Source organism: Streptomyces sp. NBC_01390, assembly GCF_045040105.1.
In the GTDB taxonomy this organism is placed as follows: Bacteria; Actinomycetota; Actinomycetes; order Streptomycetales; family Streptomycetaceae; genus Streptomyces.
Genome location: NZ_CP109551.1, coordinates 10,675,997 through 10,791,339, shown reverse-complemented (window position 1 = coordinate 10,791,339; position 115,343 = coordinate 10,675,997). Strand labels below are relative to the sequence as shown.

General features: G+C 71.2%; 90 protein-coding genes, 3 pseudogenes and 1 riboswitch (2 of these 94 running past the window's edge). Of the genes and pseudogenes, 51 read left to right on the top strand and 42 right to left on the bottom strand.

What is annotated here, in order from left to right:
* Positions 1 to 1,958: the 3' portion of a discoidin domain-containing protein gene (locus tag OG241_RS48065; protein WP_405826840.1), read on the top strand. It extends 37 nt beyond the left edge of the window; the window shows 1,958 of its 1,995 coding nt (coding positions 38-1,995); the start codon falls outside the window, past its left edge; its stop codon occupies positions 1,956 to 1,958.
* Positions 1,959 to 1,979: 21 nt separating this feature from the next.
* Positions 1,980 to 2,588, top strand: a complete 609-nt coding sequence (locus OG241_RS48060; protein ID WP_405825248.1) for a TetR/AcrR family transcriptional regulator — start codon at positions 1,980 to 1,982, stop codon at positions 2,586 to 2,588.
* A gap of 4 nt (positions 2,589 to 2,592) precedes the next feature.
* Here OG241_RS48060 and OG241_RS48055 read toward each other — a convergent pair whose 3' ends face one another.
* From OG241_RS48055 to OG241_RS48045, 3 genes are all read right to left on the bottom strand, one after another.
* Positions 2,593 to 3,237, bottom strand: coding sequence for an NAD(P)H-dependent oxidoreductase (locus OG241_RS48055; RefSeq protein ID WP_405825246.1), 645 nt, complete (start codon positions 3,235 to 3,237; stop codon positions 2,593 to 2,595).
* A gap of 94 nt (positions 3,238 to 3,331) precedes the next feature.
* Positions 3,332 to 4,798, bottom strand: a complete 1,467-nt coding sequence (locus OG241_RS48050; RefSeq protein WP_405825244.1) for a sensor histidine kinase — start codon at positions 4,796 to 4,798, stop codon at positions 3,332 to 3,334.
* A complete protein-coding gene (locus OG241_RS48045) occupies positions 4,795 to 5,493 on the bottom strand; it encodes a response regulator transcription factor (RefSeq protein ID WP_319090827.1) in 699 nt (232 codons plus the stop codon). The genes OG241_RS48050 and OG241_RS48045 overlap by 4 nt, the downstream gene beginning before the upstream one ends.
* A 150-nt stretch (positions 5,494 to 5,643) precedes the next feature.
* On the opposite strand from OG241_RS48045, the gene OG241_RS48040 reads away from it, so the two are divergent.
* From OG241_RS48040 to OG241_RS48030, 3 genes are read left to right on the top strand one after another with little or no spacing between them, the layout of a single operon-like run.
* A complete protein-coding gene (locus OG241_RS48040) occupies positions 5,644 to 6,981 on the top strand; it encodes a ferric reductase-like transmembrane domain-containing protein (protein ID WP_405825242.1) in 1,338 nt (445 codons plus the stop codon).
* Positions 6,982 to 6,991: 10 nt separating this feature from the next.
* The gene (locus OG241_RS48035; RefSeq protein ID WP_405825240.1) at positions 6,992 to 7,714 is read left to right on the top strand and encodes an FMN-binding protein; all 723 of its coding nucleotides are present in this window, start codon (positions 6,992 to 6,994) and stop codon (positions 7,712 to 7,714) included.
* Positions 7,715 to 7,718: 4 nt separating this feature from the next.
* Positions 7,719 to 8,441: an FAD:protein FMN transferase gene (locus OG241_RS48030; protein ID WP_405825238.1), complete on the top strand. Its 723-nt coding sequence runs from the start codon at positions 7,719 to 7,721 to the stop codon at positions 8,439 to 8,441.
* Positions 8,442 to 8,525: 84 nt separating this feature from the next.
* On the opposite strand, the gene OG241_RS48025 is transcribed toward OG241_RS48030, so the two are convergent.
* Positions 8,526 to 9,155: an MBL fold metallo-hydrolase gene (locus tag OG241_RS48025; protein ID WP_405825237.1), complete on the bottom strand. Its 630-nt coding sequence runs from the start codon at positions 9,153 to 9,155 to the stop codon at positions 8,526 to 8,528.
* Positions 9,155 to 10,240: an S-(hydroxymethyl)mycothiol dehydrogenase gene (locus tag OG241_RS48020; protein ID WP_405826838.1), complete on the bottom strand. Its 1,086-nt coding sequence runs from the start codon at positions 10,238 to 10,240 to the stop codon at positions 9,155 to 9,157. The genes OG241_RS48025 and OG241_RS48020 overlap by 1 nt, the downstream gene beginning before the upstream one ends.
* 186 nt (positions 10,241 to 10,426) lie before the next feature.
* Between OG241_RS48020 and OG241_RS48015 the strand changes: the two genes are divergently transcribed.
* Positions 10,427 to 12,184, top strand: a complete 1,758-nt coding sequence (locus OG241_RS48015; RefSeq protein ID WP_405825236.1) for an ABC transporter ATP-binding protein — start codon at positions 10,427 to 10,429, stop codon at positions 12,182 to 12,184.
* Between the two features lie 22 nt (positions 12,185 to 12,206).
* On the opposite strand, the gene OG241_RS48010 is transcribed toward OG241_RS48015, so the two are convergent.
* Positions 12,207 to 13,052 (bottom strand): (2Fe-2S)-binding protein, encoded by an 846-nt coding sequence (locus OG241_RS48010; protein WP_405825234.1) that lies wholly within the window; start codon positions 13,050 to 13,052, stop codon positions 12,207 to 12,209.
* 188 nt (positions 13,053 to 13,240) lie between these two features.
* On the opposite strand from OG241_RS48010, the gene OG241_RS48005 reads away from it, so the two are divergent.
* From OG241_RS48005 to OG241_RS47965, 9 genes are all read left to right on the top strand, one after another.
* Complete coding sequence (locus tag OG241_RS48005) at positions 13,241 to 14,266, top strand: FecCD family ABC transporter permease (RefSeq protein ID WP_405825232.1); 1,026 nt, start codon at positions 13,241 to 13,243, stop codon at positions 14,264 to 14,266.
* Positions 14,263 to 15,312 (top strand): FecCD family ABC transporter permease, encoded by a 1,050-nt coding sequence (locus tag OG241_RS48000; RefSeq protein WP_405825230.1) that lies wholly within the window; start codon positions 14,263 to 14,265, stop codon positions 15,310 to 15,312. The genes OG241_RS48005 and OG241_RS48000 overlap by 4 nt, the downstream gene beginning before the upstream one ends.
* Positions 15,309 to 16,136: an ABC transporter ATP-binding protein gene (locus tag OG241_RS47995; protein ID WP_405825228.1), complete on the top strand. Its 828-nt coding sequence runs from the start codon at positions 15,309 to 15,311 to the stop codon at positions 16,134 to 16,136. Before OG241_RS48000 ends, OG241_RS47995 begins: the two co-directional genes overlap by 4 nt.
* Positions 16,137 to 16,179: 43 nt before the next feature.
* Positions 16,180 to 17,232, top strand: a complete 1,053-nt coding sequence (locus OG241_RS47990; RefSeq protein ID WP_405825227.1) for an ABC transporter substrate-binding protein — start codon at positions 16,180 to 16,182, stop codon at positions 17,230 to 17,232.
* A 106-nt stretch (positions 17,233 to 17,338) separates the two neighbouring features.
* Positions 17,339 to 18,535 carry an acetyl-CoA carboxylase biotin carboxylase subunit family protein gene (locus OG241_RS47985; protein ID WP_405825225.1) on the top strand — a complete coding sequence of 399 codons (1,197 nt, stop codon included), beginning with the start codon at positions 17,339 to 17,341 and terminating at the stop codon, positions 18,533 to 18,535.
* A complete protein-coding gene (locus OG241_RS47980) occupies positions 18,532 to 20,340 on the top strand; it encodes an IucA/IucC family protein (RefSeq protein WP_405825223.1) in 1,809 nt (602 codons plus the stop codon). The genes OG241_RS47985 and OG241_RS47980 overlap by 4 nt, the downstream gene beginning before the upstream one ends.
* Positions 20,337 to 21,548, top strand: coding sequence for an MFS transporter (locus OG241_RS47975; RefSeq protein WP_405825221.1), 1,212 nt, complete (start codon positions 20,337 to 20,339; stop codon positions 21,546 to 21,548). The genes OG241_RS47980 and OG241_RS47975 overlap by 4 nt, the downstream gene beginning before the upstream one ends.
* Entirely contained in the window at positions 21,548 to 23,281 is a 1,734-nt protein-coding gene (locus OG241_RS47970) for an IucA/IucC family protein (RefSeq protein WP_405825219.1), read from the top strand. Before OG241_RS47975 ends, OG241_RS47970 begins: the two co-directional genes overlap by 1 nt.
* A complete protein-coding gene (locus OG241_RS47965; RefSeq protein ID WP_405825218.1) occupies positions 23,278 to 24,507 on the top strand; it encodes a type III PLP-dependent enzyme in 1,230 nt (409 codons plus the stop codon). The genes OG241_RS47970 and OG241_RS47965 overlap by 4 nt, the downstream gene beginning before the upstream one ends.
* 73 nt (positions 24,508 to 24,580) lie before the next feature.
* On the opposite strand, the gene OG241_RS47960 is transcribed toward OG241_RS47965, so the two are convergent.
* Complete coding sequence (locus tag OG241_RS47960) at positions 24,581 to 24,877, bottom strand: hypothetical protein (protein ID WP_405825216.1); 297 nt, start codon at positions 24,875 to 24,877, stop codon at positions 24,581 to 24,583.
* A gap of 171 nt (positions 24,878 to 25,048) precedes the next feature.
* Between OG241_RS47960 and OG241_RS47955 the strand changes: the two genes are divergently transcribed.
* Both OG241_RS47955 and OG241_RS47950 read left to right on the top strand, forming a co-directional pair.
* Positions 25,049 to 25,423 (top strand): nuclear transport factor 2 family protein, encoded by a 375-nt coding sequence (locus OG241_RS47955; RefSeq protein ID WP_405825214.1) that lies wholly within the window; start codon positions 25,049 to 25,051, stop codon positions 25,421 to 25,423.
* Between the two features lie 14 nt (positions 25,424 to 25,437).
* A riboswitch (ZMP/ZTP riboswitch) is annotated at positions 25,438 to 25,530 on the top strand.
* 22 nt (positions 25,531 to 25,552) lie between these two features.
* A complete protein-coding gene (locus OG241_RS47950; protein WP_405825212.1) occupies positions 25,553 to 26,401 on the top strand; it encodes a bifunctional 5,10-methylenetetrahydrofolate dehydrogenase/5,10-methenyltetrahydrofolate cyclohydrolase in 849 nt (282 codons plus the stop codon).
* Between the two features lie 453 nt (positions 26,402 to 26,854).
* Here the strand turns inward: OG241_RS47950 and OG241_RS47945 are convergent, their stop codons facing one another.
* Positions 26,855 to 27,544: a TetR/AcrR family transcriptional regulator gene (locus OG241_RS47945; protein ID WP_405825210.1), complete on the bottom strand. Its 690-nt coding sequence runs from the start codon at positions 27,542 to 27,544 to the stop codon at positions 26,855 to 26,857.
* Positions 27,545 to 27,748: 204 nt separating this feature from the next.
* Here OG241_RS47945 and OG241_RS47940 point away from each other — a divergent pair, with 204 nt between their 5' ends.
* Positions 27,749 to 29,020 carry a YncE family protein gene (locus OG241_RS47940; RefSeq protein ID WP_405825208.1) on the top strand — a complete coding sequence of 424 codons (1,272 nt, stop codon included), beginning with the start codon at positions 27,749 to 27,751 and terminating at the stop codon, positions 29,018 to 29,020.
* A 37-nt stretch (positions 29,021 to 29,057) separates the two neighbouring features.
* Here the strand turns inward: OG241_RS47940 and OG241_RS47935 are convergent, their stop codons facing one another.
* The gene (locus tag OG241_RS47935; RefSeq protein ID WP_405825207.1) at positions 29,058 to 30,920 is read right to left on the bottom strand and encodes an endoglycosylceramidase; all 1,863 of its coding nucleotides are present in this window, start codon (positions 30,918 to 30,920) and stop codon (positions 29,058 to 29,060) included.
* Between the two features lie 113 nt (positions 30,921 to 31,033).
* Here OG241_RS47935 and OG241_RS47930 point away from each other — a divergent pair, with 113 nt between their 5' ends.
* On the top strand, positions 31,034 to 32,140 hold the full coding sequence (locus tag OG241_RS47930; protein ID WP_405825205.1) for an XdhC family protein: 1,107 nt from the start codon (positions 31,034 to 31,036) through the stop codon (positions 32,138 to 32,140).
* Between the two features lie 4 nt (positions 32,141 to 32,144).
* Here the strand turns inward: OG241_RS47930 and OG241_RS47925 are convergent, their stop codons facing one another.
* Positions 32,145 to 32,654 (bottom strand): metallophosphoesterase family protein, encoded by a 510-nt coding sequence (locus OG241_RS47925; protein WP_405825204.1) that lies wholly within the window; start codon positions 32,652 to 32,654, stop codon positions 32,145 to 32,147.
* Positions 32,655 to 32,887: 233 nt separating this feature from the next.
* On the opposite strand from OG241_RS47925, the gene OG241_RS47920 reads away from it, so the two are divergent.
* Both OG241_RS47920 and rfbC read left to right on the top strand, forming a co-directional pair.
* Complete coding sequence (locus OG241_RS47920; RefSeq protein ID WP_405825202.1) at positions 32,888 to 34,867, top strand: glycosyltransferase; 1,980 nt, start codon at positions 32,888 to 32,890, stop codon at positions 34,865 to 34,867.
* Between the two features lie 4 nt (positions 34,868 to 34,871).
* Entirely contained in the window at positions 34,872 to 35,471 is a 600-nt protein-coding gene (gene rfbC / locus OG241_RS47915) for a dTDP-4-dehydrorhamnose 3,5-epimerase (RefSeq protein WP_405825200.1), read from the top strand.
* 88 nt (positions 35,472 to 35,559) lie between these two features.
* Here rfbC and OG241_RS47910 read toward each other — a convergent pair whose 3' ends face one another.
* From OG241_RS47910 to OG241_RS47890, 5 genes are all read right to left on the bottom strand, one after another.
* Positions 35,560 to 36,363: a class I SAM-dependent methyltransferase gene (locus OG241_RS47910; protein ID WP_405825199.1), complete on the bottom strand. Its 804-nt coding sequence runs from the start codon at positions 36,361 to 36,363 to the stop codon at positions 35,560 to 35,562.
* On the bottom strand, positions 36,360 to 37,235 hold the full coding sequence (rfbD, locus tag OG241_RS47905) for a dTDP-4-dehydrorhamnose reductase (RefSeq protein ID WP_405825197.1): 876 nt from the start codon (positions 37,233 to 37,235) through the stop codon (positions 36,360 to 36,362). Before rfbD ends, OG241_RS47910 begins: the two co-directional genes overlap by 4 nt.
* Positions 37,232 to 38,236, bottom strand: a complete 1,005-nt coding sequence (rfbB, locus tag OG241_RS47900) for a dTDP-glucose 4,6-dehydratase (protein ID WP_405825195.1) — start codon at positions 38,234 to 38,236, stop codon at positions 37,232 to 37,234. Before rfbB ends, rfbD begins: the two co-directional genes overlap by 4 nt.
* Entirely contained in the window at positions 38,233 to 39,300 is a 1,068-nt protein-coding gene (locus OG241_RS47895) for a glucose-1-phosphate thymidylyltransferase (RefSeq protein WP_405825193.1), read from the bottom strand. Before OG241_RS47895 ends, rfbB begins: the two co-directional genes overlap by 4 nt.
* Before the next feature lie 81 nt (positions 39,301 to 39,381).
* Complete coding sequence (locus OG241_RS47890; RefSeq protein ID WP_405825192.1) at positions 39,382 to 41,859, bottom strand: SpoIIE family protein phosphatase; 2,478 nt, start codon at positions 41,857 to 41,859, stop codon at positions 39,382 to 39,384.
* A gap of 155 nt (positions 41,860 to 42,014) precedes the next feature.
* Here OG241_RS47890 and lanKC point away from each other — a divergent pair, with 155 nt between their 5' ends.
* The 4 genes from lanKC (at position 42,015) to OG241_RS47870 (ending at position 48,503) form a co-directional block, all read left to right on the top strand.
* Positions 42,015 to 44,633 carry a class III lanthionine synthetase LanKC gene (lanKC, locus tag OG241_RS47885; RefSeq protein WP_405826836.1) on the top strand — a complete coding sequence of 873 codons (2,619 nt, stop codon included), beginning with the start codon at positions 42,015 to 42,017 and terminating at the stop codon, positions 44,631 to 44,633.
* 57 nt (positions 44,634 to 44,690) lie between these two features.
* Positions 44,691 to 44,807: a SapB/AmfS family lanthipeptide gene (locus OG241_RS47880; protein ID WP_307629835.1), complete on the top strand. Its 117-nt coding sequence runs from the start codon at positions 44,691 to 44,693 to the stop codon at positions 44,805 to 44,807.
* Between the two features lie 86 nt (positions 44,808 to 44,893).
* Entirely contained in the window at positions 44,894 to 46,621 is a 1,728-nt protein-coding gene (locus OG241_RS47875; protein ID WP_405825190.1) for an ABC transporter ATP-binding protein, read from the top strand.
* A complete protein-coding gene (locus tag OG241_RS47870; protein WP_405825188.1) occupies positions 46,608 to 48,503 on the top strand; it encodes an ATP-binding cassette domain-containing protein in 1,896 nt (631 codons plus the stop codon). Before OG241_RS47875 ends, OG241_RS47870 begins: the two co-directional genes overlap by 14 nt.
* On the opposite strand, the pseudogene OG241_RS47865 reads toward OG241_RS47870, so the two are convergent.
* Positions 48,429 to 48,740: pseudogene (locus OG241_RS47865) on the bottom strand (LuxR C-terminal-related transcriptional regulator); the annotation flags it as partial. The gene OG241_RS47870 and the pseudogene OG241_RS47865 overlap by 75 nt on opposite strands.
* A 547-nt stretch (positions 48,741 to 49,287) precedes the next feature.
* Between OG241_RS47865 and OG241_RS47860 the strand changes: the two are divergent.
* Entirely contained in the window at positions 49,288 to 51,456 is a 2,169-nt protein-coding gene (locus OG241_RS47860; RefSeq protein ID WP_405825186.1) for a SpoIIE family protein phosphatase, read from the top strand.
* Between the two features lie 202 nt (positions 51,457 to 51,658).
* On the opposite strand, the gene OG241_RS47855 is transcribed toward OG241_RS47860, so the two are convergent.
* Positions 51,659 to 53,107 (bottom strand): S1 family peptidase, encoded by a 1,449-nt coding sequence (locus OG241_RS47855; protein ID WP_405825184.1) that lies wholly within the window; start codon positions 53,105 to 53,107, stop codon positions 51,659 to 51,661.
* Between the two features lie 189 nt (positions 53,108 to 53,296).
* Between OG241_RS47855 and OG241_RS47850 the strand changes: the two genes are divergently transcribed.
* The 5 genes from OG241_RS47850 (at position 53,297) to OG241_RS47830 (ending at position 60,397) form a co-directional block, all read left to right on the top strand.
* Positions 53,297 to 53,710 (top strand): PaaI family thioesterase, encoded by a 414-nt coding sequence (locus OG241_RS47850; RefSeq protein WP_405825183.1) that lies wholly within the window; start codon positions 53,297 to 53,299, stop codon positions 53,708 to 53,710.
* Positions 53,711 to 54,214: 504 nt separating this feature from the next.
* Entirely contained in the window at positions 54,215 to 54,433 is a 219-nt protein-coding gene (locus OG241_RS47845; protein WP_319090863.1) for a type A2 lantipeptide, read from the top strand.
* Between the two features lie 114 nt (positions 54,434 to 54,547).
* Complete coding sequence (locus tag OG241_RS47840) at positions 54,548 to 55,354, top strand: HlyD family efflux transporter periplasmic adaptor subunit (protein WP_405825181.1); 807 nt, start codon at positions 54,548 to 54,550, stop codon at positions 55,352 to 55,354.
* Positions 55,351 to 57,573 carry an NHLP family bacteriocin export ABC transporter peptidase/permease/ATPase subunit gene (locus OG241_RS47835; RefSeq protein ID WP_405825179.1) on the top strand — a complete coding sequence of 741 codons (2,223 nt, stop codon included), beginning with the start codon at positions 55,351 to 55,353 and terminating at the stop codon, positions 57,571 to 57,573. The genes OG241_RS47840 and OG241_RS47835 overlap by 4 nt, the downstream gene beginning before the upstream one ends.
* Before the next feature lies 1 nt (position 57,574).
* On the top strand, positions 57,575 to 60,397 hold the full coding sequence (locus OG241_RS47830; RefSeq protein ID WP_405825178.1) for an NHLP bacteriocin export ABC transporter permease/ATPase subunit: 2,823 nt from the start codon (positions 57,575 to 57,577) through the stop codon (positions 60,395 to 60,397).
* A 28-nt stretch (positions 60,398 to 60,425) separates the two neighbouring features.
* On the opposite strand, the gene OG241_RS47825 is transcribed toward OG241_RS47830, so the two are convergent.
* Positions 60,426 to 61,274, bottom strand: coding sequence for an alpha/beta fold hydrolase (locus OG241_RS47825; RefSeq protein ID WP_405825176.1), 849 nt, complete (start codon positions 61,272 to 61,274; stop codon positions 60,426 to 60,428).
* Between the two features lie 189 nt (positions 61,275 to 61,463).
* On the opposite strand from OG241_RS47825, the gene OG241_RS47820 reads away from it, so the two are divergent.
* Both OG241_RS47820 and OG241_RS47815 read left to right on the top strand, forming a co-directional pair.
* Positions 61,464 to 62,975, top strand: coding sequence for an MFS transporter (locus OG241_RS47820; protein WP_405825174.1), 1,512 nt, complete (start codon positions 61,464 to 61,466; stop codon positions 62,973 to 62,975).
* A gap of 231 nt (positions 62,976 to 63,206) precedes the next feature.
* A complete protein-coding gene (locus OG241_RS47815) occupies positions 63,207 to 63,566 on the top strand; it encodes an STAS domain-containing protein (protein WP_405825173.1) in 360 nt (119 codons plus the stop codon).
* A gap of 172 nt (positions 63,567 to 63,738) precedes the next feature.
* Here the strand turns inward: OG241_RS47815 and OG241_RS47810 are convergent, their stop codons facing one another.
* Positions 63,739 to 64,173 carry a protease inhibitor gene (locus OG241_RS47810; protein WP_405825171.1) on the bottom strand — a complete coding sequence of 145 codons (435 nt, stop codon included), beginning with the start codon at positions 64,171 to 64,173 and terminating at the stop codon, positions 63,739 to 63,741.
* 419 nt (positions 64,174 to 64,592) lie between these two features.
* Between OG241_RS47810 and OG241_RS47805 the strand changes: the two genes are divergently transcribed.
* Entirely contained in the window at positions 64,593 to 65,288 is a 696-nt protein-coding gene (locus OG241_RS47805; protein WP_405825169.1) for an alpha/beta fold hydrolase, read from the top strand.
* A 477-nt stretch (positions 65,289 to 65,765) separates the two neighbouring features.
* Here OG241_RS47805 and OG241_RS47800 read toward each other — a convergent pair whose 3' ends face one another.
* The 9 genes from OG241_RS47800 to OG241_RS47760 form a co-directional block, all read right to left on the bottom strand.
* Positions 65,766 to 66,059, bottom strand: a complete 294-nt coding sequence (locus OG241_RS47800; RefSeq protein ID WP_405825168.1) for a DUF1330 domain-containing protein — start codon at positions 66,057 to 66,059, stop codon at positions 65,766 to 65,768.
* A gap of 40 nt (positions 66,060 to 66,099) precedes the next feature.
* Positions 66,100 to 67,533, bottom strand: coding sequence for an MFS transporter (locus OG241_RS47795; RefSeq protein WP_405825166.1), 1,434 nt, complete (start codon positions 67,531 to 67,533; stop codon positions 66,100 to 66,102).
* Positions 67,530 to 67,892: a MarR family winged helix-turn-helix transcriptional regulator gene (locus OG241_RS47790; RefSeq protein WP_405826834.1), complete on the bottom strand. Its 363-nt coding sequence runs from the start codon at positions 67,890 to 67,892 to the stop codon at positions 67,530 to 67,532. Before OG241_RS47790 ends, OG241_RS47795 begins: the two co-directional genes overlap by 4 nt.
* A 158-nt stretch (positions 67,893 to 68,050) precedes the next feature.
* A complete protein-coding gene (locus OG241_RS47785; protein WP_405825165.1) occupies positions 68,051 to 69,730 on the bottom strand; it encodes an RICIN domain-containing protein in 1,680 nt (559 codons plus the stop codon).
* Between the two features lie 566 nt (positions 69,731 to 70,296).
* The gene (locus OG241_RS47780; protein ID WP_006378057.1) at positions 70,297 to 70,674 is read right to left on the bottom strand and encodes a hypothetical protein; all 378 of its coding nucleotides are present in this window, start codon (positions 70,672 to 70,674) and stop codon (positions 70,297 to 70,299) included.
* A 3-nt stretch (positions 70,675 to 70,677) separates the two neighbouring features.
* A complete protein-coding gene (locus OG241_RS47775) occupies positions 70,678 to 70,926 on the bottom strand; it encodes a hypothetical protein (RefSeq protein WP_044472629.1) in 249 nt (82 codons plus the stop codon).
* Positions 70,927 to 71,015: 89 nt separating this feature from the next.
* Positions 71,016 to 73,259 carry a glycoside hydrolase family 9 protein gene (locus tag OG241_RS47770; RefSeq protein WP_405825163.1) on the bottom strand — a complete coding sequence of 748 codons (2,244 nt, stop codon included), beginning with the start codon at positions 73,257 to 73,259 and terminating at the stop codon, positions 71,016 to 71,018.
* Positions 73,256 to 73,420 (bottom strand): hypothetical protein, encoded by a 165-nt coding sequence (locus OG241_RS47765; protein WP_405825161.1) that lies wholly within the window; start codon positions 73,418 to 73,420, stop codon positions 73,256 to 73,258. The genes OG241_RS47770 and OG241_RS47765 overlap by 4 nt, the downstream gene beginning before the upstream one ends.
* 189 nt (positions 73,421 to 73,609) lie before the next feature.
* Complete coding sequence (locus OG241_RS47760) at positions 73,610 to 76,696, bottom strand: glycoside hydrolase family 2 TIM barrel-domain containing protein (RefSeq protein WP_405825159.1); 3,087 nt, start codon at positions 76,694 to 76,696, stop codon at positions 73,610 to 73,612.
* A gap of 266 nt (positions 76,697 to 76,962) precedes the next feature.
* Between OG241_RS47760 and OG241_RS47755 the strand changes: the two genes are divergently transcribed.
* The 3 genes from OG241_RS47755 (at position 76,963) to OG241_RS47745 (ending at position 81,415) form a co-directional block, all read left to right on the top strand.
* Positions 76,963 to 79,347, top strand: a complete 2,385-nt coding sequence (locus OG241_RS47755) for a SpoIIE family protein phosphatase (RefSeq protein ID WP_405825157.1) — start codon at positions 76,963 to 76,965, stop codon at positions 79,345 to 79,347.
* A gap of 124 nt (positions 79,348 to 79,471) precedes the next feature.
* Positions 79,472 to 80,050 (top strand): DUF4232 domain-containing protein, encoded by a 579-nt coding sequence (locus OG241_RS47750; RefSeq protein ID WP_405825155.1) that lies wholly within the window; start codon positions 79,472 to 79,474, stop codon positions 80,048 to 80,050.
* Positions 80,051 to 80,137: 87 nt separating this feature from the next.
* Positions 80,138 to 81,415 (top strand): arsenic transporter, encoded by a 1,278-nt coding sequence (locus OG241_RS47745; protein WP_405826832.1) that lies wholly within the window; start codon positions 80,138 to 80,140, stop codon positions 81,413 to 81,415.
* 21 nt (positions 81,416 to 81,436) lie between these two features.
* Here the strand turns inward: OG241_RS47745 and OG241_RS47740 are convergent, their stop codons facing one another.
* Together OG241_RS47740 and OG241_RS47735 are read right to left on the bottom strand one after the other, a co-directional pair.
* Positions 81,437 to 83,344 (bottom strand): ricin-type beta-trefoil lectin domain protein, encoded by a 1,908-nt coding sequence (locus OG241_RS47740; protein ID WP_405825153.1) that lies wholly within the window; start codon positions 83,342 to 83,344, stop codon positions 81,437 to 81,439.
* A gap of 495 nt (positions 83,345 to 83,839) precedes the next feature.
* Positions 83,840 to 84,826: a helix-turn-helix domain-containing protein gene (locus OG241_RS47735; RefSeq protein WP_405825151.1), complete on the bottom strand. Its 987-nt coding sequence runs from the start codon at positions 84,824 to 84,826 to the stop codon at positions 83,840 to 83,842.
* Positions 84,827 to 84,894: 68 nt separating this feature from the next.
* On the opposite strand from OG241_RS47735, the gene OG241_RS47730 reads away from it, so the two are divergent.
* Positions 84,895 to 85,734 carry a phytanoyl-CoA dioxygenase family protein gene (locus OG241_RS47730; RefSeq protein WP_405825149.1) on the top strand — a complete coding sequence of 280 codons (840 nt, stop codon included), beginning with the start codon at positions 84,895 to 84,897 and terminating at the stop codon, positions 85,732 to 85,734.
* Between the two features lie 19 nt (positions 85,735 to 85,753).
* Here the strand turns inward: OG241_RS47730 and OG241_RS47725 are convergent, their stop codons facing one another.
* Both OG241_RS47725 and OG241_RS47720 read right to left on the bottom strand, forming a co-directional pair.
* Positions 85,754 to 88,600, bottom strand: a complete 2,847-nt coding sequence (locus OG241_RS47725; protein ID WP_405825148.1) for an ATP-binding protein — start codon at positions 88,598 to 88,600, stop codon at positions 85,754 to 85,756.
* A gap of 131 nt (positions 88,601 to 88,731) precedes the next feature.
* Positions 88,732 to 89,346: an NADPH-dependent F420 reductase gene (locus OG241_RS47720; protein ID WP_405825146.1), complete on the bottom strand. Its 615-nt coding sequence runs from the start codon at positions 89,344 to 89,346 to the stop codon at positions 88,732 to 88,734.
* Between the two features lie 294 nt (positions 89,347 to 89,640).
* Between OG241_RS47720 and OG241_RS47715 the strand changes: the two genes are divergently transcribed.
* Positions 89,641 to 90,513, top strand: coding sequence for an endo alpha-1,4 polygalactosaminidase (locus OG241_RS47715; protein WP_405825144.1), 873 nt, complete (start codon positions 89,641 to 89,643; stop codon positions 90,511 to 90,513).
* 96 nt (positions 90,514 to 90,609) lie between these two features.
* Here OG241_RS47715 and OG241_RS47710 read toward each other — a convergent pair whose 3' ends face one another.
* Both OG241_RS47710 and OG241_RS47705 read right to left on the bottom strand, forming a co-directional pair.
* Positions 90,610 to 91,572: a thiopeptide-type bacteriocin biosynthesis protein gene (locus tag OG241_RS47710; RefSeq protein WP_405826830.1), complete on the bottom strand. Its 963-nt coding sequence runs from the start codon at positions 91,570 to 91,572 to the stop codon at positions 90,610 to 90,612.
* A gap of 108 nt (positions 91,573 to 91,680) precedes the next feature.
* Positions 91,681 to 93,709 (bottom strand): annotated as a pseudogene (locus OG241_RS47705) (lantibiotic dehydratase family protein); the annotation flags it as partial.
* Positions 93,710 to 93,953: 244 nt separating this feature from the next.
* On the opposite strand from OG241_RS47705, the gene OG241_RS47700 reads away from it, so the two are divergent.
* From OG241_RS47700 to OG241_RS47675, 6 genes are all read left to right on the top strand, one after another.
* On the top strand, positions 93,954 to 94,106 hold the full coding sequence (locus tag OG241_RS47700; protein ID WP_405825142.1) for a hypothetical protein: 153 nt from the start codon (positions 93,954 to 93,956) through the stop codon (positions 94,104 to 94,106).
* A 61-nt stretch (positions 94,107 to 94,167) separates the two neighbouring features.
* Positions 94,168 to 96,177 (top strand): B12-binding domain-containing radical SAM protein, encoded by a 2,010-nt coding sequence (locus OG241_RS47695; RefSeq protein WP_405825140.1) that lies wholly within the window; start codon positions 94,168 to 94,170, stop codon positions 96,175 to 96,177.
* Positions 96,174 to 97,190 carry a DUF692 family multinuclear iron-containing protein gene (locus tag OG241_RS47690; RefSeq protein WP_405825139.1) on the top strand — a complete coding sequence of 339 codons (1,017 nt, stop codon included), beginning with the start codon at positions 96,174 to 96,176 and terminating at the stop codon, positions 97,188 to 97,190. Before OG241_RS47695 ends, OG241_RS47690 begins: the two co-directional genes overlap by 4 nt.
* Complete coding sequence (locus OG241_RS47685; protein WP_405825137.1) at positions 97,187 to 97,948, top strand: hypothetical protein; 762 nt, start codon at positions 97,187 to 97,189, stop codon at positions 97,946 to 97,948. The genes OG241_RS47690 and OG241_RS47685 overlap by 4 nt, the downstream gene beginning before the upstream one ends.
* A gap of 17 nt (positions 97,949 to 97,965) precedes the next feature.
* Positions 97,966 to 99,918: a RiPP maturation radical SAM C-methyltransferase gene (locus tag OG241_RS47680; protein ID WP_405825135.1), complete on the top strand. Its 1,953-nt coding sequence runs from the start codon at positions 97,966 to 97,968 to the stop codon at positions 99,916 to 99,918.
* A complete protein-coding gene (locus tag OG241_RS47675) occupies positions 99,915 to 100,562 on the top strand; it encodes a DUF5825 family protein (protein ID WP_405825134.1) in 648 nt (215 codons plus the stop codon). The genes OG241_RS47680 and OG241_RS47675 overlap by 4 nt, the downstream gene beginning before the upstream one ends.
* Here OG241_RS47675 and OG241_RS47670 read toward each other — a convergent pair.
* Complete coding sequence (locus tag OG241_RS47670) at positions 100,527 to 101,294, bottom strand: Stf0 family sulfotransferase (protein WP_405825132.1); 768 nt, start codon at positions 101,292 to 101,294, stop codon at positions 100,527 to 100,529. The two genes, OG241_RS47675 and OG241_RS47670, sit on opposite strands and share 36 nt — an antisense overlap.
* A gap of 158 nt (positions 101,295 to 101,452) precedes the next feature.
* On the opposite strand from OG241_RS47670, the gene OG241_RS47665 reads away from it, so the two are divergent.
* A complete protein-coding gene (locus tag OG241_RS47665; RefSeq protein WP_405825131.1) occupies positions 101,453 to 102,673 on the top strand; it encodes a metallophosphoesterase in 1,221 nt (406 codons plus the stop codon).
* A gap of 189 nt (positions 102,674 to 102,862) precedes the next feature.
* On the opposite strand, the gene OG241_RS47660 is transcribed toward OG241_RS47665, so the two are convergent.
* Positions 102,863 to 104,599 (bottom strand): acyltransferase, encoded by a 1,737-nt coding sequence (locus OG241_RS47660; protein WP_405825129.1) that lies wholly within the window; start codon positions 104,597 to 104,599, stop codon positions 102,863 to 102,865.
* A gap of 179 nt (positions 104,600 to 104,778) precedes the next feature.
* Between OG241_RS47660 and OG241_RS47655 the strand changes: the two are divergent.
* From OG241_RS47655 to OG241_RS47645, 3 genes and pseudogenes are all read left to right on the top strand, one after another.
* Positions 104,779 to 105,066, top strand: a pseudogene (locus OG241_RS47655) (MFS transporter); the annotation flags it as partial.
* A 610-nt stretch (positions 105,067 to 105,676) separates the two neighbouring features.
* A complete protein-coding gene (locus tag OG241_RS47650; protein ID WP_405825127.1) occupies positions 105,677 to 106,429 on the top strand; it encodes an amidase family protein in 753 nt (250 codons plus the stop codon).
* Between the two features lie 68 nt (positions 106,430 to 106,497).
* Entirely contained in the window at positions 106,498 to 107,754 is a 1,257-nt protein-coding gene (locus OG241_RS47645) for an NADH:flavin oxidoreductase/NADH oxidase family protein (RefSeq protein ID WP_405825126.1), read from the top strand.
* 47 nt (positions 107,755 to 107,801) lie between these two features.
* Here the strand turns inward: OG241_RS47645 and OG241_RS47640 are convergent, their stop codons facing one another.
* From OG241_RS47640 to OG241_RS47625, 4 genes are all read right to left on the bottom strand, one after another.
* A complete protein-coding gene (locus OG241_RS47640; RefSeq protein ID WP_405825124.1) occupies positions 107,802 to 108,761 on the bottom strand; it encodes a GlxA family transcriptional regulator in 960 nt (319 codons plus the stop codon).
* A 279-nt stretch (positions 108,762 to 109,040) separates the two neighbouring features.
* Complete coding sequence (locus OG241_RS47635; RefSeq protein WP_405826828.1) at positions 109,041 to 109,631, bottom strand: TetR/AcrR family transcriptional regulator; 591 nt, start codon at positions 109,629 to 109,631, stop codon at positions 109,041 to 109,043.
* A 564-nt stretch (positions 109,632 to 110,195) separates the two neighbouring features.
* Positions 110,196 to 111,011, bottom strand: a complete 816-nt coding sequence (locus OG241_RS47630; RefSeq protein WP_405825122.1) for an oxidoreductase — start codon at positions 111,009 to 111,011, stop codon at positions 110,196 to 110,198.
* A gap of 579 nt (positions 111,012 to 111,590) precedes the next feature.
* On the bottom strand, positions 111,591 to 112,547 hold the full coding sequence (locus OG241_RS47625) for an NADP-dependent oxidoreductase (RefSeq protein ID WP_405826826.1): 957 nt from the start codon (positions 112,545 to 112,547) through the stop codon (positions 111,591 to 111,593).
* A 357-nt stretch (positions 112,548 to 112,904) separates the two neighbouring features.
* Here OG241_RS47625 and OG241_RS47620 point away from each other — a divergent pair, with 357 nt between their 5' ends.
* Positions 112,905 to 113,255 carry a DoxX family protein gene (locus tag OG241_RS47620; RefSeq protein WP_405825120.1) on the top strand — a complete coding sequence of 117 codons (351 nt, stop codon included), beginning with the start codon at positions 112,905 to 112,907 and terminating at the stop codon, positions 113,253 to 113,255.
* Positions 113,256 to 113,432: 177 nt separating this feature from the next.
* Positions 113,433 to 113,597: a hypothetical protein gene (locus OG241_RS47615; protein WP_405825118.1), complete on the top strand. Its 165-nt coding sequence runs from the start codon at positions 113,433 to 113,435 to the stop codon at positions 113,595 to 113,597.
* A 219-nt stretch (positions 113,598 to 113,816) separates the two neighbouring features.
* Here the strand turns inward: OG241_RS47615 and OG241_RS47610 are convergent, their stop codons facing one another.
* A complete protein-coding gene (locus OG241_RS47610) occupies positions 113,817 to 114,881 on the bottom strand; it encodes an alkene reductase (protein WP_405825117.1) in 1,065 nt (354 codons plus the stop codon).
* A gap of 309 nt (positions 114,882 to 115,190) precedes the next feature.
* On the bottom strand, positions 115,191 to 115,343 hold the 3' portion of the coding sequence (locus tag OG241_RS47605) for an SDR family NAD(P)-dependent oxidoreductase (RefSeq protein WP_405825115.1). 639 nt of this gene lie beyond the right edge of the window; only the last 153 of its 792 coding nucleotides appear in the window; its start codon lies beyond the right edge, outside the window; it ends in the stop codon at positions 115,191 to 115,193.

The following is a 115,343-nucleotide window of genomic DNA, read 5'->3' as shown; positions in this document are numbered from 1 at the left end:
CCGGCACGGACTGGTGGACGCCGACCGCGCGCCCGACGCCCGACTCCCAGATCAATGTCACGGGTGAGCCCTTCAAGGGCACCAACTCCCAGGGCGAGGTACAGGGGTTCGTCGACGCGCACAACCACCTGTTCTCCAACGAGGCCTTCGGCGGGCGGCTCATCTGCGGGAAGGTCTTCTCCACCAGCGGGATCGCCGACGCGCTCAAGGACTGTCCCGAGCACTACCCCGACGGCACCTTCGCGGTGTTCGACTACATCACCCACGGCGGCGACGGCAAGCACGACCCGGTCGGCTATCCGACGTTCAAGGACTGGCCCGCGTACGACTCGATGACCCATCAGGCGAACTACTACGCCTGGGTCGAGCGTGCCTGGCGCGGCGGCCAGCGTGTGCTGGTCAACGACCTGGTCACCAACGGCATGATCTGCTCGGTCTACTTCTTCAAGGACCGCAGCTGCGACGAGATGACGTCCATCCGCCTCCAGGCGAAACTGACGTACCAGCTCCAGGACTTCATCGACGCCCAGTACGGCGGCACCGGCAAGGGCTGGTTCCGGATCGTCACGGACAGCGCGCAGGCCCGTGAGGTGATCAAGCAGGGCAAGCTGGCCGTCGTCCTCGGTGTCGAGACGTCCGAGCCCTTCGGCTGCAAGCAGATCCTGGACATCGCACAGTGCAGCAAGGCCGACATCGACAAGGGCCTCGACGAGCTGTACGGCCTCGGTGTGCGCAGCATGTTCCTGTGCCACAAGTTCGACAACGCGCTGTGCGGGGTGCGGTTCGACGAGGGCGGTCTCGGTACGGCGATCAACGTCGGCCAGTTCCTGTCGACGGGCACCTTCTGGCAGACGGAGAAGTGCACGTCCGCGATGCACGACAACCCCATCGGCGGCGCCACGGCGACCAGCGCGACGGAGGATCTCCCGGAGGGCACCGAACTGCCCACGTACTCCTCGGACGCGCAGTGCAACAAGCGCGGGCTCACCTCGCTCGGCGAGTACGCGGTGCGCGGCATGGTGAAGCGCAAGATGATGCTGGAGATCGACCACATGGGGGTCAAGGCCGCCGGTCAGGCGATGGACATCTTCGCGGCGGAGGCCTACCCGGGCATCCTCTCCTCGCACAGCTGGATGGACCTCAACTGGACCGACCGGGTCTACGGTCTCGGCGGCTTCATCGCCCAGTACATGCACTCCTCCAAGGAGTTCGTCGCGGAGGCCGCGCGCACCGACGCCCTGCGCACCAAGTACGACAAGGGCTACGGCTACGGCACCGACTTCAACGGCATCGGTGACCACCCCGCCCCGCGCGGCACGGACACCGGTACGACGGTGACGTACCCCTTCACCAGTGTCGACGGCGGCTCGGTGATCGACCGGCAGACCACCGGGTCCCGCACCTGGGACATCAACACGGACGGTGCCGCGCACGTCGGCCTGATCCCGGACTGGATCCAGGACATCCGGCAGGTCGGCGGCGCGGACGCGGTGAGCGACCTGTTCCGGGGCGCCGAGTCCTACCTCGACACCTGGGGCGCCGCGGAGGCCCACAAGGCCGGGGTGAACCTCGCCAAGGGCGTGACGGCTACGGCCAGTTCGTCGGAGTCGAACCCGGTCACCAGCTACCAGCCGGGCCAGGCCGTGGACGGCGACTCGGGCAGCCGTTGGGCGAGCGACTGGAGCGACGACCAGTGGCTCCAGCTCGACCTCGGTTCCACGAACGTGGTCAAGCGGGTCACCCTCGACTGGGAGAAGGCGTTCGGCAAGTCGTACCGCATCGAGGTCTCGACCGACGGGACGACCTGGCAGACCGCCTGGTCCACGACCGCCGGCGACGGCGGCCTGGACACCGCGCAGTTCTCGGGAGTCCCGGCCCGTTATGTGCGCGTCCACGGACTGGATCGGGGCACGGACTGGGGATACTCACTCTACGAAGTAGGTGTCTACAGCAGCTGAGTTCCGACCTAGGGGGAGTTCATGGCACGCAAGCCGTCGGCCGAGCGGCGCCGGCAGCTGACCGAGGCGGCCATCCGCGCGATGACCCGGGACGGCGTCCCCAGGACGACGACCCGGTCCATCGCGGCCGAGGCAGGCGTGTCGCTGAGCGTCTTCCACTACTGCTTCGACTCCAAGCAGGCCCTGATCGAGTCGGTCATCACGACGATCATGGACCACTACGTCGATGTGGTGCGTGAGGCGATCCAGCCCCAGTCCACCCTGCGGGAGACCATCAGGGCGGGCTTCAGGGCGTACTGGGACCATGTGGCGGCCCACCCGGGCCAGCACCTGCTGACGTACGAACTCACCCAGTACGCCCTGCGCGAGCCGGGGTTCGCGCATCTGGCCCGCCGGCAGTACGAGCTGTACGCCGAGACGTACGCCGAACTGCTGGAGCAGCTGCGCGAGACCATGGCGTTCGAACTGAGCGTGCCCGTCCCGGTGTTGGCCCGCTATCTGGCCACGATGACGGACGGGCTGACGCTCAACTTCCTGGCCCTCGGCGACGAGAAGGCCTGCGCGGAGATCCTCGACACGGTCACCGACCATGTGGCCTCCCTCGTCCGGGAGCAGGCCGTACCCGAGTAGCGGGCTACAGGGCTACGGCCAGCAGCCGTTCGGCGTACTCCGTGAGGTACTCCTCCCGCTGCTTCGCCGACGCCTCCCCCGGGGCGCGGGCAACGAACGGCGGGAGGACGTCGAAGCCGAGGCAGCCGAGGATGCCGTGGTGGATGGGCCAGAGGGCGCGGTCCAGGTCCTCGTCGGTACCGCCCTCGCCGTACAGGCCCGAAGTGGTGCCCGTGGTCGTGCACACCAGGGCGCGTCTGCCCTTCAGTTGGCCGGTGCCGTAGGCGCGTCCCTCTCCGTAGGCGAAGCCGCGGGCCATCGTGCGGTCGATCCAACCCTTGAGGATGGCCGGCATTCCGGACCACCACAGCGGGAACTGGAGGATCATCAGATCGCACCGGGTGACCTTCTCCTGCTCCGCGAGGACGTCGGGCGGGGTCTCGTGCGCCGCCGACACGCGTTCCTGCTCGGCCGCGACATCCAGGAAGTCGGGGTCGGTCCAGACTCCGGGGAAGTCCTCGGCGTCGACCGCCGCCTTCCAGCCGAGCCTGTACAGGTCGCTGACCACGACCTCGTGCCCGGCCCGCTTCAGGACGTCCACGGCTCTGACCTTCAACGCGCCGTTGAAGGAGCAGAGTTCGGGGTGGGCGAAAACGATCAGTATGTTCACGGTGGGGGGTCTCCTCAGATCGTCCGTGCTGAGCCGTCGGACCGAGTCGTTGTGTTCAGTTGAATCGTTGTGTTCGCATTGCTGCCCTGTTGGATCAGCTGTTCAGTGGCTTGTCCGTCCTGTCTGTTCTGTCCGTCCTGTCGAGCGGGATGCGCAGGGTGAAGGCGGTCTCGCCGGGGCGGCTGGTCAGGTCGAGGGTGCCGCCGTGCGCCCGGACCAGGGACAGGGCGACCGCGAGTCCGAGACCGCTGCCGCCCCGGTCACGGCTGCGGGCCTTGTCGACCCGGTAGAAACGGTCGAAGACCCGGTCCTGGTCGGCGGCCGGGATGCCGGGGCCCGCGTCGACGACCCGGACCACGGCGTGGCCGTCGTCGACCCGCACCTCCAGGGACACCGCCGTACCTGCGGGCGTGTGCACGGCCGCGTTGGTCAGCAGGTTGTCCAGGACCTGCCGGATACGCAGCGGGTCGAGACGCAGCCGCAGTTCCTTCGGGGGTGCCGTCACCGTCAGGGGGCGTTCCGGGTGGCCCGCGCGGAAGGCGTCCGCCGCCTGGCCGGCCAGTTCGACCAGGTCGGCGCTCTCCGGGCGCAGCGGGGTCTCGACCTGGGCCGCGTCCAGCCGCGCGAGCAGCAGCAGGTCGTCGAGCAGGACACCCATTCGGGCCGCCTCGGCGCGCAGCCGGGCCAGGTGCCTGTCCCGTTCGCCGGGCTCGTTGGCGGCGGCGTACTGGAAGAGGTCCGCGTAGCCCCGTACCGACATCAGGGGTGTGCGCAGCTCGTGCGAGGCGTCGGCGACGAAGCGGCGCAGGCGCTGTTCGGCCTCGGTGCGCACGGCGAGGGAGTCGTCGATGTGTTCGAGCATGGTGTTGAACGCGGTGCGCAGTTCCTCGACCTCGGGGCCGCCGTCGGCCCGGTCGGCGCGTACGGGCAGCCGGGCGGAGTCGGTGAAGTCGTGGGAGGTGATGCCGCGGGCGGTGTGGGCCATGTCGCTGAGCGGCCTGAGGCCGCGGCGCAGCACCGCGCGGCCGAGGACCACGAGGCCGAGGAGGGCGAGCGCGAAGGCGACGACCTGGACCGTGACCAGCCGTTCCATGGTGTCCTCGATGTCCCCCAGGGGAGCCGCGGTGACCAGCACGACCCCGTCCTCGACCTCGCAGGCGCGCAGCCGGTAGCTGGCCCCGCCGATACGTGCGGTGCGCAGCACGGGCTCGGCGCCCGTGGCCCGTACGATCTCGGCGGCGGCGAGGAGTTCACTGGCGTCCGGCGGCAGGTCGGCGGGCTTGCGGAGGACGGGTTCCGGACCCGAGATCTTGTACGAGGCGCTGTACCAGCCCCAGTAGGGCTTGTCCTTGACGCCGCCGTACACCACTACGTCCTTGGCCTGGCTGGTCTGGACGTGCGACATCTGGTCGCTGAGCTGACGTACCAGGTACTCCCGCATGTACATCGAGAGCGACGCGCCGACGACGGCGAACACGACCAGCGAGAGCACGCCCATGCCCAGCGCCAGCCGCGTGCCCAGCCGCAGCCTGCGGTAGTTCTCCCGGGCGCGGCGGATCACTCGCCGACCTGCCGGACCACGTAGCCGACGCCCCGCACGGTGTGGATCAGCGGTTCGTCGTGCTGGTCGGGGTCGTCGAGCTTGCGGCGCAGCCTGCTGACGACCAGTTCCACGACGTTGGAGCGGCCGCCGAAGCCGTACTCCCAGACATGGTCGAGGATCTGCGCCTTGGTGAGGACGGTCGGTGACTTGCGCATCAGGTAGCGCAGCACCTCGTACTCGGTCGGGGTGAGTGTGAGCCGCTTGTCGCCACGCCTCACCTCACGGGTGTCCTCGTCCATCGTGAGGTCGGCCACCCGGAGCACGGAACGCTGGAAACCGGGGCCGGCGCTGCGGCGCAGCACGGTCCGCAGTCTGGCCATCAGCTCCTCCACGGCGAAGGGTTTGACCAGGTAGTCGTCGCCGCCCCGGGTGAGTCCCGCGACCCGGTCGGCGACTCCGTCACGGGCGGTGAGGAAGACCACGGGAACCATCGTGCCCGACAGCCGCAACCGGTCGAGCACGGCGAAGCCGTCGAGACCCGGGAGCATCAGGTCGAGCACCACGATGTCGGGACGGAACTCGGCGGCCCTGGTCAGCGCCTCCTCACCGGAGTACGCGGCGACCGCCTCCCAGCCCTCGTAGCGGGCGACCGTCGCGACCAGGTCGGCGATGGGCGGGTCGTCGTCCACGACGAGAAGTCGTACTTTTTCCACGTGCTCATACTGCTGCACGCCGCTCGCAGCACCATAGCTTCCTCCCCCCGTACGCGTGATCGATAACAACTTGAAAGTCCAACGACAGCTTAATGACAGCTACGGTCGGTCAGACTCGGGGTCCCTGGACCCGATCAAGGAGCACCGTCCGTGACGACCGTCCAATCGCCTCCCGCGCCCCCCACGGCGATACGGCCCAAAGTGGTGGCCCGCGCCGGCCTGTACGCAGTGCTGGCCGCCAATGTCGCCGTCGTGACCGTCTTCTTCGTACAGGCCGGGTTCGCGTCGAACGCGCTGATCGTGCTGGGCCGGCTCGCCGGGCTGTACGGCGCGCTCGTCATGGCCTTCCAGCTGGTGCTGGTGGCCCGTCTGCCGTGGCTGGACCACCGCATCGGCATGGACCGGCTGACCACCTGGCACCGCTGGGTCGGCTTCGGCCTGCTGTGGACACTGATGTCCCACGCGGTGTTCATCACCTTCGGCTACGCCGAGGGCACCTCGATGGGCCCGGTCGACGAGCTGGTGGAGCTGGCCGAGACCACCGAGGGCGTGCTGCGTGCGATCGTCGCCCTCGCCCTGATCATGATCATCGGAGCGGTCTCCGCACGCTACGCCCGCCGCCGGCTCGCCTACGAGACCTGGCACTTCATCCACCTGTACACCTACGTGGCGGTGGTCCTGGCGTTCACCCACCAGGTCGGTGTCGGTACGACGTTCACCTCGTCGTCCGCCGCCACCACGTACTGGTGGGCCCTGTGGAGCGTGGCGCTCGGTTCGGTGTTCCTGGGCCGGGTGGTGCTGCCGCTGCGCAAGAACCTCCGGCACCAGCTGCGCGTCTCGGCCGTCGTCCCCGAGGCCGACAACGTCGTGTCGATCTACATGACCGGCCGCGACCTCGACAAGCTGCCCGCCCGCGCCGGCCAGTTCTTCCTGTGGCGGTTCCTCACCAAGGACCGCTGGTGGCAGGCGAACCCGTTCTCGCTGTCGGCGGCGCCCGACGGCAGGTCGCTGCGCCTGACGGCGAAGGTGGCCGGTGACGGCACCGCCGCCCTGCGGCACATCCCGGTCGGCACCCGGGTCTTCGCCGAGGGCCCGTACGGCGCGTTCACCGCGATGCACCGCACCCGGCCGGAGGCCGTCCTGATCGCCGGCGGTGTGGGTGTCACGCCGATCCGCGCGCTGCTGGAGGAGATCCAGGGCCACGCCGTGGTCATCTACCGGGTCGCCCGGGACCAGGACGCCGTCCTCTACGAGGAGCTGCGGGACATCGCCCACGCCAAGGGCGCCGAGCTGCACCTGGTGTCCGGGCCGGTCGTCCCCGACAGGCTTGCCCCGGAAGCGCTGGCCGAGCTGGTGCCCGACATCGCGGACCGGGACGTCTTCCTGTGCGGGCCGCCGCCCATGATGAACGCGGTGCTGCGCAGCCTGCGGGAGCTGGGCGTGCCCCGGTCGCAGACCCACTTCGAGCGCTTCAGCCTGGCCGGATAAGAGGAACGTCGTGAAACGAGCACTGCCTGTACTGGTCCTGAGCATCGCGGGCCTGGTCCCCGTCTGGCTCTACGAGCCGTCGCTGGGCATCACGTCCTCCGGGGCCTCGACCCCGTCCGTGTCGTCCTCGGCGTCTTCCGGGTCCGCCGGTTCGTCGTCCACGGTCGTCGCCGGCACCACCGTGCCCACCGAGAAGGGTGACGTCCAGGTCGAGGTGACGTTCGCGGGCTCGAAGATCTCCTCGGTGCGGATGCTGAAGCAGCCGAACCACCCGCAGACCACGGCCGCCGTGCCGGTCCTGATCAAGGAGACGCTGGCCGCGCAGAGCGCCGACATCGACACCGTCTCCGGCGCCACCATCACCAGCGACGGTTACCAGAAGTCCCTCCAGGCCGCCATCGACTCCCAGGCGGACTCCGCTGCGTCGTCCCCGTCGCCGTCCGCGTCCACGTCGGCGCCCGCCGCGGAGTCCGCGTCCAAGGTCGTCTCCGGGACCGCGGTGGACACCGAGAAGGGCACCGTGCAGGTCGAGGTGACCTTCGAGGGCGACAAGATCGCCTCCCTGAAGATGCTCCAGCAGCCGAACCACCCGCAGACCACGGCCGCCGTGCCGGTGCTGATCGAGGAGACCCTGGCCGCGCAGAGCTCCGACATCGACACGGTGTCGGGTGCGACCATCACCAGCGACGGCTACAAGGAGTCCCTCCAGGCCGCGATCGACGCGAAGGGCTGAGCGGATGCGGCGCGTCGAACACATCATGGGGTTCCCGATCTCGCTGCGCATCGACGACGAGAACGCTCCGGCACAGGCGGCGGACGCCGTGTTCGCCTGGCTCCACGAGGTCGACGCGCGGTTCAGCCCCTTCAAGCCCGACAGCGAGGTGTCCCGCCTCGACCGGGGCGAGCTGGAGTCCGGCGAACTGAGCGCGGACCTCACCGAGGTACTCGGCCTGTGCGAGGAGTACCGGGTCGCGACCGGGGGCGCGTTCGACGTACGGCTGCCCGGCCGGGGCCTCGATCCGTGCGCGATGGTGAAGGGCTGGGCGGTGCAGCGGGCGGCGGAGCTGCTGGAGAAGGCGGGCGTACGGACGTACTGCCTGAACGCCGGCGGTGACGTGGTCGCCGCCGGGCGCCCCTGGCGGGTCGGTGTACGGCATCCCGAGCACGCCGACCAGCTGTGCACGGTGCTGGAGATAACCGAGGGGGGTGTGGCGACCTCCGCCCGCTATGAGCGGGGCGACCACATCCTCGACGGTCGCACCGGCCGCCCGGCGACCGGGCTGCTGAGCCTGACCGTCGTCGCCCCCACGCTCACGGAGGCGGACGCCACGGCGACGGCCGCGTTCGCGATGGGCGCGGAGGGCGTCGACTGGGCAGCCACACGCAAGGGCTGCGAGGTGTTCGCGGTGGACGCCGACCGGCAGGTGCTCCGGACGCCGGGATTCCCGGTGGCCGCCTGAACGGACCCGGTCGCTGTCGTACGTCCGTGTGGGCGCCCCCCGTTGTCGACGGTGGGCGCCCACTGGCGTTCGGTGACGGTGGGCTCAGTGGCCCCGGGTGATCCACTCCTGGAGGTGCGGTGCCTCGGCCCCGATGGTGGTGGGGTCGCCGTGCCCGGTGAGGACCTTCGTCTCGGGCGGCAGGGCGAGCAGCCGGTCCCGGATCGAGTCGATGATCGTCGGGAAGTGGGAGTAGGAGCGGCCGGTGGCACCCGGGCCACCGTTGAAGAGGGTGTCGCCGGTGAAGACGGTGCCGAGCCCCGGGTCGTAGAGGCAGACCGCGCCCGGTGCGTGTCCGGGCGTGTGCAGGACCGTCAGATCGGCGCCGGCGGCCTCGATCACCTGGCCGTCGGCGAGCCAGGCGTCGGGTTCGCGGTCCGGGTGGGTCTGCTTCCACAGCGGCAGGTCGTCGCGGTGCAGCCAGATGGTGGCGCCGGTGCGATCGGCGAGGTCCGGGGCCGCGTCGATGTGGTCGTTGTGGGCGTGGGTGCACACGATGGCGGTCAGGCGCCGGTCGCCGACGGCCGCCACGATGGCGTCGGCGTCATGGGCGGCGTCGATGACGATCGCCTCGTGGTCGTCGCCGATGATCCACACGTTGTTGTCGACGTCCCACGTGCCGCCGTCGAGGCTGAACTGCCCCGAGGTGACGAGGCGTTCGATACGCGCGGCCATCACAGCACCACCACGGAACGCAGTACGTCGCCGCCGTGCATCCGCTCGAACGCCTTCTCCACGTCGTCGAGTTGGATGGTCTCCGTCACGAACTTCGCCAGGTCCAGGCGGCCTTGGAGGTGCAGGTCGATGAGCATCGGGAAGTCGCGGGAGGGCAGGCAGTCGCCGTACCAGGACGACTTCAGCGAGCCACCGCGCCCGAAGACGTCGATCAGCGGGAGTTCGAGTTTCATCTCCGGCGTCGGCACCCCGACCAGCACCACGGTCCCGGCGAGGTCACGGGCGTAGAAGGCCTGCTTGTACGTCTCCGGGCGGCCGACCGCCTCGATGACGACATCGGCGCCGAAGCCGCCGGTGAGTTCCTGGATCGCCTCGACCGGGTCGGTCTCCTTGGAGTTGACCGTGTGCGTGGCGCCCATCGTGCGGGCGGTGGCCAGTTTCCGGTCGTCGATGTCGACGGCGATGATCTTCGCGGCGCCCGCGAGGTTGGCTCCGGCGATCGCGGCGTCGCCCACGCCTCCGCAGCCGATGACGGCGACCGTGTCACCGCGACCGACGTTCCCGGTGTTGATGGCGGCGCCGATACCGGCCATCACCCCGCACCCCAGCAGCCCGGCCACAGCGGCGGAGACAGACGGGTCGACCTTGGTGCACTGTCCGGCCGCGACGAGGGTCTTCTCGGCGAAGGCGCCGATACCGAGCGCCGGCGACAGCTCCGTGCCGTCGAGCAGGGTCATCTTCTGCTTGGCGTTGTGCGTGTTGAAGCAGTACCACGGGCGCCCACGCAGACAGGCCCGGCAACTCCCGCACACTGCACGCCAGTTGAGGATCACGAAGTCACCGGGAGCCACGTCCGTGACCCCCTCGCCCACCGACTCCACGACCCCGGCGGCCTCATGGCCGAGCAGGAAGGGGAAGTCGTCGTTGATCCCGCCCTGCTTGTAGTGCAGGTCGGTGTGGCACACGCCGCAGGCCTGGATCTGCACCACGGCCTCACCCGGACCGGGGTCCGGCACGACGATCGTCTCGACCCGCACCGGTTCGTTCTTACCCGGTGCGATCACGCCGCGTACTTCCTGCGCCATGGTGCTGAACCCTTCCATCGGCCAATGTTCGGTTCTTCGCTCCGACCCTACGTGCGACCGATCGGTAACGGCACGCCCACCGTGGCGCTCCGGGTCGGCGTGCGTGGCGGACGGGGGACGACCGCCTCTCCGCTCCCCCGGCCGCCGACGTAGGGTGAATGTCCGCCCGACCCGCCGAGGAGCGCCGTGAGCATCGCAGAGCCGAACGCCGGTCCGCCCGCCTGGCGGCTGCTCCTCGGATACGTACGACCGCACCGGTGGACCCTGTTCGCGGGCGCACTGCTGTCGCTGGCCACAGGTGCCGCCGGGCTGGCGCTGCCGCTGGTGGCGCGGGGGCTCATCGACGACCTGTCCCACGACCGGACGATCGCCGGGGCGCTGGTGCTGATGTCGGCGCTGGTCGTCACCAACGCGGCGCTGGGCGCGCTGGGTTCGTACGTCCTGCGGCGTACCGCCGAGTCGGTGGTACTGGGTGCCCGGCGGGCGTTGTCCTCGTATCTGCTGCGGCTGCGGATACCGGCCGTGGACCGGACCGAGCCCGGCGATCTGATGGCCCGGGTCACCTCGGACACGACCCTGCTGCGCGAGGTCACCACCGACTCGCTCGTCGGTCTCGGCACCGGCGGCCTCACCCTGGTGGCGACGGTCGTGATGATGGGCCTGGTGGACCCGGTGCTGCTGGGCGTCACCCTGGCCGTGATCGTGGCGGCGGGGACCGTGCTCGGGGTGATCGTGCCGCGTATCAACAAGGCGAGCCGGCGGGCGCAGGACGCGGTCGGCGTCATGGGCGCCTCGCTGGAACGGGTGCTGGGCGCGCTGCGCACGATCAAGGCGTCCGGCGCCGAGCACCGCGAGGAGCAACGGCTGCACGCGGCGGCCGAGGAGTCGTGGAAGCAGAGCGTGCGGGCCGCCAAGTGGGCGGCCGCGGCGGGCAACACGGCCGGCCTCGCGATGCAGATCGCCTTCATCACCGTGCTCGCGGTGGGCGGCGCGCGGGTGGCGACCGGCGCGGTCGAGGTCGGCACACTGGTCGCGTTCCTCCTCTACGTCTTCTATCTGATGTCGCCGATCCAGCAGGTCGTGGGCGCGATCACGCAGTACCAGACGGGTGCCGCGGCCCTCACCCGCATCCAGGAGGCCCTCGCCCTGCCCTCCGAACCGTCGTCGGCCCGCCCCACTCCCCTTCCAACCGGCGACGCCGAACCGGCTGCACTCGCCTTCGACGACGTCCGCTTCCGCTACGCCGACGATCTCCCGTACGTCCACCACGGCGTGACGTTCGCCGTGCCGCCCCGGGGAATGACGGCGTTCGTCGGCCCGTCCGGCGCCGGCAAGACGACCGTTTTCTCGCTCATCGAACGGTTCTACGACCCCGAGTCCGGTGTCATCACCCTCGACGGCCGTGACGCCGCCGACTGGGAACTGGCCGAACTCCGTTCCGCCATCGGCTATGTCGAGCAGGACGCGCCCGTGCTGTCGGGCTCGTTGCGCGACAACCTGCTCCTGGGCAACCCGGAGGCCGACGAGGAGGCGGTCACGCGCGTGGTGAAGACGACCCGGCTCGACGGTCTGGTGGCCCGGCTGCCGCGCGGCCTCGACACCCTGGTCGGGCATCGCGGCACCAAACTGTCGGGCGGTGAACGTCAGCGGGTGGCCATCGCCCGCGCGCTGCTGCGCCGCCCCCGGCTGCTCCTGCTCGACGAGGCGACCTCGCAGCTGGACGCGGTGAACGAGGCGGCGCTGCGCGACACGGTCGCGGATGTCGCCCGTACGACGACCGTTCTCGTCGTCGCCCACCGGCTGTCGACGGTGACGATGGCGGACCGGATCGTGGTGATGGACGCGGGGCGCGTCCGCGCGGTCGGCACCCACCGTGAACTCGTCGCCGGGGACCCTCTGTACGCCGAGCTGGCGGCGACGCAGTTCCTGGCGACCACCGGCTGAGCGCACGCGGTCCGTGGAACGCTCAGCTCTCCAGCCTGCGCAGCCGTTCCGTGTCGCAGGTGCGGGGGCAGGTGGAACAGGCGTCGTCCGGGCGGATCGTGTAGTAGAGGCAGCAGCCGGTACGGGTGCGGGTCGGGTGGCGGCGCCCCGAGGAGTCGGTGAGGTGGCGGAAGTCGGCGCCACCGGGGTACGGGGAGACAGCGGAGGGCAGCAGTTCGCCGGCCGCGCGGACGGCGTCGTCCTCCCGGCCGAGCACCCTCCCCAGGTACCAGATCCCGGAGACCAGGTCGTCGGAGACCAGGCCCCACAGGGCGCGTGATCCCCGGCGGGCGATCGGGCCGAGTGCGGTGAGCAGCGGGGCCATGTGGTCGGCGACGGCCGAGCGCAACTCGGTGCGCAGCGCCTCCTCGTGCGGGAGCACGGTGACTCCGGGGAGGGTCGCGGCGGGGTCTCCCGGGAGGCAGGACAGGGCGGAACCCGGTGTGATCTTGTACACGCCGCTGGAGAGGTCCAACCGGACGTCCTGCGGCCGGATGCGTGGCACGCGTCGCTCCAGGTACCAGACGCCGCTCATCAGCAGGCCGACCGACCAGGCGTAGTCGTGCAGGGCGCGGGAGGCGGCGACGTGCGGGCGGGCCGTGTGCCCATAGCGCTCCTGGATCCGCGTGGCCTCGGCCTCGACGAAGGACTCCAGTCCCTCCTGACTTGTCGTCAATTCCACTCCGCTGAGACCTACTTGAGGGCCAGTCATGTCGGAGTGCGCCACCTGCACGGTGAGTACGTCGCAGAGGTCGGCGAGGCGTCGGTAGGAGCCGCCGAGCACACGCGCGGCGGTGCCGGCCGACGAGGCCTCCAGGTCGACAGTCATCGATACTCCTGCGCGGCGAGGTTCAGCTGGGGTTAGATAGGCAAGCCTTACCTTATCGACAAGATCACAAGGCGGCGACCACCGATGCCCCCACTTCGACGATCAAGGCCCCGATCAGGGGCTATGCACCTCACAGCGTTCCCATGGCCGGTTGAAAAGTAAAGTATGCCTAACCTAAGCTCCGGCTCGTGACTGCGACCCGACCGGGTGCACCGATCGGTGCACCCTTCCGTGCCCTGAGGCACATCCCGATCCTTCTCACCGGCCTCGGGGCCCTGACCCTGTGCGCGGCGCTGAGCCTCGCCCTCGGTGCGCGCTCGGTGCCCCTGTCGACGGTGGCCGACGCACTCTTCGGCCACGCCCAGGGAAGAGACGCGCTCGTGGTGACCGGGCTGCGGCTGCCGCGTACCGTCATCGGGCTCGCGGTCGGGGCGGCGCTCGGGGTCGCCGGGGCGGTCACCCAGGGCATCACCCGCAACCCGCTCACCTCGCCGACCACCCTCGGAATCAACGCGGGTGCCGGTTTCGCGGTGGTGGTCGCCATCTTCGCGCTGAAGCTGAGCGACCCGGTCGAGTACGTGTGGTTCGCCTTCGCGGGCGCGGCCGGTGCCGCTCTCCTCGCCCAGGCGCTGGCCCGCCGGGCGGGCGACATCGACCCGGTTCGGCTCGCGCTCGGCGGCACCGTCCTCCAACTCGTCCTCCTCTCCTGGACGTCGGCGGTCATGCTCCTGAACCAGCGCACCCTGGACGAGGCCCGCTTCTGGCTGGCGGGCTCGCTCTCCGGGCGCACTCTCGACACCCTCTGGCCAGTGCTGCCCACGCTGTTGCTGGGCCTGGTGGTGGCGCTCGCGGTCGCGCCCGCCCTCAACGCCCTTGCCCTGGGTGACGATTCGGCGCAGGCGCTGGGCGTCCCGGTGGCCCGGATCCGGCTGGCGGGCGGTATCGCCGTCGTCCTGCTCGCCGGTTCCGCGGTGGCCGTCGCGGGCCCGATCGCGTTCATCGGCCTGGCGGCACCTCATCTCGTACGCCCGCTGCTGGGCGGCGACCACCGCCTCCTGGTCCCCGGGTGCCTGATCGCGGGGCCGCTGCTCCTGCTCTCGGCCGACATTGTGGGCCGGCTGGTCATCCGCCCCTCGGAACTGGAGGTCGGCATCGTGACCGCGTTCCTGGGCGCGCCCCTGCTGGCGCTGCTGGCAAGGAAGGTGACCCGATGAACGCCGCCACGACTGTCGCGCGTACGACAGCCGGTTCCCGCGTCCGGTCGAGTTGTCGTGTACCGCTCTACGCAGGCTTCGGCGTCGTCGCGGTCTTCGCGCTGCTCACCGTTGCCCTGACGACGGGTGAGATGAGCATGCCGGCCGGTACCGCGCTCCGGGCGCTGGTCGGGCTCGGGGACTCCGGGGACGTGCTGGTGGTCCAGCAGTTCCGGGCGCCCCGGGCCTTCGCCGCCCTGGTCGCCGGCGCCGGGCTCGGTGTCGCCGGGTGTGTACTGCAGCGGCTGTTCCGCAATCCGCTGGCCTCGCCCGACGTCATGGGCGTGACCGGCGGTGCGTCGCTCGGCGCGGTCTCGCTCATCGCGGCCGGTGCCTCCCAGACGCTGATCCCGGTGGGCGCGCTGGCCGGGGGGCTTCTCTCCGCCCTGCTGCTCGGCGTGTTCGCCTGGCGCTCGGGGGTCGCGGTGACCCGGCTGGTGCTGACCGGGCTCGCCGTGCAGGCGGGGCTCGCCGCCGCCGTGAACCTGCTGATCGTGCGCTTCCCGGCCGAGCTGGCCGGCTCCGCGCTCCAGTGGACCACCGGTTCGGTGTACGGGCGGACGTGGACGGAGGTGTGGGGAGCGGGCGGCGCCATGGTGGCCGCGCTCGCCGTCACCCTCGTACTGCACCGGCGGCTCGCCGTGCTGGACCTCGGGGACGACTCGGCGGGCGCGCTCGGCTTGAACACCTCTGCCGCCCGGCTCCAACTCCTCTTCGTCGCCGTCGCGTTGGCGTCCCTGGCCGCCGCGCTCGCCGGCCCGGTGACGTTCGTCGCCCTCGCCGTCCCGCATGTCGTCCGCTTCCTCACCGGCCCGCCGACCGCCGTCTCCCTGGCGCTGGCCGCTCTCACCGGGGGCGTACTGCTGCTCGCCTCAGACCTGGTGGTCCAGCATCTGCTGCCCGTCGAGGGGCTGCCGGTCGGGGCGGTCACCGCCACACTCGGCGCACCCTGGCTGCTGGTGCTGATGTTCCGTCAGAGCAAGCCCGTCCACAGGAGTCACGCATGAACGCCCGGCCGGACACCGTCAACCAGCTGCGCACCCGGGCGCTCGATCTGCGCTACGGCGACCGCCTCGTCGTCGGCGGGCTCGACCTGACCCTCCCCGGCGGTGCCGTCACCGCCATCGTCGGCCCCAACGCCTGTGGGAAATCAACCCTGTTGAGAGGACTGAGCCGACTGCTCTCACCCGCCGCCGGTACCGTCACCCTCGACGGCTCCGACATCCACCGGATGTCCGCGAAGGCGCTGGCCCTGCGGATGGGACTGCTGCCGCAGCAGCCGGTCACCCCGGAGGCGATCACCGTCGAGGCGCTCGTGCGCCTCGGCCGGTATCCGCACCAGCGCCTCCTGGCCCCGTGGTCGACGGCCGACCAGCGAGCGGTCGACGAGGCCCTGGAGCGCACCGGCACGACCGCGCTGCGCGACCAGCCCGTCGACCGGCTCTCCGGCGGGCAGCGCCAACGCGCCTGGATCGCCCTGGCGTTGGCGCAGGACACCGAGCTGCTCCTGCTCGACGAACCGACCACCTTCCTCGACCTGCGCCACCAGCTCGACGTACTCGATCTGGTCGCCGCACTGCACGCCGAGGCGGGCCGCACCGTGGTGATGGTGTTGCACGACCTCGGACAGGCCGCCCGTTACGCGGACCACATGGTGGTCCTCAAGGACGGCCGCCTCGCCGCCGCCGGCCCACCCGCCGACGTGCTCGACGCGGAGCTCGTCAAGTCCGTGTTCGACGTGGACTGCCGGGTCATACCCGACCCGGAGACCGGCACCCCGCTGGTCATCCCCAAGGGCAGCGCGGTGCGGCACTCCGCCGCGACCGCCTGACCCGCCCGTACCGCCGTAATCGACAGAAAGACCAACCCCCCTCATGCGCAACACCCGTTCACTGCCCGGAATGAGCCGGTTCGGCCGTCTTGGGCGCCTGCTGGCTCTGCTCCTCGCCGTCGTACTCGGCACCGCCGTGCTCGCAGCCTGCGGCAGCGGCGACGCTGACGACAAGGGCGGCAAGGGCACCGACACGGCCGCCGATGCCGCCGCCGACACCGCCGGGTTCCCCCGCACTCTCAAGACCGTCATGGGCGATGTGAAGATCCCCGCCAAGCCGAAGCGGGTCGTCGTGCTCGACACCGGCGAGCTGGACGACGTCACCCTCCTCGGCATCGATCCGGTCGGCGCGGTCGCCCCGCACTTCAAGTCCGAGGGCGGCTTCCCGACGTATCTGAAGGGCGAGTTGAGCGACACGAAGGACGTCGGTCCGCTTCTGGAGCCGAACCTCGAACTGATCGCCTCCCTCAAGCCGGACCTGATCCTGTCCTCGAAGGTCCGCCACGAGGCGATCTACAGCAAGCTCAGCGCCATCGCGCCCACCGTCTTCACGGAGACCACCGGCGGTGTCTGGAAGCAGAATCTGAAGGTACACGCCGAGGCCCTCGGCCTGGAGACCGAGGCCGCGGCCAAGCTCAAGGAGTACGAGACTCAGGCCAAGGCGCTCGGTGAGGCCATCAGGGCGAAGGACAAGGGCACCATGCCGACCGCGTCCGTGGTCCGCTTCATCGCCGGTCCGACCCGTCTCTACCAGTCCAACTCCTACAGCGGTGTCGTCCTCGGCGACATCGGCCTGGTCCGCCCGAAGTCGCAGGTCTCCACCGACCCCGAGGTCACGATGAAGGACGTCAGCCCGGAGCAGATCGACCAGGCCGACGCCGACCTGATCTTCGTCACCGCCGCCGACACCGAGGACAAGACGCAGAAGCAGCAGGTCGTCACCAACCCGGTCTGGAAGAGCCTGCCCGCCGTCAAGGACGGCAAGGTCTTCGAGGTCCCGGACGAGATCTGGATGTCCGGCATCGGCGTCCAGGCCGCCGAGCAGATGCTCGCCGACGTGGCCAGGGCCACCGGCGTGGATCTCCCGAAGAAGTAATTCCCGCTGTACGGGGGCGGGGCGCGCCCTTCTGCACGCGCCCCGCCCCCGGGCCCCGACCCGGGCCACAACCCCCCACCCGCTAGCGGAAGTTGCTCCACACGTCATGCGTCTGTACCTGCTCGCCCTCAACCCCACCGACTCCGTCACCGAGGGCTTTCTGCCCGCCGCCGCCCGGCTCGGCCTCGATGTCACCGTCCTCACCGACCAGCCCGACGCCCACCGGGCCGCGTGTTCCACGTATCCGGGCATCGAGATCCTGGAGTGCGACGTCCGTGACTTCCGGGCCGTCGTCACCCGGATCTCCACACATCACCGGCCCGACGCCGTCTTCAGCAACAGCGACCACCTCCAGACCCAGGCCGCCCTGGCCGCCGACTACTTCGGGCTGCCCGGCAAGGACTGGCGGGCCGCACTCGCCTGCAAGGACAAGGCCGAGATGCGGCGCAGGCTCGCCGCCGCCGGCGTGGACACCGTGTGGTCCGCGGAACTGACCGACACCGCTCCCGTCGAGGCTGTCGCGCTGGCCGCGCCGTATCCGTGTGTCCTCAAGCCGCGCGAGGGCGTGGCCAGCGAGGACGTCGTCCTCGTCGACAGCGCCGAGGAGCTGGAGAACCGCGCGGAGGAGATCTTCGCGCGGCGGCCGGGGACCGTCCTGGTGGTCGAGGAGTACCTGCCCGGGGAGCTGTACACCCTGGAGACGCTCGGCGACGGGAACGTCCGGCATGTACTGGGCGGTTTCCACACCGAGTTGTCGCCGCCGCCGTACTTCATCGAGGAGCGGCTCGTCCTCGTCCAGGCCCACCCCGAGCCGGTCGTCGCGCAGATTCTGGCCCAACTCGACGCACTGGGAGTCGGGTTCGGCGCGTGTCACACCGAGTTCGTGGTGCACGAGGGACAGGCCCGCATCATCGAGGTCAACTACCGGGCCATCGGCGACCAGGTGGACCTGCTGCTGGCCCGGCTCCTGGGGATCCCGCTCTTCGAGCACATCCTGCGCACCCATCTGGGCGAGCCGCTCCCGGCCGACCTGGGAATCCGCCGGGGCGGCGCGGCCCGCCTGGAGTACCCGTGCGCCGACCGCGCGGGCACCCTGACCTCTGCTCCCCCGGCCACCGAACTCCACCTGGACGACGTGCATCTGACGTACCGTCCGCTCCGCGCGGTCGGTGAGCGGCACGAGCTGTACCGCACCAACCGGGACTATCTGGGCGTCCTGCGGGCCACCGGCACCGACCAGTCGACGGTCGACCGGGTGTCGGCGCAGTTCCTGGCGGCCCGGCGCTGGGAGGTCCAGCCGTGACCGCCGCCCCTACCCTCCCCCTGACGACCGACGCCGCCGAGGCCGTACTGCTCACCCGCGTCCTGAGCGCGCTGCTCCGCGAGGACGTGGTCGGCCTGCGCACCCTCGGCACACTCTCGCACCGCCCGGACGGCACCTGGCTGCGCCTGGCGACGGGCGACGGCGACGCCCTTCTGCTGCCGCTCACCGAGGACGGCTTCCAGTGCGTGTACGCCGCCCGGCTGCCACTGCTCGTGCGTGAGTCGGACGGCGCCGAGCTGACGGCGTACGACACCGTGCTCGCCGCCCTGCGCGCACTGGCCGACCCCGTGGACCGTGACGGCTTCGACGCCTTCACCGAGGAGTGCCGGCAGACCCTGGCCACCCTGCGGCTGCACGACGCCACGCGCGACGAGACCGACGAACGACTGACGGGCCGTCATGGAGCCGACCCGGCGGGCTGGACGGGCCTGACGTCGTCTCTGGCGTACGACACCCTCGCCGCCCGTACCGACCACCCCGTGTATCCGACCGCCCGTGGCCGGGCCGGGCTCACTGAGGTGCAACTGCGGGCGTACACACCGGAGTTCCACCCCCGTTTCGCGCTGCGCTGGCTCGCGGTACCCCGGGAGGCGGTGACCCTCGCGGGTGCGCTGCCGGAGGTCTGGCCGACGCCCGCGATGCTCGGTATGGAAGACCTGCAGAACACGCATCTCGCCCTGCCCGTGCACCCGTTGACCGTCGGAGCCCCGCTCGACGAGGCGCTGCGCGTGACCGGCCTCTCCGGACGCGCCCGGCTCGCCGACCACGGACATCTGGAAGTGGTGCCGACCCTGTCGACGCGCACTGTCGCGGTGGCCGCCGATCCCACCCTGCACCTCAAACTCCCCCTCACCACATCCACGTTGGGGCTGCGCAACCGGCGCTCCATCAAGCCGGGCACGCTTGTCGACGGCGCCGCCGGGCAGCGGCTGATCGAGCGGGTCGTCGCACGCGAGCCCCGCTTCCGGGACACCGTCCTGCACGCCGACGAGACGACGTACGCGCACGCCGGACACGAGCTCCTCGCCGTCCTGTGCCGCCGCCAGCCGGCCGGCCTCGACGACGCCGCCGTCGTCCCGCTGGCCGCTCTCCTCGCCGAGGCGCCCGGCGGACGGCTGGTCATCGACCATCTCGCGGACCGCTTCCACGGCGGCGATCCGCTCGCCCTGCTGGACGCCTGCCTCACTCTCCTCTTCGACTGGCAGACCACCCTGTTCGGTTACGGCATCGCCCTGGAGTCGCACCAGCAGAACGTCTCACTGGTCCTGGGGCCCGAACCGGGCGGGGTGCGGCTGCTGTTCAAGGACGACGACGGTCCGCGCCTCAACACCACCCGGCTCGCCGCCCTCCTGCCGGGGCCGTGGGGCTTCGACGACGAGCGGACCTACGGCACCGAGGACGAGCCGGTCGCCGACGTGTTCACCACCATCACCGTCCATCTGTGCGCGGGCGCCTACGCGTTCGGGCTCGCCCGGCACGGACGCGCCCCGCTGCCCACCCTGCTGAGGCTGGTCCGCGACCGGCTCGGCGAGGCGGTCGAACGGCTCGGCGGCAATCCGGCCGCCGTACTGCGCACCAGGATCCTGGACGCGCCCCAGCTGCCCGTGAAGGCGATGGTCAGCGCCGGAACCCTGCTCAGCAAGGAACGGTCGGGCGCTGCCGACATCAACAAGCACTACACCACCGGCCCCAACTACCTGCTCCACGCGGGAGACCCGACAGACGCGGGCAACACGGCAGACACGGAAGAAGCGACCTCGTCTCGCTCCGGGATCGCCGGATGAGCGCCGAGGCATGGCGCCTGCCAGGGCGGCGCTCCTCGTTCGGCCGCGGTCATGTGCACGCGGTGGCCGGCTGCTACTTCGTCGCGTCCTTCGCCGCTCTCGGACTGCCCCCGTATCTCACCCAGATCCTCCCGGAGCTGGGCGACCGCTCCGCGCGCTGGGCCGGGGTGCTGTACGTGGTCCCGACGGTGTTCGGCGCGCTCGGCGCCCCCTTCTGGGGCCGGCTCGCCGACCGCTTCGGCCGCAAACGCCTGCTGCTGCGCGCCCAGTTGGGCCTCGCCGTCGCCTTTCTGCTCGCGGGCTGGGCGGACTCCCTCGGCACGTTCACGGCCGCGCTGATCCTCCAGGGCGTCCTCGGCGGCACCTTCGCCGCATCCAACGGCTATCTGGGTGCCTCGCTGGAGGGCCCCGCCCTGTCGAGGGCGCTCACCCTGATGCAGGGCAGCGCCCGGGCCGCCCTGGTCGTCGCGCCGATCGTCGTCGGCTCGCTGTCGGGCTGGCTGTCACCGCACCGCCAGTACGCCCTGCTGGCCGTACTCCCGCTGACCGCCGCCCTGTTGCTCGCCGCGCTCCCCGAACCGAGCGAGGAACAGGCCGCGGAGCCCATACCCGAGACCGCCGCGCCCGCCGTGGCGCCGGTGGTCTCCCTGCGCACCCTGTACGCCCTGGAGTTCGCGTTCGTGTTCTCCACCGTGATCTCCTTCCCCTATCTGATCTCCCTGGTCGAGGACCAACTGCCGGGCACGTCGGCGACGTTGTCCGGCGTTCTCTTCGCCCTCCCCCACCTGGTCTATCTGGTGTCGGCGCTCGCGGTGCACTCGGCGGTCCGGGACCGGCCCAGGTCCGGGATCGTCCTCGGGTTCGCCTGTATCGCGCTCGGTCTGGCCGGACACGGCGTCACCGATTCACTGGCCGAGCTGGTCGCCGTACGACTGGTTCTCGGGGTGGGGCTCACCCTCGGCCTGGTGTCCCTGTCCGTACTGGCTGCCGACTGCGCCAAGGGCCGTGCGCCCGGCGGGATGTTCGGGTCGCTGGAGTTCTTCTCCAAGGCCGGCGCCGTCGTCGCCGGTCTCGCCGCGGCGGCGGGCAGCTCCCGTTTCGGCCCGGCCGCACCGGTACTGACGGGCGGCGCAGCCGCCGCCGTCACCGTGCTCGCCTCCCTCGTTCTTCTCAACCCCCGCTCGCCCCACGCCCGTTGGAGCCGCTGATGCCCTCGCTGACCGACTCGCCCGACGCCACGACCGCCCCCGCCTCACTCCCCACCGCCGACGACGTGGTGACCCACACGCTCCTCAACTGCCTGCTGCGCGAGGTGTCGGGCCCGGAACGCCAGACCGTCGTCGACGACGGTCACCTGCTGCTCCGGCTGCCCCGCCGCGGCGTTCTCCTGCGGGTCGGCCTGCGCCGTACGTCGCTTCTGGGCGCCCACCGCTTCGCCGGCCCGGTGAGCGAGCGGGCCGGCGACGGCTGGGCGACGGTGGGCTGGCGGTGCCTCGCCCAGTACACGCGCGACGAGCTGTCCCTGCGGACCGGGGAACGCAACGACGAGTTCCTGGAGCAGATCACCTCCAGCCACCAGGCCGTCACGGCCGCCCTGGCCGGTGAGCGCCCCACCGGACCGGCCGACGACCAGCTCGCCGCCTACCTCGCCTCCGAGCAGTCCCTGCTGTTCGGCCACCGCTTCCACCCCACGCCCAAGGCCCGCACCGGCGACCCGCGCGCCTGGGCGGCCTACGCGCCGGAGACCGGGGCCGTCTTCCCGCTGCGGCATCTCGCCGTGCGCGCCGACCTGATCGCCGAGGAGAACGCCGCCCCCTGGGCCGTCGCCGCGCTGGACGGTCAGCGCACGGACGTCCCCGACGGCTACCGGCTGCTGCCCACGCACCCCTGGCAGTACGGCACCCTGCGCGAACACCCGCTGCTGCGTGCCGCGTTGGAGCGTGGCGACATCCTGGACCTCGGCCCCGGCGGTCGCCCCTTCGCCGCCACCGCGTCCGTACGCACCCTGTACGACGGCGAGACGTTCCTCAAGTTCAGCCTGAACGTGCGGATCACCAACTGCCTTCGCAAGAACAGCAGTTACGAGCTGTCCGGCGCCGTCGCCCTCACCCGCGCCCTCGCCCCGGCCCTGACCGACCTTGCGACACGCTTCCCCGGCAGCGCGGTGCTCCGCGAGCCCGCCTACCGCACACTCGCCCTGCCCGGGCTCGACGGCACCCCGGACCGTGAACTCTTCGAGGGCTTCGGCGTGATCGTCCGCGAGGGCCTGCCCCGACGCCTCGCACCGGGGGCAACTCCCCTTCTCGCGGCGGCGGTTGCCGACGAGTACCCGTCGAGTGCCGCACATGTCTCCCGGCTGCTCGCGGACACGGCCCCGGAGACCGCCCTCGACTGGTGGTCGGCGTACCTCGACCTGCTCGTCCCCCCTGTCCTGGCCGCCTACTTCGACCACGGACTGGTCCTGGAGCCGCATCTGCAGAACGTGCTGATCTGTGTGGATGGCGACGGTCACCCCGTCCAGGTGCTCTTCCGGGACCTGGAAGGCACCAAGCTGGTGCCCGAGCACCACGGGGACACTCTCGCCGCCGTACCGGCCGAGGTCGCGGGCCCGATGACGTACGACGCGCAGCGCGGCTGGGACCGGGTCGTCTACTGCCTGCTCGTCAACCACATCGCCGAACTCCTCGCCGCCCTGGCCGACCTGCACCCGGAAGCCGAGGCCGCCCTGTGGGGGCGGGTGCGCGACACGCTCCGGTCCTACGCGGAGCGTTCCGGCTGCCCGCCGCGGCTCGCCGCACTGCTCGCCGGGGTTCCGCTGCCCGCGAAGGCCAATCTGCTCACCCGTTGGGAACGAAAGGCGGACCGCGAGGCAGGTTACGTACGGCTGCCGTCCCCGCTCGCCGAGGACATCCTGCGCGACACCACCCGGAGCACCCGATGACCCTCGCCGTGCGCGACCACGCGCTGTCCCTGTCCACCGACGAACTGCCCGCGTACGTCTACGACTTGGCGGAACTGCGCACTCACGCGGCAATGGTCCGGGAGTCGCTGCCCGAGCGGGCCGAGCTGTACTACGCGGCCAAGGCCAACCCGGAGCCGGAGATCCTGGCCGCGCTGTCGCCGTACGTCGACGGTTACGAGGTCTCCTCCGGCGGCGAACTCGCCCATGTCGCGGGCGCGGCGCCGGTCCGGCCGCTGGCGTTCGGCGGGCCCGGCAAGACACCGGACGAGGTACTGACCGCACTGAAGCTGGGCGTCGACCGGTTCCACGTCGAGAGCGAGCACGAGCTGCGCATGCTCGCCGAGTTGACGCGGCAGGTCGGGACCGAGCGCCGGGTGGCTGTGCTGGTGCGCGTCAACATCTCGGTGTCCGACGGCTCGTTGGCGGGCAGCTCGCTGACGATGGGCGGCCGGCCGACGCCCTTCGGACTCGACCCGACCGGGGCCGCGCCGGTGTTCCGGGCGCTGACCGACGGGACATATCCGCAGCTCGAACTGCGCGGTGTCCACGCCCACTTGGCGAGCGGACTCGACGCCGGGGAGCAGCTGGCGGTGGCCGAGTCGGTGGTCACCTGGGCGGCGGGGCTCGGCGTGCACATGGCCGAGGTGAACGTCGGCGGCGGGATGGCCGTGGACTACGCCGCGCCGGCCCGGCGTTTCGACTGGGCGGCGTTCGGCAGGGGTCTGGCCCGGCTGACGGAGGCGTACCCGGAAACGACTCTGCGCATCGAACCCGGCCGGGCGCTGACCGCGTACTGCGGCTGGTACGCGACGGAGGTGCTGGACGTGAAGCGGAGCCACGGCGAGGAGTTCGCGGTCGTCCGGGGCGGCACCCACCATCTGCGCACCCCCGCGACGAAGGGCCACGACCAGCCGTGCACGGTGCTGCCGGTGGACGCCTGGCCGCACCCCTGGCCGCGCCCGGCGGCCAAGGAGCCGCGGGTCACGCTGGCCGGCCAGCTGTGCACCCCGAAGGACGTACTGGCCCGGCAGGTCCCGGCGCCGGGGCTGCGGGCCGGTGACCGGGTGCTGTTCTCGATGGCGGGCGCCTACGCGTGGAACATCTCCCACCACGACTTCCTGATGCACCCGAGGCCCGGCTTCCACTTCCTGGGCGCGGAGCCGGCGACGACGAGCGGGCCGCAGGAGCACACAAGGCCGCAGTAGCAAACAAGGACGACACGCCTGCGGGCCGCCCGGTCCGGCCGGGCGGCCCGCATACCTTCGGTCCGTGAGTCCGTCAGGCCTCGATACCCGGCAGCAGGCCGGTCACGGGGGCGGCCAGGTCGGTCAGCTGCTGCAGCTGCTGGAGGTCGTTCAGCCGGTTGAGCGAGCTCAGCTGGCTGGAGACCCGCGGCAGGTCCTCTTGGTACTGGGCGGGAATCTCGCTCATGGCGAGCGAGTCGAGCTGGGCGATCGGGTTCAGCTTGCCCGCGTTCTGGTCGGCGGCGGGAGCCGCGCTCGCCAGCGGGGCGGCGAGGCCGGTGACACCGATGGCGAGACCAACGGCGGCGGCGATTCGTCGTGTTGAGATCATGTCCTGAGCAACGTCGCGCGCCCCTCACCGGACACGGGCACCGCGCCCCGCTCACTCGTCAGGCTCATCGTCCGTCTGCGCTTGCCGAGCCTCCCGGGACGGAGGACGCTCGGGAGAGAGGCCCCTCGCGGCCCGGACCCGATCGGGCCGCGGCCCTCGAAGGAGGTCACCATGGGCACCGCGGCAAGCCCCACCTTCGACACCGAAGCTCTGCGCCGGGGTATCGAAGGACAGGACGCGGCAGCACTGCTGTCGCTCTACGCCGACGACGCCGAACTGCGCGTCGTCGACCACAAGACCCAGCCCAGCCACCCGATGGTCATGCACGGGCGCGGCGAGATCGAGGCCATGCTGACCGAGGTGTACGGCAGGGACATGACCCACAAGCTGGAACAGGTCGTCGTCCAGGGCGACCAGGTCGCCTACACCGAGTCCTGTCTCTATCCGGACGGCGTCCGCGTCCTGGCCGGCTCGATGATGTCCCTGCGGGACGGCAAGATCGTCGACCAGACCGTGCTGCAGGCATGGGACGAGGAGGATTCCTGACGTCGGTTAGGCTGGGCGCGGGTCGTGACTGGCGCTGAGGTGGACAACCACCGGGGAGCGGCCTCGCGAAGAACGCGGAGCGCGTGCCGTGCGCCTGGGCGATGACTACTGCTCGCTCAGGAGTGGACCATGTCTCAGGCCCGGCTCATGGACGGCACTTCTCTCGCCCGGCGCATCGTCGAGGACACCGCGAAGAAGGCCGCCGATCTCACCGACCGCACGGGCGCGACGCCCTGCCTCGCGACCGTGCTGGTGGGAGCGGACCCCGCCTCCGTCACGTACGTCCGGATGAAGCAGAACCGCTGCCGCAGGGCGGGCATCGAGTCCCGCCATGTGGAGCTGCCCGCCGCCACGACCACCGAGGAACTGGTCGGCACGCTGCGCTCCCTCTCGGACGACCCGGGCGTCCACGGCATACTGCTCCAGCACCCGATGGGCGCGCACATCGACGAGCGGGCCGCGTTCGAGGCGATCGCACCGGAGAAGGACGTCGACGGTGTCACCTTCGCCTCCTTCGCGACGATGAGCTTCGGTCTGCCGGGCTTCGTGTCCTGCACGCCCGGCGGCATCATGCGGCTGATCGACGCGTACGACGTCGAGCTGTCCGGCAGGCGGGCCGTGGTGGTGGGCCGCAGTGCGATCCTCGGCAAGCCGGTCGGCATGCTGCTCCTCGGCCGGGACGCGACGGTGACGTACTGCCACTCGCGGACGCGGGACCTGTCGTCCGTCGTCCGCGAGGCGGACATCGTGGTCGCCGCGGTGGGCCGGCCCCGGCTGATCCGGGGCGCGGACATCAAGCCCGGCGCGGTCGTGATCGACGCCGGGTACAACCCCGGGAACATCGGCGACGTCGACTTCGACTCCGCCGTCGAGCGGGCCGGACTGATCACCCCGGTGCCGGGCGGTGTCGGTCCGATGACCATCGCGACCCTGCTGGAACAGACCGTCGACGCGGCCGCCCGGCAGCTCGGGGCGTGAGCCTCCGGGCCCCACTGCGGTGTTCTCCAGGCCGAGGACGGCACCGGTGACCGGGTCCATGATCGGCATCAGGCGGGAGCCGCGTCCGTCGCACACGCAGGCCTGACCGGGCAGGTGCCAGTGGTCGAGCAACACCCCTACCGTGTACAGGAGTTCGGGCGTGGTCCGTCTCCCGGGCGGGGGTGCCGGCGGTGCCTGTGCCGATCCGGTTCGACGGGGGTTTCCGGGCGGGCAGGCCGGTCTCCCTGGGCGTGGACCACGACCGCCACACCGGCCTCGGCTCTCGTACGGGCGCACGGTGACCCCTCGTACGGCGAGCGGGCGCGTGTCCTCGCGGCCCGGATCGGCGCGCGGGACGGTGTCTGACCGGTGCTGGAGTCGGTGAACCGGACGGGGCCCCCTGAGCAGCGCCGGCCGGACGAGCGCACCCCCGTCCGGGCGGCCCCGGGAGCGTCAGGAGGTCCCGGGGCCCTCGGCTCGCGCCGAGCCCGGGGGCAGCCAGCCCGACGGGCGCAGGATGCCCAGCAGCATCCGCACCAGTTCGTCCACCACCTCGTCCAGCGTGGCGTCCACCCACCCGGCGCTCCAGTCGTGCAGCAGGCCGTTGACGCTGCCGATGAACGCGGTCGCTGCGAGCCGGTAGTCGCGTGGCGCCGCCTCACCCACGGCGACGGCGGCCTCCGCCTCCGTGCAGATGAGGTTCACCCAGCGGGAGCGGCGGGCCAGGCGCTGTTCCTCCAGGCGGGCGCTGACGCCGATGATCTCGACGAAGGTGATCCGGATGCGGCGCGGGTCGGCGGTGACGTTGGCGGCGTAGGCGCGGAAGATCGCGTCGGCACGTTCGGCCAGCGGCAGGCCCTCGGCGGCGGCCAGCGCGGTGCGCGCCGCCCCCTCGGCCCAGTCGTTGACCTGGAGGTGAAGGGCGGCCAGGAGGTCCTCCAGGGTGCGGAACTCCTCGTAGAACTGGCGCGTCGACAGACCGGCCGCCTCGCTGAGCGCGGCGACGGTCGTCGAGCGGTAGCCCGGCGTGTCGCCGAACAGCTGGAGTGCGGCTTCCAGGAACCTCCGGCGCCGTTCGGCCTGTCGTTCCTCGGCCGTCCTGCCTGCGTAGCGACCGGTCGGCGCCCTGAGTCTGCCCGCCAATGAACACTCCTTCGTCGGTCCGGGGGCCAAGTTTGTCGTGTACGGAGTCTTGTGGAGAAGGGCACCCCCTCCTTACTTTCCAGTAAGTCCAATCTGAACGGGACCGTGTTCAGTTTTCCCGCCCGCAGCCGCGATCTCTCTTTTGCCCCATATGTCATGCACCCGCCACAGTCCGTCCGTACACTCCCGGAGGGGAGAGCACTCATGTCCGCTTCCAGATCCAGGCACCTCTGTGCCATGGCCGCCGCCCTCGTTCTGACCGTCACCGCTCCCGCGACCACCGCCATCGCCGCGACGGCGGCCGAGGACTCCGGCACGTCCGCCGCGAGCCTGCGCGAGGTGATGTTCGTCGGCAACAACTGGGAAGGCACCGCGGACGTCATCAAGTCCACCGGCGACTTCGCCAAGATCGGCCGGATCAACGTCGTACCCGACAAGGCGGCGCGGCTGGCCGCGATCAACGCCGACCCCATCAAGTGGATCTACTTCATGGCCATCCGCAACGGGGTCGGCGAGGGCCACGACCAGCTGGTCGACGACATGTACTCCACCCCGGACGGCAAGTCGGTGGTCGTCTCCCGGCCCAGCTTCGCCGACGTCGTGTCGATCAACCTCGCCACCGGGGCGATCAACTGGCGCTTCCCCGTGTCGGGTTACCGCTCCGACCACATGGCGGTCTCCCCCGACGGCACCCGGGTCGCGGTCTCCGCCTCGATCTCCAACACCGTGCACGTGCTGAACATCAACACCGGCGCGCAGATCGGCTCGTTCGCCACCGGCGACAAGCCGCACGAGAACATCTTCACCAAGGACGGCAAGTACATCTGGAACATGGCCATCGGCGACGTCAACACCTCGCAGGACGCTCCGTGGCAGGACTTCACGAAGGGCGACCGGAAGATCACGGTCGTCGACGCGACCACCTTCAAGCAGGTGAAGGTGATCGACATGCGCGACCGGCTCAACGCCATCGGCCTGACGGACTTCTCGGACGCGGTCCGCCCGGCCGTCTTCTCGCCCGACGAGTCGAAGCTGTACTTCCAGGTCTCGTTCTTCAACGGCTTCTTCGAGTACGACGTCGCCACCGACAAGATCACCCGGACGAAGACCCTGCCGAAGAACCCGGCGACCAGCGACGACCGCACCACGTTCGTCAACGACTCGCGCCACCACGGGATTTCGATGAAGCCGGACGGCACGAAGCTGTGCGTCGCGGGCACGATGGACGACTACGCGACGGTCGTCGACCGTGCGACGCTCCAGGAGGGGCCGCTCGTCCCCGCCTCGAAGCCCTACTGGGCCACGGTGAGCGGCGACGGCAAGTCCTGCGTGATCTCCGAGAGCGGTGCCGACCAGGTCACGGCCATCGACTTCGCCACCGGGCTGAAGACGGTGTCCGTGCCGGTCGGCGACCACCCCCAGCGAGTCCGCCTCGGCCATGTCGAGGCGGACTGGACTGGCCCGGCGACCAACTGACCTGTCATTTCAGGCCAGTTGACCGCCGGTTGCTCGACTAGCTGAACTTCTGCGCGGCCCACGAGGCCAGTTCGGTCCGCGCGGCGTTCAGCAGCGTCGCCGAGGGAGCCGTCGCCCCGTTGGTCACCAGCGCGTAGTGCAGGACCCCCGAGTCCGGCGCGGTGAGCAGCAGGCGGCGGCTTCCCGTGTTGCCGGGATCGGTGCCCGCCGCGATCGGGGTCGTGGCGGTGTAGGCCGGCGGGCCGTAGACCGTGCCGAGGTCGGAGACGACCGTGGTGGTCGCCGTCGGGAAGGACGCCGGCAGATGGAGCTCGGTCGGCGCCGAGATGCCCTTTGACCGCCACACCAGCACCGAGTACTGGCCCGAGCCCACCAGTTGGGACACGTTCGGCAGTGAACTCGGCACCGGGTTCCAGGTGAGAGTCGTGGACCCGTCCCGGGAACGGTCCTCGTAGGTGAAGGCGAGCGTCGTCCCCGCGGTGGCGCCCGGATAGACGCGGTCCAGCATCCGGGCGTCCTGCCGCAGCACCGCCGTACCGGAGTCGTCGAGGCGTACGGCGGACAGGTCCTCGTCGTTCCAGCCGTCACCGCTGGTGATCACTTTGTCGGCGTTGTCGTTCATCAGCTCCCTGTGGCGGCCGTTGTAGATGTCCCACTGCCACTGACTGCCGGACAGCACCGGCCCGGAGACGCTCGCGTTCGCCCACCAACTCGCCCCCTTCACACGGGAGTCGAGGGCCTGGTACATCGCCTTGTAGACCGACGGCGCCTTGCCGGACACCGATCCGCTCAGCGGGTGGCCGAACTCGCTGACGATCCCGGTCGTCCCGAGGGCGGCGGACCGGTCGCGGACCGTGCCGAAGTCGGTGACGTACTGGCCGTCTCCCGCGTTGCCCCACATCAGGATGCCGGAGATGGCCTTCTGGTCGTAGAAGTGGGTGTTGAAGACATAACGCGGGCCGGCCGTCCCCGCGTCGAGGAGCCCGCCCTCCTGCTTCTGGGAGTCGATGTTGGCGTTCCAGAACATGTTCGGTTCCACGAAGGCCGGCTTGTCCTGCCAGCCGGCCGAGTCCATCCGCGCCCGGAACTTCACGAAGAACGGCCACAGGACGTCCTTCTCCCAGGTCCGGCTGGTCTGACCCGAGTCGAGGTTCCCCGGATGCGGTTCGTTGTACGGGTCGAAGCCGACCACGCCCGCGAACTGGTCGCCCGTCAGGTTCTGCTTGAAGTACGTCATCGTCTTCTGCGCGGTGTCGAGGAACGAGTCCTGCAGCCCGTACCTGTTGTGCCAGAAGTCGTACGTCGAGTTCTTCACCGCGGCGTTCTGGGTGATGTTCTGCCCCCAGAGGATGCAGATCCCGCAGTTCTCGTCCGGGTAGTTCCCCAGGTCGACGGCCCACTTGGGGGCGCCGTCGCCGGTGTACCAGCTGTCCGAGTCGAAGAGCCAACGGGAGTAGAGGTCCTGGTGGAAGTCGGGGTAGACGCGGATGCCCGCGTCCAGGAAGGCACCCATCTGGGCGGTGGCCGCGGCCAGATAGCTGCTGCTCACCGAGGACCGCACGGGCTCCGCGTAGGCCCAGGAGAGCAGGAAGCGGACACTGTTGCCGCCGCCGAGCGCTCGCAGGGCGGTCGCCGACTTCTTGGCGTCTGCCACGGAGGCGAACGGCAGTCCGTTGTTCTCCTTGAGCTTCGTCTCGCCGGAGACGTTGTAGCCGCGGAGGACGACCTCTCGGCCCAGGGAGTCCGTGAACCGGCCGTTCTGGACGGTGAGAGCGGTGGAGGCCGGAGAGTCGAACCAGAGAGTGTCGGCCCGGGCGGGCTGGGAGCCGACAGTGGTCACGAAACCGGTGACCAGAACCAGTACGCCGAGCAAGTGCACACGTGACTTCGACATGCGCATTACAGTCCCGCGCGCATCAGGGGCCGTCAATAGAAACTGACTCCTGAGTAATCTTCAGCTTTTGACCCTCATGGGCGATGATCAAGTCACATGGGCGACAAAAGGAGCGGATCGTGCGAGACATCCTCCCGACGCTCGGGCGCTGGTACGCGGCGGCCGAACCGTTCGGACTCGCCACCGTCGTCTCGGTGAGCCGCAGCGCACCCCGCGACCCGGGGGCCGCGATGGCCGTGGGGCCCGGCGACGAGGTGGTGGGCAGCGTGTCCGGGGGATGCGTCGAGGGCGCGGTGTTCGAGCTGGCCCGGGAGGTCGTGGCGCACGGCGAGGCCCGCCTCGAGACCTTCGGCTACAGCGACGAGGACGCCTTCGCGGTGGGGCTCACCTGCGGCGGCGAGATCACCGTGCTCGTACGGCCCGTCACGCCCGCTCTCGATCCCTCCTTCGCGGCGGTCGCGGAGACGGTGGCAGCCGGCCGCCCGGTGACCGTGGCCACGGTCACCGGTGGTCCCGCGACGCGCGGCGCCACGCTCGCCGTCTGGCCCGACAAGGTGGCCGGCACACTCGGCACGACCGGCCTGGACGTGGCCGTCACCGCCGATGCTCGCGGTGAACTCGCCCTGGGAGCAACGGGGTTGCGGCACTACGGACCCCACGGGGAGCGACGCGAGGACGCCGTCACCGTGTTCCTGCACTCCTTCGCGCCCCCGCCCCGCATGCTCGTCTTCGGCGCCATCGACTACGCCGCCGCCGTGGCCCGGATCGGCGCCTTCCTCGGCTACCGGGTCACCGTCTGCGACGCCCGCCCGGTCTTCGCCACCCCGGAGCGCTTCCCCGAGGGCGCCGAGGTGATCGTCGACTGGCCGCACCGGTATCTGAGCCGCACGGACACCGACGAGCGCACGGTGATCTGCGTCGTGACCCACGACCCGAAGTTCGACGTACCTCTGCTCGAGGAGGCGCTGCGCCGGCCCGCCGCGTACATCGGGGCGATGGGCAGCCGCCGCACCCACGACGACCGGCGGCGACGGCTGACGGAGGCCGGCCTCACGGCGTCCGAGCTGTCCCGGCTGCGCTCCCCCATCGGGCTGGACCTCGGCGCCCGTACGCCGGAGGAGGTGGCGGTGTCCGTGGCCGCCGAGATCGTCGCGCTGCGGTGGGGCGGCAGCGGGGTGGCGCTGACAGCGACAGGCGGGGCGGTTCATCCGACCGGGACGGACTGACTGCTCAGGGGTGCCGCGGCGGCAGCCTGTGCAGTTCCACGTCGGTGAGCTGCCCGCCGTCCGTCACCGTCGCCGTCAGGTACGTGCAGTGCGGCTGGCGGCGCCGGTCCGTCGGCGAGCCGGGGTTCAGCAGCCGCAGGCCGGTTTCCGCGGTGCTGTCCCACGGGATGTGGCTGTGGCCGAACACCAGGACGTCGACGCCCGGGAAGCGGGCGACGCAGCGGGCCTCGCGGCCCTGGGCGGGGCCGGTCTCGTGGACGACCGCGAAGCGCAGGCCGCCCAGGTCGGCGTAGGCCACCTCGGGGAGTCTGGCGTGTAGGTCGGGGCCGTCGTTGTTGCCGTACACGCCGATCAGGCGGCGGGAGCGGCTCTCCAGCAGGTCGAGGGTGGCCGTGTCTACCCAGTCGCCGGCGTGGATCACGACGTCGGCGTTCGGGAGTTCCGCGAGGAGTGCCGCCGGCAGGTGTTTGGCGCGTTTGGGGAGGTGGGTGTCGGAGAGGAGCAAGAGGTGCACGGGCCTCAGCGTAGGCGCGCTGCTGGGTTTGCGGGCGGCGCGACTGGGGGTGCCACGATCTGCCGTCTTGCGGCTGCTGCGCCGTCGTGGCTTGTCGCGCAGTTCCCCGCGCCCCTTGGGGGCGCTGCCGCGCCCCGGCAGGTGTCGGTTGGCGCGCGAGGTTAGTATCAGGCAGCCCGGACCGTGTCGTTGCGGGAACGGGGAGTAGAGCCAAAAAGGGAGCTTTCAGCCGCATGCCGGTCAAGGTCAGCGTCATCGTTCCGGTGTACAACCCGGGACCGTACATCGAGGACTGCGTCGCGTCGTTGCTGCGGCAGTCGCTGCCCGCCGACGAGTACGAAGTGATCTTCGTCAACGACGGTTCCACCGACGGGACCCCGGCCCGGCTGGACGAGCTCGCCGCGGCGGAGCCGAATATCCAGGTCATCCACCAGGAGAACTCGGGCTGGTCGGGCAAGCCGCGCAACGTCGGCATCGAGGCCTCGCAGGGCGAATTCGTGATGTTCGTCGACAACGACGACTACCTCGGCGACGAGGCCCTCGAGCGGATGTACGAGTACGGCGTGGCCAACGGCGCCGATGTGATCGTCGGCAAGATGGCCGGCAAGGGCCGACCCGTGCCGGTCGAGCTGTTCCGGCACAACCACCCCAAGGCCACTGTCGAGAACACCCCGCTGATCGACAGCCTCACCCCGCACAAGATGCTCCGTCGCGCGTTCCTCGACCGCATCGGCCTGCGCTGGCCCGAGGGCAGGCGGCGCCTTGAGGACCATGTCTTCGTGACCGAGGCGTATCTGCGCGCGGACAACGTCTCCGTGCTCAGCGACTATGTCTGCTACTACCACATCAAGCGCGACGACGCCTCGAACGCGGGCTTCCAACGCTTCGACCCGGTCGGCTACTTCCGCAACCTGCGCGAGGCCCTCGACGTCGTCGAGCGGTACACCGAACCGGGTGCGGTGCGCGACCGTCTCTACCGGCGCTGGCTGCGCAACGAGATGGTCGAGCGGATGCGCTCCAACAGGCTCCTGAAGCTGCCGGAGGACTACCGCAAGGAGATGTTCGACGAGATCCGCGGGGTCGTCGTCGAGCGCTTCGGCCCGGGTGTCGCGAACGGCATGCAGGAGGCGCAGCGGATCGTGGCGGCGCTGATCGCCGCCGACCGTCTTGACGACGTGGTGGCGTTCGCCGAGTGGGAGGCGTCCCTCGCCCCCACGGCCACCCCGCAGAGCGTGGAGTGGCGGGACGGGGTCCTGCACGTCGGCTTCACCGCCGAGTTCACCTCGCGCGGCAAGCCGATGACGTTCCCCGCCGAGGACGACAGCGACGGCGCCGACCTGGACGGCACGCCCACCGACGCGGACGACGCGATCGCCCGGGTGGGCGCGTCCACGGTCGCCCGGTTCGGGAGCGCGACGGCGGACTTCCTGGTGCGTGAGCGGTCCACGGCCGCCCAGTTCTTCCAGCCGGTGGAGCTGACCCGTGAGACCCTCCCGGCCGACGAGGACGGGCAGCAGGTGCGGCTGGTGCTGCGCGGCACGGCCACCGTCGACCCCGGCACGGCGGCGGGCGGTGTGGCACTCGGCGGCGGTCTGTTCGACGTGTTCGTCCGGATCAAGCTGGGCGGCTGGACCCGTGAGTGCCGTCTCGGCCCCGTGAAGCTGGACCCCCGCCCGGTGCCGCCGGCCGGTGTGGTCGCCGGTCGCGTGGTCCTGCCGTACTGGACGGCGAAGCAGGCGACGCTGTCTCTGGACGTCGACCGTGCCGTCAAGGGCGTGGGCCTGGGCCGGGTGAAGCCGGACGACGTCACCGTCACGGGTGACCGTCTGCGTGTGGCACTGCCCCTGCATGTGCCCGGCGACACCAAGGCGCTGCTGCGGCTGACCTCGTCGGCCGTCGCCGAGCCCGTGGAGGTGTCCGGCACGCTGTCCGGGGCCCCAGAGGGTTCCGGGGCGTTCGTCGAGGCGACGCTGCCCTCCGGCGGGTTGGCCGACGGGACGTGGAAGCCGTCGCTGTGCCTGGCCCCCGAGGCGAGCGAGCCGCGCTTCCTGGTGATGTCCGTCAGCCTCAGCGCCAAGGGCGGCCGTCTGCAGGTCGTGCGGCCCGTCAAGCCGGCCGGGCCGAGCACCGGGCAGCGACTGGTCCGCAAGGTGCGGCGCACGCTCGGGAAGATCGCGCGCAAGGCCGGGCTGCGACGCGGAAACGGAGCCTGACAGCATGCGAGCACTGGACATCGAAGGCTCCTGGGTACTGGAGCCGAAGATCTTCCCGGACGACCGGGGCGCCTTCCACGAGTGGTACCGGGGCGAGGAGTTCCGCGAGGCCACCGGCTACGACCTGTCCCTCGCGCAGGCGAACTGCTCGGTCTCGCGCCGGGGCGTCGTACGCGGGGTGCACTTCTCCGACGTGCCGCCGAGCCAGGCCAAGTACGTGACGTGTGTGCGCGGGGCGGTCCTGGACGTCGTGGTGGACATCCGGGTCGGCTCGCCCACGTACGGGCAGTGGGAGGCGGTGCGGCTCGACGACGAGACCCGGCACGCGGTGTTCCTCGCGGAAGGCCTCGGGCACGCCTTCATGGCGCTCACCGACGACGCCACCGTGGTGTACCTGTGTTCGACGGGCTACGCGCCGGGGCGCGAGCACGGGGTGAATCCGCTCGACCCGGAGCTGGGCATCGCCTGGCCGGAGGGCATCGAGCCCGTGCTGTCGGAGAAGGACGCCGAGGCTCCGACGCTGGCGGAGGCGAAGGCGGCCGGGCTGCTGCCGTCGTACGAGGAGTGCGTGGCCCTCTACGCGGGGCTGCGCGCCGGCCGGTAACTCCCTTACGGCACGCACGAGTACGAGATAGGCCTGGGGCCCGGCTGCTGATCAGCAGCCGGGCCCCAGGCCTTTGTCCGGTTCCGCGTCAGCGGGTGGTGCTCAGCGGCTGCAGGCTGCGCCGCAGCTGCTCCAGGCCTCGCGAGCGCTTGGTGCCGCGGTTGCGGGACTTGACGAGCGGGGCCCAGAAGCCGGCCTCGATCAGGGTCTCCGGCTTGATCGCCGGCGTCCGCTCCAGGACGCTCTCGGGCACCTTCTGCGGGTCCGGGACCTCGAACTCCGCGATGATCTCGTCGTACTTGTCCTTCAGCACGGTGTTGTCGGGGTCGGCGCCGAAGACGATGAGCTGTCCGGTGGGCGCCGTGTCGACGAGGACCGTGACCAGGTCGGGACGGTACCGGGTGAGGATCTCGATCAGCTTGTAGACGTCGCCGGTCCAGGCGTTGGTGTGCCGGTCGCGGGCGGCCTCGTCGATGCTGCGCGGCAGCATGTCGTCGAGGACGATGACGCTGGCCCAGTCCGAGTGCTTCTCGACGTTGATGAAGTCGCGCAGCGCGTACTCGAACAGGTGCATGCCGTCGATGAACGACAGGTCGAGCGTGGTGCGCTGCCAGTAGCCGAACGGGCTGCGGTTGCGGGCCAGGTTGCGCAGCGGGTGCCGGCCGCCCTTGAGGTGGGCGAGGGGGTTCTGCCGGGCGAAGAAGTCGTCGCTGGTGGCCTTCGCGAGATGGACGTCGGCGCGGATCTCCGAGACCACCTTGAACGCGGGGTCGATCGCGATGCTCGGTACCCGGGACAGGGTCAGGCTTCGGCCGTCGTTGACGCCGATCTCCAGGTAGTTCCTGTTCGCGCTGACCTTGTGGAGCTCCCGGAGGAACTCATGGCGTTTCACGAGGAAATCTCCTTGCGGATGTGTGGCAGTGCTTCGTGCAGGGCGGTACGCCAGTCACGGAGGGGTCCGAGACCGGTCTGCTGCCAACGGCTGTGGCCGAGGGCGCTGTATGCGGGCCGGGGTGCGGGCCGGGTGAAGGCCGCGCTGGTGGTGGGACGTACCCGGTCCGGGTCGGCGTCGATGCGGCGGAACACCTCACGCGCCAGCTCGAACCAGGTGGTCTCGCCGGAGTTGGTGGCGTGCAGGACACCGTGCGCCTCGGGACCGATCCGGGGTCCGAGGTCGGCGATCCGTACGGCGACGTCGGCGCTCCAGGTGGGCTGGCCACGCTGGTCGTCGACGACGTCGAGGGTGTCCCGACGCGCCTCCAGGTCGATCATCGTACGCACGAAGTTGCCGCCGTGCGCACCGTACAGCCAGGCCGTGCGCAGGACGACGCCCGTGTCCGGGAGCGTGGCCAGGACCGCCTGCTCACCGGCGAGTTTGGTACGGCCGTACGCCGTGCGCGGGGCCGGGGTGTGGTCCTCGGGGTACGGGGTGTCCCGGGCCTCACCGTCGAACACGTAGTCGGTGGACACCTGGATGAGCCGGGCGCCGTGCTCGGCGCAGGCCTGGGCGAGCAGACGCGGGCCGACGCCGTTGATCCGCAGCGCCGTCCCCTCGTCCGTCTCGGCGTCGTCGACGGCGGTGTAGGCGGCGCAGTTGACGACCAGGTCGGGCTCGTGGTCGGTGAAGACACGGCGCACGTCGTCGGGGTCGGTGATGTCGAGGGCGGCGCGGGCGAGGCCCACGACGTTCTCACCGCGCCTGAGGAGTTCCTCGACGGTGTCGCGGCCGAGCATGCCGGCGGCGCCGGTCACCAGCCACTTCATCCGCCCACCTGCTTCTGGTCCTTCTTCTCGGCGGCGCCGACGCGCCGCTTGAGGGGCTCCCACCAGGCGCGGTTGTCGCGGTACCAGGCGACGGTGGCGGCGAGTCCGGCGGCGAAGTCGTGGCGCGGGCTGTAGCCCAGCTCGTCGTGGAGCTTGCCCCAGTCGACGGAGTAGCGCAGGTCGTGGCCCTTGCGGTCCTCGACGTACTCCACGCTGTCCCAGTCGGCGCCGCACGCTTCGAGGAGCAGCCCGGTGAGCTCCTTGTTGCTCAGCTCCGTACCGCCGCCGATGTTGTAGACCTCGCCGGGCCGGCCGCCGGTGCGCACCAGGTCGATGCCCTGGCAGTGGTCGTCGACGTGCAGCCAGTCGCGGACGTTGAGGCCCTCGCCGTACAGCGGGACCTTCTTGCCGTCCAGCAGGTTGGTGACGAAGAGGGGGATGACCTTCTCCGGGAACTGGTGCGGCCCGTAGTTGTTGGAGCAGCGGGTGACGCGCACGTCCAGGCCGTGGGTGCGGTGGTAGGCGAGGGCGAGCAGGTCCGAGGACGCCTTCGACGCCGAGTAGGGCGAGTTGGGGGCCAGCGGGTGGTCCTCCGGCCAGGAGCCCGTCTCGATCGAGCCGTACACCTCGTCGGTGGAGACGTGCACGAAGGGGCCGACGCCGTAGCGCAGGGCGGCGTCCAGCAGCACCTGGGTGCCCACGACGTTGGTGCGGACGAAGTCGGCGGCCCCGTCGATCGAGCGGTCCACATGGGACTCGGCGGCGAAGTGGACGACCTGGTCGGCCTCGGCCATCAGCTTGTCGACGAGTTCCGCGTCGCAGATGTCGCCCTGGACGAACATCAGCCGGGGGTGCTCGGCGGGGAGGTTCTCCAGGGTGCCCGCGTACGTGAGCTTGTCCAGCACGGTGATCCGGGGCGCGTCGGGGGCGTCGGACGCGAGGAGGGTGCGGACGTACGTGGAGCCGATGAATCCGGCGGCGCCGGTGACGAGGAGGTTCATGAGTGGATCTGCACCTTGCTGTGGTCTCCGAGGACGAGTCGGTGGGCGCTGGGAACACTGGGGGCCGGGGTCACCTCGACGTGCCTGCCGATGAGCGAGGACTCGATGCGGCCCACCCCGGCGATGGAGGAGTCCCGCAGCACGATGGAGAACTCCAGCTCGCTGTCGGTGATCCGGCAGTTCTCCGCGACGGAGGTGAACGGCCCGACGTAGGAGTCGCTGACGACGGTTCCGGCGCCGATGACGACGGGTCCGACGATGCGTGAACGGCTGATGCTCGCGCCCTCCTCGATCACCACCCGCCCTATGGTCTCGGACGCGGTGTCCACGTCGCCGTCGATCCGCCGCTCCAGGCCCTCCAGGACCATGCGGTTGACCTCCAGCATGTCGGTGACGTTCCCCGTGTCCTTCCAGTAGCCCTTGATGAGCGTGGATCGTACGTCGGACTTGGCGTCGATGAGGTACTGGATGGCGTGGGTGATCTCCAACTCACCGCGCCGGGAGGGGCTGATGGAGCGTACGGCGTCGTGGATCGCCGGGGTGAAGAGGTACACGCCGACGAGCGCGAGGTCGCTCTTGGGGTGCTCGGGCTTCTCCTCCAGGCCGATCACCTGGCCGGCCGCGTCGAGTTCGGCGACGCCGAAGGAGCGCGGGTCGGGCACCTGGGTGAGCAGGATCTGGGCGTCGGGGCGCAGGCGGCGGAACTCGTCGACGAGGTCGCTGATGCCGCCGATGATGAAGTTGTCACCGAGGTACATGACGAAGTCGTCGTCACCGAGGAAGTCCCGCGCGATGAGCACCGCGTGGGCCAGGCCCAGGGGCTTCTCCTGCGGGATGTAGGTGACCTTCAGGCCGAACCGCGATCCGTCGCCGACCGCTTCCTCGATCTCGGCGGCGGTGTCGCCGACGATCATGCCGACCTCGGTGATGCCCGCGTCGGCGAGGGATTCCAGGCCGTAGAACAGCACGGCTTTGTTGGCCACGGGTACGAGCTGCTTCGCCGAGGTATGGGTGATCGGCCGAAGCCGCGTACCGGCGCCACCGGAGAGCACGAGAGCCTTCATCCGTTCACCCTAGCTTCGATTTCCCGCGACGTAATATCCGGTGCCGCAGCGTGACCGTCGGGGGAGCCTGCCGACGTCCTCTCAGGGCTCCAGCGCGAGCTCGCTCCACACCTGTTTGCCACCGCTGACCGGGACGGTTCCCCAGGCCGCCGACATGGCCTCGACCAGGAGCATGCCCCGGCCGCCGGTGGCCTCCCAGCCGAGGTTCGTCGGCCTGATGGGTGTGCGGGGCGAGTTGTCCGCGACGGCGACGCGCAGCCGGCCGTTGAAGACGGTGAGGTCGAGACGGACCTGGCCGTCGGTGTGCACGAGGGCGTTGGTGACCAGCTCGGAGACGACGAGGAGCACGGTGTCCATGTTCTCCTGGAGGCCCGCCTCGCCCGCGAAACCCCAGGCGCGCAGGGTGCGCCGGGTGAAGCGGCGGGCGTGCCGGACCGCCTCGGGCACCCGCCACACCGTCCAGCTCTCGCGCAGCGGGCGGTGCTCCATGCCGTCGTAGCGCAGCAGGAGCAGGGCCACGTCGTCGTTGCGGTTGGCGCGGGCGAGCAGGGCGTCGGCGACCAGACCGAGGTGGGCGGGGTCGGCGGCGGCGAGGTCGGCGGCGAGAGCGTCGAGGCCGTCCTCGATGTCGATCTCGGCGGACTCGACGAGACCGTCGGTGGTGAGGGCGAGCAGGGTGCCGGGCTGGAGGCGCAGCAGGCTCATCGGGTAGTCGGCCCGGGCGACGACGCCGAGCGGCGGCCCGACGTCGGACTCGGTCACCTCGGTGGTGCCGTCGGGGTGGCGGACGACCGGCGGGAGGTGGCCGGCACGGACGTACCAGGCGGTGCCCTCCTCCATGTCGACCTCGACGTAGCAGCAGGTGGCGAAGAGGTCGGTCTCCATGTCGGCGAGGAGCCGGTTGGCGTGGGAGACGACGACGTCCGGCGGGTGGCCCTCGACGGCGTAGGCGCGCAGGGCGGTGCGCATCTGGCCCATCAGGGTGGCGGCGCCCGCGTTGTGGCCCTGGACGTCGCCGATGACGAGGGCGACGTGGTTGTCGGGCAGCGGGATCACGTCGTACCAGTCGCCGCCCACCTCCAGGCCCTCGGTGGTCGGCAGATAGCGGGCCTCGGCGACGCCGCCGGGCAGTTTGGGCAGGCGGCGGGGCAGCAGGGAGCGCTGGAGCATCCCGACGAGTTCGTGCTCGGCGTCGAAGGCGTGGGCGCGGGTCAGGGCCTGGCCGGCGAGGCCGGCGGCGGCGGTGAGCAGGGCGCGTTCGTCGGTGCCGAACTCGTGCGGGCTGTCCCAGCCGATCAGGCAGACGCCGGCCATCCGGCCGCCGGCGGGCAGCGGCAGCACGGCGAGGCCGCCGGGGCCGACGCCGTCGAGGGCGGGTTCCAGTTCGGTGCCGGCGGGCCAGATCGCGGCACGGCCCTCGCGTAGGGCGGCGGCCAGTGTGGGCATGGAGCGGACGGGTGACTCGGGCCATTCGGAGCGCCATTCCAGCCGCCACAGCTCGGGCCAGGACTCGGGCTCGGGCGGGTCGAGGACGGTGACGACGAGCCGTTCGTTCTCCAGTTCGGCGAGGGCGATCCGGTCGGCAAGGAGCGGCTCGCGCAGCGCCGTGACGACGGCCTTGCTGACGTCACGGACGGTCCCGGCGGTGGCCAGGGCGGCGGCCAGGCGCTGTACACGGGCCACGTCGGTGACGCCGGAGCGCAGGGTGGAGGCGTCGCCGACGGTGCCCACGAGCCGGGCCGGCCGCCCCTCCCCCGTGGTCGCGAGCCGCCCGCGCAGCCGCAGCCATCTCGGCGGGCCGGCGGGCTGGAGCACCCGGAACTCCAGCTCCCGGTCGCCGATGGACATGTGGTCGGCCTCGACGACGGACATCAGTGAGGGCAGGTCCTCGGGCACGGTCAGGCCGAGCAGGGTCTCGACCCTGCCGTCGAAGTCCGCCCGGTCGAGCGCGAACAGTCCGAGGAGTTCGTCCCCGACCTCGACGCGTCCGCTGTCCATGGCGAGGCTGAAGGCGTTGGCCGGCAGTTCGCCGGTGTCCGAGGCGGCGGGCGGTGCGGGCCAGGCGACGGCGTCGGCGAGCAGTCCGAGGCAGTCCCGGGCCTCGTCGTCGAAACCGCCGGGGCTCTCCGTCACGGCGAGCAGACAGCCGCCGTCACCGACCGCGGCGCCCGCGCGGACGGGCAGGGCGGCCAGATGGACGTCACAGGCCGACATCCGCCGGGACTCGGCGCATTCGGCGAGGTCGTCGGGGCCCAGCCAGACCGGCCGTCCGGTGCGGTGGGCGTCGGCTACGGGCGAGTGGGCGGCCACGGGATAGCTGTCGCGCAGGCCGTACAGCGTCCTCGGCACACCGGCCGACTCGACCAGGCACAGCACGTCGGCGGTGTCGCCCGGGGTGTAGACGGCGGCGACGGTCGCCCCCGCGAAGACGAGCGTCTGTTCGAGTACGCGGCGGAGGCGTTCACGGGGGTCGAGTTCGACGGTGAGCGACTTGAGGGCAAGTTCGGCGCGCGCCGTTCTCGTTCCGCGTCCCGCGTCCTCTCTGCCCACGTTCGTCATTACAGCGCGTATGGGGCCCCGGCGCAGCCCCTGGCACTCGCATGCGTCGGCCCGGCCGTACCTGTGCGTTCCGCACAGTGCTCTCGTGACAGCCGTGACTGTCGGGACCCGTCCACGGACTGGAAGGCTCGGTGCCAGCCATCGAGGAGGTGGGCATGGACCAGCGGTACGAGGTGTACGCGCTCGCCGACCAGCACTTCTACGAGACACCGGACCGGTTGTCCGGCGCGGCCGAGGTCGCTCCCCAGTTCGAGACGGCCCGCCGGGCGGTGCCGGAGGGCTGGCGTGCGGGGCGGATCGGCGACTGGCTGGCACTGACGCCGATCGGTCCGGACGGCGACCCGCTGCCCGGCCCCACCCAGGGCTGGAAGGTGCACGCGTCGGCCACCCGGGCGAACGCGGAGCGAACAGCCGCGACCGTGTGGGACTACTGCGTACCGCGCGGCATCCCGTTCAAGTTCCTGCCGGGCCCCCATCTGCTGCATCTGCGGAACACCAAGTACGCGGGCCGGGACGGCAGCGGGAAGTTCGTGACGATCTACCCGGCCGACGAGGACCAGCTGCACCAGGTGCTGACCGAGCTCGGCGCCCTGCTGGAGGGCTGCGAGGGCCCCTACATCCTCACCGACCTGCGCTGGCGGGAGGGGCCGCTGTACGTCCGCTACGGGGCGTTCGCGCGCTCCTTCGTCGTCGACGAGCGCGGCTCGCTCGTGCCCGCCGTCCGGGACGGCGAGGGCCGGCTGGTGCCGGACCGGCGCGCGCCGTCCTTCCAGGTCCCCGACTGGGTGCGGCTGCCCGCGTTCCTGGAGGCCCAGCTCGCGGCCCGCAACGCGACGACGGTCGCCGATCTGCCGTACCGCATCGAGAAGGCCCTGCACTTCTCCAACGGCGGCGGTGTGTACGTCGGCACCGACACGCGCGACGGGCGCCGGGTCGTCCTCAAGGAAGGGCGTCCGCACGCGGGGCTGGCGGCCGACGGCGCGGACGCGATCACCCGGCTGGAGCGCGAGCGGGCGGCGCTGGAGCAGGTGTCGGGGCTCGGGACGGTGCCCGAGGTGCGTGACTGGTTCACGCTAGGGGACCACCGCTTCCTCGTCATGGACTTCATCGAGGGGCGCCCCCTCAACTCCTTCTTCGCCGAGCGCCATCCCCTGCTCACCCACGACCCCGATCCGGAGGCGGTGGCCGCCTACACGCGCTGGGCCCTGCGTATCCACCGCGCGGTCGAGGAGACCCTGCAGGCGGTGCACGCGCGCGGGATCGTCTTCAACGACCTGCACATCTTCAACATCATGGTCGCGCCCGACGAGGAGTCGGTGTCCCTGGTCGACTTCGAGGCGGCGGCACCGGTCGAGGAGCGGGGCCGCCAGGTCGTCGCCCACCCCGGCTTCTTCGCCCCGCCCGACCGCAGGGGCATCGACGTCGACCGGTACGCGCTGGCGTGTCTGCGACTCGCCCTCTTCATGCCCCTGACCACCCTGTTCGTGGTGGACCGGGGCAAGGCGGCCCACCTGGCCGAGGTGATCGCCGGCCAGTTCCCGGACGTACCGGCCGACTTCCTGGCCGAGGCGGTCGCCGAAATCACCCGTGACGTGTCTCCGCCCGGCGCGGGGCGCCCCGCGCCCTCGCCACCGGCGGCTCCCGTCGAGCCCGGCGACTGGCCCTACAGCCGGGACTCGATGGTGAAGGCGATCCTCGCCTCCGCCACTCCCGAACGCGACGACCGGCTCTTCCCCGGCGACATCACCCAGTTCTCCGACGGCGGCGGACTCGGCCTCGCGCACGGCGCGGCCGGCGTCCTGTACGCGCTGTCCCGGGCGGGCGCCGAGCGGTACGAGGAGGGCGAGCGCTGGCTCCTGGCCCACACCGACCCGGTGCCGGTGGGCACGCCGCTTGGGCTGTACGACGGTCTCGCGGGCGTCGCCCACGTCCTCGACCTGCTCGGACACCGGCCGCGCGCGCTGGACCTGATCGACCTGGTCCTCCGGGAGAAGTGGCACAAGCTCTCCTCCGACCTGCGCGGCGGCCTGGCCGGGCTGGGTCTGGTGCTCGGCGGGCTGGCGCGCACGACCGGGGAGACGGAGTTCGCCCGGCGGGCCCAGGACGTCACGGACATCCTGGTGAGCCGCCTGGACGAACCGCTCCCGGACCCGAAGAAGCGCCGCGCCGGACTCCTGCGGGGCGCGAGCGGACCCGCGCTGCTGTTCCTCAGGCAGTACGAGGCGACCGGCGACCCCGCGCTGCTCGACGCGGCCGGCACGGCGCTGCGCCGGGACCTCGACGGCTGCGTCGTACAGCGGGGCGGTGGCCTCGAGGTCGACGAGGGATGGCGGACCATGCCGTACCTCGCGGAAGGCAGCGTGGGGATCGGCCTGGTCCTCGACGACTACCTCTCCCATGCCCCCGCCGACGGCCGCGAGGAGTTCGAGGAGGCCCGGGACCGCATCCTGACCTCCGCCGCCTCGCGCTTCTACGCACAGCCCGGACTGTTCCAGGGCAGAGCCGGCATGATCCTGCACCTCGCCCGCACCGGCGCCCCCGAGTCGCGACGCCGCGAACAGATCGCGGGGCTCGGCTGGTACGCGATGTCGTACCAGGGCCAACTGGCCTTCCCCGGGCACCAGATGATGCGGCTCTCCATGGACCTGGGCACCGGCACGGCGGGCTGTCTGCTCGCGCTCGGCGCGGCCCTCGACGAGACGGCCCCCGCCGCCCTGCCCTTCCTCCCGCCGCCACGGCGGCCCCAGAACGCGGCTCCTCACCAGGAGTCGTGACGCGACACCCGTCCCCACCGAGAACCCGGACCACCGGGATCGACGAAAGGAATCGACATGGCACTGCTCGACCTTCAGACGATGGAGTCCGACGAGACCGCCAACACCGGCGGCAACAGCACGCTGAGCCTGCTGTCCTGCGTGAGCGCGGCCAGCGTCACCCTCTGTCTCTGAGCACAGCCGGCAGCAACGCCGGGCGGCCACTCCCACCGTGGAGGGCCGCCCGGCGGTCCGTCATCCGCCGTCGGAGGGCCCACCCGATGACGACCACTTCCCCCGACCGGCCGGCCCCGGCCGAGAACACCGCCTCGCCGCTGCGCGCGACCGTGCGCCGCACCCGGACGAGCTGTGCAGTCCTGTTCCTGGTGGCCACGGTCTCGACGGGGCTCAGCCTGGCCCTGCCCCTGACCCTGGGACGGGCCCTCGACGTACTGCTGGCGCACCCGGACGGCACCGGCGCCCTGCGCTGGGTCCTGTGGTGCGCCGTCATCGTGCTGCTGCTCGCCGTCCTCGACGCCGTCGACACCGTGCTGAGCGGCACTACCAACGCCCGCGCCACGGCGTGGCTGCGACACCGGCTGACCGGGCACCTGCTCGCCGTGGGGCCACGGGCCGGGGAACGCTTCGGGTCCGGCGAGCTGGTGGCCCGGCTGGTCGGCAACGCCGCTCAGGCCGGCACCGCGCCCGCCGCCCTCGCCGCACTGCTGGCCGCGCTCGCCGGACCGGCCGGAGCGGTGGTGGCGCTCGGTCTGCTCGACCCGTGGCTGGCCGCGGTGTTCCTCGCCGGGGCGCCGCTGCTCGCCCTGCTGCTGCGGGCCTTCACCCAGGACTCCTCCCGGTGTGTGGCCGCCTACCAGGACGCCCAGGGGCGGATCGCGAGCGGACTCACGGAGGCGATCGGCGGAGCCCGCACCATCGCCGCGTGCGGGACGGCGGACCGGGAGGTGGCCCGGGTCCTGCGGCCTCTGCCCGAACTCACCCGCGCGGGCCACCGGATGTGGCACGTCCAGGGACGCGCGGCGGCCCGGGCGGTCGCCCTGGCTCCCTTGCTGCAACTGGGGGTCGTGGCCGTGGCCGGTGTCCTGCTGGTCCACGGCCGACTGACGGTGGGCGAGATGCTCGCCGCCTCGCGGTACGCCGTCCTGGCGGCCGGGGTCGGTGTCCTGGTGGGCCAGTTGTCGGGCCTGGTCCGGGCCCGGGCGTCGGCCCGACGCCTCGGTGAGGTCCTCGCCGAGCCGGTGACGGCGTACGGAAGCCGCCGGCTGCCCCCGGGGCGGGGCCGGCTGGAGCTGCGCGGGGTCACCGCCCGTCGCGGCGGACGCACACTCCTGGAAGGCGTCGACCTGGTCGTGCCCGAGGGCGGCACCCTCGCCGTGGTCGGCCGCTCCGGCGCGGGCAAGTCCCTCCTCGCGGCGCTCGCCGGGCGACTGGCCGATCCGGACGAGGGAACCGTGCTCCTGGACGGCGTGCCGCTGCCCGAACTGGACCACGACGAACTGCGCCACGCGATCGGCTACGCCTTCGAACGCCCCGCCCTGCTGGGCGACACCGTCGCGGACACGATCGGCTTCGGCGTCCGGACGGCCCCGCCCGACCGGATCAGGGCCGGCGCCGCCGCCGCCCGCGCCGACACGTTCGTCCGCCGGCTGCCCGACGGCTACGCCACCCCCTGCCGGGCCGCGCCCCTCTCCGGGGGCGAGCGGCAGCGCCTCGGACTCGCCCGGGTGCTGGCCCGCAACAGCAGGCTGCTCATCCTCGACGACGCGCTGTCCAGCCTCGACACGGTCACCGAGCACCAGGTCGTCGACGCCCTGCTGCACCGCTCCCCGGACGGCACCCGGGTGATCGTCGCCCACCGGGTCTCCAGCGCGGCCCGCGCGGACACGGTGGTCTGGCTGGACACGGGGCGGGTGCGGGCGGTGGGAACACACGCGCGACTGTGGCGGGAGAGGGGCTACCGGGAGGTGTTCGCGGATGCCGAGGAGTGAGTCCGCCCGGCCGCGGCCGGGCGGAAAGGACGGCCTCCGCGCGCGTGGAGTGCGGTTTCTGCTGGAGCAGCGGCGTGTCGTGGCCCGGCTGGTGCTGTGGTCCGTACTGGAGACCGCGCAGACCTTCCTCATGGGTTACGCCCTCGCCCGCGCCCTCGACGAGGGGTTCCTGCACGGCCGGGCGGACATCGGGCTCGGCTGGCTCGGGGTCGCTGTGCTCGCGGTCGCCGTGGGGGCGTACGGCACCGGACGGGTCTACGGGGCCGTCGCCGCGCTCGTCGAGCCGCTGCGGGACCGGCTCGTGGAACGGGTGGTGGCACGGGGGGTGCGGGAGGCGGACGGCGGGGCCCTGTCCGCGCTGACCCAGCAGGTGGAGATCGCCCGGGACACCTTCGCCGGTGTGGTGATGGTGTCCCGTTCCTTCGTCTTCACGGCCGCGGGCGCGCTGATCGGGCTGGGCTCACTGGCACCACCACTGCTGCTCGTGGTCGTGCCCCCGCTGGTCGTCGGCGTGGGCCTCTTCGCGGCGAGCATGCGGCCCCTGGCCCACAGCCAGGAGGCTTTCCTCGTCGCCGACGAACGGCTCGCCGACCGGTTCGGCGACGTCTGCGCCGGACTGCGGGACGTGACGGCGGGCGGTGCCGAGGAGCGAGTCGCCGCCGACGTCGGCGAACGGGTCGAGGACGAGCTGCGGGCGGCCCGCTCACTGGCCCGCTGGGGAGTGCCGCGCGTGGCGTCGATCGCCGTCGGCGGACAGCTCCCCATCGTCCTGCTCCTGCTGGCCGCCCCCTGGCTGCTGCGCGGCGGCGTCACCCCCGGCGCGCTGGTCGGCGCGCTCGCCTACGTCACCCAGTCCCTGCTGCCCGCCCTGCAGAACCTGGTCCACGGCATGGGCACCAGCGGCTCCCGGCTCGCGGTCGTCCTGCGCCGCCTGGTGCCGGCCGGCGGGGCAGCGGACACCGGCAGCGGTCCGGACGCCCGCCCCGCCCACAGCCCCGTGAGCACGCCGGCCCTCTCCGTCTCCGGCCTCGCCTTCGCCTACGGCCCCACCTGCGCGCCCGTGGTCGACGGCCTCACCCTGAGCCTGCCCCCGGGCGCGCGGCTCGCCGTGGTCGGCCCCAGCGGCATCGGCAAGTCCACCCTCGTCTCCCTGGCCGCCGGTCTCCTCGAACCCCAGCACGGCGCGATCCGGCTCTGCGGGCATCCGGTGTCCGGCAGCGCCGCCCACGCCCACCGGGTCGTCATCCCCCAGGAGGCGTACGTGTTCAGCGGGACGTTCGCCGAGAACCTGGGCTGTCTGCGGCCGGATCCCGTGCCCGGGTCCGAGCTGCTGGCCGCCGCCGAGGCGGTCGGACTCGCCCCGCTCCTCGCCCGGCACGGCGGGCCCGAGGGCCGGGTCGACCCGGCCGCGCTGTCGGCCGGCGAACGGCAGCTGATCGCACTGACGCGCGCCTGGCTCTCGTACGCCTGTGTGGCACTCCTCGACGAGGCGACCTGTCACCTGGACCCCGAAGCGGAGGAACGCGCGGAGCGGGCCTTCGCCTCCCGGACCGGCACCACCCTGGTCGTGGTCGCCCACCGGCTCGCCTCGGCGCGCCGCGCCGACCGTGTCCTCGTCATGGACGGCCGGCAGTGCGCGTACGGCACGCACGACGAACTGCTGGAGCGCTCCCCTCTCTACCGCGATCTGGTGGGCAACTGGTCGGCCACCGGATCGGGGGAGTCACAGCCAGCCCTCGCCCTGCGAGATACGGATGGCGTCGACGCGGTTGCGGGCCCCGGTCTTGCGGGTGATGGCCGCCATGTAGTTGCGCACGGTTCCGTGGGACAGATGGAGGCTGCCGGCGATCTCCGCGACGGACGCACCCTCCGCGGCGAGTGACAGGACGCTCAGCTCCCGCCGGGTGAGCGGAATCTGCGTGGCCCTGAGGAAACCGAAGCCGAGCGAGTCATCGACGAAACGTTTCCCCGACGCGACCCGGCGAATGGCGGACACCAGTCGCTCCGGCGCCCCCTCCCGCTCCTTGTCGACATAGCCCACCGCACCCGCCTCCGCCGCCCGCTTCAGCAGGCCGGGTCTGCCCGCGCTGGCCAGCACCAGCAGCCGCGGGGCGTACATGCCCGACCCGCGGCCTCGTAACTCGCCCAGCGGAGGCAAGCCGTAGGAGTCCGAACTCTCCAGGTCGGCGGCACAGACATCGGGCCGCACCGACCTGAGCCGACCCGCCGCGCCTCGCCAGGAGGCGTCGTACACCCCCAGGTCGGACTCTCTGTCCAGCCACTGCGCCAGGACCGATCTCACCAGACACGCGTCATGCACCAGAAGCACTCGGATCACTGCAGCTCCTTCACTCGCCTCGCCCCGGGTCATCCGCTGTCGCGTGTGCCCCCTTTTCGACTCTCACCTCTCACCACGGCTCCCAGACGTGCAGAACAGGCCAACAGGGTGCGCGGGGGCGCACTCACGGGGCTTCCACGCCGGACTTGTGCTTCCACGCGGGGGTACGAGCCCGCGCGGAGGGGACAGGGGGCGAGGTTCCTCCTTGCCGAGGTGCCCGTGCCCGGGGCGGGTCCGGGGCGTGCCCGGCCCCGCTCGCCGTGCGCGACGGGCCGAGTGGACAGAGCCTTGACTCGGAAGCACCCGGCCGTGCGAGGAGGTGGTCCCGGTGGCCCGTCGAGGGACCTCCGCACACCGGCGACCGAGGTCGGACGCCCGTTCGACCTCGTTCGGGAAGCCGCTGCTGTCGCTGGCGCTCGCCGGGATGATGGAGGAGGTCCGCGCACTCTCGGGCGCGGTGTATCTGCTGGAGCCCGGGGGCTCGGTGCTGGAGATGGCCGTCATGGCTGGTCTGCCCCGGGCGTTCGCGGCGCCCTGGGAACGGGTCGGGCTCGGCGCGCCGGTTCCCGTCGCCGAGGCGGCGCGCGAGCGGCGGTTCGTGTGGGTGGGCGGCGAGGAGGAGATGGCCCGGCGGTATCCACGGGTCGCCGTCGTACTCCCCTACCCCTTCGCGCTGGCCGCCGTACCGGTGGCGACCGCCTCGACGGTGTACGGGTCGGTCTTCGTGACCTGGCCCGGTTCGCATCCGCCGGAGCTGTCGGACCGGGAGCGGCAGCAGCTCGGCGCGGCCTGCGACCGGCTGGCGCTGCGTCTGGAGCGGGCCGCCGCAGAACACCGTCCGCTGCGGCCCGAGACGGATCTGCTGGCCATCTCGCCCGAGGCGCCGGCCGCCGACACCCTCGGCACGGTCGAGGCGGCACGGATGGTGTCACGGCTGCCGTACGGGCTGTGCTCCCTCGATCTGCACGGGCGGGTCTGCTTCGTCAACGCGGCGGCCCCGGAGCTGCTGGGGGTCCCGGCGGGAGCGCTGCTGGGATCCCAGCTGTGGGCGTCGGTGCCCTGGCTCGATGATCCGGTGTACGAGGACCGCCACCGCGCCGCGCTGTTCAGCCTGCACGTCACCTCGTTCGTGGCGCTGCGCCCGCCGGGCGACTGGCTGTCGTTCCGGCTGTATCCGAGTGCGACCGGGGTGAGTGTCAGGATCACCCGGGCGCGGGCGGTGGCCGAACTGGACCGGACGGGACGCAGGCCGGGCGGGCCGTCCAGTCTGGTCACGATCTCGCAGGTGCTGTCCCTGGCGGGGGCCCTCACGGAGGCGGCGGGTGTCGAGGACGTCATCCAGCTGGTCGCGGACGAGATCATGCCGGCGGTGGGCTGCCAGACCCTGGTGATGCTGGGTTCGCGGGGCGGCCGTATGCGCGTGCTGGGGCATCGCGGCTACGCCGACCCGCGGCTGGTGGAACAGTTCGACGGGCTGCCGCTGACCGAGCGGACCCCGGGGACGCAGGTCCTCACCACGGGTGTGCCCGCGTTCTTCGAGTCGAGGGGCGAGCTGGAGCGGGCGTATGCGACGGTGCGGGAGGTGGCCGGTCCGATGGCGGCCTGGGCGTTCCTCCCGCTCGTCGCGTCCGGACGTCCGGTGGGCACCTGTGTGCTCGGCTACGCACAACGGCACACGTTCCCCGCGGACGAGCGCGCCGTCCTGACCAGTCTCGGCGGCCTGATCGCCCAGGCCCTGGAGCGGGCCCTGCTGTACGACGCCAAGCACCGGGTCGCGCACGGCCTGCAGGCCGCCCTGCTGCCGAGTTCCCTGCCGTCGCTGCCGGGCTTCGAGGCCGCCGCGCGCTATCTGCCCGCTACCCAGGGCATGGAGATCGGCGGCGACTTCTACGACCTGGTGTGCTCGCACGGGCGGGCCTCGGCGGTGATCGGGGACGTCCAGGGGCACAACGTGACGGCGGCCGGCCTGATGGGGCAGATCCGCACGGCCGTACGGGCGTACACGACTGTCGGTCAGGCGCCGCAGGAGGTGATGAGCAGCACCAACCGGCTGCTGATCGACCTCGGCACCGAGCTGTTCGCGAGCTGTCTGTATCTGCGGCTCGATCCGGGGACCGGCCGGGCCGTGATGGCCCGTGCGGGGCATCCGCAGCCGCTGCTGAGGTACCCGGACGGGCAGGTGCGGGTGCTCGACCTGGCCGGGGGTCCCCTGCTGGGGATCGACTCGTCGGCCGAGTACCCGGCGACCGAGGTCGAGCTGACTCCGGGCTGCGTCCTCGCCCTGTACACCGACGGGCTGATCGAGTCGCCGGGCGTCGACATCGACGAGACGCTGGCCGCCCTCGCCCGGCGGCTCGCGGAGACCGGGGACCGGCCACTGGACGAACTGGCCGACGGGCTGGTCGAGTTCGGCGCGGGGGTGACGGACCGGGTGGACGACATCGCGCTGCTGCTGCTGAGGGCGCGGACGGAACGGACGGAGCAGACGGAGAACTGACCAACGCCGGGTGGGAGAGCGCCCGTGCGGGTGGGCCGGGGCTCAGGCCCTGCGACGGGGCCGGCCGACGCCAGGTGCGCCGATCGGCCACCGCCACGCTTCGAACCGCGCTGTGGACAGCCCGGCGCACGCAGAACGGTCCGGCCCTCCCGCCGGAGGGCCGGACCGCGTCAGTGTCGGCCGGTACTACTGGTGTGGCCGGTCAGTGCTTCTCGTTGTTCCCCAGGCCCGTGCCGTCGTCAGCGCCGTTGCCGCTGACGTTGCCGTTGGCGTTCTGGTCGTCGACCCCGCCGAGCTCGTCGCCACCGACCTCTTCACCGAGTCCGGCGTCACCGCCCGCGCCGGCTTCCTGGCCCGCACCGGCTTCCTGACCAGCGCCAGCCTCCTGGCCCGCACCCGCCTCTTCACCCGCACCGGCTTCCTGACCAGCGCCGGCCTCTTCACCAGCACCGGCCTCCTGGCCCGCACCAGCGTCCTGACCGGCACCGGCCTCTTCACCGGCACCGGCACCGGCACCAGCGCCCGCACCCGCGTCGCCCGCGCCGAGGGTCGCGCCGACGGCCGCGAGGGCCGTGGTGACCGGCTGGAAGAAGGTCTCGCCGCCGACGGTGCAGTCGCCGCTGCCGCCGGAGGTCAGGCCGATCGCGCTGCCGTCCTGGGTGAACAGCGAGCCGCCGCTGTCGCCGGGCTCCGCGCAGACGTCCGTCTGGATGAGGCCGGTGACCGTGCCCTCGGCGTAGTTGACGGTGGCGTCGAGGCCGGTGACCTGGCCGTCGTTGAGGCCCGTCGTGGAGCCCATGCGGAAGACCTGCTGGCCGACCGCGGCATCGGCCGCCTGCAGGATGTCGACGGTCTGGCCGTTGCCGACATCGACGGTGCTGGCAGCGACGGTCGCCGGGTCGTCGTACTTCACAAGTGCGAAGTCGCCGTCGCCCGGGAAGGTGGCCGCCTCGACGGTGGCGATGGGTGCGCCGCCCTCCGTGTCCGACCACTCGGCCGCCGCGACACCGCAGTGACCGGCGGTCAGGAAGCCGGGCGTGCCGTCCCCGGTCACCACGTTGAAGCCGAGGGAGCAGCGGGCGCCGCCGGCGAAGATGGCGTCGCCGCCCTCAACCAGCGGCTTGAAGGTGCCCGCGGTCTTCTTGATGGTCGCCATGCCCGAGCCGAGGCTCTTGACGGTCGACTCGATCGTGTTCCAGGCGGCGCCCGTGACCGTGCTGTCAGCGGTGACCTGGATCTTGTTGGTCCGGGGGTCCAGGGCCCAGGCCGTGCCGGGGATCGTCGCCTTCGTCTTCAGCGTCTGCGCGCCGGCCTTCAGCTCGGCGATGCTGTTGTCGACCTCGCGAACAGCCGCACCAGCCTTTTCGGCCTGGACGACGACGTTGTTGTTGTCACCGTCGACGACGTTGATGACCAGCTGCTGCTTGTCGGCGTCGTAGTAGGAGCCCGCGAAGGCGTCCCCGAGCAACTGCTCCAGCTGCGAGGCCAGACCCGAGGCGTCCGTCGCCTTCAGGGTCTTGGGAGCCGCGCCGGCCGCATTGTCGGTCTGGGACGCCATGGCGTTGGGCAGCAGCAGGGCCGCCGCACCGAGCGCCGCGACACTGCCCACCGCTATCGCGGCCTTACGCTTCGGAACTCGCTTGTGACTCAACTTCTTGACCTCCTGCGGGGCGGGGTCTTAGCCGCCGATCGTTCATCGGCGACCTAGTGGGGCGCCTGGATAGCTGTAGGTACGGACGGGTTGCTCGGGGCGTTCAAATTATTTGCCAACTCCCTTTGCGAAACAGCGAATCGGCCATTGCCAGGGCCTGACCGAGGGCCGCCGGGAACAATCACCCATATGACGATGACGCCCGCCGAGGCAGACAAGATCCTTTCCGCCAACTTCGCCCTCTGGGTGCTCGATCTCGGCCTGTCGGTCGAGGAACTGGGCGAGGACCGCGCGCTGCTGCGACTGCCCTGGTCAACCCGGCTGGCACGCGAGGGCGGCGCACTGTCGGGGCAGGCCCTGATGGCCGCCGCCGACACCGCGACCGTGATCGCGGTGTCGGCGGCGCGCGGTGGGTTCGTCCCCATGACGACGGTCCAGCAGTCCACGACCTTTCAGCGCGCGGTGACCGGATCCGATGTCCTGATCGAGGCGGTCCTCACCAAGCTCGGCCGCCGCACGGCCTTCGCCGACATCACGCTGACCGACGCCGGATCCGGTGAACTCGCGGCCCGCGCGAGCACGGTGTACGCCCTCCTGGGCTGACCCGGCACGCCGAAAGGCCACCGGAGGACACTTTCCGTAGCCGCTGGGTGTCTTTGTGTCGGCCGAACCGCTCCGAATCCCGGCTCCAGGGAATCTGCACAGCGAATACGCAGTCAGGTCACCGCATACGACGGTTCCGCACATCCGCTCGTTACACGCCACGCCTTTGGTGGCGGACTGTCCGATTCCGCACCGCTCCCCTGGGTCGCGTGCGCACCGGACCGCAAGAGGTGGAGTGCACCGAAGTCGTGCGGCATGTGGAGAAGTGACCGACAAGCCGTGCGCACACCCTCACGGTTTGGTGCTCGTGGGGCGCAAGTGCCCTGGTGGGGCGGTTGGTTGATTGGAAGCGCGCTGCACGGGCGTGCTTTGATCCATCGCATCGCAGGGGCCGCTGAGGTTCCGGAAACGAAACCTGGCAGCCCTGCGGTCGCGGCCGTCATCTGCCCCCAGAGGGGGGCCGCTCTCCCCTTGTGAAATCCCCATATGAAGGGAAGTTCCCCCATGAACTCCACCCCCCAGGTTGAGACCGCCGAGCTGTCGGACGCCGCTCTCGACGCCGTCTCCGGCGGTCTGTCCCTGAACGCCGTCGGCACCGTCACGAACCTGGTGGACAGCGTTGCCCCCGGCGCGCTCCCCCTGGTCGGCACGGTCGTCGGCACGGTTGAGGGTCTCACCGGCCTGAACACCGGTGCGATCACCAACACGGTCGCCGGTCTCTGATCGTCGCCTCGCGCCGCTGAGTCCCGGAACCGTTTCGCGGTTCCGGGATTCTCGGGTTCCACCAGGCCATCGGCCCGGCCCACGCAAGTTTTCTTACGCAGGTGAGGAAAGCCCGTGCAGTTCCGCCAACAGGCCCTCGCCAAGCTCCAGTCGGCCGAAGAGCTGGATCTTCCGGTGCGTTTCGCACGGCCTCAGGGCTGGCTGGTCCTCTCCGTCACAGTCGTCGTCATGGCGGCCGCGTCGGTGTGGGCGGTCACGGGGTCCGTCTCCTCCACTGTCAGCGCGCCCGCCATCCTCACGCACGGGGAGGGCAGTTACGTCCTGCAGAGCCCCGTCTCCGGTCAGATCACCGCGGTCCTCGCCAAGGAGGGCGCGCGGCTGCCCGCCAACTCCCCTGTACTGAAGGTCCGTACGGCATCCGGCGAGTCGGTCGTCCGCTCGGTCGCCGCGGGCCGGCTCACCGCGCTTGCCGCCACGATCGGCCAGATCATCGGTACGGGTACGAACATCGCGGCCATCGAGAAGGTCGCCGACGCGAGCGACCCGCTGTACGCGACGGTGTACGTCCCGGCCGAGAGCGCCGCCACGATCCCCGCGAACGCCGCCGTAGACCTGAGCGTCCAGACCGCGCCCACCCAGCAGTACGGGGTGCTGCGCGGCCAGGTGAAGTCGGTGGACCGGGCCCCGCAGACGCAGGCACAGATCGGTACGTTCCTCGGTGACAGCCAGCTCGGCGAGCAGTTCACGAAGAAGGGCCGGCCGGTTGCCGTCCTGGTGGAGCTGGACAGGTCGTCGGCCACGAAGAGCGGCTACCGGTGGTCCTCCGCCGAGGGGCCGCCCTTCCAGCTCACCTCCATGACCCTGGCCTCGGGCTCGATCCGGCTGGCGGACCAGCGTCCCGTCGATTGGCTGCTGCCGTGAGTGCCGCACAGAACTCCCGGGCGAAGCGTCGCTCGGCCCCGCCCCCGCGCACGGTCCCCAAGGGCAGCGGCAAGTCCGTGCGCACGCCGACGGTTCTCCAGATGGAGGCCGTGGAGTGCGGCGCGGCCTCGCTCGCCATGGTCCTCGCCCACTACGGGCGGCACATCCCGCTCGAAGAGCTGCGTATCGCCTGCGGTGTCTCACGGGACGGCTCACGCGCCAGCAACCTCCTGAAGGCGGCCCGGAGTTACGGTCTGACGGCCAAGGGCATGCAGATGGACACGGCGGCGCTCGCCGAGGTGAACGCGCCCGCGATCCTGTTCTGGGAGTTCAACCACTACGTCGTCCTCGACGGCATGGGGCGCCGCTTCGGCCGGCGCGGGGTGCACATCAACGACCCCGGCAAGGGCCGCCGGTTCGTGCCGATGGAGGACTTCGACTCCAGTTTCACCGGTGTCGTCCTCGTCATGGAGCCCGGCCCCGACTTCGAGCGCGGCGGGCGCAAGCCAGGCGTCCTCGGTGCCATGCCGGCCCGGCTGCGCGGTACGTCGGGCACGATGCCCGCCGCGATCCTGGCGAGTCTGCTGCTGGTGGCGGTGGGCGCCGCGATGCCCGCGCTCAGCCGCACCTACATCGACACGTTCCTGATCGGCGGCCAGACCTCGATGCTGGAGGTGCTGTTCGCGTCGATGGGTTCGTGCGTGGCACTGACTCTCGTGCTGACCTGGCTGCAGCAGGCGAACCTGCTGCACGGCCGCATCATCTCCTCCACCCTGAGCAGTGCCCGCTTCCTGCGCCATCTGCTGCGTCTCCCGGTCACCTTCTTCTCCCAGCGCAGCCCGGCCGACCTGGTCCAGCGCCTGCAGTCGAACGACGCGGTCTCCGAGACCCTGGCCCGCGACCTCGCGGCGGCGGGCGTCGACGCGATCGTCGTCGTGCTGTACGCCGTGCTCCTCTATACGTACGACCCGCAGCTGACGGTCGTCGGCATCGGCGTGGCGCTGCTCAACATCGTGGCCATGCGGGTGGTGATCCGGCTGCGCGCGACCCGTACCGCAAAACTCCGCGCGGACAACGCCCGGCTCACCAACACCGCCTACTCCGGGCTCCAGTTGATCGAGACGATGAAGGCGACCGGCGGCGAGGAGGGCTACTTCCGCAAGTGGGCCGGGCAGCACGCGACCACGCTGGAGGAGCAGCAGCGGCTCGGGGTGCCGAGTGCCTGGCTGGGGGTGGTCGCGCCGACGCTCGCGACGCTGAACAGTGCGCTGATCCTGTGGATCGGCGGGATGCGGGCCGTCGAGGGCCATCTGTCTGTGGGCCTGCTGGTGGCCTTCCAGTCCCTCGTGGTGCGGTTCACCGCTCCCCTGACCCGGCTCAACGGGGTGGCGGGCCGGATCCAGGACTTCGCGGCGGACGTGGCCCGGCTCAAGGACGTCGAGAACTTCCGGGCGGATCCGCTGTACTCCCGTGCCGGGGGCGGCGATTCGACGCGCCGACTGCACGGTCATGTCGAGCTGCAGAACATCACCTTCGGCTACAGCCCCCTCGACAAGCCCCTGCTGACCGGCTTCGACCTGACCGTGGGGCCGGGTCAGCAGGTGGCTCTGGTCGGTGGCTCCGGCAGCGGCAAGTCGACGGTGTCCAGGCTGATTTCGGGCCTGTACGCGCCCTGGGAGGGCGTCATCCGGATCGACGGGCAGCGACTCGACGACATTCCGCGCGGGGCGCTGGCGGCCTCGGTCTCCTTCGTCGACCAGGACGTGTTCCTCTTCGAGGGCAGCGTCCGCGACAACGTGGCGCTGTGGGACCCGTCGATCCCGGACGAGTCGGTGGTGGCGGCGCTGGAGGACGCTGCGTTGTACGACGTCATCACGCGCCGGCCGGGCGGTATCCACAGCCGGGTCGAGCAGGACGGGCGGAACTTCTCCGGCGGACAGCGTCAACGCCTGGAGATTGCGCGGGCGTTGGTGCGCAACCCCAGCATTCTCGTCCTCGACGAGGTGACCAGCGCACTGGACGCGGAGACCGAGCAGACGGTGATCGACAACCTGCGCAAGCGCGGCTGCGCCTGTGTGGTGATCGCGCACCGGCTCAGCACCGTGCGCGACAGCGACGAGATCGTCGTACTCCAGCACGGCACGATCGTGGAACGCGGGCGGCACGACGCCCTGGTGGCGGCCGGCGGGGCGTATGCCGAGCTGGTCAGGGAGCGCTGAGATGACGACGGTTCACGGAGGCGACGTCGATGTCGTCCTCACCGCGCTCGGGCAGATGGGGACGCGTTTCGACCTGGCCGGGCAGGGCCGCCTCGATCTCGAGGGCCCGCAGGTGCTGTGGCTGGTCGCGTCCGGCGCGCTCGACCTGTTCGCGGTGGACACCGTGGAGCAGGGCCAGTGGCACCACATCGGCCGGCTGGAGGCGGGCGCCCTGCTGCTCGGCCCGGTCACCGGCCCGGACCACACCCTGGTCGCCCGCCCGGTGCGCGACTGCGTGGTGCACCGCGTCGGCCTGCGCGAGCTGTACCAGTCGCCGGGCACGGAGACCTGGTCGTACGACGAGTACGGCAACGCCCAGTACGTGCCTCCGGCGACCAGCCCGCTGGAGTACGCCCTCGCCCTGGGCGTCGGGCGCGGGCTGTCGGTCCTCTTCCAGGCGCCGATGGCCTCGGAGCGGGCCGCCGCGCCGACCGACGACGACGTGTTCTGGATGCAGGTCCCGCCGGGCAGCGTGCAGTACGGGTCGCTGTACGGGGCGGAGGCCGCCGCCGATCTGCTGATGGACCCCGGGGTCTGGCAGGGCATGGTCGACCAGCAGTACCGGCTGCTCGCCACCCTCGACCGCTGGATCGAGCAGCTCGAACACAGCCATGAGACCCGTACGGCGGCCGGCATCAAGGCGGGCGAGGCCGTGCGTGCCCAGGCCGACCGGACCCTGCTGGCGTCGATCGGCAGGCCGTCGGGGAAGCGCACGACCGCCGCGGACGCCGACGCCACGTACGCGGCCTGCAAGCTGGTCGCCGAGGCGGCCGGCATCACGCTCGCCGAGCCCGCGCAGAGCGGCACCGAGAGCGACCGGCTCGACCCGGTCGAACGGATCGCGCTCGCCTCCCGCGTCCGCACCCGGGCCGTCCGGCTCGACGGACGCTGGTGGCACGACAACGTCGGCCCGCTGATCGGCCACCGCAGTCTGTCCGGCGCACCGGTCGCGCTGCTGTGGCGACGCGGCGGCTATGTCGCCCTGCAGCCGTCGTCGGGACGCGAGACGCCGGTGGAGAAGGCGAACGCGGCGGAGTTCGAGGAGCGGGCGGTGATGTTCTACCGCCCGCTGCCCGAACGCGGGATGACCCCGCTGCGACTGCTCCGGTTCAGCATGGGCGGCAGCCGGGGCGATGTGGTCAACCTGTTGCTGAGCAGCCTGGTGACGATCGCCATCGGCGCACTGGTGCCCGTCGCCACCGGCAAGGTGCTCGGCGAGTTCGTGCCGAAGGCGCAGACGACCCTGATCGTGCAGTTCTGTCTGGCCGTGATGATCAGCAGTGTGGTGGCGGCGGCGTTCACACTGCTGCAGAACCTCACCCTGCTCCGGATGGAGGGCCGGATCGAGGCGACGCTCCAACCGGCCGTCTGGGACCGGCTGTTGCGTCTGCCGACGAAGTTCTTCACCGAGCGCTCGACCGGCGAGCTGGCGAGTGCGGCGATGGGCATCAGCGCGATCCGCAAGCTGCTGGCGGGAGTTGCCCCCGTCGTCACACAGTCGGTCACGATCTCTGCGATGAACCTGGGCCTGCTCCTCTACTACAGCGTCCCGATGGCGCTGGCGGCGGTCGGCATGCTCGTGGTGATCGCCGCCGTGTTCCTCGGGCTCGGACTGTGGCAGGTGCGCTGGCAGCGGCGACTGCTCGTACTCTCCAACAAGCTGAACAACCAGGCCTTCCAGACCCTGCGCGGCCTGCCCAAGCTACGGGTGGCGGCGGCCGAGAACTACGCGTACGCGGCCTGGGCGGGCGAGTTCGCGCGCAGCCGCGAGCTGCAGCAGAAGGTCGGCCGCATCAAGAACCTCACCACGGTGCTGGGCGCGGTGTATCTACCGGTCTGCACCCTGCTGATGTTCATGCTGCTCGCGGGTCCGGCGCGCGGTGCGATGTCGGCTGCCGCCTTCCTCACCTTCAACACCTCGGTGACGATGCTCCTGACCTCGGTCACCCAGCTGACCGGCGCCTTCGTCTCCGGTGTGGCCGCGCTCCCGCTGTACGAGGAGATCAAGCCGGTGCTGGACGCGACCCCGGAGGTCCGGGTCGCGAGCACCCGGCCGGGCGTGCTGACCGGCGCGATCGAGGCCCGCCGGCTCTCCTTCCGCTACGCGGACGACGGCCCCCTCGTCCTGGACGACGTGTCCTTCCAGGTGCGGGCGGGCGAGTTCGTGGCGATCGTCGGCCCCAGCGGCTGCGGCAAGTCGACGCTGCTGCGCCTGCTGATCGGCTTCGACAGACCGGTCTTGGGCAGTGTGCTGTACGACGGTCAGGACCTGGGCGCGCTCGACCAGTCCGCCGTACGCCGTCAGTGCGGTGTGGTGCTCCAGCACGCCCAGCCGATGACGGGTTCGATCCTGGACGTCATCTGCGGCACCGAGCCGTACACACCGGAGGAGGCGATGGCCGCCGCCGAGATGGCGGGACTCGCCGAGGACATCCAGCGGATGCCGATGGGGCTGCACACCATCGTCCAGGGCAGCGGCGCGATCTCGGGCGGCCAGCGGCAGCGGCTGATGATCGCGCAGGCGCTGATCCGCAGACCGCGCATCCTCTTCTTCGACGAGGCGACCAGCGCCCTGGACAACGAGACCCAGCGCACGGTCATCGAGAGCACCCGTGCGCTGAACGCCACCCGGATCGTGATCGCGCACCGTCTGTCGACGGTGCTGGACGCGGACCGGGTGATCGTCATGGAGGACGGCAAGGTCGCCCAGCAGGGCCCCCCGGCCCAGCTGCTGGCGGACACCGGCGGCCGGCTGCACGAGCTGGTGCGCCGGCAGCTGGCCTAGAGACAGGTGTCCGGGTGCGCGGGAACCGTCAGGGTGTCTCCGCCGCGCCCCGCCACAGGTCGGGGACCCGGCCGTCGGTGGCGTACATCTGGGTCGCCAGTACGCGTACGGCCGCCGCGAAGAGGGAGGGGTGGCGCAGGAACTCCATGTGGATGCCGGGGAACTCCACCCACGGCACACCGATCCGGCGGGCGATCTCGACCGACGGCCGGGCGTAGTAGGTGCCCCGGTCGTCCGCGCCGGCGCCCAGGACGATGGGGAAGGGGGCGGCCCGCAGCGCCGCCTCGTCGGGGTGGAAGGCGGCGAAGCCGGGCCATTCGCTGCCGAAGAGGTGGTCGGTGTTGCCGAGGAACCGTTCCCACAGGTCGGCGGGCCAACGGTAGGAGCCCTCGCCGCGAATCGTCTCGGCGAAGCGGCGGCCCGCGGCAGGGGCGCCACCCGCCGCGTACCGGGCGGCCAGTTCGGCGAAGAAGGCGCGCCCGGGGTCGTCGTCGGCCAGGACGTTCACGGCGGGCGGTTCGTGGGCGATGAGGCCCACCAGGCACTCCGGGTGACGTGCGGCCAGGGTGAGGCCGATGATCGCGCCACCGCTGTTGCCGAAGACCAGGGCCCGGCCGTCCGCGAGTTCGGCGACCAGGGCGCGGGCGTCGGCGGCCTGTCGCGCCAGCGACATGGGGGCGGCGCCGTCACCCGTACTGCGGGAGTTGCCGCGCCGGTCGTAGGTGATCACGGTGAAGGCGTCGGCGAGACCCTCGGCGATCCCCGAGTAGTAGCCGGCGTCTCCCCCGGCGCCGCTGATCATCAGCAGGGCCGGACCGGCCCCGCGCACCTCGTGGTACAGGTCCGCCCCGTCGACCGTCAGTCTGCCGCTGCGCACGTCCGCACATCCTCCCTAGCGATACTTTCTCGTATCGATACTTTGCCGTTTCGATGAATGTGGTCTAATCTCAGAGGGCCGAGAGTACGAAACAGTTTCGTTTACATACTCGTAACCTCTCGTCCTTTTCGTCTTCCGTCACCACTCGTCGCTCCGCTCCACGAGCGGCCTTCCCTGGAGTGTGCTCAGATGTCCCAGTCCATTACCGAAGGCGCCCCGAAGGGCGTCACGCACGACCCGGACCAGGGGTCCGCCGCGCCGAACCCGAAGCGGTGGTGGATCCTCGCGATCATCGGACTCGCGCAGCTGATGGTCGTCCTGGACGCCACCATCGTGAACATCGCGCTCCCCTCCGCGCAGGCGGACCTCGGCTTCTCCGACGGCAACCGGCAGTGGATCGTCACCGCCTACGCGCTGGCCTTCGCCTCCCTGCTGCTGCTCGGCGGCCGGATCGCCGACCTCTTCGGCCGTAAGCCCGCCTTCCTCATCGGCGTCGCCGGATTCGCCGGCGCCTCCGTGCTCGGCGGCGCCGCGAACGGCTTCGAGATGCTCGTCATCGCCCGGGCCCTCCAGGGTGTCTTCGGCGCGCTGCTCGCGCCCGCCGCCCTGTCGCTCCTCAACACGACCTTCACCGACGCACGTGAGCGTGCCCGCGCGTTCAGCGTGTACGGCGCGATCGCCGGGGCCGGCGGCGCGGTGGGCCTGCTGCTCGGCGGCCTGCTGACCGACGCGCTCGACTGGCGCTGGACGCTGTACGTGAACCTGATCTTCGCCGTCGTCGCACTGGTGGGCGGCTGGATACTGCTGAGCAACCACCGTGACGCCGCCAACTCCAAGATCGACGTCCCGGGCACGCTCCTGGTCTCCGCCGGTCTCTTCTCCGTCGTCTACGGCTTCTCCAACGCCGAGTCGCACGACTGGAGTTCGCCGCAGACCTGGGGCTTCCTGATCGCCGGCGTACTGCTCCTCGCCGCGTTCACCCAGTGGCAGACCCGCGCCAAGCACCCGCTGCTGCCGATGCGCGTCCTGCTGGACCGTGACCGTGCCGCCTCGTTCCTGACGGTGCTCATCTCCGGCGCGGCGATGTTCGGGGTCTTCCTCTTCCTCACCTACTACCTGCAGCTGAACCTCGGCTTCAGCCCGACCAAGACCGGTCTGGCCTTCATGCCGATGATGGCGGCGCTGATGGTCGCGGCCCAGGTGTCCACCACGATGCTCGTGCCCCGCTTCGGCCCCAAGCTCATCATCCCGCTGGGCTTCGTCCTCGGCGCGGCCGGCATGGTCTGGCTGACGGACATCGGCGTCGGCTCGTCCTTCAGCACCGCCGTGCTCCCGCAACTGCTGGTGATCGGTGTGGGTATGGGCACCATCATGCCGCCCGCGATGCAGCTGGCCACCAGCGGAATCGGCGCCGAGGACGCGGGAGTGGCCTCCGCGACGGTCAACACCATGCAGCAGGTGGGCGGTTCGATCGGCACCGCGCTGCTGAGCACGCTCGCCGCGAGCGCCGCGACCAACTACCTGTCCGGCCGGAACGCGGCCGACAAGCTGGTCCAGGCCCAGTCGACGATCGAGAGCTACACCACCGCCTTCTGGTGGTCGGCCGGCTTCTTCGCCGCGGGCGCCCTGATCACCGCCCTGCTGTACCGCCCGGGTGTTCCGGTCCAGGACGAGAGCGCCGCACCGGTCGTCCACATGTGACCCGCCCGGGTCACATAGGCCCCAGGGGCCGCCGTCCACAGGGAGACGGCGGCCCTTCCGCTTGCCCCGACACCTCCGCGGGTGAGTGCACAGTGCACGAAATGTCAATGAATGCAGCAGCAATTCACCTTGTCGAGTGAACTAGATCTTGCGGGCCGCGTGTCAGGGATGGTCCGGACCCAGCGGGGGTAGTTACCGAGATCCAATGCGCCCCGCCGAGGTGGAGCAGCCATGACGCCGACGGCCAACCCGTATGCCCGTACGTACCCGCACGGGCCGTTCACCGTGGTCGAGGTCCTGGGCGAGATCGATCTGGCGACCGCGGGCTTCCTCGCCGACCACCTGGACGCCGCCACCTCACACCCCGCCCCCGACGTGCTCGTCGACCTCCGGCACGTCGACTTCTTCGACTGCTCGGGCCTGCGCGAACTGTGCCGGGCCGACAATCGGGCCCGCGAGCGCGGCGGGCGGCTGCGACTGGTCTCGGACACGCCCCGCCTCCACCGTCTCTTGCGCGCCGCAAGCCTGTTTCGGCGCTTCCCGCCCCTCGCCCACTTCCCGGAGCCGGATCAGGAACCGGACCCGGAGTGAAGTGCGGGGACCGGCGGTGTCACCTTCCCGTGCACGCGTAGTGGGCCGGTCGGTGGCCCCACACCACCGACCGGCCCTGCTGCGAGATCGCGCGGCACCCCGCGACACAGGGTTTCGCACTCCCCATCCGCATACGCCCTGAGTGGCTCGCGGAGGCGCGCGACCCCGGTCTCTAGAACGCGAAGACGGCCTCCCCGAAGCTGCTCTTCACGCACTCGTTCGCGAAAGTCCGCTCATAGGCGACCCGCTGGCCCCGCCACACGCCCTCGACGGTGACGACCACGGGCTCGTACTGCTTGGTGCACTTCACGTCGCTCGTCGCCGCCAGCATGTCGAAGTCCCCGCCCACGGCCCGGAGTTCGGCACAGGCTTTGGACGCCGCCGGGTGCGTGCCGGACGCCGTCGGGGCACAGGTCAGGGTGACGGCACGCTCGGGCGTTACGGTGGCCGCGGTCTCACCGTGCCCCATGGTGAACACCAGGGCCGAGGGTGCGTAGAGCCCGGAGGCGGCGGGGCCCGGGGCGGCGACGGCGGCCCCGGTGAGGGGGGCGCAGACGGCGGTGGCCGTCAGGGTCAGAGTCGCTGCCCAGCGCGCGGTGTTCGGCATTGTGTGCATCCTTCCGCTCAGTTCGAAGATGCGAATCGAAGGTCAACGGTCCGCATGGGTGCTCGATCCCAGCCGGTCGGGCCGGATCAGCGAGCGTGAGTCTGCCGAGTCCGGCGCCGAAACTCATCTCGACCCCATGCGTTTCAGTAACCTTGCGTATTGAATCAGTGGCGTGAAGTTACGTTGTTCGAACACGCGGAGCCCGCAACTGGGCGGCTGTTGATCGTCCGGGGCGGCCGAGTGGCTGGATCCACCTGCTTTTTTAATCGGCCTGAAACATTCCGATTCCGCTCCGCACGGTCTCCCGGGCGACCTCAACCGTCACTCACCCGTTCATGAAGCCTTGATCCCCGATCCATGTGACGCCTCCCTCCACCGGCCGTCGGGGGCTGTCAGAGGCTCGCGCTACGTTGTGCGTCATGAGCGAATTCATGTTGGTCGCGGGGGCACGGCTCGGGGCGTGGGCCTGGGACGAAGTGGTGGTCGAGCTGCGTGCCGCCGGGCACGGGGTGCACCCGCTGACATTGTCGGGGGTGGCGGAGCGGCGGGGCGAGCCGGCCGGGCAGCAGGCGCATGTGCGGGACATCGTCGAGGAGGTGGAGCGTCTCGATCTGCGGGACGTCGTGCTCGTGGGCCACAGTTACGCGGGGATACCCGTCGGGCAGGCCGCCGAGCGGATAGGTGAGCGGCTGGGGCGGGTGGTGTTCGTCGACGCGAGTGTCCCTGCCGACGGGGAGACGTTCCTGGACGGCTGGGACAGTGCCGGGGTGGTGGCGTCGATCGCCGAGAACGACGGATTCTGGCCGAGCCCGGCGGCGGACCACTTCGCGGGCCAGGGGCTCACCGACGAGCAGGTCGCGCGCATCGTGAGCGGCTCGACGCCCCACCCTGGGGCCACCCTCACCGAGCCGGCCGTCCTCGCGGGCTCGATGGCCGACCTCCCCGCGACGTACGTCAAATGCCTGCTCGACTATCCGGAGCCGTCCGAGGACGTGGTCGAGCTGCTCAAGAACGACCGGTGGGAGCTGGTCGAACTGGACACCGGGCACTGGCCGATGTTCTCCCGCCCGCGCGAGCTGGCCGCCGTCCTGCACCGAGCGGCGACCGGAGGCTGACCGGGTGTTCTCGCCCCCTGGGGCCGCGCTCGGCACCCGGGAACGGGATGGTCCCGACGGCGAGGACGCGGTGACCGCGCTGCGGGTTTCAAGGCCGCCCAGCGGCTCGGATTCGCGCTGGACGAGGTCGCCGCGCTCCTCAAGGCAGGCCGCCACCGGCGCGGCCGCCCGCGGCCGGGCTGCGGGACCGCGCCGCGGCCAAGCTCGCCGAGGTCAAGGCGAAGATCGCCGACCGCACCACGATCCGCACCGCCCTGGGGCCGCCGCCGATGTGGGCTGCGACGACCTGACCGCGTATGCATCGATGGCCTGCCGCCCCATTCCCTTCACAGACCTCGCCGAGGAGAACCGTCGTGCCGGGCCCTGCTGCTGACCACCGACGCGGGCGCGCGCCGACGGCCTGGGAGCCCTGGCCGCGCTCGCCTGCGTCGCGTGCTGCGCTTCGGTGAGGATCCGACTGAACCTCGGTCTCCTCGGTCAGTCGAGGCCTTCGACGATGCGGAAGTCGCGCTCGACGGCGTCGGAGAGGGCGGCCAGCGCCTCCTGATAGGCCGCACTCTCACGCGCCGCGACGGCCTGCTCGAAGCTGTCGAACTCGATCAGGATGGTGCGCTCGGCGATTCCTGCGTCATACGCCACGACCCGACTGCCACGGGAGAGGACCCGGCCGCCGCCGGCCGCGACTGCCGGACGGGCCAGCTTGTCGTAAGCAGCCAGCTTCTCAGGGTCTGAAATGGTGCGGTAGACGCTGACCCAGTAGCCCTTGGGCATGGAACCTCCAGTGTGGGAATGAGTGCATCTGGCTTCTGACTTACGGGGTGGTCTCGGACGAGCGTCGACGGGCGAGAGCGACGCTTGTCAGCGTCGTGATCGCCATGGCGCCGATGCCGACCAGCGCCGCGGTGGTGTAGGCGCTGTCGTCGGGGAAGAAGCGGCCGGGGCCGGTGCCGGCGGCGAGGATCAGGCCGCCGATGGCGCTGCCCAGGGAGTACCCGACGCTGCGGACGACGTAGTTGAAGCTCATCGCGCTCGACGTCTCGCTCCTGGGGGTGACGGCCAGGATGACGCCGGGCATCGCGGCCGAGAAGCCGCCGACGCCGAAGCCGAGCACGCCCATCGCCACGAACAGTTCGGCCAGGTCCGACCGGGCCGCCGCGAACAGGGCGAACCCTCCGCCGACCACGACGGCGCTGCCGGCCAGGAGCAGGGGGTCGCTGATCCGCGTCCGGACCCGCGGCGTGAGCTTGCCGGCGACGAACCCCAGCGCCGAGAACGGGATGAGGACCAGCCCGGCGACGAAGGTCGTCAGTCCGAAGCCGTAGCCGGCGCCGTGCGGCGTCTGCGCGTACCGGGTGACGAGCGTGAGCAGCAGGTACATGCCAATGCCGCCGACGAACATGGCGAGGTTCGCCCCGGCGACCGCCGGGTGCCGCACCGCCCGCACATCGACCAGCGGCCTCGAGCTGCGCAGTTCGATGACGGCCCAGACGCAGAGCAGCACCACCGCGACGACGGCGAGGCCTGCCGCCACGGCGAGGTGCCGGCTCCACAGACTCCGTTCGCCGGCGAGGAACAGCACCAGGAGAAGCGCGGCGGCCAGGACGACAGCGCCTGTCACGTCCACGTGGCCGGAGCGGCCTTCGGGGGCGTCGGGCATGGAACGCCACGCGGTCAGGAGGGCGGCGGCGGTGACGACCAGGCCGAGGCCGTAGGCGGCGCGTACCCCGCCGAGCTCGGCGAGCAGTGCGGCCAGCGGGTAGCCGACGCCGGCCCCGATGATCGAGACGACCGAGATCAGGGCGATCACGGCGGCGCCGCGCTCTTCGGGGAGGTGATCCCGGGCCACGCCCATCATCAGCGCCGTCAGCCCCAGCCCGACTCCCTGGGCCGCCCTGCCGGCCAGCAGCCACGCGAACGGCAGCGGCAGCACGGTGAGCGCACTGCCGGCAACGACGACCGCCAGCGTGGCGAGGATCGTGGCCCGCCGGTGCGGGCCGGCTCCGAGCCGGCCCAGGACCGGAGTGGCGACGGCGCCGCTGAGCAGCGCGACGGTCAGCGTCCACTGCGCGCTGCCGAGCGAGACGTGGAACGAGGTCGCCACGCTGGTGATGAGCGGTGTCCCGAGGCTGGCGACCGCCGCCACGACCAGAGCGATGAACATCAGGGCGGGGACCAGCAGCCGCGCCTCGGCACGCGCCACCGGGAACGCCTCCCCCGCGACCCCGCCGACAGGCTGCCCGGTCACCGCTTCGGCCCTTCGCGGTCCTGGCTTTCGAGCTCTGCCAAATGCGTCAGCGCCGGAAGGGCCGCCACCAGCGCCTCGACCTCGTCGCCGGTGAGCTCGCCGATCAGCCGCTCGAACGCGTGGACACCCGCCTGGCGCCGCGTCCGGACATATGAGGCGCCGGCCTCGGTCAGGCACACCAGCGTGACCCGCTTGTCGGTCGCGTCGCCCCGCCGCTCGACCAGGCCGGACTCCTCCATCACCCGGACCAGGGCGGTCATCGCGGGCTGGGTGACGCCCTCGACCGCGGCCAGATCGGTGATGCGCCGCGGGCCGGTCCGGTCCAGGGTGGCCAGGGTGGCGGCGGACGTCAGGCTCATGTCCCGGGGCAGGCGTCTCGCGGCCCTGGTGGCCAGGCCGTAGAGGGCTGCCCCGATGGCGGCGGACGCGCCAGGAGCAGTGTCTTGACGACTCATGCTCGAAGCATAACCTTTTTATATTCACAGGTTATGCAAATGGCTGACCGCCGCCTCTACCGTTACGGCGAATCCGCGCCGACCTGTGCAGCCTTCCCCCGTGGCCCCCCTATCGACAGGGACTCGGGGCTGGCGGTGACCGTGTCCGTGTCCGTCAGCCAGCGTTGTTCCGCGGAGCCGTCGCGGACCTTGACGACCACGTCCGTGTCGGGGTCGTCGGAGGCGGGGGCGACGGCGAGGCCCTCTTCCCAGCGGGGCAGCAGCTCGCCCCGCACGGTGAGGTCGTAGCGGACGTCGTCGCCCCGCTCGGCGGACGCGGGAGCGCAGCGTCCGAGGATGACGACACCGGCGTCAGCGTGCGAGTCCAGACACAGTGAGGGGTTGGCGACACTGCGCAACAGCCCGTCGTCCTCGTACGTCCACATCTGGGTCCACGCGGTCGAGCAGGACGCGAGCCTGGCGACGGCGCCGACCGTGGCCCTGCCGCCCCGGATGTCCAGGCACAGGTCGGCGGTGACATTGCGCAGCCGGATGTGCCGGGTGGCGGTCGGGTTGCCGGCCGTCGCGGGCGGCGAGGAGGACACCGCCGGCGGGGTCGGCGAGGCGTCGGGAGCCGGGGCACGTCCGCCGGTCGCGCTGGAGGAGGCGGCCGGGTCGGCGCCGCTGCCGTCCTTCGGCCACAGCCCGCTGCCCAGCACGACCGCGAGGACGACGGCCGAGGCCAGGCCCACGCTGGTGAACAGTGTTTTCCTGTTCCGGGTCCCGCCGAGCGCCGGACCACGCGGGGAGGACATCCGTGACAGCAGCCCCGGACGCCCCCGGCCGGCCCCCCGGCGACCGGTACCCTCGCCGCCCCTGCCGCTGCCGCCGTGCCGCCCATGACCCCGCGCCCGCGTCCCGCTCTGGCCGCGCCCGGGGCGCGAGTCGAGATAGCGCCGGGCACCCCAGCCGAGCACCGCCTCGGCGAGCAACGTGTCGAGGCTGCTCTCGGCCTGGCTCAACTGCTCGGCGGCGTAACGGCAGTAGTGGCACTCCGCCAGATGCTGCTGGACATCGGGCAGCAGCGCCCCGCCACGCCGGATGGGGACATCGAGGAGACGGTTGTAGAACCGGCATTCCTTTGACGGCGCGAATTCCCGATGGGCGCGTACACACCCCTCGCGGAATTGTTCGCGGGCCTGGTCCAGCGACGCCGTCGCCATATTCGTGTCCATGCCAAGAAGCTCGGCCGGGACATTTATCGACTCGGCCTCCACCTCGGTGTGCCACAGCAGACACTGAGCGAGTCCGGGAAGGGCCTGGAACGCTCGCTCCGCGAGCTTTCGGTTTTCCGGCGTCATGGACTTCGCGGCGCGCATACCGCGACCGCCCGCCGGTTTCGTCAGATCCGGCAGCACATCGGCTATGCGGTCGTCCGCCGACCAGTCCCTGACGATGTCACGCACGACCACGAGGAACCGGGGACGCAGCGCGACGGCCGAGTCGGCCCGCATCACCCGCTCCAGGACCTGGTGGAAGGCGGCGGCGGTGACCATGGACGAGGTCGGGGCCGAAGTGGCGAGGCAGATGACCGCGTACTGGTGGGTCGCCTGCCAGTGCCGCGCCGTCAGCAGGGCGACGGCGCGGCCGGTCTCGCCCTCCGGTCTGCCTCTGAGCTGGGCGGCAAGACTCTCGTCCGATTCCCCCAGAACCCCACCGGAGTACGGGGGGTAAGGCGGACGAGCGGGGTGGGGGTGGGGCACTGAGCGGTTTCCTTCCCACGCGCGAGTGACTCGCAGAGGTTCCGGGAAAGCCGCCCGGACGAGTCCGCGCCGGCACCGACGGCATTGTGTCCCCCCGCCCCCGGCCCCCGGCTGTGGCGCTGGACCGCCACCGAACCACCACCGGCGATCCGTGCCCGGCCATCCCCCCTGCACAAGTAGTTCACCCTTGCACAAGTTACTCCTGGCCAACAAGGCACTTGGGCAACATCCATTCATTGAAGCAAAGTCAGCAACAGGAGCAACTTTCGATGCTCGTACCGGCTTTCGATGTTTTTCCCGCGCCCCGTGTGAACCGCGCGCACCCACCGGTGCGCCACGCACGCTCCCGGCGCGCGGGGCGGTGCAGTCCACTGGAAGCGGCCCTTCTCGGAGGCCTCGCGCGAAATGGCGGCTCTCCCGCGCGACGGCCGCCGACCCCGTTCCTCCCGCCCTCGGTCGGCGGCCCCGAGGGCGGCCCGCCTCGACGACTCGCAAAAACCGAAGAACCGAGGAATGGAAGAACCGAGGAATCGACAAAGCCACGAAACTACGAAGCGGTGCAGCGCTCAGATCTGCCAGGAGCGGAGCCGGTCGGCCGCGCCGTAGACGTCGGCCTTGCCCGAGATCAGGTCACGGGCCAGGTCGACGAGAGCGCCGTAGGGCGGGTCGATGCCGACGTCGCTGACGAACATGTACGCCACGGCGGTCGCGCAGGCGAAGCGGGCGTTGGCCGACGGCAGCGGCTTGAGCAGCGCGAGGGTGTGCAGCAGCGCGGCGGCCCGCCAGGCCGGGTCGGAGTCCACGCCGAGGCGCGGCGGGTCGACCCGGTGGCGGGCCACGGCGGCCACCAGCGCGGAGAAGTCGTTCACCGTGGGCTGGTCCGGCAGGACCTCTTCGTGGCGCTGGAGCAGCCACGGCACATCGATATGGATGACGGGAGCCATCGGTCAGGCGACCCGTCCCTGACGACCCGACGCGACCGGTTCGTCCTCGGGGAACGCGGCGGCGAACTCGTCGGCGTGGGCCGCGAAGAACCGCCGGAATTCCTCCGCGCCCTCCTGCAGGGCGCGGTGCCGGGCGATGTCGGCCGCCGCCGCCTCCCGCACAAGGGCCTTCATGGACGTACCGCGCTCCTTGGCTATCTGCCGCAGGTCCTCTAGCTCGCGGTCACTGAACTCCACGTTGAGAGCTGGCATGCCCCCACGGTACCGCGCCGGTACTTACCCGTAAATACGGCCAGGTCAGACCGGTGGGACGGTGGTACCGAGGGGGCGTGAACCGGCCGCTACCCCTGGTCGGCCACGAAGGACGCCATCCTGGCCAGGGCCGCGTTCCAGTTGACCGCGTGCTCGTTCGTCGACCAGGACTGGATGTCGTCGATGTAGCAGAACTGGCCGACGCAGCCCTGCAGTTTGCTCTGTGCGTAGGGGTCCTGAATGCCTGAGTTGGGGCCTCCGGAGAGCGTCCCGTCCGGCGGGCTCGGCAGCTTCGGGTCGAGCTGGTGGGCGTACCAACGGCTGTGCTGCTGGTGGGAGTTGACCTCGCCATAACCGGTCACGTACGACATGTTCAGCGCGTTTCGGCCCAGGAGGTAGTCCATGCTCTGGAGTGCGCCGTCCCGGTACTTCGAGGCGCCGCTGATGTCGTAGGCGGTGGCGACGACGACGGCGTTGTTGAGGATCTGGGCGTTGGAGCCCCAGTCGTACACGTTGGCGTCGGGGGCGTAGGGCATGCCGTACGGCTGTGCTGCCAGCGTGGCCAGATAGCGGTCGGCGCCCTTGACGACGGACTGGCGGACCCTGTCCCGGCCGGGGAGTTTGTTCGGGACGGTCGCCAGGTCGAGGCGGCCGGCCGCGGCGGTCCTGGCCCAGTCGAAGCCGAGGGGGCCGAAGATGTCGGCCGTGTGGATCGGCGAGGACAGGACGTACTGCTCGAACGCCCTCTCACCGGTGGTGAGATACAGCTCGGCGGCCGCCCAGTAGAACTCGTCCCGTGCGTCGGTGTCGTTGTAGGCACCGCCACCGGTCGCGTCGTTCGGGTCGGCGTGGAGGTCGGGGTGGGCCAGGGCCGCCGTCCATGCCTTGCGTGCGCCCGCGAGGGCCCGTGCGGCGAACGCGCGGTCGTAGGGCCGGTACAGCCGGGCCGCCTGCGCCGCCGTGGCGGCCAGGTTCAGGGTCGCCTCGGTGGTCGGCGGGTGCAGTTGGCGCTTCTGCGGGTCGTCGCTCGGCAGCAGCGGCAGCCCGGTCCACTGTTCGTCGTGAATCTTGTGGTGGGCCATGCCGGCCAGCGGCTGCCCGGCGGGCACCTGCATCTTCAGCAGGAAGTCCAGCTCCCAGCGGGCCTCGTCCAGGACGTCCGGCACCTTGTTCCCGCTCTCCGGGATGGCGAGCGTGCCGTCGCCGAGTTTGTCCCGCTGCCCGGTGCGGGCGTGCAGGGCTCGCTCGTACGTGCTCAGCAGTTCCCAGGTGGAGATGCCGCCGTTGACGACGTACTTGCCGTGGTCGCCCGCGTCGTACCAGCCGCCGGTGACGTCGAGGGTGTAGTCGCACACCCCCGGTTGGCACGGCACCTTGGAGTCGCCCTGGTTGGGTGCCACGTCGACATGGCCTGCGGGGCGGGCGTAGCCCGGGCGCAGGTCGTCGCGGATCTCGATGCCGCTGCGCTGCGTGTAGTAGTACTTCAGCGAGTCCAGCCGCAGCCGGTGGTAGGCGCTCGCGTCGATGTCGAAGGGACGGCTCGTCTCTCCGTCGACGACCAGGGTGAGGCCGGTGCCGCGCCCCCGGTAGGAGCCGAAGTCGATGCTGTGGACGTTCTGTCCGGAGGAGGCGTCCGTGCCGCGCGGCACGGTGCTGCCGTGGGCCACCGTCTTTCCGTCGGCCTTCTTCAGCTGCCAGGGCAGCGGCTGCGTGGAGCCGGTGACCAGCGTGGCGTTCTTCGGTCCCGTGGGCAGATAGGCGACCTGGTTGACCCGTACCCGGGGGCCGGTGTCGGGTTCGTACACCTCGGGCGGTACCCCGCCCACCAGTGACACGTCGTCCATGCAGAACCGGAAGGGGTCGGCGCTGCCGCCGAGCTGGAATCCGACCTGGCCCTGGGTGGTGTCGGCGGAGGCGGTGAAGGTGTACGTGTATGCGTCGCCGGACACGCTCAGCTGGGGGCTCACCTCGAAGTAGGTGTCGTACGGGGACACCGACAGGCCGACGATCGCCCGGACGACGTGTCCGGCGGGGGTGCCGGTCGCCTTGAAGGCGAACCGGTAGGACTGGCCTTTGACGAGGGTGATGTCGTTCTGGCCGACGGCGGCGTCCCAGCGGTTGGTGGTGCCGCCGGGGACGTCGGCGCAGAGGCCGCCGCCGGCCAGGCCCGCGGTGACGTTGCTGGTCGTCCACCAAGGGGCGGTGGTGGTGTCGAAGGTGCCGTTCTTGACCTGCTCGATCTCGTCGGCGCCGGCCGGAGCGGCGGGCAGCGCGGTCAGTGCCGCCGCGAGCAGGGCGGTCACGGAGAGCAGGGTGGTTCTGCGTCGTTTCACGTCTGGAGCTCCTCGGGTGAGGTGGGGGCGCGGGTGCCGTGGGAGCGCTCCCAGATGCGGACGTGGCCCATGCTGTGCGAGGCGCTCCGCGTCGTCAACGGTCCGGACGGGTCGGGGTTGGCGTACGAGGATTTCGCCCCCGCCGCCCCTACCCGTCCCATCCCGTTCCTGGGGGCTGCGCCCCCAGACCCCCCTGTCGGCTCTGAAGGGGCCTCGTCCTCAAACGCCGGACGGGCTGGAGGTGCCGGCCGGCGTTGGTATTTCAGCCTCTCCGGCGTTTGAGGAGCGGGGGTTCGGGGGCAGCGCCCCCGAGGACGGGACGGGTAGGGGCGGCGGGGGCGAAGAACCCCCTACGGCGCCTCCACCCTGCTGATCCGTATCGCGCCCCGTTCCTCGCCCGGGTAGCGGCTCGTCAGGTCCAGGCGGAGGCCGGTGCCTCTTACCGGCGCGAAGATGATCGCCGAGGGTGTGTCGGAGGTGTCGGCCCACTGGACGGTCGCGTCCGGCACCGGGGCATACCGGTCGCCGTCCCACACCGATACCTCGACCGACGCGGGCAGGCCGTGCGTCGCGTCCACCGTGAAGGAGACCTCGATCCGGGTGAAGTCGCGGGCCCGTCCCCAGTCGACGCTGATCCAGTCCCTGGCGCGGGCCCCGCTGAACGCGGGCAGCAGCGCGGTCGGCGCCTTGTAGAACGCGTTGGACCAGCCGGTGGACGGCGCGCCGTCCAGCATCGCGGCGGGCAGACTGTCCGAGCGGCCGGAGTAACCGGCGTCCGCCAGCGGGTAGGTGGGGGCCGCGGGACCCGGGTCGGGAGCGAAGGGCGTGGCCGGAGTCAGCGCCTCGTCGTGCGCGGCCGTCGTACGGACGGTGAGTGTTCCCGTGCGCAGGCCGGCCGCACGGGCCGTGACCTTCAGCCGCCCGGCCGCCGTGCCCGCCCGGACGATGGCAAGTACCTTGCCGTGGAAGGCGGTTCGGGTGCTCGCCTGATAGCGCTCGGCACTCTCCTCGCGCCCGTTGTCGAGTCCGGCCAGCGAACCGCCGTCGACCTCGAAGGCGAGCAGGTGCTCGGCGCCGGGCACGAGCACACCCCGGGCGTCGACCACGTCGGCGGTCACGAAGCACAGGGAACGGCCGTCGGCCGCCAGGGACTCGCGGTCCGCGGTGAGACGTATCGCGTGTGCCGGTCCCGCCGTCCGCAGGACGTCCGTCGCCACGACCCGGCCACCTCGCCTGGCCACCGCCTTCAACTCACCCGGCTCATAGGGCACATGCCAGGTCAGATGGAGTTTGCCGGCGCTGCCGGTCGGGCTGGTGTAGCTGCCGGGCCAGGCGCCGGCGGTGACGGTCTTGTCGTCGCCGGTGGCCTCGGTGGTCTCCAGGTAGGCGCGGCCGTCGACCGTCCTCTTCGTGTCGAACCGCCTTGTGCCACGGGACTTTCCGTTGAGGAACAGTTCCACCGTGTCGACGTTCGCGTAGGCCCAGACCTCCACCGTGTCGCCCGTTTCGTGGTTCCAGGTCATCGGGAGCAGATGGACCATGGGCTCGCTCGTCCACTGGCTGCGGAACAGGTGGTACATGTCCTTGGGGAAACCGGCGGTGTCGACCGCACCGAAGAAGGACGCCTTGACCGGGAACACGTCGTACGGGGTCGGCTCGCCGATGTAGTCGATGCCCGACCACAGGAACTCGCCCGCGAACCACTTCCGGTCCCGGTCCTTCTTCAGGCCGTACTCGCCGCTCATCGTCCAGGAGGCGAGATTGTTGTCGTACGACGAGACCGCGCGTCGGCCCGGGGTGTGGTTCTCGCCGGTGTTGAGGTGTTCCGGTTCCTGGTAGGTGCCGCGTGTGGAGGTCTCGGACGAGGACTCCGACTCGAAGAGGAACAGGTGCGGGTAGGCGCCGTGCAGGGTGTCCACCGACTTCGCGGTGTTGTAGTTGAGGCCGAGGCCGTCGAGCTTGGCCAGCATCAGATCGGCCGCGGAACCCTTCGCGGGCGGGGTGCGGTACTTGTCGGAGCCGATGACGAGGGGGCGGGTGTCGTCGGCGGCCCTGATCGCGTCGATGATCCGGTCGGCCATGGCGAGGCCGGCGGTCCGGGTGGAGTCGGGGATCTCGTTGCCGATCGACCACAGCAGCACGGCGGGCGAGTTGCGGGCCGCGAGCACCATCTCGGTGGCGTCCTTCTCGCACCACTCGTCGAAGAACCGGCCGTAGTCGTAACGCGTCTTGGGGCTGCGCCAGCAGTCGAAGGCCTCCACCATCATCACGATGCCCAGTTCCTCGCAGACCTGGATCATCTCCGGCGAGGGCGGGTTGTGGGAGGTGCGGAAGGCGTTGACGCCCATCGACTTCATGATGGTCATCTGCCGGCGGATCGCGTCGATGCTGACGGCGGCCCCGAGGGCGCCCAGGTCGTGGTGGAGGTCGACCCCCTTGATCTTGTGATGGCTGCCGTTGAGCTGGAAACCCTCGTCCGGGTCGAAGCGGAAGCTCCGGATGCCGAAGGTCGTGCGATGTGTGTCCACGGTGGCGCCGCCCACGCGCAGTTCGGTCTTCAGGGTGTAGCAGTGGGGGGCCGTGACGTCCCACAACCTCGGTTCGGGGACCGCGAGTTCATGGGTCTCGGTCGACCGGTCGGTCACGGCGACCGTGGAGGAGGTCCGGGCGACGCTGCGGCCGCGGGGATCGACGATCCGGGAGACGACCTCGACCTCGGCGGCGGTGTCCGACTCGTTCACCACCAAGGTCCGCACCCGGACGACGGCGCGCTTCTCGGTGATCTCCGGGGTGGTGACATACGTACCCCAGCGCTCCACGTGCACCGGTTCGGTGACGACCAGGCGGGCCTCGCGATAGATGCCGCTGCCCGAGTACCAGCGGCTGCTGGGCAGGCGGTTCTGCACCTTGACCGCGAGCACGTTCTCGGTGGTGCCGTCGGTGTGCAGGAGATCGGTGAGGTCGAACGCGAATCCGGTGTAGCCGTAGGGGTGGCGGCCGAGCTCCGTGCCGTTGCAGTAGACGTACGAGTCCATGTAGACGCCGTCGAACTCGACCGAGATCCGCTTGCCGGCGAGCGCGGGCGGGAGGGTGAAGGGGAGGCGGTACCAGCCGAGGCCGCCGGGGAAGAATCCGGTGCCGCTGGTGGTGCCGTGGTCGGTGGTGGGAGCGAGTTCGATGCTCCAGTCGTGCGGCACGGCGACCGTCCGCCACGTCGAGTCGTCGTAGGCGGGATCGGGTGCGTCGGTGTACGCGCCCGTCGGGTCGGTGAGCCCGCCCGGGTCGACCAGCGCGAAGCGCCAGCCGTCCCGCAGCGATACGGTTCGACGGCCGGCCCGGCCCGTGGCGGCCCGTGCGTCGGCCGCGGTCCCCAGCAGGGCTCCGACCGCGGGGGCGGACGTACCGGCGACCAGGACCGACCTGCGCGTGACCGTCATGCGACTCTCCCTCATCAGGGCCCAGAAGTACTCACAACTGATCGTTAACAAACAGATTCTGACGGCGTGGAGCATGCACCCGTCAAGACCTCGGGAGCGCACTTCGGTCTCACCCGTCACAACGGCCTGAATTCCCGCCCTGTGCGGCGGTCCGCACGGTGGTCCGGGACAGGGGTGTTCCTGCCCGTGCGGGGGCAGGACGCATTAGGGTGGAACACCAGTGACGTCCCTTGCTCACTGTGTGTGTTCACGATGGAGTGGCGGCGATGAGTCCGGTGTACCCGTTCGACGATGCCGCCACGGCGCGGGCCGTCGTCGACTCGCGGGGCGCGCTGACCGGCTGGAACGAGGGCGCTCGACAGCTGCTTGGCTGGTCGGCGGCCGAGATGCTGGGCCGTCCCGCCGCCTCCCTCCTGGTCGCCGACGGCTCGGACGGGCCCGGCCCGCCGGCGGAGGATCTCTGGCACGGCACTCTCGCGCTGCGTCACCGCGACGGCCGTACGGTGTCCGCCTGGCTCCTCGCCCACCACCGCCCGGCCCCGGACGGCGGCGCGGGCGACTGGCTCGTCGTCACCCCGCTGGAGAACGGTGCCCGGCCCGCCGACGACCCGCTGACGCGGGCCGCGCTCGCCCAGGCGCCCTGTGCGACGGCCGTCTACGACGACCGGCTCCGGCTGCACGCCGTCAACGACGCGATGGCCACTGTCATCGGGCTGCCGCCGGCGCGCATCCGGGGGCTCAGAATCGCCGAGATAGGGGGCCGGGAACGCAGTTCGGAGCTGGAGATGCACATGCTCGACGTGCTGACCAGCGGCCGGGCGAAGGACGTCCAGACCTATCTGCGCACCGCCGGCGAGGGCCACGCCCACGCCTGGCTGGCCAGGATCGCGCCCCTCAGGGACGCCGAGGGCCGGGTGCGGGGGGTCTGTCTCGCGGCCCACGACTTCACCGAGCAGTACCTCGCCCGGGAACGGCTCCAGTTGGTCAACGAGGCGAGCGTACGGATCGGCACCACCCTCGATGTCACCCGGACGGCGCAGGAACTGGCGGACGTCTGCGTCCCGGCGCTCGCCGACTTCGTCAGCGTCGATCTGCTGGACCCGCCGCAGCACGGCGGCGACCACCACCCGGCCGAACTGACGGCGCCCCTCAGCCTGCGCCGGGCCGCCCACCGCTCGATCCTGCCGGGCAGCCCCGAAGCGGTGACCAAGGTGGGCCAGCTGGACCGGTACGCCGCCTCCTCACCCCAGGCCGACTCCCTTCTCGCGGCCCGCACCATCGTGGCGACCCTGCCCGCCACCGACGTCGAACAGTGGCCGGCCTGGGACAAGGCCCGCCTCGACCGGGTCAGGGAACTCGGCATCCACTCCACGATGTCCGTGCCGATCACCGCGCGCGGTACGACCCTCGGTGTCGCCGTACTGACCCGGTACCGGCGGCCCGACCCGTTCACGGCCGACGACGCGCTGCTCGCCGAGGAGGTGACCGCCCGGGCCGCCGTCTGTATCGACAACGCCCGCCGGTTCTCCCGCGAACGGGACACCGCTCTCGCCCTGCAGCGCAGCCTGCTCCCCCGGACACTGCCGCGCACCGCCGCCCTCGAAGCCGCCTCGCGTTACCTTCCGGCCGCGCGGGCCGGGGTGGGCGGCGACTGGTTCGACGTGATCCCGCTGTCGGGGATGCGGGTCGCGATGGTCGTCGGGGACGTGGTCGGCCACGGCATCCAGGCCTCGGCCACGATGGGCCGGCTGCGCACCGCCGTGCGCACGCTCGCCGACATCGACCTCGCCCCCGACGAGCTGCTCACCCACCTCGACGATCTCGTCGTACGGCTGTCCGCCGAGGCCGGCGGCGAAGGCAACCCGGGCGAGGTCGGAGCGACCTGTCTGTACGCGGTGTACGACCCGGTGTCGCGTCGCTGCACCCTGGCCCGCGCCGGGCATCCTCCGCCGGTCGTCCTCACCCCGGGCGGCACTCCCCGGCAGGTGCGGCTGCCCGCCGGACCGCCGCTGGGCCTGGGCGGCCTGCCGTTCGAGTCCACGGAACTGGAGCTGGCCGAGGGCACGGTCCTCGCCTTCTACACCGACGGGCTGATCGAGAGCCGCGAGCGGGACATCGACGCCGGCCACCGCATGCTGTGTGACGCGCTGGCGGCGTACGCGGACTCGCTCGACGAGACGTGCGACCGCATCCTGAACACCCTGCTCCCTCCGGGCGGCGCGGCGGACGACGTGGCACTGCTGCTGGCCCGCACCCAGGGCCTGCCCGCCTCCCGCGTAACGAACTGGGACATTCCGGCCGACCCGGCGCTCGTCGGGCCGATCCGCAAGCAGGTCGGCGAGCAGCTCGACGTGTGGGACCTGAGCGAGGCCTCGTTCACCACCGAGCTGGTGGTGAGCGAGCTGGTCACCAACGCCATCCGGTACGGCTCGCACCCCATCCGGCTGCGGCTCATCCATGACGCGGCCACCCTGATCTGCGAGGTCTCCGACAGCAGCCACACCGCCCCGCATCTGCGGCGCGCCAGGACCTTCGACGAGGGTGGCCGCGGTCTGCTGCTGGTCGCCCAGCTCACCGAGCGGTGGGGCAGCCGCCACACGCCCGACGGGAAGACCATCTGGGCCGAGTTGTCCCTGACGGGCGAGATGTGAGTCCCGGCGGTCGCTGAGGACGGCTCGATTCGGTGCCACACGGGACTTTTGGGTTCCGGTCGCATCGGACACGCGTGACGGGGCACGAGACGCCGTACACGCAGTGACCTCAGGAGTGTTGGACATGGCGACCTTCCGTACCACCCGGCCGGCCCACCGGGCCGCGCTGCTCGCGAGCGCTGTCGCGTTACCGGTCCTGCTCGCGGCCTGCGCCGACGGCGGCGGCACGACCGTCCGCTCGACAGCCGTCGTCCCCTCCCCGACCACCGTCCCGACCACAGGCGACACCCGCTGCCGCGCCTCCGAACTCCGCGCCACCGTCGGGCGCCCCGATGCGGGCGCCGGGCAGCGGAACTTCCCCGTGGTCCTCACCAACGACTCCGCCCGCACCTGCACCCTGCGCGGCTATCCGGGCGCCGCCTTCGTGGACGCGGCCGGTGAACAGCTGGGCCCCGACCCGAAGCGCTCCGCCGCCCGGCTGACGACGGTCCGTCTGGCGCCCGGTGGGAGTGCCTGGGCGGGTCTGAGCTTCGCCGACCCGGAGCTCAGCGGGGCCGAGACGGCGACTCCGGCGGAGCTGCTGGTGACCCCGCCGGACGAGCGGGACCCACTGAAGGTGACCTGGGAGAAGGGCGCGGTACCGGTCGGCGGCAACGAGGCCTCGGTGTTCCTGACGGTCTTCGGTTCCGGCACCGGACCCTGACCCGGCCCCGGCCCCGGCCATCAAGCCGACAGGCGGAACCTGCTTTCATGGACGGGTACCGCCACCCCTGTCCCGGAGGACCGAACCCTGAACGCCCCGTCCGCCGAGGCACTGTCCGTCGTCCTGCTCATCGCCGTCCTCGCCTGCGCCGTCGTCCGCCCGTTCGGGCTGCCGGAGGCGGTCGTGGCGGTCCCCGCCGCCGGGCTCGTGGTCCTCACCGGCGCGATCTCGCCGGATCACGCGTGGGAGGAGGCCGAGCGGCTCGGGCCGGTGGTCGGCTTCCTCGCGGCGGTGCTGGTGCTGGCCCACTTCTGTGATGTCGAGGGGCTCTTCCGGGCCTGCGGCGCGTGGATGGCCCGCTGGGCGAGGAACCGGCCCGGTCGGCTGCTGACCTCGGTGTTCGTGCTCGCCTCGGCGATCACGGCCGTACTGAGCCTGGACGCGACCATCGTGCTGCTCACGCCGGTGGTGTTCGCCACGGCCGCCCGTACGGGGGTCAGGCCCAAGCCGCACACCTACGCCTGCGCGCATCTGTCGAACACGGCGTCGCTGCTGCTGCCGGTCTCCAACCTCACCAACCTGCTGGCGTTCAGCGCGAGCGGCCTGAGCTTCACCCGGTTCGCCGCGCTGATGACGTTGCCCTGGCTGGTCGCGATCGGCGCCGAGTACCTGGTGTTCCGGCGCTTCTTCGCCGCCGACCTGGCCGGGACGACGCCGGAACCGTCCCCCACGGACACGGACACGGACACCGGGGACGCGCCGGCGCTTCCGCTGTTCGCCCTCGTCACCGTGGCCTGCACGCTGGCCGGGTTCGTCGTGGCCTCCGCGCTGGGCATCGATCCCGCGTGGGCCGCGCTCGCGGGGGCGCTCGTGCTCGCCGGACGCGCGCTGGTACGGCGGCAGGCCACCCCGGTGACGGTGCTGCGGGCCACGGCGCCCGGGTTCCTCGCGTTCGTGCTGGCGTTGGGCGTCGTTGTCCGGGCGGTCGTCGACAACGGGCTCGCGGACGCGCTCGGCCGGGTGCTGCCCGAGGGGACGGGGCTGGTCGCGCTGCTCGGGATCGCCGCGCTGGCCGCCGTACTCGCCAATCTGATCAACAACCTGCCCGCGGTGCTCGTGCTGCTGCCGCTGACCGCCGCGGCCGGTCCTGGTGCGGTGCTCGCCGTGCTGCTCGGAGTGAACATCGGCCCGAACCTCACGTACGCCGGATCGCTGGCGACCCTGCTGTGGCGGCGCATCGTGCATCAGCACGAACACGACGTCGGGATCGGGGAGTTCACCCGGCTCGGACTGATCTCCGTGCCGGCCGCGCTGATCCCGGCCGTGGCGGCGCTGTGGGGCTCGCTCCTCGTCCTCGGGGGCTGAGGGGCGGCCGGATCCCGGTCGTCAGCGGGGTCCCCAACCGCCGTATCCGCCGTAGCCGTACCCGTAGTTGCCGCCGTAGGGGTTTCCGTACGGGCCGGGTCCGCATGGGTAGGGCCCGTAGGGGTTGCAGGGGCCGTTTTGCGGGTTCGAGGTCGAGGGGGTCGGCATGGCCGCCGACGGGGTCGGGGTCGGCTCGGCCGGTCTGGAAGTGGGGGTCGGCGTCGGGGTGGTCGACGGCTCGGGGCCCTTCTTGACGACCGGCGGTTCCAACTCGGTGGCCGCGTCCCAGTTGACGGCCTCCATCTGGAGCGAGGGCGCCGAGGAGTCGAAGACCCAGTGCTGGTCGGCGGCCTCCTCGCGGGGCTTCAGGACCAGCGGCGCCTCACCCCTGGCGGCGGCGGGCGTCAGCGCCAGCTCCTGGTCCCAGCGCGGGACGAGGGTGCCCTGGAGGGTGAAGTCGTACCGCACGTTCTTGGTGCCGGGCTGGGAGACGCCCGTGCACGGGGCGAGCTGGACCGAGTAGCCGAGGTGGGAGTCGAGGCAGAGGTCCGGAGCGGCGGCGTTGCGCAGCAGGCCGTCGGTCTCGTAGGTCCACTCCTGGCCGGTCGCCGCCGAGCAGGTGGTCAGCTCGGTCTCCGCGCCCTTGACGGCCTTGCCGCCGACGATGCCTATGCACAGCTTGGACTCGACGTTGTGCAGTCGGCCGCGCAGGGCGCCCTTCGTGGTCTCCCCCGAGCCGACCCACGACGGATCGCTGTCGGACGTGCCGGAGCCGTTGGTGGCGGTGTCCGAGGGGCTGGTACCGGCGGTCTGGCCCTCGTCGTCGTCCGAACCCAGGACGGACCAGAGGACCAGCGGGACGAGGACCAGCGCGCTCACGGTCGCCGCGGCCAGGACACGGTTGCGGCGCCGGACCGCGCGTCTGGCCGCCTTGTGCGCGGACCGGTGCGATCCGGGGCGGACGGCCAGCTCGGTGGTGGGCGGTTTCGCGGGCATGGGCGGCGCCTGGGCCAGAACACGCGGGACCGGGAGCACGCTCTCGACCGTGGCGATCTCGACGACCGGGACCTGGTCGACCTCCACGATGGCGCTCTCCGCGGCGCGGCCCGGGCGGGACTCCAGATAGGCGCGCGCACCCCAGCCGAGGACTCCCTCGGCCAGCGCGAGGGCGAGGTCGCCGTTGAACTGGTTCAGCTGGTCGGCCGCGTACCGGCAGGGCTTGCAGTCGGCGAGGTGCTTGGCGAGGTCGGGGTCGATCTCGAAGCTGCGGCGCCGGCAGGTGACGTCGATCAGCCGGATGTAGCGGCGGCACTCCTCCTGCTGCACGACCTCGCGGTGGACGTGCAGGCACTCCTCGCGCAGGCGTCCGCGGGCCCGGCCGAGTTCCACGGCGGCGTCCGTCACGCTCAGGCCCAGCAGGCCGGCGGGTATCTCCAGCGGTTCGCCCTCGACCTCCGCGTGCCACAGCAGGCAGCGCGCGGACTGCGGGAGGTTCTGGAACGCCCTGGAGAGCAGCCGCCGGTCGGGGGCGGGCAGCAGCCGGGCGGCGACACGGTTTCCGCCGGTGGTGGAGCGCAGTTCGGGGTGGAGCATTTCGTGCCGGTGGTCGCCCTCCCACTCCGCGGCCAGTCGGCGCACGGTGACCAGGAGGTGGGGCCGCCACGCGGAGGTGGGGCCGCTCTGCCGCAGGGATTCCCCGAAGAGGCGGGTGAACGCGGCCGTGGTGAGCATTCCGGCGGGACGCGGGCCGCTGGTGCACAGACGGGCATAGGCGAAGGCCGCTTCCCAGTGCCGGTCGAGCAGTTCACCCACGGGATGGAGCGCGGGCGTCGTCCCCGTCCACTTCTTCAGCTCCGCGCTCAGTTCGACATCCGAGGCGTCGTACGCGGGAGCCGGGGTTGGGGAATTCGACAGGCCTGCGTCTTTCACGTCTGTATTCCTCCACGGACAACGCGGGTTTTAGTCCATACCAAGGGGTATGCGACCCTGCCGACGAAACGACAGGATCCGACCAAACGGGGAATCGGTGTCGCGAACACCCGTGGCAGACAGCTCTTTTGGAGCGGGGAGTCAGCGGGGGCGTCGTGTACGTGCAGAGGGAGAAAAGATCGCCCGCACGGCGACGTGCACACCTTTGCACAGCTCATCGAGCCGTAACAAGAGATCACGCCGTTTTCCGCATTGCTCTGTGACCTAAAGCGGTTGACGGCGTGTCAATGGCATGCACCTTTAGGGATTGCCACTGTATCAACATCCTCATTGCAAACGGTATTCACTTCGCTCAGGGACGTTTCACAACCATTGAGCCGACCCATCTGTCGATGGCGTAAAACCGCCCGCCCACGGTGTCCTGTCCGTGCCTCTTGCGTGTTTTCGCAGCTCATGGTTGCGGGCGTGCGACCGCCGTCGCAACGGGCGCCGTCGTCACGTCGGTTGACCCGTTCCTTCACATCTCCCGCCCACAGCCGCCTCGGAACCAATAGCGGGCGCGGTCTCGGCCGAACCCCGCCTGCACAGCGTCCGGTACGCGCCCGGCGGTGTCCCGTGACGCTCGCGGAACACCCGGTTGAAGTGGAAGGGGCTGGCGAAACCGGAAGCGGCGGCGACGCGTTCCACCGGCAGGTCGGTGGCCTCCAACAAACGGGCGGCATGGCTCAGCCTGGCCTCGCGCAGCGCCCGCATCGGGGACCGGCCGAGCTGCTCGGTGAACAGGTGCGCGAACCGCGAGGGGGAGAGCATGACCCCGTCGGCGAGCGACCGGACGGTGTGCGGCGCGGCGGGGTCGGCGGCGATGAGGGCCTCCGCCCGGCTCACTCGTGCATCGACTCCCGGCCGGTTCGGAAGGGGACGGGCGGCTGCCGAGGCCAGCAGGACGATTTCCTCCAGGGAACAGAGGGCGAGCTCCCGGGCGGCGGTGCCGTGGGCGACGGCTGTCGGGCCGTCGGGCGTGGCGGGGGATGCGGAACCTGGCGGCCGTTCCGCGCTGCCCGGCCAGCGGGCGTCCGACAGCATGCGGGCGAACGCCGTCGCCATACGGTCGTGCAGGGCGTCCGGAACCGAGCCGACGACGTACATGCCGTCGCCGACCGCGTACGGGCTCAGCCAGGCCGTCCAGGAGGGCCGGGCCTGGCAGTGCGCCCACCAGAACCGCCAGTGCCGGGCCCCCGGCCGGACCTGGTAGCGGTGCGGCACACCGGGCCCGAGAACGACCAGGTCCCCGGCGCCGGCCCGCGCCCCGGCCGCGCCCTGGGTCAGCAGGCCGTGGCCGTCCGTCGTCCAGGTGAACAGCCAACTGTCGGCGCCCTGCGGCCTGTTGACTGCGTAGCCGGGTCCCTCGTCGTAGCGCCCGACGGTCACCAGACCGGGCGGTGGTGCGCAGACAGCGGTCTCGGGCAATCCGTCAGCGTTCATGGGCATCCTTCCCGGGGGCGGCAAACCCTAGTCTGACGGCCGGTGACAGCGAACCGAGGGAGTGGACGATGACAGTCACGGATATCGATGCCGCCGACGCTTCCATCCTGCCGGAGGAGGAGCGCCGACGGTTCGAGGAGGACGGATTCACCGTCGTGCGGGGCCTGTTCGGGTACGACGAGATCGCCGCACTCCGCGCCGAGTTCGCGGCGCTGCACGCGGCCGGTCCGGTGCCCGGGCACTTCGAGCCGCGTCCGGCCGGGCAGGACGGGCGCCCTGCCGACCCGCTGGACGCGTATCCGCGGGTGATGCAGCCGCACGAGTTCCACGAACCGTCGCTCGGCTGGCTGCTCGATCCCCGGCTGAGGGCCGTCCTCGAAGTGCTGCTCGGCGAGGAAGTGCTGGCCGCGCAGAGCATGTTCTATTTCAAGCCGCCGGGTGCGCGGGGCCAGGCGCTGCACCAGGACAACTTCTTTCTGCGGGTCGAGCCGGGCACATGTGTCGCCGCGTGGATCGCCTGCGAGACGATCGACCGGGAGAACGGCGGCCTGGAGGTCGTGCCGGGCACACACCGCATGGACCTGTTCTGTCCGCAGGAGGCGGACGCGGGAGTGTCCTTCGCCCGGGAGTACGTGCCGCCGCCGCCCGGACTCACCCCGGTGCCGGTCGACATGGCCGCGGGTGACGTCCTGTTCTTCAATGGCAGCCTGGTGCACGGCTCGCAGCCCAACCTCAGCACCGACCGGTTCCGGCGCTCCTTCATCGGGCACTACGTGGGCCGCTCGACGGAGCGCATCGGGCACTACTACCGCACGATCTCCATGAACGGTGACCGGGTCCGGCTGCGTGAGAGCGAGGACGCGGGGCCGTGCGGTACGGAGTTCGGGCAGGCGTCCGCACCGCACTGACGGCGACGCCGTCGCCCGGTCACGGGCCCGGCGTGCCGTCCAGCCGCTCCGGCGACTCCGGCAGCGCGTCGCGGAGTTGGGCGCGGCCCGTGATGCCGAGCTTGGGGAAGACGCGGTAGAGGTGGAAGCCGACCGTGCGCGGCGAGAGGAAGATGCGTTCGCCGATCTCCCGGTTGGTGAGGCCGGCCGCGGCCAGCCGGGCGATCTGGAACTGCTGCGGGGTGAGTTCGGCGAGGACGTCACGCGGGGCGGTACTGGTGGCGGTGACGCCGGCGGCCCGCAGTTCGGCGCGGGCCCGCTCGGTCCAGGGGCGGGCGCCGACCCGCTCGAAGGCGACGAGTGCGGCGGTGAGCTGTGGGCGCGCCTCCACCGCACGGCGTCTGCGGCGCAGCCACTCCGCGTAGTCGAGTCGGACCAACGCCCGCTCGAACAGCCACTGTTCGCCGGTCGGGTCGGCGAGCGCGGCCATGAAGTGCTCCTCCGCCTCGTCCCCCTGGCTCAGCAGGGCCTCCGCCCGGTGCAGTACGGCGGCCAGCCGGGCGGAGATCCCACCGGCCGCGAGGCGACGCCGGGTCGCGTCGACGATCCGGCGTGCCTCGTCGGCGCGCCCGGTGCGCACGGCCGCCGCCGTGAGGTCGGCCAGGTAGTAGTGGGAGGCGTGGAAGTGCACCGGCTCGGGCTCGGGGTCCTGGGTGTAGACCGCCCGGAAGCGGGTGTAGGCGCCGGCGTGGTCGCCTTCGGCGAGGGCGGCGGCGCCGAGGGCGTAGTGCCTTCGTACCTGCAGGCTGCGGGAGTTGGGCAGATCGACGCCGTGGACGGCGCGCTGCACGGCGGCGCGGGCCTCCTCGGTGTCGCCGCGCAGGGCGAGGACGGTGGCGACGACGACGGGCGAGCCTGCCGCCACGATCTCCAGGCCGGCCTCGGCGGCCGTCCGGTACGACTCGTCGAGGATGGTGTGGGCCCGGGTCCAGGAGCCGCTCTCGTACAGGGCGAGGGCGAGGGCGTTGGCGACGGTCGCGTTGGCGCCGGCCGTCGGTGAACGGCGCAGATGGTCGAGGGCGGCGCCGAGCAGGCGGACGGCCTCGGCGGTCTCGTCGAGGACCCAGGCGGCGGCGCCCACCACGATCAGCCGGGACAGTCCGCGGTCCGGGGCGGTGCCCTGGGAGTGCCCGGTCGGGTGCTCGGTCCAGTCGGTGCTCCTGAGCAGTGCGAGGGCCTGCTCGCGGTGGCGGGCGGGGTCGCAGCCGGCCAGCGTCCACACCCGTGGGCTCTCGTCGTCCTGGGGCGGAACGCGTTCGGTGATCCGCTGGATGCGCTCGCGGAAGGAGGGGTCCCCGGAGTGGTAGGCGGGGGTGGTGGCCGTACTGAGGGCGTCGAGGGCGAGGCCCGGATCGGTTTCGACGGCGGCCTCGGCGACCGGCAGCAGGAAGCCGAGGGAGTCCTCGAAGCGGGTGGTCACGGCGAGCGCCCAGCCGGCCCGGAGCGAGGCCTCGGCGAGCACGGCCGGGTCGTCGGTGAGGGTGAGGACGTGGGCGGCCAGTTCGCTGACCCAGCGCGGGTGCCCGGCGAGCATGGCCATGGTCGCGGCCCGGACCAGGCGTCTGGAGCGGGTGTCGGGGTCGGGGCTGAGCCTGGCCGCCCGTTCGAGGGCGGCGGCCGCGGCCGCGTAACCGCCTCGGCGTTGTGCGCGGCCCGCGCTGTCCTCCAGGCCCTGGGCGGCCTCCTCGTCGACGCCGAAGACGGCGGCGGCCCGGTGCCAGGCACGCCGGTCCGGGTCACCGGCGAGGACATCGGCCAGGGCGGTGTGGGCGGCGTGGCGCTCCGCGTAGCTCGCGGACTGGTAGACGGCGGAGCGGATCAGCGGGTGCCGGAAGTGGAGCCGGCCGTCGTCGATGCGGACGAGACCCGCGTTTTCGGCGGGCCGCCAGTCGCCAGGGGTCGCGGTGTCCCCGGCGGCGGAGAGGATGACGGGCAGTTCGGCCGTCTCGGCGGCTGCCGCGAGGAGCAGCAACCGGCGGGTGGGCCCGGGGAGTTCGGGCAGGTCGGCGGCGAAGATCGCCTCCAGCCGGTCGGTGAGGGGCAGCGCGTCGGTGGCGCCGTCCTGTCCCGTGGCGGGGTCGCGGCTGACCGCCCGGGCGAGTTCGACGAGGGCGAGGGGGACGCCTGCCGCCTGGTCGAGGATGCGCGAGCGGGCGCGGCCGACGGGCCGTTCGGGCTGGAGGTCGAGGAGGCGTCCGGCGGCGTCCGGGGGCAGCGGCTCGACGGTCAACTGCCGCCTTTCGCGGGCGAACTGCGGGGGTACGGCGTTGTCCCGGGTGGCGAGCACCATCGCGACCGGCTCTCCTTCGAGGCGCCGGGCGACGAAGGCGAGGACGTCGAGGGTGCCCACGTCGAGCCAGTGGGCGTCGTCGACGACGAGCAGCAGCGGCCCCCGGCTCGCCGCGTCGGAGAGCAGGGTGAGGGCGCCGAGCGAGGTGAGCAGCGGGTCGGGAGCGGTGTCCTCGGACTGCTCGGGGTCGAGCCCGAACACCCGGAGCAGCGCGGCCCGTTGGCGGACGGGCAGCTCACCGGCGAGGTCCAGTACGGGCCGCAGCAGTTGGTGCAGGCCGGCGAACGGCAGCCCGGACTCGCCTTCGCAGCCCCGGCAGCGCAGGACACGCAGTCCGGCCCGCAGAGCGATACGGCCGACGGCGTCGAGCAGCACGCTCTTGCCCGCACCCGGTTGGCCGGTCACGACCAGGACGCCCGGCAGGGCACCCGGGAGGTCGCCGGGTTCGGCGACGGTCTCGTTCACCAGGTCGGCCAGCAGGGCGAGTTCGCGGTCACGGCCGACGATCCACTCCGCGCCGAAGCGGGAGGGGCTCATTCGGCGGCCCGGTCGGCCGGGGCCGCCGAATGGCGTAAGTCCGACGGTTTGCGGTCTCCGATCATGTCATGACAATAAACGGTGGGTTGACCGTCCGCCGTCCCCGGAGAGTCCGGGGGACAGCATGCGGTTCAGGGCTGAAGGAGCAGGCTGAGCGTCGGCAGTGGTCCGCCGGGGAACTGCTGGAGGCGTCCCCCATCAGCCAGTCCGCCCAGGTCGACGGCCACCCAGCCCGCGTGTTCGACGAGCCGGGCGACCCGGTTGTTGGCGCCCAAGTGGTCGCCGGAGAGAAATATCACCCGGCGTCCGGCGGGCGTACGAGGATCCGCGCCGAGGACCGCCGGCGCCAGGGTGTTGAACGCCTTCACCAGCCGGGCGCCGGGCACCAGTCCGGCGACGACCTCGCTGGACGGGCGTCCCTGGAGGTCGACGACCCGGAAGTCGGGCGGGCCCAGCGGGTTGGTCGCGTCGATGACGATCCGTTCCTGCCAGTCGGACACTTCGGCGGCCCCCACTGCCTCGGCCAACTCCCGCCAGGGCACCGCGAGTACGACGATCTGTGCGCAGGCCGCCGCCGCCACGGTCGTCGGTGTGAGCCCCGGCCCGATCGCGTCGGCGACCTCCCGTAGCAACCGGGGGCCTCGGACGTCGCTGAGGAGAACCTCTTGCCCGGCGGCCACGAAGCGGACCGCGAGGGCCTGTCCGAGGGCTCCGGCGCCGATGATGCCGATGATGCCGGTGCGCATGACATGCCTTCCTTGACTCGGCGAGAAGGTGCGGGTGAGGACGTGTGCCGAGCATGGCCGGGTGGTCGGACCGTGGGCTTCTGTCAAGTGACTGGGAATGCGCCCGACGTCCCGGCGCGGACGTCCATTTGACTGCGGGCGGGCCGGACGCTTTGATCCTGACCGTGCCAGGCCGCGTGCCCGGCACACAGAGGTGCGCCCAGCCGGTAATGGACCTTCTCCGAGTCCGGCCCGAGTCGCCAGGAACGCCACGGCGTCCGAGGCGGGGCCGCACCCGCGACCGATGGAGCGGACATGCCCGTCGAGGGTGTACCCCGCGTCACAGGTCCCGGGACGGCCGCGGTCGTGCTGGCGACCGTCTGCGCAGCCCTGTGGGGACTGACGGCCTGCGGTACCTCGCCGGAGTCGGATCAGGGGGCAGGGCCCGCCCCGGCGGCCTCACCCGCCCCTTCGACCGAGGTCCGGCTGCCGCCGCGGCACGCCGGCTTCGACTACCAGATCGGCGGCGCCTACCCGCCCCCGGCGGGCGTGCGCATCGTCAGCCGTGACCGTACGGCGGCTCCCGCGGCCGGGCTGTACAACGTCTGCTACGTCAACGCCTTCCAGGCGCAGCCCGGCGAGGAGAAGGCGTGGCCCGCCGATCTGCTGCTGCGGGACGCCAACGGCGAGGTCGTCATCGACGAGGACTGGGACGAGGCCCTCCTCGACATCGGCACGGCGGCGAAGCGGAAACGGATCGCGGCGCGGGTGAACAAGTGGACCGACGGCTGCGCGGACAAGGGCTACGACGCGGTCGAGCCCGACAACTACGACAGCTACACCCGCTCCAACGACCTCCTCACCGCCGAGGACGCCACCGCCTTCATCACCCTCCTCTCCCGGCACGCGCACGCCCGTGGGCTGGCGATCGGCCAGAAGAACACCGTGGCCCTGGCCGGGCTCAGGAAGCGGACCGGGCTGGACTTCGCGGTCGCGGAGGAGTGCGGCCAGTACGACGAGTGCGGGGAGTACGCGGAGGCGTTCGACGACCGGGTGCTCGTGATCGAGTACACCGACACCGGACTGCGCAAGGCCCTGGCGGCCTTCGGCGACCGGCTGAGCATCGTGCGCAGGGATGTCGATGTGTCGACACCCGGCAGCGCGGGGTACGTCCGCAGGACCCGCTGAACCGGAACGGGGCATCGGCCTCACTGGCCGGTGGGAGCGGGCGTAGTCGTGTGCGGTGAGCGTCGACCCGTAATGGATGATCCGCCTCACGAGTGGTCACGACGTTCTGCTCGCCCGCGCCGTCCAGCTCAGGGCGGCGGCTCTGGCCAGGTGCAGGTGTGCGTGTTCCTCCGGCAATGAGGGTCCACGCACGCGGACGTGATGGAGATGCAGCAGGTCCGCGAGCAGGGCCGGCGGGGACAGCGTTCCCGCGTTCTCCAGTGCGCCGCGGTAGGCGGCCAGCGCGGCGCGGCGTGCGGACCAGCTCGCGGTGACATGCGCGTCCAGCATGGGGGTGACTGGGGAAGGGGTCGTGAGGAGGGCGGTCGTCAGGGCGATGGTCTGGTCGTAGACCGCTCGGTGGGGGGCGTTCCTGTCCGTGTGGGTGTGGTCGACCAGCCAGCGCATCGCCGTCGCGTCGTCGCCGAGCAGGCCGACGGCGATGTCCACCATGCTCGCGGCGGTCACCGCACGAGCGTCCGGAGCGTCCCGACCGGACTGTGCGGTCAGTTGGGCGAGGGCGGCGGCCGCGTCGGCGGCGAAATACTCCTCGGCCGCTTCCATCGCCTCGGGGCCGCCGAAACGCGCGGTCTGCGGGTAGTAGGTCTCCAGGCTCGCGTGGGTGATCAGGCCCGCGTGCCGAAGCCGCCGGGTCCACTCGCCGATCTGTCCGACAGCGGCGCCGAGTGCACCGGGCGGGCAGGTCAGCTGGAGGCGGAGGTGGTCCTCGGGATCGCTGTGGCGCTCGAACCACCAGCGAGGTTCTCCCAACTCCCCCAGCAGGGACGGCAGATGCCGGGTCAGGAGCGGATCCTGCCGGTCGCGGTGCCCTGCCAGCCGGAGGGAGAGCAGGTTGCCGCAGCCGGGCAGCCGGCCATGGTCCCGGCCGACGACGGCGCCCGCTGCGCGGACCGATGTGCGGACCGATGTGCGGACCGGTGCGCGGGGCCGGTCCACGGCGGCCAGGGGGATGACGATCTCGTGGGCGCGCCCGCCCGCCCAGCCCAGGTCCTCGGGCATGGGTGCGGTACGCAGCAGCACACTGCCGTCGCGCTCCAAGTGGGTGCGGAGCAGGAGTCGGTGCGAGGGCTCCGCCACGTCCAGGTGCACGCGCCGGTCTCCGTCGCCCATGTACACGTGGTCGGGCAGGCGAACGTCGCGACGCCACTCGGCCAGGGCCATGTCCCACTGCTGCCACGGCGTCCCCGGGTCGGGCAGGTCGTCGGCGCCGAGTGTCCAGCGGGCCGGGGACAGTACGGTGCGCCCGTAGCGCAGGGCGGGCAGGAACGGCAGGCTGGAAACGGCCGCCCCCCCACGAGAACCCGGTGCACGGGACGGCCAGTGCCACCGGTGCCTCGATCAGGAACCGGGCCAGCGGATGGGTGTGGTGGGTCAGATCCACCGCGTTCAGCAGCATCGTGTGCACCGGGCGGCGGCGGGAGACCGAGACCAGGTGCAGCCGTTCGGCGTCGGCGGTCACCGCCAGGTCCGTCACGGGCAACTGGTCCGTGTCCGGGCCGTGGTGGTCGCCGAGGGGGATCACCACGTCCGCCACCTGCGGGGTGTGCGCGACGTTCGCCGAGCGTACGTACAGCGGGGTGGTGCCGATCTGCGCGATCAGCGCGTCCTGATGCACACCGGGCAGGCCGGCGTACACGTCGGTCATCCGGCGGCGGTCGTCGGCGTCGAGCAGGTGCAGAAAGCGCCCGGTGCCGGTGCCGGCCGCACGGGCCACCCCGACGACGTGCAGGGTGAACTCCCCTTGTTCCAGGGCGGATACGCTCGCAGCGTGGATCCGCACGGTCACCTCGGTGCTCGGCTGCACGGGCCGGCCGGCATCCGCCACCGCCAGTTCGTCGATCGCGGCGTCATCGAGCCGGACGTGCCGACGGCGCCTCGTCCCGGCGGTGTACGCGAGCCTCAGCAGCCGGCTGTCACGGGGCGTCAGCGTCGGGCCCGGCGACGCGGCGCCGGACCCGAGGTAGCCGGACGGGTAGCCGAGGAGGTCGACGGCGTCCAGCACGGGTACGACCGCTCCCGGGCCGTAGCGCTCGAGGAAGCGGCCGTGCCAGGCGACCCACCCGGGGCTGAGCGCCGCTCGTGGCGCCAGGCGTGTGAGCGCCGCGGCGGCGGCTGCCGCCTCCTCGGCCACCGCCTCCGGGATCACCAGGTCCCAGTCCAACCGCAGGTCGAGGGCTAGCGCGGGTTTCGCGGGGGGACAGAGCCGTGTCATCGCGGCCGTCACCCGTGCACGTGCGGCGCGGGCGTCCGCGGAGGCGGCGGTCGCGTCATGGCAGGCCAGGCCGGCCGCGACCTCGCGCAACCCGGTGGCTTCAGCCGTGGGCAGGTGCTGTATCTGTCCGAGCAGGGCGGCGATCGGGTCGGAGGCGGTGACCGCGGGGCGCAGACCGGTGGTCAGGAATCGCTGTCGTACGAGGTTCGCGAGCAGGCTCTCGATCGCGGTGGGCGACGCGGCGGGGAATCCGGCGGCGAGCGTTTCGGCGAGAACGGCCCACACGACCGGCGCCCGCGCGCCGTCCATGGCCATACGGACCGGCCCGGTCGCACGTATCGCCACGTGCGCGGGGGCGCCGTCGTTCGCGGTGCTTGAGCGGTGCTCGATCGTCAGGCGTCCGTCGCGCTCGAACGCGAGGCCGGAGGCGAGGAGTGTCAGACGGGGGCGGAGATCGCGGTGTTCCTCCAGCCGTTCGACGAGCGCCGCGGTCCAGGCCGCGTCCGGTCTGGTGACCGCCCGGTGCCCGGTCCCCGCCCGCAGCACGGGAGCGGCTCCTGTGCGGGCGGCCTCGACCCCGGCGAACAGACCGAACGGAGTGGCACGTGAGCGGGCGCGCAGCAGGTAGCGCAGCACCGAAAGCACCGCGCGCCGCACGGCGAGATCCGCCACCGGCTCGCCGTCGCATATCTGGTGCACCCGTCTCGCCAGGTCCGGGCTGGAGAACTCGACCGCGGTGGCGAAGTCGGTTGCCTGCCACAGCTGTTGAAGCCACACCCGCCACGCCTCCGGGTGCGCGGACGGGCCGGTCAGGTCCGGCCAGACCGTCGGTTGGTCGGGACGCCAGACCGCTGCCCGGACCACTGCCGCATCGACGTGGCGGTACAAACGGCCCTCCAGCGGCACAACGACGGTGGTCTTCATCTTCCCGAATTTTTCCGAAATTTCCCGAACCGCCCGGCGCCGGGGGCGGTTATGAGCCATGGTCACTTTGACGGCTGCTGCGCCGCTCCGGCACCGCAAGGTCTCCTTCAGCCACTGACCTGGCTGAATTCCGACCCTGCCGAACGACGACGTATGGGCTGTTGACGGACGTGCGGTCTGGCTACCGTGGGGCCACGCACGGCAAGCAGCACATTCCCATCACGTTGACGAAGGGAAGAAAATCATGACTGCTATGTCTCCTGAGAAACTCGCCGATGAGGAATTCGGTGAACTCGAAGAACTCCAGGTGATCGATTCCAGCGAGCTGAAGCTCGGCGCCGCCTACCACACGTACACCTACATCGCGGCGGAGAGCACGGAGGACATCCCCGAGTAGGGCGTCCGGGAGCCAGGCAACTCTGCGACGGGGTCGGACCGGTGAGGCGAGGAGGTGGGTCGTGCCGTCCAGCCAGTCGGTGGACCGTACCCGCACCGACGTCCTGTTGATCTTCCCGCCGCAGACCGAGGCCCGGTTCTTCCCGTATCTGAGCCTGCCGTACCTCACCGGCCACCTACGGCGCCGGGGCCGGCGGGTTCACCAGGCCGACCTGAACATCGCGGTGCTCCACGAGCTGCTGCGATGTCCCGAACTGCTGGCTGACGCGGTCCGCGCCCAGGACACGGGCGACGAGGGTACGGCCATGAGCGACTGGTATCGCCGAGCGGTGGCCGACGTCTTCGCCGCGCACATCGGCGAGTTGCGTGCCCATGTCCTGCACAAGGAGCCGGCCGGCGAGCTGGGCCCGGACCGCGCGGTCCGGCTCGCCACTCTGGCCCTCGAACTGCTGGTTCGCGACACCTTCCTGGTACGGACCTGGGAAGACCTCCACCGGCTCGACGAGGCCGCACGCCGGGCCGCGGACCGGCCGCCCGCCGCGTCGGGCGTACCGCTCGTCTCGTTGCACCGCCTGGTGGCCGGGCTGCTCGGCCGGCATCGCCCCCGGGTGGTCGGCCTGTCCGTGGCGTTCTTCAGCCAGTTGGCGCCCGCGCTGCTGATCGCCGCCTGGGTCCGGCGACTGGCGCCCGACACCCGGATCTGTCTGGGCGGTCAGCAGGTGATGCTCCGTCACGACGCTCTCGCCCGGCTGCCCGGAGTCCGGGAAACGGTCGACGCCTTGTGCCCGACCGCCGGGGAGGAGCCGCTCGAACGCTGGCTGGACGCGCTGGACGGGACGGTTCCGCTCGCCGACGTGCCCGGCATGACCTGGCTGCCGCGTTCCGGAGCCGGGCAGCGCACGGCGCCCGCGGTGACCCTGCGCTTCCGGGACCTCGGCCCACCCGACTTCACCGGACTGCCCTTCCGCTCCTATCTCAACGACGCGCTGGAGCTCGCGGTCGTCTCCTGCGTCGGCTGCTACTGGGGGCGGTGCGCGTTCTGCTCTTACGGCAACCGGTCGCTCCCGCAAGGGAGTTACCAGCAGGGCACCGCGGTCCAGATCGCCGACGCCGTGGAGTCCGTGGTCCGCGCCACGGGCACCCGGTACGTGTCGGTCGCGGACGAGAACACCAACCTGCGGCTGATCCTGAACGCGATGCGCGCGGTGCGCGCACGAGGCATACGGGTCCGGTTCGGCGTCCGCGCGCGGCTGGAGGCCGCCCTGACCGACCCGGAGTTCTGCCAGGACCTCGCGGCGGTCGGCTGCGCGATGATCTCGGTCGGTTACGAGGGCACCTCGCAGCGGCTGCTGGACCGGATGGAGCGGGGCGTGCGCGCGGCCGACTACCAGCGGATCCTCGACAACCTCGCCGCGGCCGGCATCACCGTCCGGTTCACCGTGATGGGCCAGGTCCTGGACGAGACGCCGGACGAGTTCGAGGCATCCCTGCGCTTCCTCGTCGACAACGAGCGGAACATCGGCATCGACGCGCTGGAGCTGATGGTGGCGGAGCCCGGCAGCAAGCTCGTGGGCAGCCCGGAGCACTACGGGCTCGCCCTCGACACCTCGGACCGCCTCGCGGGCAACCCCGAGCTGAGCTACCTGACCGGCCGGGTCGGCCACCCGCTGGCCGTCCGCGACGGTCCGACGCGCAGCGAGGCACTGGACCGGCTGGTGCGGATCTTCGACACCGTCAGACCGGGCCGGGCGAGCGGCTCGGCACCGCCGCGCCCCACCTCCGACGGCCGGCGCGCGCCCGCCGTCACGGCCCTGCGCCCGCACCCGTGGGTCCGCGCCGTCCCCGAGTACGCCGACGACCGTACGGCCGACCGCCTCACCGTCGCCGACGTCGTCCGGGAGCGGTTCTACGCACTCCCCCGCGACGACGTGGAACAGGGCGCCGACGGTCTGCTCGCGGCCCGCACCGACCGTGGCCGCCGGCTGCTGGCCCGCCTGGCCGACGCGGCGGCGGGCACCCCCGACCCGGCCCATCGCGCCGACCCGGCCCCCTCAGCCAGGAGCTCGTCATGACGCAACCGCCGCGCACCGCACCGGGCGGCGCCCGAACCGACACCGTCACCGCAGGCGCGCGCAGGATGGGCCTGGGGGTGCTGATGGACATGCCGTGGGGCGGCGGACGCCTCGGCAGGCGCGGCATCGGATTCGTGGAGAGCGACGACGGCGGCGGAGACATCACCGACCGGGTACGCGCCTTCCTGCACCGCCACGGCGGCGACTTCGCCTACGGGGCCCTGTCGTTCCAGCCGCGCTCGCGCGCCCGCGTACGGACGGCCGACTACGTGCGCGCCTACGACCGCTTCTTCGAGGCGCTGCCCGCCGGTTCGGCCCGCGCCTTCCACCAGACCGAGCTGAACATGGGCACGCCCGAGCGCTACGACCGCCGCCCGGCCGCCGAGTTCACCAACGAACTGGCCGCCCGCTACGGCTTCTCCTGGGTGGTCGAGGACCTGGGCATCTGGAGCCTGCGCGGCATTCCGATGCCCTACCCGCTCCCGCCGCCACTGACCGGGCCGGGCCTGGAGATCGCCACCCGGAACGTGGCCGAGGCGGCCAGGCTGCTCGATCCGCCGCTGCACGTCGAGTTCCCCGGCTTCACGGAGGGCGGCTCGTTCGTCCTGGGACACATGGACGCCTTCGAGTACTTCGCCCGGTTGGCCCAGGACGCCGACGTCCGGGTGACGCTCGACGTCGGCCACCTGCTCAGCTACCAGTGGCTGAGAGGACGTACCGGACGCAGCATGTACGACGGGATCGACGCCCTGCCCCTGACCCGTTGCCGGGAACTGCACCTGTCGGGCTGCCAGATCGTGGGCGGCAAGTTCCGCGACCTGCACCACGGCGTCCTGCTGGACGAACAGATCGACCTCACCGCGTACCTGCTGCCGCGCTGCCCGAACCTCCTCGGAGTGTCCTACGAGGATCCGATGTACCGCGAGGACGGAACTCTGGTGGAGAAGTCCCGGCGGAACTACGCGCGGCTACGGGGACTGGTAGCCGACTGGCAGCAAGGGCAGGCGGCGTGAGCACGGCGGAACCGGGCGCTTCCCTGGACGGCGAGCGGCTGGCCGACCTGCTCATGCGGCTGCTGCTGGACGCCGACCTGCGGACCCGGCTCGCCGACGAGGGCGCCGAGGCCGTGGCGGCGGATCCCGGCGAGCTGGAGTGCCTGGCCTCGGTCGACCTGGCCGAACTGGACACCACCGCGCGCCGGTTGCGCTCCCAGGTCTGGCGGCCCGGCAGCGGCGCCAGCCTCGCGACCACGTTCCCGCGCGGTCTGCGTCTGCTCCAGGACGCGGGTGCCACGGAGTCCGGCCTGCTCACCGGCTTCCTCGGCTCACCGCACTTCGCCCGCTTCCGGCTGATCCCGTACACCGCTCCCGGGCTGTCGGCGGAGGAGGCGTTCGCGTCGTACCTGCTGGACGGCGTCGGGTCAGGGGTCCTGCGCGACACCGTGACCCACGAGCTGATGATGGCCCTGTTCACCTCGCTGGCCTGCGAGCAGCCGCTGTCGTTCGTGATCGAGGCGGACGGAATCGTCCGCACCGACCGGGGCCACGCCACCGTGCGTACCTACGAGGCAGCGTCCGTAGCCACCTGGGCGGCGGCCACCTCGGGCACCGCGGACGCGGAAGCGGAAGGTGTGCACTACGCGTACTTCACCACGTCCGCCGGACTGGCTCACGGCGTGGTGTCCGGGCGGGTGGCGGCGGCCTTCGAGGCCGAACCGTCGGCCCGGCGCGAGACCGCGCGGCGGGCGCTGGCCCGCCGCGAACTGTGGTGACGGGGAGAGGAACCGCCGTGCACATCGTGTTGGTGGACATGCCGTGGTCGTCGCTCGACGCGCCGTCCCTCGCCCTCGGCATTCTCAAACGCCGGATCCTCGACGTCTTCCCCGACGGCGCCGCGGACGTCGAAGTGGTGCACGCCAACCTCGACTTCGCCGACTGGGTGGCCGCTCGTACGGAGTACGGCATCGAGGAGTACGACTTCTGCGCGACGTCGTACTTCTCCGGACACAGCGAGTGGATCTTCTCGGCCGCGCTCAACGACCAACCGCTGTGGCGGGTGGCCGAGTTCACGGAACACTTCGGCGGGAAGATGCCGGAGCGCATGCTGGCCAAGGCGCGGGAACTCCACGAACTCGCGCCGCTGTTCGTCCGGGAGACAGCCGCCAAGATCGCGGCCACGGCACCGGACGTGGTCGGCTTCACCACCACGTTCGCGCAGAACGCGGCAGCCCTCGCGGCGGCCCGCGTTGTCAAGGAACTGGCACCCGGCACCACCACCGTCTTCGGCGGCGCCAACTGCGACGGCCCGCAGGGCGCCGCACTGCACCGTAATTTCGAGTACGTCGACTTCGTGGTGCGCGGCGAGGGCGAGATCGCGTTCCCGCGGCTGCTCACCGCGCTCCGCGACGACGACGCCGACGGCCTGGCCGCCATCCCCGGCCTGTGCCGCCGCGACCCGGACGGCCGGTCCGTGGCCCACCCCATGGACGCCGCCCCGCTGCCCCCGGGAGCACTGGTCACCCCGGACTACGGGGACTACTTCGAGCGGCACGCGCGGTCGACCGCGGGCGGCTGGGTGGAGCCGCGCCTTGTGGTGGAGGGCTCACGCGGCTGCTGGTGGGGCGAGAAGCACCACTGCACCTTCTGCGGCCTCAACGGCTCGTTCATGGAGTTCCGCAGCAAGGACCCGCGGCGGTTCGTGGACGAGATCCTCGGCCTGGTCGAGCGCCACCGCGTCCTCGACGTATGGGTCTCCGACAACATCCTCGAGATGGCCTACCTCAACTCCATGGCCCCGCTCCTCCAGGAGAGCGGGTACGACCTGCGGCTGTGCTACGAGATCAAGTCGAACCTGCGGCGCGAGCAGCTGGCGACGCTGTACGCGGCCGGAGTCAGCTATGTCCAGCCCGGCGTGGAGAGCCTCAGCAGCCGGGTACTGAAGCTGATGGACAAGGGGGTGACCGGCTGCCAGAACGTACGGCTGCTGCGGGACGCGGAGACCACCGGCGTCAACCTCAGCTGGAACTACCTCTACGGCTTCCCCGGCGAGACCGAACAGGACTACGACGAGATCATCGACCAACTGCCCGCGCTGCACCATCTCGGACCGCCGGCCAACTCCACCCGCCTGAAGGTCGAGCGGTTCAGCCCCTACTTCGACCGGCCGGAACTGGGCTTCGGCGACCTGCGCCCCGCCTCGCACTACCAGCACATCTACGACCTGCCGCCGGACGAACTCGCCGACCTGGTGTACATCTTCGACTCACCGAACCAGGGCATCGCCGACGACTGCCGCGACCGGCTGCGCACGGCCGTCGCCCACTGGACGCGGGCGTACCCGCGCAGCCGCCTGACCCACTGCGACCTCGGCACGCACATCGTCCTGGTCGACACCCGGCCGGACTTCTCCTGGCGGCTGCTCGACCTCACCGACCCGTTCGAGGTGGCGGTGTTCCGGCTGCTGGACACGCCGCACAGCCCGGCGGCGCTGCTGCGCAAGACCGCTGCCCGGGGCGCGGACGCGCGGGAGCCGGTCGGCGAGGTGACGCCCGAGCGCGTCGCCGGGCTGCTGGCACGCTGGCGCGACCTCGGCCTGGTCTTCGCCGAGGGCGGCCAGTACGTGCAGGTCGCGCCCGCGGTGGCCAACCAGGACCTGCTACGACTCGACGGCGCCGGACTGCACAGGGACGACACGGCGCTGGTCCCGGCTCTGGCAGCCCCCTCCACGGGAGACACGCGATGAAGCCGGAGCTGACGCTGTGGAAGGACCGCGACCCGGCGGCGATGCGCCTGCCGGGCATCCACTACGGCACCCTCGACGGACCACCGGACGAGCCGGTGGACGCCGTCGCACAACTCGCCGCCGACGGCGTCCAGTTCGTCCAGGTGCACGAGCCCGTGGACCTCACCGATCCGGACGGCGCGTCCGCGGTAGCCGTTCTTCTCGTCATCCGGGAACTCACGAGCCACGGCATCGCGGTGGAGTGGACACTGCGCACGGCCGACCCGGCCCAGTGGCGGGCGCTTAGCCATCTGCACCCCCCGGCAGCCGTCTTCCGCGCCTCGACGGGAGCGGAGACCGAGGGAGACGTGGTCAGGGCGTGGCGCGGCTCGTTCCACATCGCTAAGTGCGGCTACCGCCGCGGCCCGGGGTTCCTGGAGATCCGCGACCATCGCTGGGGCTCCTTCCGGCGCCTGGTGGTGCAGGCTCCCCGGAGCACGGCGTTCCAGGGGCTGCTGGACGGCGTCCCGGCGGTCGCGTCGGCGGCCACGGAGCGGGCCCTGGCTGGTCACCTGCGCGAAAACCTGCTCCATCGCGTCGGACGCCACCTGTGGTGGACGCCGTACCGCCTACGACGCTGGCCGCTCAGCACGACGATCCCGTAGGAACCTCTCGACCCACCGTTCCGTCAACTTGTCGGCCTGACGCCTGATCCCCGGATCCGGCACCGACGCGGGCGCGCCGACACCGAGGAAGTCCAGGCACCCCAGCAGGCCTGCCTCGTAGTCCGCGACCAGGTCCTCGTAGACGACGGTGTGCGGGTCGACGTCGTGCCGGCCGAAGTAGTCCTCCCAGACCGACGCGTCGCGGTCCAGCATCCGCAGATGCCGGCGGATCTCCTCGTAGCTGTACCGAGGAGCGGCGCGCGTGCGCCGCTCCGGCAGAAAGGTCCCGTCCAGGATCCAGACCCCACTCTGCTCGGCCATGGTGTACGACACGGCCTGCCGCAACCGGTCCCTGCGTCGGATCCAGATGTACCGGGGTGCCTGGAGGATGTCGTACGGGTCGGCCTCCAGGCTCCCGAGATGCGCCGCGTGGATCCGCAGCCCGAACACGCCGTTGGGGCTGGTCCGGCATGTCATCAGCCGCCGCACATAGCCCGCCGCCAACTCCCGCGGATCGCCGGAGTCGAATCCCCACCGTTCGAAGTAGTCCAGCACGAAGGCGTCGGCGAAGTAGTCCTCGGCGAAGCCGGCCAGCCCTGTGTGCCACAGGGCTCGGGCGAGCATGTTGCTGCCGCACCGGGGGGTCGAGGCGAGCACGTAGCGGACCGGCGGCAGACCGGTGAAGAGAGGGAAGTCGAACTCCGGACCGTTGGTCCGATAGCGCAGCACCATGGGAACACCTTCACGCCCGGCACCAACGGCTGTCACCGGCTCCGTCGCCGTTTCGGACACGACAGCGGCCGGGACCAGAAAGAACGCACGCGCCTCGGAGACGATCTCGACCACCGGATACAGTGCGCGGGAAGGCAGTCCGGCTTGTGAGGGGAATCGTGACCGACACCAGCGAGACCCGGCCCGCGGACAGTGACGCGCAGGCGCCCCGGCAGAGCCTGTTGCACCGCCTGATGCGCTACCTCCCCCTGATCGCCCCCGTCCTGCTGTGGGCCGTGCCGTACGGGGTGCTCCTGCACACCGGCCAGCGCTGGTCGCTGCCCGTCACGCTGGTCGGCACCGCCCTGCTCGTCCTCGGCCTCGCCGGCATGCCACTCGCGATGATGCGCGGCCACGGCCGGCGCCAGCAGGACGGGATGGCGATCGTCGGTGACACCCTGCTGGGCGCCAGCTGGGTCCTGTTCACCTGGTCCGTGCTGCTCGGCGTCCTGCTACGGCTCGCCCTGACCGTGTCCGGCGTCGGCGAGAGTCAGGACCGGGCCCGAATCGTCACCTGGGCCGTCCTGGGCGTGACCGCCGCCCTGCTCGCCTGGGGGTACGCCGAAGCCCGCCGCGTGCCACGCGTGCGCCGACTCGACGTACAACTCCCGCGCCTGGGCGCAGGTTTGGACGGCACCCGTGTCGTCCTCATCACCGACACCCACTACGGCCCCCTCGACCGCGCCCGCTGGTCGGCACGGGTGTGCGAGACGGTCAACGCCCTCGAAGCCGACCTGGTCTGCCACACCGGCGACATCGCGGACGGTACGGCCGAACGCCGCCGCGCCCAGGCCACCCCGCTCGCCACCGTGCGGGCGACTCGGGCCCGGGTCTACGTCACCGGCAACCACGAGTACTACACCGAGGCCCAGGGCTGGGTCGACCTGATGGACGAACTGGGCTGGGAACCGCTGCGCAACCGCCATCTGCTGCTCGAAAGCGGAGGCGACACCCTCGTGGTCGCCGGCGTCGACGACGTCACCGCCGAGTCCTCCGGCCTGGCCGGCCACCGCGCCCACCTCGCCGGAGCCCTGGACGGCGCCGACCCCGACCTGCCCGTCCTGCTCCTGGCCCACCAGCCCAAGTTCATCGACCGGGCAGCAGCAGCCGGCATCGACCTCCAGCTCTCCGGCCACACCCACGGCGGCCAGATCTGGCCCTTCCACCACCTGGTCCGCCTCGACCAGCCCGCCCTCGCGGGTCTCAGCCACCACGGCTCCCGCACCCTCCTCTACACCAGCCGAGGCACCGGCTTCTGGGGCCCGCCCTTCCGCGTCTTCGCCCCCAGCGAGATCACCCTGCTCGTGCTCCGATCCCCGCACCGGCCCGCCTCGCCGTAGCACGCGAGGGGCCGACACCTCCGCGCCGCCTCAGCTCGGACTCTCCTCACGACGGCCGCACCCATCAGCGCCCCGGTCGTCAGGATGCCCGTCCCGAACCCGCCTCCTTTCGTGTTGACGGCACGCCAGCTCGGCGTCGTGATCGGAGCACGACCGGCTCGGCCGTACGCCCGTGGGCCGGCGGGGCCCTCAAGGGATGCGCAAGGGCCGTAGCCCGTCGGCCGGTTCGGGACGGTGCACCCCGCGTGGCCGATACCCGAGGCGGTCGGACCGCCCCACCAGATCCGCCAGCAGCCAGACGATGGCCAGCCACATCTCCGTTCCCTGCAGGCCCGGTTCCGGGCCCGGCCCCGCCGTACCCGGTCCGAACCCGAAGCCCTTCCCGTCCTGCCAGGCCGCCAGGGCGGTGGTGAGCCGGCGTTCGGCCCAGGCCCGGATGTCGGCCGCCCGATAGGTGTCGTCGGCGCCCCCTCCCCCGCCGCCCGACTGCCTTGTGCACAGCCACAACGGGTGCGCGACGTCCAGGACGTTGCAGGCGTTGTCGCGGCCCGCCCCGAAGTGGCGGGCGTCCCGGCTGTGGTCCAGTACCGCGTCCACCACCCGCTCCGCGGACGGGACGGGCATCCCGAATTGCCCGAAGGAACCCCGGGTGAGGCGGTAGTAGCCGTTCACCACCTGGAGACGGCCGACAGCGGTCGAGGGGCTGCCCCACATCCCGGTCCAGGGGTCGGCCCGGGTGAGCAGCCAGCCGAAGAGGGCTTCGAGCGTGCCCGGAACGAGAGGGGCCGCGGCGTGGTGCCGTAGGTTCCAATGGGCGGCTGTGGCCCAGGAGTCGATCCAGGCGCCCGCGCCCCAGGCGCCGTCCCGCCAGGGCAACCCCTCCAACCGCGCCACGAGTTGACTTGCCGTCATGTCGCTTACGCCGCCGATCGGTTGAGGGAACGAAGCGCCCAGGAGATCCAGCGCGTAGCCCACCGACAGGACGTGGTAGAGCGCCGGGCCCTCACTGACGAACCCGTCCGGGTCCGGGGCGGGCGGCTGCTCGCCGAGTTCGGCCACCAGGCCGGTCGCCTCGTCCTGGAGGGACGCCAGGCGCTCGATGTGTTCCGCCCTGTCCAGTTGCTCGGGGGCGGACGACAGCAGCAGGTCGGCGATCTCCACGGCGTCGCAGTGTGCCCGCACGGTGGGTGCGGCGCCGGGACGGTCGATGTAGTGGTCGCCGTTCCAGGCCCGGGCCAGGATGCCGGCGGCCTGGTCGCGGGCGGTGTCGGCGAACCGGGCCAGGGCATCGCCGCCACCGTCGTCGCCGCCCGGGGTACTCAGCCGCTCCCGGCCCCCGCTCTCGCGCCGGTCCCGAATCCGCCGCGCCGGATTCCCCGCCGCCACCGTCCACGCCGGCAGGTCCTTCGTCACCACCGCGCCGGCGCCGATCACACAGTGGTCGCCGATGGTGACACCGTCGACGACCACCACATGGGAGCCGATCCAGACGTCGTCGCCGACGGTGACGCCCCGGCTGGACTGGGGCTGCCGGAAGATCGGCTCGTCGGGGGCCATCGAGTGGTTGAAGCCCAGGAGCGACGTGTGGGCACCGATGCGTACGCCGGTGCCCAGGCGGACAGTGCCGCGGGCCACGGTGAACGGGTTCAGCGTGCAGTCCGTGCCCGTGGTCAGGGTGCCGGTGACATAGGCGTGGGCGGCGATGTACGAGTCGTCGCCCAGTCGCAGAAGGTCGGGAAAGACCGCCGCCGACTCGGCCACATAGCAACGCTCGCCCACCGCGCTGTCCCCGCCGAGAGACCGTTGCCGCTCCCGCTGCGCGGCCCGCCGCTCCTCCGTGGCCTCCTTCTCGAACAGCCAGGGGCAGTGGTCGAAGCGGTCGACGCGGTCGGACGACTGCGCCGACGGCTGCTCTCGGTGATCCATGAGAGCACGCTAGGCAGACGACTGCGGCACGAGGAAGAGGGCCTCGTGGGAACTGGGGCCGCGGTAGACGCACGGCGTGGGCGGCCAGCCGTGCGTACGGCGGGCCCCTTCCCCTCAGCAGTAGGCACTGTCTCACTTCACCAGGAACTCTCATGGACCTCTCCACCAGCACCGTCCTCGTCCGGCCGGAGGAGCAGGGCATCGCCTCCGGCGCCAACAACGCCATCCGCGAAGTCGGAGGCGCCATCGGCGGCGCAACGCTGGCCGCGGTCTTCTCCGCCCAGGGCGGCTACGGATCCGCCTCACTGTTCACGGACGGGCTGAAGCCGGCCCTCCGGGTCGGAGCCGGTGCCGTCGCCGTGGCAGCGGCTGTGGCGTTGCCCATACGCCGGCAGCGCAAGGCCGACGGCCCGACCTCCGGCCTTGCTGCAGGCAGTGCTGCAGCCGGCGCCCCGCTCGCAACCTGATGCCCGGACCGAGGGGCGGTCCAGCCGGCTACAGCGGGGCCACCCCTCAACTGTCCCGCCCTGACCTCCAGGCTGAGCCGTTCTCGGTCGCCAGGCGAGAGCAGGGCCCCTCTTGCGGTCCACTGACCAGCCATTTAGGATGATGACCGTAATTTAATAAGTGGAGCCCGGCGTCGTCACTTGCGGCCATGCCGTGAGGTGAGGCTCCCCCGAAGAGTTCCGCCAACGAGGCGAGCCCCGAGCACTGCACCGGGCGCGCCTGACGTGCGCTCTCCCCCGAGGCTGCCGCCCCCTGCCAGCCGTGAACGAGCCGCGAGGGGCGATCGGGTCGTCACAGGGACCCCTTTCATCCGCCAACGAGACCGACCTGACACCCCCACCAGAAGGACCTGGACATGAGCGCACCGCGGAACTCCCCACCCGCCTCACGATCGTCATACAAAACGCGCTGACGCGCTTCGTGACCGTTGACGGGACGGACTTCGCCTATCGGCCACGTACCGGGCGGACCCGGTGTCGGGCGGTGGGGGGAGATCGACCTCGCCTGTGCGGGCGCCCAGGTACGCGAGGCGCGCGACCTCGTCCCCATCCTCCACGCGACCGTGGGACCGTGGGACCGCCCGAGCGCGACGGCGGCTTCAGCTACACACTCGCACCCCCCAGGGCGAGCGAGCTGAACGGCTTCCGGATCGCGGTGTGGCCCGAGGACCCCTCGTGCCCCGTCGACCACGACGTCGTCACAGCGATGGACGACGCCCTCAATGCCCTCAAGGCGGCCAGCGCGAAGGTCGAGGTGCGGCCCTCCGGCCTCCCGGACGACATGGCGACCAGTCATGACATCTTCCTGCGCCTGCTGTTCGGTGCGTTCACCTACGACCGCTCCGGACTGACGCCGGCCTCCAACACGGCGCTCCTGGCGCGCCTGGCCCAGCATCCACGGGGAGAGGCGCTGTACGCGTTGCGCGGGACCTTCCAGTCCTACTACAGCTGGCTCCAGGCGGATGTGGCACGCCATGAGCTGCGGCAGCGGTGGACCGAGTTCTTCCGGGACTTCGATGTCCTGCTCATGCCGGTCACACCGACCGCGGCACCGCCTCATCACAACAAGCCGATCGACAGATTCGGACGGCGGATCCAGGTCGACGGGCGGTCTCGCCCGTACTGGGACCAGGTCAAGTGGAGCGCCATCGCCAACGTGGCCGGTTCTCCGGCGACGACCGTTCCCGTCCGAACCGGCCGGGACGGTCTGCCTGTCGGGCTCCAGGTGATGGGTCCGAGCGGCGGCGACCTCACCACCATCAAGTTCGCCGAGCTCCTCGGCCGGGAACTCGAGGGCTACCAGCCCCCGCCGGCCTTCGTGTGACGATCCGCCGACCGCACTGCCCCGCACCCGCCCCCGGCTGACGCCGACCGCACCGAAGAAGAGCCCGGATGAACACGCTGGACACGTCCCTCACTCTCCCGAACGGCCAGATACTGGCCAACCGCCTGATGAAGTCGGCGCTCAGCGAGTCGCTGGGAAACAGGAACAACGCGCCCGACGAACGCCTCGGCCGTCTGTACTCCACATGGAGCCGAGGCGGCTACGGCCTCATGATCACCGGCAACGTCATGGTCGATCGCGCCCAACTCGGTGAACCGGGCAACGTCGTCATCGAGGACGAGCGTGATCTCGACGCGCTCTCGCGCTGGGCCAAGTCGGCCCAGGACTCGGGAGGTTCGATCTGGGCACAGCTCAACCACCCCGGGCGCCAGGCCAACCCCTTGGCACTCGGACACACGCCGGTGGCCCCCAGCCCGATCCCGACGAAACTGCCCGGGGCCAGGACACCGCGCGAACTGCGACCGGAGGAGATCGAGGAGATCATCGAGCGCTTCGCCACGGCCGCGGTCGTGTGCGAGACAGCCGGCTTCAACGGCGTCCAGGTGCAAGGGGCCCACGGGTATCTCATCTCGCAGTTCCTGTCACCGATGTCGAACCGGCGCGACGACGAGTGGGGCGGCGATCTCGAGGGGCGGATGCGTTTCGGCCTGGAGGTCGTCCGCCGTATCCGCAGCCGCGTCAGGCCCGGCTTCGCGGTGGGCATCAAACTCAACTCGGCGGACTTCCAGCGGGGCGGATTCACCGAGGACGAGTCCCAGACCGTGCTGGCCGTGCTCGCCCGCGAAGGCATCGACCTCATCGAGGTCAGCGGCGGTACCTACGAGTCCATGGCGATGAGCGGCTCGGCGGCCGCCAGTACCAGGGAACGCGAGGCGTACTTCCTGGAATACGCCCGCACCGTTCGCAAGCTCGTGGGCGACATCCCACTCGCCGTCACAGGCGGATTCCGCACCCGCGATGCCATGCAACGTGCCGTACAAGCCGGAGAATGCGACATGGTCGGCATCGGCCGGCCGACGATCACCACGCCGGACGCGGCCCGGCTCATCCTCGAAGGACAGACCGAGGCACTCACGGCACACCAGGTGCGCTACGGCATGAGAACCCTGCTGGGCAAGGTCGCCGACCTCAAGTCCCTGGACGGGGTACTGGACATCAGCTGGCACACCGACCAGATACACCGCCTCGGCAACGGCCTGCACCCCGACCTGAATCGCGGCAGCCTTGCAGCCACCGTCGCGATGGTCCGGCGAAACGGACGCACCTCGTTCCGCGCGAAGCGAGGCGGCGCATCGAGAAGTTGACGGGACTCTCTTTCGCAGGTCCTTCAGACGTCTTGCGTGTGTGGCGCTCAGCGCGTGGGGGTCAGGGTGCCGCGGAAAGTACGCCGGTAGGCGAGCGGCGAAACGCCAACGGCGGCATGCAGGTGTTCTCGCAGCGATGTACCGCCGGCAAAGCCGACTTGGCCGGCGATCTCGTCCACCGGCAGGTCGGTGGTTTCCAGGAGGTGTCGTGCGCGGTCGACGCGCTGCCGGATCAGCCAGCGTCCCGGGCTCATGCCCACCTCTTCCGTGAAGCGACGGACGAAGGTCCGCAGGCTCATGTGCGAGTACTCGGCGAGGTCCGTCAGAGTCATGGGCTCGTGGAGGTTCTCCAGGGCCCGCTGGCGGGCGGTGGCCGTTCCGGTTGCCGTGGCCTCGGGCACCGGATGCTGGATGTACTGCGCCTGTCCCCCGTCACGCCACGGAGGGGCGACGCAGATGCGGGCCACCTTGTTGGCGACTTCGCTGCCGTGGTCCTTGCGGATGATGTGCAGGCAGACGTCGAGCCCGGACGCGGCGCCCGCTGAGGTCACTACGTCCCCGTCGTCGATGAACAGAGCGTCCGGATCGAGTGCGACCCGAGGGAAGAATGCGTGGAAGAGGTCCGCGACCATCCAGTGGGTGGTGGCCGGCCGTCCGTCGAGGAGACCGGCGGCAGCGAGGACGAAGGCGCCGGTGCAGATGGACACGAAGCGGGTGCCGGAGGTTACTGACGCGAGAGCCTGGACCACGGTTTGCGGCACTTCTGGGGGCACGACGGTGGTGGTGAAAGGTGGGATGACGACGGTGTCGGCGGTGCGCAGCACCTCCGGTCCGTGCTCGACGGTGATCGAGAAGTCGGAGCTGGTGCGTACCGGGCGGCCGTCGACGCTGCAGGTGAGGACCTCGTAGCGGCCGTCCGCCTCCTCGAGGACTCGGCTGGGAATGCCCAGTTCGAAGGGGTACACGCCGTCTACGGCCAGAACGACGACTCGGTGAGCGGTTGCCATGGCGTGATCCCGTCGAAAGTTGGAATTCATGCCATGGTATCGAATGGTGACGGCTCCACGCTGGACCCATCACGCACAGCGTCACCTTGCAGCAGGAAGGTCTGGCGGCGTTGATGGGGATTCCCTTTTCGACCAGGCCCGCTCTCGCTCCCCGCTGGATCCGAACCGATCCGGCCCTCTTCACTCCAGAGCATCTCGGCAAGTCCTGGCTGAAGAGAACCTGTCGGAGTCGGGGCTGCTCCCTCGCGGGCCACAACCTGGGGCCAGGGATGCGGTAAGTCAGACGCGCTGCTCGGCGTCCAGCAGGGCCAGAACGTTGCTTATCCCCTGGTCGAGGAGCTCGTGGGCGAGTTGACTGTCCGTCAAGGCGCGCGCGAGCTGCAGTGTCCCGGCCATCAGGCCGAGGAGGCTGAGCGCCTTCACACGCGCCGAGGGCGGGTCCTCGGGCGCCATGCGGGCGGCAATGCCATCGATGAGGACCAGCACACCGTCGGTGTATGCCTGTCGGGTTGTGTCGGTGCAGCGCCCGATCTCGTCGAGCAGAGCGGCGTTGGGGCAGCCGTCGGCAAGGCTGTCTCGGTGCTGGGGCGACAGGTATCCGCGCACAATCTGCTCGAGGCCGGCACGGCCAGGTGCAGCCCGCGCGACGACGTTCTCGGCCTGCGCCTTCAACTGATCGGCGACTGCCGTGGTGACGAGGTCATCCTTGGATTCGAAGTGAGCGTAGAAGGCCCCATTGGTCAGCCCCGCGTCCTTCATGAGCGTCGAGACCCCGGAGCCGTCGATACCGTCTCGCTTGAACCGGCGGCCCGCCGTCTCGATGATCCGCCGCCTCGTCTCCGACTTGTGCTCTTTGCCGTACCGCACCACTGCACGCCCTCCATCGCCGACCGGAAGGACCGGTCGGCCTTCAGTCACTCCGCCATTCTATGACATTGCGAACGTAATCCAAAGGGTCGACAGCGACGACGGCCGGCCACCTCGTCGCCAGCTGCCCTCTGCGACAAGGACGACGGGCAAGCGTCGGACCTTCACCGTGTGGGCGGGCACGGGCCCAGCACCTGAACTCGACACCGCCGGCGAGGCTCATGGGTCGGCCATCACCATGAGCCGTAGACGCGGTCGTGCTCATAGCGCATCACGTCGCGCCGTTGCACGCCGGTCGGCGGGTCACGGTCATGCCAGCGGTTCGGTCCTCACCGCACGAGAATGCAGCGCACGGCAACCGGCGCGACCTGGACGCCATGCAGCCGCTTGAGGTCGACAGCAGAGCGAGCGGGCCCGTGCATGGTCTGCCGCCGCAGCACTTCTACCAGGCTCGCGATGTTCTCTGGGCTCCGGCTGGGGCTGCCGGCGCAGACCCTCTTCACCGTGCGCTTGCCGGCGGGGAATGGGAATGCCCCGCCATACACGGGGACACCCGGCCCGTGGCCGTCAGCCGGTCATCCGGTTGAATTTGCGCACCTGCTTGTCGAAGGTCCGGGCGGGGAGGACGCGGCGCAACACCTTGAGGCGCGGGGCAAGTGAGCCGGCGGGATAGCTCAGTTTCGGCTTCCGGTCGGTCGCTGCCGCGACGACCACCTTGGCGATGGCGGCGGGATCGTCGCCGTTCCTCAGCCCCTCCTCAATCACCTCGTCGTAGATGGCCCGTTGGTGGGCGTATCCCGGCACAGGGGTGTCGGCCTCGACCGAATTCGTGTCGAACGAGGTGTTGAGGGGGCCGGGCTGGACGCACAGGACCCGAACGCCGTGCTCGCGGATCTCGTGGTCCAGGGACTCGGAGTAGCCCTCGACCGCGTACTTGGTCGAGATGTAGACGGACATGAAGGGGTTGCCGACGAACCCGCCCAAGGAGGAGATGTTGATGACGCGCCCGCGACCCTGGCCGCGCATGTGCGGCAGGACAGCCCTGGTCATGCGCATGAGGCCGAAGACGTTCACATCGAACACGCGCTGCGCCTGCGCGGCGGAGATTTCCTCGGCGGCGCCGTTGATGCCGAGCCCGGCGTTGTTGACCAGGACGTCGATCCGCCCGAACCGCTCGATCACCTGCCGGACCACGCTGCTCACCGAGTCGTCGCTGGTCACGTCGAGGGCGAGGAACGTCACGCCGTCGCCAGGAGTGCTGTCCGGCGTCTTCCGGCTCGTCCCCACCACGTCGAACCCCGCCTGGGCGAGTGCGCGCGCTGTTGCCTTGCCGAGACCCGAGAACGCGCCCGTCACGAGTGCCACCGGCCGATTTGCTGTCATGGCCACCTCCTGAAGCTTTTACATTACGTCCATACTATCATCGGTCCCGCTCAGGACAGCTCTGATCGCAATCGCCTACATCCCCGCTCCTGCCTTCGGTTGCTGCGGATTCCTGCTCTTCGCGGCTCCGTGCCGTTCCCTGGCGGCCTGGCGGCAGTGAGCGAGAGGGGCACGTCCCGGCGGGGGTTGCCGATCGCGCCCGGGAGCCGCTCGCGGTGGTCGTGGCCGACGCCAGAACGAGGGCCCGGCCTGACCGGCCCACCCGAGGTCGCTTCTACAGGCCGGACCGTGGGACATGCCGACCCGTGACCGTCCAGTCGCAGGGGCAGTCGGGAGCGCGACAAGATCGTGAACGGCCGAGTCCACAAGCTCGACCGTTCACCGCCGAGAAGGTGAGAGGTGGCCCACCCGAGGGAACGCAACCTCAGTGACACTGCTTACGAAGCGCCCACCGAGGTAGTCGGCCGAGTCACCCCGGGCTCCGACCCCTCGAAGCCCCAGGTCCGCACCTGTCCGCCAAGCAAGTCGACTTCCGGCAAAGGCACATGGGGCAAGAGGCATGGGGCAAGGTCAACCCCTCTACGCCTTCCCGGCCCCCTCCACCGTCAGCACGATCTTGCCGGTGATGCGGCCGGTCTCCCCCAGGGCGTGGGCCTTGGCGGCCTCGGCGAGCGGGAAGGTGGCCTCGATATGGACGCGCAGGGCGCCGGTCTCGGCGAGGTCGGCGATAGCTTGCATGCCCGCGCAGTCGGCCTCGACGAGGAGACTCTCGAAGCGGACACCCCGCTCGGCGAAGTCGGCCAGTTCGTCGAGGGTGACGGGTACGGGAAGGATCGAGACGAGAGTGCCGCCCGTGCGCAGGACGGCGAGGGAGCGGGCGCGGTCGGCGCTGTCCAAGGAGACCGAGTCGAGGACCACGTCGATGTCCTTGACGGCCTCGGTGAACTCGACCGTGTGGTAGTCGATGACCTCGTCCACTCCCAGGGAACGCAGGAAGTCATGCTTGGCGGCGCTGGCGGTGCCGATGACGTAGGCGCCACGGGACTTGGCGATCTGCACGGCGAGATGGCCGACGCCGCCGGCCGCCGCGTGGATGAAGACGCGCTGCCCGGGCTGGACATCGGCCGTGTCGACGAGTGCCTGATAGGCGGTCAGGGCCGCTAGCGGCAGCGCGCCGGCCTGAACGTGGTCGATACCGGCGGGCTTGTGAGCGAAGGCGCGAGCCGGGCCGGTCACGTACTCGGCGTGGGAGCCGACCCCGTGGGGGTAGGGCAGCATGCCGAAGACCTCGTCGCCCGGCTTGAACAGGGTGACGCCTGTGCCAACCGCCTCGACGACTCCGGAGACGTCCCAGCCCAGGATGAGGGGCAGGCTGTTGACGGTGATGGGCTGGGCGCGGTTCCGCCAGTCGGTCGGGTTGACGCCTGCCGCGCGGACGGCGACCAGGATCTCACTCAACCCCGGCGCAGGTCGGGGCAGTTCCACCTCCTTGAGCACCTCGGGGGAACCGTGGGTGTCCTGGCGGATGGCGCGCATGGTGGCGGTATTGGGATTCGTCATGCGTCCAGCGTCGCGGCCCGCCACTCCTCGACACCATGGCATGAATGCCAACTTTCAACGGGATCACGCCATGCCCCCTTCGACACGCCTGCTCCCTCGCCGACTGTCACAGGTGATGAGATCGCGGCGCGGGGCGACCTCAAGAACCCGACCGACACCCCGGTCCACACAGCAGAGGCGGCTCTCCAGCTCTCGGCGGCCGGTCCTACCTCTACCGGCCTTCAGCGCCCTTCTGCTGCGCCCGGCCTGACCATCTGCCGACGGCGGCTCATCGCCGGCCGCCCTCTGTCCCTGGACCGATCGACGGTCCCGTCAGTCCCTCCGGAGTTCTCCGTGTACATCGCCTACGTCGTCACCGCTGTCGTGCTGTCCCTCGTACTGGTCCTCTCCGCCGTTCCCGACATCACCCGCGATCCGAAGATCACACAGGGAATGAAGGCGCTCGGGGTGCCCGACAGCTGGTTCTTGTCACTCGGTCTGATCAAGATCGCGGGCGCTCTCGGGCTGCTCGTCGGCATCGCCTACCGCCCCTTGGGCATCGCGGCGGCAATCGGTGTCGTCCTGTACTTCCTGGGCGCCGTGAGCACGCACGTCCGTGGAGGCGACACGAAGGGAATCAGCCTCCCGGCCACCATCATGGTCGTCGCCGTGGCGCCACTGGCGCTGGGTTTCGCGACCGTCTGATCGTGCATCGCGATCAGACCAGCTCGCGATCACGCGGCACAGCAACTGCCGGGCTCTTGCCTCCAGCGCCACGGGCTGGAGGCAAGTCGCTCTGGGAGGGCCTGCGCCTGCACATGTCCGGGACTTGGGGGGCGACTACAGGGCGCAGTCGGGGTCGGAGTCGCAAAGGCGCCAGTAGTGCCGATCAGGTGGCAGACCATCAGCTTCGGGGAACTGATCGGCGAACCCATCGGCACAAGCGTCGGCGGCCCGGCCGAACCCTTCGCGCGCTGCGACGCGCTCCCGCAGATCTCCCGGTTCGCACCGGATTCCCAGCACGCCACCCAGTCCACCTCCCGGTAGGTGACGCCTTCCGGCTCGCGGGCCTTGAGATGGGCGCCGTCCGACACGATGGGCATCGCAGCCAACTCGGACTCGGGAACCGCCAGTCCGGCGAGGAAGTCCGTGAACTCCGGCGCCTCCGGGCTCAGTTCGACTGCAGCGTGCTCAGACCCGTGGCACCCGCATGGGGCCATCTGGTCGTACCGGCCCGCCAGGACGGACCGGTGTCGCCGGGGATTGTCAGGCGGTGAGGGTGGGGTAGTCGGTGTAGCCGGCCGCGTCGCCGCCGTAGAAGGTGGCGGGGTCGGGGGTGTTCAGCGGCGCGCCGGCGCGTACGCGCTCGACCAGGTCGGGGTTGGCGAGCGCCATGGTGCCGACGGTGACGATGTCGGCGACGCCGTTTTCGACGTCCTTGGCGCGGGTGGCGATGTCGGTGCCGGCCCGGTTGAGGACCAGGGTGGTAGGCCACAGTTTGCGGAGGGTGTACAGGAGTTCGTCGTCGCCGGCGTGCATTCCGATGTGCAGGTAGGCGAGGTCGAGGGGTGCGAGAGCGCGTACGAGTGCTGGGTACAGGTCGTGGGTGTCGCTCTCGGCGATGTCGTTGAACGGGTTGCCCGGGGAGATCCGGAGGCCGGTGCGGCCGGCGCCGATCTCGTCGGCCACGGCCGTGGCGACCTCGACGGCGAAGCGGATGCGGTTCTCGACGGAGCCGCCGTAGCGGTCGGTGCGCTGGTTGGTGTTGGTGGCGAAGAACTGGTGCAGGAGGTAGCCGTTGGCGCCGTGGATCTCGACGCCGTCGGCGCCGGCCGCGATGGCGGCGGCAGCGGCGCGCCGGAAGTCCTCGACCGTGGCCGCGACCTCCTCGGTGGACAGTTCGCGCGGTACCGGCATCTCCTGGAGCCCGGACGCGGTGAACATGGCGCCCACCGGTCGGACCGGGGAGGGGGCCACCGGCTGCCGGTGGTGGGGGGTGTTGTCGGGGTGGGAGATCCGCCCGGCGTGCATGAGCTGGATGACGATGCGTCCGTCGGCCTTGTGCACGGCGTCGGTGACCTTGCGCCAACCGGCGATGTGCTCCTCGGTGTGAATACCGGGGGTCACCGGGTAGCCCTGCCCGTCGGCGCTGGGCTGAGTGCCCTCGGTGATGATGAGGGCGTGCGAGGCGCGCTGGGCGTAGTACTCGGCGTTCAGCTCGGTCGGTACGCCTTCGGGGTTGGACCGGTTCCGGGTCAGGGGTGCCATGGCCAGCCGGTGCGGCAGGGGGATCTCCCCGACGACGATCGGATTCCACAGGGCGTTCGGCATGGATGTTTCCTCAGATAAAGGGTGAGAGAGACTTGCGGGGTGGCGGGCCGGACGGGCCTGGTGGCCTGCCACCATGGAAGGGCCGACCGCGCGGAGGGGCAGTCGACGGTGCGGAGGGGTTTGCCGCGCTCCGCTCATGACCGCCGCCAATGGAGGGCTGGGCCCCGGCCGTCCGTCCAGTGGGGAGGACGCCGAGTGCGTCGGTCTTCAACCCACGCCCCAGGACGCATCGGTCGTGTGCGGCACCAGCCGCACCGTAGAGAACGGCACCGTAGAAAAGGGACTCCCGTGCCGAAGTCGGAGCGGCGGTCAGCCGCGGTAGCGATCGGCGGGGACCCTCAGCGACAGGTTCGGGACGAGCGTCTGACGCGCCTTCTCGAACGACTCCCAGTCGCTGATCTGGGGCAGCGACGGGATGGTGACGGGCTCCCCCGCGTCGAGGCCGGCGAGCGCCGCGTCGAC

What these genes read in the sequence shown, in the direction of transcription:
- OG241_RS48060 (WP_405825248.1), top strand. Translation starts at nt 1,980, where the DNA reads ATGGCACGCAAGCCGTCGGCCGAGCGGCGCCGGCAGCTGACCGAGGCG.
- OG241_RS48030 (WP_405825238.1), top strand. Translation starts at nt 7,719, where the DNA reads ATGCGGCGCGTCGAACACATCATGGGGTTCCCGATCTCGCTGCGCATC.
- OG241_RS48025 (WP_405825237.1), bottom strand. Translation starts at nt 9,155, where the DNA reads ATGGCCGCGCGTATCGAACGCCTCGTCACCTCGGGGCAGTTCAGCCTC.
- OG241_RS48020 (WP_405826838.1), bottom strand. Translation starts at nt 10,240, where the DNA reads ATGGCGCAGGAAGTACGCGGCGTGATCGCACCGGGTAAGAACGAACCG.
- OG241_RS48010 (WP_405825234.1), bottom strand. Translation starts at nt 13,052, where the DNA reads ATGACTGTCGACCTGGAGGCCTCGTCGGCCGGCACCGCCGCGCGTGTG.
- OG241_RS48000 (WP_405825230.1), top strand. Translation starts at nt 14,263, where the DNA reads ATGAACGCCGCCACGACTGTCGCGCGTACGACAGCCGGTTCCCGCGTC.
- OG241_RS47995 (WP_405825228.1), top strand. Translation starts at nt 15,309, where the DNA reads ATGAACGCCCGGCCGGACACCGTCAACCAGCTGCGCACCCGGGCGCTC.
- OG241_RS47990 (WP_405825227.1), top strand. Translation starts at nt 16,180, where the DNA reads ATGCGCAACACCCGTTCACTGCCCGGAATGAGCCGGTTCGGCCGTCTT.
- OG241_RS47985 (WP_405825225.1), top strand. Translation starts at nt 17,339, where the DNA reads ATGCGTCTGTACCTGCTCGCCCTCAACCCCACCGACTCCGTCACCGAG.
- OG241_RS47975 (WP_405825221.1), top strand. Translation starts at nt 20,337, where the DNA reads ATGAGCGCCGAGGCATGGCGCCTGCCAGGGCGGCGCTCCTCGTTCGGC.
- OG241_RS47970 (WP_405825219.1), top strand. Translation starts at nt 21,548, where the DNA reads ATGCCCTCGCTGACCGACTCGCCCGACGCCACGACCGCCCCCGCCTCA.
- OG241_RS47965 (WP_405825218.1), top strand. Translation starts at nt 23,278, where the DNA reads ATGACCCTCGCCGTGCGCGACCACGCGCTGTCCCTGTCCACCGACGAA.
- OG241_RS47960 (WP_405825216.1), bottom strand. Translation starts at nt 24,877, where the DNA reads ATGATCTCAACACGACGAATCGCCGCCGCCGTTGGTCTCGCCATCGGT.
- OG241_RS47955 (WP_405825214.1), top strand. Translation starts at nt 25,049, where the DNA reads ATGGGCACCGCGGCAAGCCCCACCTTCGACACCGAAGCTCTGCGCCGG.
- OG241_RS47950 (WP_405825212.1), top strand. Translation starts at nt 25,553, where the DNA reads ATGTCTCAGGCCCGGCTCATGGACGGCACTTCTCTCGCCCGGCGCATC.
- OG241_RS47940 (WP_405825208.1), top strand. Translation starts at nt 27,749, where the DNA reads ATGTCCGCTTCCAGATCCAGGCACCTCTGTGCCATGGCCGCCGCCCTC.
- OG241_RS47935 (WP_405825207.1), bottom strand. Translation starts at nt 30,920, where the DNA reads ATGCGCATGTCGAAGTCACGTGTGCACTTGCTCGGCGTACTGGTTCTG.
- OG241_RS47920 (WP_405825202.1), top strand. Translation starts at nt 32,888, where the DNA reads ATGCCGGTCAAGGTCAGCGTCATCGTTCCGGTGTACAACCCGGGACCG.
- rfbC (WP_405825200.1), top strand. Translation starts at nt 34,872, where the DNA reads ATGCGAGCACTGGACATCGAAGGCTCCTGGGTACTGGAGCCGAAGATC.
- rfbD (WP_405825197.1), bottom strand. Translation starts at nt 37,235, where the DNA reads ATGAAGTGGCTGGTGACCGGCGCCGCCGGCATGCTCGGCCGCGACACC.
- rfbB (WP_405825195.1), bottom strand. Translation starts at nt 38,236, where the DNA reads ATGAACCTCCTCGTCACCGGCGCCGCCGGATTCATCGGCTCCACGTAC.
- OG241_RS47895 (WP_405825193.1), bottom strand. Translation starts at nt 39,300, where the DNA reads ATGAAGGCTCTCGTGCTCTCCGGTGGCGCCGGTACGCGGCTTCGGCCG.
- OG241_RS47890 (WP_405825192.1), bottom strand. Translation starts at nt 41,859, where the DNA reads ATGACGAACGTGGGCAGAGAGGACGCGGGACGCGGAACGAGAACGGCG.
- lanKC (WP_405826836.1), top strand. Translation starts at nt 42,015, where the DNA reads ATGGACCAGCGGTACGAGGTGTACGCGCTCGCCGACCAGCACTTCTAC.
- OG241_RS47880 (WP_307629835.1), top strand. Translation starts at nt 44,691, where the DNA reads ATGGCACTGCTCGACCTTCAGACGATGGAGTCCGACGAGACCGCCAAC.
- OG241_RS47875 (WP_405825190.1), top strand. Translation starts at nt 44,894, where the DNA reads ATGACGACCACTTCCCCCGACCGGCCGGCCCCGGCCGAGAACACCGCC.
- OG241_RS47870 (WP_405825188.1), top strand. Translation starts at nt 46,608, where the DNA reads ATGCCGAGGAGTGAGTCCGCCCGGCCGCGGCCGGGCGGAAAGGACGGC.
- OG241_RS47850 (WP_405825183.1), top strand. Translation starts at nt 53,297, where the DNA reads ATGACGATGACGCCCGCCGAGGCAGACAAGATCCTTTCCGCCAACTTC.
- OG241_RS47845 (WP_319090863.1), top strand. Translation starts at nt 54,215, where the DNA reads ATGAACTCCACCCCCCAGGTTGAGACCGCCGAGCTGTCGGACGCCGCT.
- OG241_RS47830 (WP_405825178.1), top strand. Translation starts at nt 57,575, where the DNA reads ATGACGACGGTTCACGGAGGCGACGTCGATGTCGTCCTCACCGCGCTC.
- OG241_RS47820 (WP_405825174.1), top strand. Translation starts at nt 61,464, where the DNA reads ATGTCCCAGTCCATTACCGAAGGCGCCCCGAAGGGCGTCACGCACGAC.
- OG241_RS47815 (WP_405825173.1), top strand. Translation starts at nt 63,207, where the DNA reads ATGACGCCGACGGCCAACCCGTATGCCCGTACGTACCCGCACGGGCCG.
- OG241_RS47810 (WP_405825171.1), bottom strand. Translation starts at nt 64,173, where the DNA reads ATGCCGAACACCGCGCGCTGGGCAGCGACTCTGACCCTGACGGCCACC.
- OG241_RS47805 (WP_405825169.1), top strand. Translation starts at nt 64,593, where the DNA reads ATGAGCGAATTCATGTTGGTCGCGGGGGCACGGCTCGGGGCGTGGGCC.
- OG241_RS47800 (WP_405825168.1), bottom strand. Translation starts at nt 66,059, where the DNA reads ATGCCCAAGGGCTACTGGGTCAGCGTCTACCGCACCATTTCAGACCCT.
- OG241_RS47790 (WP_405826834.1), bottom strand. Translation starts at nt 67,892, where the DNA reads ATGAGCCTGACGTCCGCCGCCACCCTGGCCACCCTGGACCGGACCGGC.
- OG241_RS47780 (WP_006378057.1), bottom strand. Translation starts at nt 70,674, where the DNA reads ATGGCTCCCGTCATCCATATCGATGTGCCGTGGCTGCTCCAGCGCCAC.
- OG241_RS47775 (WP_044472629.1), bottom strand. Translation starts at nt 70,926, where the DNA reads ATGCCAGCTCTCAACGTGGAGTTCAGTGACCGCGAGCTAGAGGACCTG.
- OG241_RS47765 (WP_405825161.1), bottom strand. Translation starts at nt 73,420, where the DNA reads ATGGGACGGGTAGGGGCGGCGGGGGCGAAATCCTCGTACGCCAACCCC.
- OG241_RS47760 (WP_405825159.1), bottom strand. Translation starts at nt 76,696, where the DNA reads ATGACGGTCACGCGCAGGTCGGTCCTGGTCGCCGGTACGTCCGCCCCC.
- OG241_RS47755 (WP_405825157.1), top strand. Translation starts at nt 76,963, where the DNA reads ATGAGTCCGGTGTACCCGTTCGACGATGCCGCCACGGCGCGGGCCGTC.
- OG241_RS47750 (WP_405825155.1), top strand. Translation starts at nt 79,472, where the DNA reads ATGGCGACCTTCCGTACCACCCGGCCGGCCCACCGGGCCGCGCTGCTC.
- OG241_RS47735 (WP_405825151.1), bottom strand. Translation starts at nt 84,826, where the DNA reads ATGAACGCTGACGGATTGCCCGAGACCGCTGTCTGCGCACCACCGCCC.
- OG241_RS47730 (WP_405825149.1), top strand. Translation starts at nt 84,895, where the DNA reads ATGACAGTCACGGATATCGATGCCGCCGACGCTTCCATCCTGCCGGAG.
- OG241_RS47725 (WP_405825148.1), bottom strand. Translation starts at nt 88,600, where the DNA reads ATGAGCCCCTCCCGCTTCGGCGCGGAGTGGATCGTCGGCCGTGACCGC.
- OG241_RS47720 (WP_405825146.1), bottom strand. Translation starts at nt 89,346, where the DNA reads ATGCGCACCGGCATCATCGGCATCATCGGCGCCGGAGCCCTCGGACAG.
- OG241_RS47715 (WP_405825144.1), top strand. Translation starts at nt 89,641, where the DNA reads ATGCCCGTCGAGGGTGTACCCCGCGTCACAGGTCCCGGGACGGCCGCG.
- OG241_RS47710 (WP_405826830.1), bottom strand. Translation starts at nt 91,572, where the DNA reads ATGCCCGAGGACCTGGGCTGGGCGGGCGGGCGCGCCCACGAGATCGTC.
- OG241_RS47700 (WP_405825142.1), top strand. Translation starts at nt 93,954, where the DNA reads ATGACTGCTATGTCTCCTGAGAAACTCGCCGATGAGGAATTCGGTGAA.
- OG241_RS47690 (WP_405825139.1), top strand. Translation starts at nt 96,174, where the DNA reads ATGACGCAACCGCCGCGCACCGCACCGGGCGGCGCCCGAACCGACACC.
- OG241_RS47675 (WP_405825134.1), top strand. Translation starts at nt 99,915, where the DNA reads ATGAAGCCGGAGCTGACGCTGTGGAAGGACCGCGACCCGGCGGCGATG.
- OG241_RS47670 (WP_405825132.1), bottom strand. Translation starts at nt 101,294, where the DNA reads ATGGTGCTGCGCTATCGGACCAACGGTCCGGAGTTCGACTTCCCTCTC.
- OG241_RS47660 (WP_405825129.1), bottom strand. Translation starts at nt 104,599, where the DNA reads ATGGATCACCGAGAGCAGCCGTCGGCGCAGTCGTCCGACCGCGTCGAC.
- OG241_RS47645 (WP_405825126.1), top strand. Translation starts at nt 106,498, where the DNA reads ATGAACACGCTGGACACGTCCCTCACTCTCCCGAACGGCCAGATACTG.
- OG241_RS47640 (WP_405825124.1), bottom strand. Translation starts at nt 108,761, where the DNA reads ATGGCAACCGCTCACCGAGTCGTCGTTCTGGCCGTAGACGGCGTGTAC.
- OG241_RS47630 (WP_405825122.1), bottom strand. Translation starts at nt 111,011, where the DNA reads ATGACAGCAAATCGGCCGGTGGCACTCGTGACGGGCGCGTTCTCGGGT.
- OG241_RS47625 (WP_405826826.1), bottom strand. Translation starts at nt 112,547, where the DNA reads ATGCGCGCCATCCGCCAGGACACCCACGGTTCCCCCGAGGTGCTCAAG.
- OG241_RS47610 (WP_405825117.1), bottom strand. Translation starts at nt 114,881, where the DNA reads ATGCCGAACGCCCTGTGGAATCCGATCGTCGTCGGGGAGATCCCCCTG.